Origin of the sequence: Brenneria alni (genome assembly GCF_003666245.1) — a bacterium.
Taxonomy (GTDB): Bacteria; Pseudomonadota; Gammaproteobacteria; order Enterobacterales; family Enterobacteriaceae; genus Brenneria; species Brenneria alni.
The window spans coordinates 1-93,680 of record NZ_MJLZ01000010.1; the positions used below are offsets into that span (position 1 = coordinate 1).

At 51.8% G+C, this 93,680-nt stretch carries 82 protein-coding genes, 2 tRNA genes and 3 pseudogenes; 51 read left to right on the forward strand and 36 right to left on the reverse strand.

The genetic code is table 11. From position 1 onward, the window contains the following. From BIY29_RS06375 to BIY29_RS06390, 4 genes and pseudogenes are all read right to left on the reverse strand, one after another. Positions 1 to 404, reverse strand: a pseudogene (locus BIY29_RS06375) (transposase); the annotation flags it as partial. Between the two features lie 59 nt (positions 405 to 463). Then, on the reverse strand, positions 464 to 976 hold the full coding sequence (locus BIY29_RS06380; protein WP_121574320.1) for a MazG nucleotide pyrophosphohydrolase domain-containing protein: 513 nt from the start codon (positions 974 to 976) through the stop codon (positions 464 to 466). Continuing rightward, positions 973 to 1,668 (reverse strand): class I SAM-dependent DNA methyltransferase, encoded by a 696-nt coding sequence (locus BIY29_RS06385; protein ID WP_121574321.1) that lies wholly within the window; start codon positions 1,666 to 1,668, stop codon positions 973 to 975. Before BIY29_RS06385 ends, BIY29_RS06380 begins: the two co-directional genes overlap by 4 nt. After that, positions 1,658 to 2,299 carry a class I SAM-dependent methyltransferase gene (locus BIY29_RS06390; protein ID WP_170158889.1) on the reverse strand — a complete coding sequence of 214 codons (642 nt, stop codon included), beginning with the start codon at positions 2,297 to 2,299 and terminating at the stop codon, positions 1,658 to 1,660. The genes BIY29_RS06385 and BIY29_RS06390 overlap by 11 nt, the downstream gene beginning before the upstream one ends. A gap of 489 nt (positions 2,300 to 2,788) precedes the next feature. Between BIY29_RS06390 and BIY29_RS20030 the strand changes: the two genes are divergently transcribed. Further along, positions 2,789 to 2,950: a phosphoenolpyruvate hydrolase family protein gene (locus tag BIY29_RS20030; protein ID WP_147437144.1), complete on the forward strand. Its 162-nt coding sequence runs from the start codon at positions 2,789 to 2,791 to the stop codon at positions 2,948 to 2,950. A 7-nt stretch (positions 2,951 to 2,957) separates the two neighbouring features. Here BIY29_RS20030 and mltC read toward each other — a convergent pair whose 3' ends face one another. The 3 genes from mltC to mutY are packed head-to-tail and all read right to left on the reverse strand — an operon-like array spanning position 2,958 to position 5,460. Further along, the gene (gene mltC / locus BIY29_RS06395; protein ID WP_121574323.1) at positions 2,958 to 4,031 is read right to left on the reverse strand and encodes a membrane-bound lytic murein transglycosylase MltC; all 1,074 of its coding nucleotides are present in this window, start codon (positions 4,029 to 4,031) and stop codon (positions 2,958 to 2,960) included. A 53-nt stretch (positions 4,032 to 4,084) separates the two neighbouring features. Then, on the reverse strand, positions 4,085 to 4,357 hold the full coding sequence (locus BIY29_RS06400; protein WP_121574324.1) for an oxidative damage protection protein: 273 nt from the start codon (positions 4,355 to 4,357) through the stop codon (positions 4,085 to 4,087). Continuing rightward, positions 4,354 to 5,460, reverse strand: coding sequence for an A/G-specific adenine glycosylase (mutY, locus tag BIY29_RS06405; protein ID WP_121574325.1), 1,107 nt, complete (start codon positions 5,458 to 5,460; stop codon positions 4,354 to 4,356). Before mutY ends, BIY29_RS06400 begins: the two co-directional genes overlap by 4 nt. Positions 5,461 to 5,623: 163 nt before the next feature. On the opposite strand from mutY, the gene trmB reads away from it, so the two are divergent. The 4 genes from trmB (at position 5,624) to BIY29_RS06425 (ending at position 10,910) form a co-directional block, all read left to right on the forward strand. Then, a complete protein-coding gene (gene trmB / locus BIY29_RS06410; RefSeq protein ID WP_121574326.1) occupies positions 5,624 to 6,343 on the forward strand; it encodes a tRNA (guanosine(46)-N7)-methyltransferase TrmB in 720 nt (239 codons plus the stop codon). Beyond that, positions 6,343 to 6,687 (forward strand): YggL family protein, encoded by a 345-nt coding sequence (locus BIY29_RS06415; protein WP_121574327.1) that lies wholly within the window; start codon positions 6,343 to 6,345, stop codon positions 6,685 to 6,687. The genes trmB and BIY29_RS06415 overlap by 1 nt, the downstream gene beginning before the upstream one ends. 108 nt (positions 6,688 to 6,795) lie before the next feature. Continuing rightward, positions 6,796 to 7,509 (forward strand): YggN family protein, encoded by a 714-nt coding sequence (locus tag BIY29_RS06420; RefSeq protein WP_121574328.1) that lies wholly within the window; start codon positions 6,796 to 6,798, stop codon positions 7,507 to 7,509. A gap of 290 nt (positions 7,510 to 7,799) precedes the next feature. Further along, the gene (locus BIY29_RS06425) at positions 7,800 to 10,910 is read left to right on the forward strand and encodes an autotransporter domain-containing protein (RefSeq protein WP_170158890.1); all 3,111 of its coding nucleotides are present in this window, start codon (positions 7,800 to 7,802) and stop codon (positions 10,908 to 10,910) included. Positions 10,911 to 10,981: 71 nt separating this feature from the next. On the opposite strand, the gene BIY29_RS06430 is transcribed toward BIY29_RS06425, so the two are convergent. The 5 genes from BIY29_RS06430 to BIY29_RS20175 form a co-directional block, all read right to left on the reverse strand. Beyond that, positions 10,982 to 12,022, reverse strand: a complete 1,041-nt coding sequence (locus tag BIY29_RS06430; RefSeq protein WP_121574330.1) for an NADP(H)-dependent aldo-keto reductase — start codon at positions 12,020 to 12,022, stop codon at positions 10,982 to 10,984. A 151-nt stretch (positions 12,023 to 12,173) separates the two neighbouring features. Then, positions 12,174 to 12,392, reverse strand: a complete 219-nt coding sequence (locus BIY29_RS06435; RefSeq protein ID WP_205680315.1) for a YgdI/YgdR family lipoprotein — start codon at positions 12,390 to 12,392, stop codon at positions 12,174 to 12,176. A 139-nt stretch (positions 12,393 to 12,531) separates the two neighbouring features. After that, complete coding sequence (locus BIY29_RS06440; protein WP_121574331.1) at positions 12,532 to 13,248, reverse strand: TerC family protein; 717 nt, start codon at positions 13,246 to 13,248, stop codon at positions 12,532 to 12,534. An 80-nt stretch (positions 13,249 to 13,328) separates the two neighbouring features. Next, entirely contained in the window at positions 13,329 to 14,015 is a 687-nt protein-coding gene (mutH, locus tag BIY29_RS06445) for a DNA mismatch repair endonuclease MutH (protein WP_121574332.1), read from the reverse strand. A gap of 190 nt (positions 14,016 to 14,205) precedes the next feature. Then, positions 14,206 to 14,529 carry a hypothetical protein gene (locus BIY29_RS20175; RefSeq protein ID WP_170158891.1) on the reverse strand — a complete coding sequence of 108 codons (324 nt, stop codon included), beginning with the start codon at positions 14,527 to 14,529 and terminating at the stop codon, positions 14,206 to 14,208. A 185-nt stretch (positions 14,530 to 14,714) separates the two neighbouring features. Between BIY29_RS20175 and rppH the strand changes: the two genes are divergently transcribed. The 12 genes from rppH to recD all read left to right on the forward strand — a co-directional run bounded on the left by rppH (position 14,715) and on the right by recD (position 33,354). Next, a complete protein-coding gene (gene rppH, locus BIY29_RS06450; protein ID WP_121574333.1) occupies positions 14,715 to 15,248 on the forward strand; it encodes an RNA pyrophosphohydrolase in 534 nt (177 codons plus the stop codon). A gap of 11 nt (positions 15,249 to 15,259) precedes the next feature. Then, positions 15,260 to 17,506, forward strand: a complete 2,247-nt coding sequence (ptsP, locus tag BIY29_RS06455; RefSeq protein ID WP_121574334.1) for a phosphoenolpyruvate--protein phosphotransferase — start codon at positions 15,260 to 15,262, stop codon at positions 17,504 to 17,506. 220 nt (positions 17,507 to 17,726) lie between these two features. Beyond that, positions 17,727 to 18,593: a prolipoprotein diacylglyceryl transferase gene (lgt, locus tag BIY29_RS06460; protein ID WP_121574335.1), complete on the forward strand. Its 867-nt coding sequence runs from the start codon at positions 17,727 to 17,729 to the stop codon at positions 18,591 to 18,593. A gap of 36 nt (positions 18,594 to 18,629) precedes the next feature. Continuing rightward, the gene (thyA, locus tag BIY29_RS06465) at positions 18,630 to 19,424 is read left to right on the forward strand and encodes a thymidylate synthase (protein ID WP_121574336.1); all 795 of its coding nucleotides are present in this window, start codon (positions 18,630 to 18,632) and stop codon (positions 19,422 to 19,424) included. 176 nt (positions 19,425 to 19,600) lie between these two features. Next, the gene (locus BIY29_RS06470; protein WP_121574337.1) at positions 19,601 to 20,122 is read left to right on the forward strand and encodes a prepilin peptidase-dependent protein; all 522 of its coding nucleotides are present in this window, start codon (positions 19,601 to 19,603) and stop codon (positions 20,120 to 20,122) included. Continuing rightward, the gene (locus BIY29_RS06475) at positions 20,116 to 20,697 is read left to right on the forward strand and encodes a prepilin peptidase-dependent protein (RefSeq protein WP_121574338.1); all 582 of its coding nucleotides are present in this window, start codon (positions 20,116 to 20,118) and stop codon (positions 20,695 to 20,697) included. Before BIY29_RS06470 ends, BIY29_RS06475 begins: the two co-directional genes overlap by 7 nt. Beyond that, positions 20,694 to 21,149: a YgdB family protein gene (locus BIY29_RS06480; RefSeq protein ID WP_240630003.1), complete on the forward strand. Its 456-nt coding sequence runs from the start codon at positions 20,694 to 20,696 to the stop codon at positions 21,147 to 21,149. The genes BIY29_RS06475 and BIY29_RS06480 overlap by 4 nt, the downstream gene beginning before the upstream one ends. After that, a complete protein-coding gene (locus BIY29_RS06485; protein ID WP_420808409.1) occupies positions 21,133 to 21,531 on the forward strand; it encodes a prepilin-type N-terminal cleavage/methylation domain-containing protein in 399 nt (132 codons plus the stop codon). The genes BIY29_RS06480 and BIY29_RS06485 overlap by 17 nt, the downstream gene beginning before the upstream one ends. A 37-nt stretch (positions 21,532 to 21,568) precedes the next feature. Further along, on the forward strand, positions 21,569 to 24,958 hold the full coding sequence (recC, locus tag BIY29_RS06490) for an exodeoxyribonuclease V subunit gamma (RefSeq protein ID WP_121574339.1): 3,390 nt from the start codon (positions 21,569 to 21,571) through the stop codon (positions 24,956 to 24,958). A gap of 38 nt (positions 24,959 to 24,996) precedes the next feature. Next, complete coding sequence (ptrA, locus tag BIY29_RS06495) at positions 24,997 to 27,957, forward strand: pitrilysin (RefSeq protein WP_121574340.1); 2,961 nt, start codon at positions 24,997 to 24,999, stop codon at positions 27,955 to 27,957. After that, positions 27,954 to 31,502, forward strand: coding sequence for an exodeoxyribonuclease V subunit beta (gene recB, locus BIY29_RS06500; RefSeq protein ID WP_121574341.1), 3,549 nt, complete (start codon positions 27,954 to 27,956; stop codon positions 31,500 to 31,502). Before ptrA ends, recB begins: the two co-directional genes overlap by 4 nt. After that, entirely contained in the window at positions 31,495 to 33,354 is a 1,860-nt protein-coding gene (gene recD / locus BIY29_RS06505) for an exodeoxyribonuclease V subunit alpha (protein WP_121574342.1), read from the forward strand. Before recB ends, recD begins: the two co-directional genes overlap by 8 nt. A 39-nt stretch (positions 33,355 to 33,393) precedes the next feature. Here recD and argA read toward each other — a convergent pair whose 3' ends face one another. Further along, the gene (gene argA, locus BIY29_RS06510) at positions 33,394 to 34,722 is read right to left on the reverse strand and encodes an amino-acid N-acetyltransferase (protein ID WP_121574343.1); all 1,329 of its coding nucleotides are present in this window, start codon (positions 34,720 to 34,722) and stop codon (positions 33,394 to 33,396) included. 258 nt (positions 34,723 to 34,980) lie between these two features. Here argA and amiC point away from each other — a divergent pair, with 258 nt between their 5' ends. Continuing rightward, positions 34,981 to 36,222 carry an N-acetylmuramoyl-L-alanine amidase AmiC gene (amiC, locus tag BIY29_RS06515; RefSeq protein ID WP_121574344.1) on the forward strand — a complete coding sequence of 414 codons (1,242 nt, stop codon included), beginning with the start codon at positions 34,981 to 34,983 and terminating at the stop codon, positions 36,220 to 36,222. An 83-nt stretch (positions 36,223 to 36,305) separates the two neighbouring features. On the opposite strand, the gene BIY29_RS06520 is transcribed toward amiC, so the two are convergent. From BIY29_RS06520 to BIY29_RS06540, 3 genes are all read right to left on the reverse strand, one after another. Then, positions 36,306 to 37,442: an SMP-30/gluconolactonase/LRE family protein gene (locus BIY29_RS06520; RefSeq protein ID WP_121574345.1), complete on the reverse strand. Its 1,137-nt coding sequence runs from the start codon at positions 37,440 to 37,442 to the stop codon at positions 36,306 to 36,308. Positions 37,443 to 37,978: 536 nt separating this feature from the next. Beyond that, positions 37,979 to 38,055 (reverse strand) — tRNA-Met (locus BIY29_RS06535). A gap of 45 nt (positions 38,056 to 38,100) precedes the next feature. Further along, a tRNA-Met gene (locus BIY29_RS06540) sits at positions 38,101 to 38,177 on the reverse strand. A gap of 302 nt (positions 38,178 to 38,479) precedes the next feature. On the opposite strand from BIY29_RS06540, the gene mltA reads away from it, so the two are divergent. Beyond that, complete coding sequence (gene mltA, locus BIY29_RS06545) at positions 38,480 to 39,652, forward strand: murein transglycosylase A (protein ID WP_121574348.1); 1,173 nt, start codon at positions 38,480 to 38,482, stop codon at positions 39,650 to 39,652. Between the two features lie 75 nt (positions 39,653 to 39,727). Here mltA and BIY29_RS06550 read toward each other — a convergent pair whose 3' ends face one another. From BIY29_RS06550 to BIY29_RS06580, 7 genes are read right to left on the reverse strand one after another with little or no spacing between them, the layout of a single operon-like run. Next, on the reverse strand, positions 39,728 to 40,645 hold the full coding sequence (locus BIY29_RS06550) for a 4-hydroxy-tetrahydrodipicolinate synthase family protein (protein ID WP_121574349.1): 918 nt from the start codon (positions 40,643 to 40,645) through the stop codon (positions 39,728 to 39,730). A gap of 32 nt (positions 40,646 to 40,677) precedes the next feature. Continuing rightward, complete coding sequence (locus BIY29_RS06555; RefSeq protein ID WP_121574350.1) at positions 40,678 to 41,391, reverse strand: TetR/AcrR family transcriptional regulator; 714 nt, start codon at positions 41,389 to 41,391, stop codon at positions 40,678 to 40,680. Positions 41,392 to 41,438: 47 nt separating this feature from the next. After that, positions 41,439 to 42,218, reverse strand: a complete 780-nt coding sequence (locus BIY29_RS06560; protein ID WP_121574351.1) for an SDR family oxidoreductase — start codon at positions 42,216 to 42,218, stop codon at positions 41,439 to 41,441. Positions 42,219 to 42,222: 4 nt separating this feature from the next. Beyond that, positions 42,223 to 43,959, reverse strand: coding sequence for an ABC transporter ATP-binding protein (locus BIY29_RS06565; RefSeq protein ID WP_121574352.1), 1,737 nt, complete (start codon positions 43,957 to 43,959; stop codon positions 42,223 to 42,225). Continuing rightward, entirely contained in the window at positions 43,956 to 44,876 is a 921-nt protein-coding gene (locus tag BIY29_RS06570; RefSeq protein WP_121574353.1) for an ABC transporter permease, read from the reverse strand. The genes BIY29_RS06565 and BIY29_RS06570 overlap by 4 nt, the downstream gene beginning before the upstream one ends. A 1-nt stretch (position 44,877) precedes the next feature. Next, positions 44,878 to 45,864, reverse strand: coding sequence for an ABC transporter permease (locus BIY29_RS06575; protein ID WP_121574354.1), 987 nt, complete (start codon positions 45,862 to 45,864; stop codon positions 44,878 to 44,880). A 50-nt stretch (positions 45,865 to 45,914) separates the two neighbouring features. Then, positions 45,915 to 47,495: an ABC transporter substrate-binding protein gene (locus BIY29_RS06580; RefSeq protein ID WP_121574398.1), complete on the reverse strand. Its 1,581-nt coding sequence runs from the start codon at positions 47,493 to 47,495 to the stop codon at positions 45,915 to 45,917. Between the two features lie 396 nt (positions 47,496 to 47,891). On the opposite strand from BIY29_RS06580, the gene BIY29_RS06585 reads away from it, so the two are divergent. Together BIY29_RS06585 and tcdA are read left to right on the forward strand one after the other, a co-directional pair. Continuing rightward, entirely contained in the window at positions 47,892 to 50,150 is a 2,259-nt protein-coding gene (locus BIY29_RS06585; protein ID WP_121574355.1) for a molybdopterin guanine dinucleotide-containing S/N-oxide reductase, read from the forward strand. 48 nt (positions 50,151 to 50,198) lie between these two features. Beyond that, the gene (tcdA, locus tag BIY29_RS06590) at positions 50,199 to 51,002 is read left to right on the forward strand and encodes a tRNA cyclic N6-threonylcarbamoyladenosine(37) synthase TcdA (protein WP_121574356.1); all 804 of its coding nucleotides are present in this window, start codon (positions 50,199 to 50,201) and stop codon (positions 51,000 to 51,002) included. Positions 51,003 to 51,021: 19 nt separating this feature from the next. Here the strand turns inward: tcdA and csdE are convergent, their stop codons facing one another. Beyond that, positions 51,022 to 51,474, reverse strand: a complete 453-nt coding sequence (csdE, locus tag BIY29_RS06595; RefSeq protein ID WP_121574357.1) for a cysteine desulfurase sulfur acceptor subunit CsdE — start codon at positions 51,472 to 51,474, stop codon at positions 51,022 to 51,024. Positions 51,475 to 51,487: 13 nt separating this feature from the next. Continuing rightward, positions 51,488 to 52,693, reverse strand: coding sequence for a cysteine desulfurase CsdA (csdA, locus tag BIY29_RS06600; RefSeq protein ID WP_121574358.1), 1,206 nt, complete (start codon positions 52,691 to 52,693; stop codon positions 51,488 to 51,490). A gap of 182 nt (positions 52,694 to 52,875) precedes the next feature. Here csdA and BIY29_RS06605 point away from each other — a divergent pair, with 182 nt between their 5' ends. From BIY29_RS06605 to rlmM, 4 genes are all read left to right on the forward strand, one after another. Continuing rightward, positions 52,876 to 53,097, forward strand: a complete 222-nt coding sequence (locus BIY29_RS06605; protein ID WP_121574359.1) for a YgdI/YgdR family lipoprotein — start codon at positions 52,876 to 52,878, stop codon at positions 53,095 to 53,097. A gap of 363 nt (positions 53,098 to 53,460) precedes the next feature. After that, positions 53,461 to 54,384 (forward strand): transcriptional regulator GcvA, encoded by a 924-nt coding sequence (locus BIY29_RS06610; protein ID WP_121574360.1) that lies wholly within the window; start codon positions 53,461 to 53,463, stop codon positions 54,382 to 54,384. Between the two features lie 44 nt (positions 54,385 to 54,428). After that, a complete protein-coding gene (locus BIY29_RS06615) occupies positions 54,429 to 54,824 on the forward strand; it encodes a DUF423 domain-containing protein (protein WP_121574361.1) in 396 nt (131 codons plus the stop codon). Continuing rightward, positions 54,817 to 55,917, forward strand: coding sequence for a 23S rRNA (cytidine(2498)-2'-O)-methyltransferase RlmM (rlmM, locus tag BIY29_RS06620; RefSeq protein WP_121574362.1), 1,101 nt, complete (start codon positions 54,817 to 54,819; stop codon positions 55,915 to 55,917). The genes BIY29_RS06615 and rlmM overlap by 8 nt, the downstream gene beginning before the upstream one ends. Positions 55,918 to 55,938: 21 nt before the next feature. Here rlmM and xni read toward each other — a convergent pair whose 3' ends face one another. From xni to queF, 3 genes are all read right to left on the reverse strand, one after another. Then, the gene (xni, locus tag BIY29_RS06625; RefSeq protein ID WP_121574399.1) at positions 55,939 to 56,700 is read right to left on the reverse strand and encodes a flap endonuclease Xni; all 762 of its coding nucleotides are present in this window, start codon (positions 56,698 to 56,700) and stop codon (positions 55,939 to 55,941) included. Between the two features lie 116 nt (positions 56,701 to 56,816). Further along, complete coding sequence (gene ppnN, locus BIY29_RS06630) at positions 56,817 to 58,181, reverse strand: nucleotide 5'-monophosphate nucleosidase PpnN (protein ID WP_121574363.1); 1,365 nt, start codon at positions 58,179 to 58,181, stop codon at positions 56,817 to 56,819. Between the two features lie 136 nt (positions 58,182 to 58,317). Beyond that, a complete protein-coding gene (gene queF, locus BIY29_RS06635) occupies positions 58,318 to 59,166 on the reverse strand; it encodes an NADPH-dependent 7-cyano-7-deazaguanine reductase QueF (protein ID WP_121574364.1) in 849 nt (282 codons plus the stop codon). 71 nt (positions 59,167 to 59,237) lie between these two features. On the opposite strand from queF, the gene syd reads away from it, so the two are divergent. The 4 genes from syd (at position 59,238) to BIY29_RS06655 (ending at position 62,028) form a co-directional block, all read left to right on the forward strand. Continuing rightward, positions 59,238 to 59,786, forward strand: coding sequence for a SecY-interacting protein (syd, locus tag BIY29_RS06640; protein WP_121574365.1), 549 nt, complete (start codon positions 59,238 to 59,240; stop codon positions 59,784 to 59,786). A gap of 629 nt (positions 59,787 to 60,415) precedes the next feature. Continuing rightward, entirely contained in the window at positions 60,416 to 60,769 is a 354-nt protein-coding gene (locus BIY29_RS06645; protein WP_121574366.1) for a YqcC family protein, read from the forward strand. After that, positions 60,762 to 61,532, forward strand: a complete 771-nt coding sequence (gene truC, locus BIY29_RS06650) for a tRNA pseudouridine(65) synthase TruC (RefSeq protein WP_121574367.1) — start codon at positions 60,762 to 60,764, stop codon at positions 61,530 to 61,532. Before BIY29_RS06645 ends, truC begins: the two co-directional genes overlap by 8 nt. Before the next feature lie 40 nt (positions 61,533 to 61,572). Further along, positions 61,573 to 62,028, forward strand: coding sequence for a flavodoxin (locus BIY29_RS06655; protein WP_121574368.1), 456 nt, complete (start codon positions 61,573 to 61,575; stop codon positions 62,026 to 62,028). A gap of 60 nt (positions 62,029 to 62,088) precedes the next feature. On the opposite strand, the gene BIY29_RS06660 is transcribed toward BIY29_RS06655, so the two are convergent. The 4 genes from BIY29_RS06660 to map form a co-directional block, all read right to left on the reverse strand. Continuing rightward, the gene (locus BIY29_RS06660; RefSeq protein WP_121574369.1) at positions 62,089 to 62,478 is read right to left on the reverse strand and encodes a DUF3461 family protein; all 390 of its coding nucleotides are present in this window, start codon (positions 62,476 to 62,478) and stop codon (positions 62,089 to 62,091) included. Between the two features lie 159 nt (positions 62,479 to 62,637). Continuing rightward, a complete protein-coding gene (gene dapD, locus BIY29_RS06665; RefSeq protein ID WP_121574370.1) occupies positions 62,638 to 63,465 on the reverse strand; it encodes a 2,3,4,5-tetrahydropyridine-2,6-dicarboxylate N-succinyltransferase in 828 nt (275 codons plus the stop codon). A 29-nt stretch (positions 63,466 to 63,494) separates the two neighbouring features. Continuing rightward, positions 63,495 to 66,179 (reverse strand): bifunctional uridylyltransferase/uridylyl-removing protein GlnD, encoded by a 2,685-nt coding sequence (gene glnD, locus BIY29_RS06670; RefSeq protein ID WP_121574400.1) that lies wholly within the window; start codon positions 66,177 to 66,179, stop codon positions 63,495 to 63,497. A 114-nt stretch (positions 66,180 to 66,293) separates the two neighbouring features. After that, positions 66,294 to 67,088 carry a type I methionyl aminopeptidase gene (gene map / locus BIY29_RS06675; protein WP_121574371.1) on the reverse strand — a complete coding sequence of 265 codons (795 nt, stop codon included), beginning with the start codon at positions 67,086 to 67,088 and terminating at the stop codon, positions 66,294 to 66,296. Positions 67,089 to 67,433: 345 nt separating this feature from the next. On the opposite strand from map, the gene rpsB reads away from it, so the two are divergent. From rpsB to tilS, 19 genes are all read left to right on the forward strand, one after another. Further along, positions 67,434 to 68,159 carry a 30S ribosomal protein S2 gene (rpsB, locus tag BIY29_RS06680; RefSeq protein ID WP_121574372.1) on the forward strand — a complete coding sequence of 242 codons (726 nt, stop codon included), beginning with the start codon at positions 67,434 to 67,436 and terminating at the stop codon, positions 68,157 to 68,159. Between the two features lie 112 nt (positions 68,160 to 68,271). After that, complete coding sequence (gene tsf / locus BIY29_RS06685) at positions 68,272 to 69,129, forward strand: translation elongation factor Ts (protein ID WP_121574373.1); 858 nt, start codon at positions 68,272 to 68,274, stop codon at positions 69,127 to 69,129. A 150-nt stretch (positions 69,130 to 69,279) separates the two neighbouring features. Then, entirely contained in the window at positions 69,280 to 70,011 is a 732-nt protein-coding gene (gene pyrH, locus BIY29_RS06690; protein ID WP_121574374.1) for a UMP kinase, read from the forward strand. 141 nt (positions 70,012 to 70,152) lie between these two features. Beyond that, a complete protein-coding gene (frr, locus tag BIY29_RS06695) occupies positions 70,153 to 70,710 on the forward strand; it encodes a ribosome recycling factor (RefSeq protein WP_121574375.1) in 558 nt (185 codons plus the stop codon). Between the two features lie 175 nt (positions 70,711 to 70,885). Next, on the forward strand, positions 70,886 to 72,082 hold the full coding sequence (ispC, locus tag BIY29_RS06700; RefSeq protein WP_121574376.1) for a 1-deoxy-D-xylulose-5-phosphate reductoisomerase: 1,197 nt from the start codon (positions 70,886 to 70,888) through the stop codon (positions 72,080 to 72,082). 202 nt (positions 72,083 to 72,284) lie between these two features. Further along, a complete protein-coding gene (ispU, locus tag BIY29_RS06705; RefSeq protein WP_121574377.1) occupies positions 72,285 to 73,046 on the forward strand; it encodes a (2E,6E)-farnesyl-diphosphate-specific ditrans,polycis-undecaprenyl-diphosphate synthase in 762 nt (253 codons plus the stop codon). Between the two features lie 9 nt (positions 73,047 to 73,055). Then, complete coding sequence (cdsA, locus tag BIY29_RS06710; RefSeq protein ID WP_121574378.1) at positions 73,056 to 73,913, forward strand: phosphatidate cytidylyltransferase; 858 nt, start codon at positions 73,056 to 73,058, stop codon at positions 73,911 to 73,913. 22 nt (positions 73,914 to 73,935) lie between these two features. Beyond that, positions 73,936 to 75,291 (forward strand): sigma E protease regulator RseP, encoded by a 1,356-nt coding sequence (rseP, locus tag BIY29_RS06715; protein ID WP_121574379.1) that lies wholly within the window; start codon positions 73,936 to 73,938, stop codon positions 75,289 to 75,291. 35 nt (positions 75,292 to 75,326) lie between these two features. Then, complete coding sequence (bamA, locus tag BIY29_RS06720; RefSeq protein ID WP_121574380.1) at positions 75,327 to 77,756, forward strand: outer membrane protein assembly factor BamA; 2,430 nt, start codon at positions 75,327 to 75,329, stop codon at positions 77,754 to 77,756. Between the two features lie 134 nt (positions 77,757 to 77,890). Beyond that, positions 77,891 to 78,388, forward strand: a complete 498-nt coding sequence (skp, locus tag BIY29_RS06725; RefSeq protein WP_121574381.1) for a molecular chaperone Skp — start codon at positions 77,891 to 77,893, stop codon at positions 78,386 to 78,388. Positions 78,389 to 78,391: 3 nt separating this feature from the next. Beyond that, positions 78,392 to 79,414 (forward strand): UDP-3-O-(3-hydroxymyristoyl)glucosamine N-acyltransferase, encoded by a 1,023-nt coding sequence (lpxD, locus tag BIY29_RS06730; protein WP_121574382.1) that lies wholly within the window; start codon positions 78,392 to 78,394, stop codon positions 79,412 to 79,414. A 170-nt stretch (positions 79,415 to 79,584) separates the two neighbouring features. Beyond that, entirely contained in the window at positions 79,585 to 80,058 is a 474-nt protein-coding gene (gene fabZ / locus BIY29_RS06735; RefSeq protein ID WP_205680314.1) for a 3-hydroxyacyl-ACP dehydratase FabZ, read from the forward strand. Positions 80,059 to 80,062: 4 nt separating this feature from the next. Then, the gene (gene lpxA, locus BIY29_RS06740) at positions 80,063 to 80,851 is read left to right on the forward strand and encodes an acyl-ACP--UDP-N-acetylglucosamine O-acyltransferase (protein ID WP_121574384.1); all 789 of its coding nucleotides are present in this window, start codon (positions 80,063 to 80,065) and stop codon (positions 80,849 to 80,851) included. 3 nt (positions 80,852 to 80,854) lie between these two features. Further along, the gene (gene lpxB, locus BIY29_RS06745; RefSeq protein WP_121574385.1) at positions 80,855 to 82,003 is read left to right on the forward strand and encodes a lipid-A-disaccharide synthase; all 1,149 of its coding nucleotides are present in this window, start codon (positions 80,855 to 80,857) and stop codon (positions 82,001 to 82,003) included. Continuing rightward, complete coding sequence (gene rnhB, locus BIY29_RS06750; RefSeq protein ID WP_121574386.1) at positions 82,000 to 82,599, forward strand: ribonuclease HII; 600 nt, start codon at positions 82,000 to 82,002, stop codon at positions 82,597 to 82,599. The genes lpxB and rnhB overlap by 4 nt, the downstream gene beginning before the upstream one ends. 78 nt (positions 82,600 to 82,677) lie before the next feature. Next, complete coding sequence (gene dnaE, locus BIY29_RS06755; protein WP_121574387.1) at positions 82,678 to 86,160, forward strand: DNA polymerase III subunit alpha; 3,483 nt, start codon at positions 82,678 to 82,680, stop codon at positions 86,158 to 86,160. Positions 86,161 to 86,172: 12 nt separating this feature from the next. Next, entirely contained in the window at positions 86,173 to 87,132 is a 960-nt protein-coding gene (accA, locus tag BIY29_RS06760) for an acetyl-CoA carboxylase carboxyl transferase subunit alpha (protein ID WP_121574388.1), read from the forward strand. A gap of 141 nt (positions 87,133 to 87,273) precedes the next feature. Further along, positions 87,274 to 87,663 (forward strand): VOC family protein, encoded by a 390-nt coding sequence (locus BIY29_RS06765; protein WP_121574389.1) that lies wholly within the window; start codon positions 87,274 to 87,276, stop codon positions 87,661 to 87,663. After that, entirely contained in the window at positions 87,653 to 88,984 is a 1,332-nt protein-coding gene (gene tilS, locus BIY29_RS06770; RefSeq protein WP_121574390.1) for a tRNA lysidine(34) synthetase TilS, read from the forward strand. Before BIY29_RS06765 ends, tilS begins: the two co-directional genes overlap by 11 nt. 50 nt (positions 88,985 to 89,034) lie before the next feature. On the opposite strand, the gene rof is transcribed toward tilS, so the two are convergent. Both rof and BIY29_RS06780 read right to left on the reverse strand, forming a co-directional pair. Continuing rightward, positions 89,035 to 89,295 (reverse strand): Rho-binding antiterminator, encoded by a 261-nt coding sequence (rof, locus tag BIY29_RS06775; protein WP_121574391.1) that lies wholly within the window; start codon positions 89,293 to 89,295, stop codon positions 89,035 to 89,037. Beyond that, positions 89,282 to 89,482, reverse strand: a complete 201-nt coding sequence (locus tag BIY29_RS06780; protein WP_121574392.1) for a YaeP family protein — start codon at positions 89,480 to 89,482, stop codon at positions 89,282 to 89,284. The genes rof and BIY29_RS06780 overlap by 14 nt, the downstream gene beginning before the upstream one ends. Positions 89,483 to 89,723: 241 nt before the next feature. On the opposite strand from BIY29_RS06780, the gene BIY29_RS06785 reads away from it, so the two are divergent. Then, on the forward strand, positions 89,724 to 90,272 hold the full coding sequence (locus BIY29_RS06785) for a YaeQ family protein (protein WP_121574393.1): 549 nt from the start codon (positions 89,724 to 89,726) through the stop codon (positions 90,270 to 90,272). Between the two features lie 50 nt (positions 90,273 to 90,322). Here BIY29_RS06785 and mutS read toward each other — a convergent pair whose 3' ends face one another. Continuing rightward, the gene (mutS, locus tag BIY29_RS06790; RefSeq protein WP_121574394.1) at positions 90,323 to 92,887 is read right to left on the reverse strand and encodes a DNA mismatch repair protein MutS; all 2,565 of its coding nucleotides are present in this window, start codon (positions 92,885 to 92,887) and stop codon (positions 90,323 to 90,325) included. 157 nt (positions 92,888 to 93,044) lie between these two features. On the opposite strand from mutS, the pseudogene BIY29_RS20535 reads away from it, so the two are divergent. Continuing rightward, positions 93,045 to 93,245: pseudogene (locus BIY29_RS20535) on the forward strand (integrase); the annotation flags it as partial. Here the strand turns inward: BIY29_RS20535 and BIY29_RS20540 are convergent. Further along, positions 93,205 to 93,414 (reverse strand): annotated as a pseudogene (locus BIY29_RS20540) (relaxase/mobilization nuclease domain-containing protein); the annotation flags it as partial. The pseudogenes BIY29_RS20535 and BIY29_RS20540 overlap by 41 nt on opposite strands. 108 nt (positions 93,415 to 93,522) lie before the next feature. Between BIY29_RS20540 and BIY29_RS06805 the strand changes: the two are divergent. Then, positions 93,523 to 93,680, forward strand: a 158-nt coding sequence (locus BIY29_RS06805; RefSeq protein WP_147437145.1) for a transposase, incomplete at its 3' end; no start/stop codon positions are given.

Below are 93,680 nucleotides of genomic sequence, written 5' to 3' on the forward strand. Positions count from 1 at the left end.
TACAGGCAGATCCCGTGCCGTGTTCGGGCAATAATGCAACAGACTTCGACTGATACCGATAATCCGGCACCCGCGTCGTTCACTGGCCTGATGTTCCTTCATAACGTAACGCACCAGCTCACGCTTCTCAGGCACCGTTAAAGTTTTTTTGACACAACATCCTTAAGAATTTCATGATCTAAGCTGAGGGATGCGTACATTTGCTTTAATCGGCGATTCTCTTCTTCCAGCTCTTTCATTCGTTTGATATCAGAGGACTCCATGCCGCCGTATTTAGATTTCCAATTGTAATAGCTGGCTTCCGATACACCGTTTTCACGGCACACATCCTTCACATGCCGACCACCTTCAACTTCTTTCAGAACCCGCAGGATCTGAGTTTCAGTGAAACGCGCTTTCTTCATAATGAGCCTCCTCTGGTTGTATTTTAACCAGAGAACTCTATTAAACGGTAAGACTAAATTCAGGGGGGACTACAAACGGACTTCATTATACCATCACCACCGCCGGTGAAAATAAAGCAATCTAACTTTGCCAGCTCCCCTGCTAATTTCTTCGCTATTTTTAGATTTTTCACGTCAGTTTCATCCCAACACCCAATTATAGCCACCTTAATTCTTTTTCGGGACTCAACAAAATCGGCGTCCGTTTTACTTTTGGCATCTTCCCACGACCGACGTAATGCGCTGTAATCATTTTTGTAACCGGTATCTAACACATAGGCGAGCCTTTTTTTAAACTTGTCATATGTCGCATCTAAACAACTATTAATATCTACATTAGCGAATACAGAGAAGCCTAAACAAGAAAAGAGGAGATCACCGAGTTCTTCTTTAACCCCATTGGCACTCTTCTTTTTAGATTCAATCTTAAGTTCATTGAGTTCTTCTTGAATTTTGCTTAATGCCTCCTCATCGCTTTGCCACACAAAACCCTTATCGAATGCTTCTTTTTGAATTCTTATATATTTATTCATTCCTTATTCCTCTCACAAATAATCATGCTATGTTCCATTTTCCCTACGCTATTGACGGCTATAGTCGAATCCTTGTCTAATAATTTATGAGAAATAATAGTAAAGCCATTGCGCTCCAGTTCATCTATCGTCTCCTGCCTACTTTGATAATTAGATAATGCCATCTTTTCATGTGCCAATGAATGAATGTTATCCATTAAATAGGTCATGCAGCGTTTCCTTCCTCCCGTTCTAAAGAGGCCAACCAGAACAAAAGCCCCACCCGGTTTCAATGCGTTATGTATATTCAGTAACGCTACACGCTTATTTTGAATGCTATGATACATAAAGCACGTATATATCATGTCATGTTTAGAAATCATGGTTGACATATTCTCACATGGTAGTCTTATCAGCAGATCATAAACATTCTTCTGACAAGCCTTTTCTAACATCTTCTCTGATATGTCCGTACCAACCAACAAATGATTATAGCCACATTTTCGTATGGCCTGAGCAACAAGGCCGGTTCCAACTCCCAACTCACATACCTTTTTCCCGCATGAAGTCTGAATATGAGAGAAGATATCTTTTCCAACTAACTCATAAGAATATCCTCTCCTTTTGAAGCTAGGGGTGACATCATACTCGTAAGTCTTAGACCAACGATTAAAACTGTATCTATTTATTAGCGTGCTTATTTTATTTATCATTGCGGCTCCTCCTTAAAACTATGGTATAGTATTCGCCATAAATTTCCCTCGAACTAATTCTTTTCAAGACTTCTGGAACCTTCCCATTCTCATAGCCATTAATCTTATCAATCGTTCCAATTGATTCAATGAATTTCACAACATCAAGTTCAGTATTAAAGTAAAAGTTGAATTTATCGCTATATAAGCTCTCAAGTTTTAAGTTCGTTCTTTTTATTTCCCACTCAAGCTCCCGTATTGAAAACCTACCTAAAATGTCCAGATCATGATTATTGGTTTTGTGGCCAAATATATTCTCTAAATAACCTTCACCCACCGTTTGTACCAATAAAGTTCCATCATTCTTCATTAGTTGTGAGCAATTTATTAAGAATTCACTAACTGATGGTACATGGTGTATTACCTGCAATGAGGTTATAACATCATACTTTTTACATGGTTTAAAATCATTAAGGCTGGAGCAATATACGTTTGCTTTTGTGTCACGATAAGACTTAGCCATCGCTATGGCACACATTTTCTTGCTAAAATCAACCATGTCCACGAGGCATTTTTTATGTTTACTCCTGAGTATCTCATAAATTTTACCTGTACCGCTTCCGATATCTAGAATGATATGATCATCACGCACATAATTATCCATTAGAATTATTATTCGATTACTTATTCCATCCTTATTCTTTATAAGATTTTTTTTGTGTCCCACGATGTGGAAAAATTATCAAACGTGTTTCGTACATTATCCGATAACATACAACCTCCAGTTATTTTTATATCCAGACGAAAACATTTTTATATTAAAGTTTAGATTACATATATATGTTAAATATGGCTATTATGCGCGAATTTCTGTGATGCAGATCACGGATTCATGTTTTTTCATTAAGGGGTTCCGCGCTCATTTCCTCCAAAGGTTTCACTATGGAGAGATATCACATTGAATTTAATTTAGAAAGTTGTTCATTTTTAGCATCGTTTTTTATTTTTCTTTTCAACCGAAAAATATATTACCCGTGAGATGCCTGTTTTATCAGCCACAGTATGAAAGAACGTAAAACTATCATTTAATGGTAATGTATACGTACATTACCATTAAATTTTTAAGGACGCTGGACAGTTTATGGGGGGCAATGCCAGCCAGATACCGACCCGACCGACATCCTCACTACCGGAACAGGAAACTGACATCGGTAACAGAAGAAAAGCTACCACGCCTTACGTATTCAGTACCGAAGACGTGGTAGCCATGACTAAAACCGGTGCGGACAATTCCGGTGTTTGAACATCCGCTAGCGGCGGTAATTCTTCTGCGCCGTATTCACTTTGTACAGATAACGGCGCGACTCGCCGGACGGATGTTTGGTGGTCAGCGTATCGTATACCTCGCCCGGCGACATGTTATTGATAACATTCACCGCCCGATTTCTATCGCTGGAGAATACCCGCAATACGCTGCCCGCGCCGCCGTTATAAGCGGTGATCACGGCATAGCGCCGCGAGGTCGGGTTCTCAATACCGACCAGATAGCTGTTCTTTAGAATCGACAGATAGGCGGTGCCCGCATCAATGTTGTTTTCCGGATCGAACAGGTAGCTGCGGCTCGGTTGTCCCCATTTGCCTTTCATTTTGAATACGTCACGGCCTGCGCTGTGCTGGACTACCTGCATCAATCCCAATGCATCGGAGCGGCTTACCGCGTAAGGGTTGAAGCTCGATTCCGTTTGCATGATGGCAAGGATCAGCGATTCCTCAATGCCGTAGCGCTCGGCGGCTTTACGTACCAGCGGCAGGTATTTATGCGCCCGCTTATCCAGATGGTTAGGCACTAACTGGATGGTAACAGACCAGATGATATGCAGCCCGGAGTTGCGTTTTTGCAACCGGTTTTGCAGCAGGTAATCAGCAAAACTGGCGGCGCGGCCTTCCCAGCGGATGGCCTGGCCGGTATTGTCCAGCACCTGACCATACAGCATGGGTTCCCGGCTGATTTGGATGTCGTTGGCGTCGGAATAGAGATCGGTGTTGGTGGCGTCATCACCCATCAGCAGGGTGGTGATAATGGCCTGGCGCAGACTGGCGGTGGAATCCGTCGCTGAAATCGTTTCAATGGTGATAGTACCGGCATCAAAGTTGATGTGGCTACGGGTCTGATATTGATCGGTATATTTTACGTAGTCTTTCGGCCCGGCAATCAGCACTTCATTTATGCCCCAGATATTCTCGATATTGTGGGCGAACTGCCCCATCAGAATATCAAAGGCGTTGGTGTCTTTGATGAAGTCTTCCTTTTCCACGCTACTTTTCTTCCCTGAACAAGAAACCAGTAACGGGGCGATAACCAGCAGAGCTAAAATTTTCTTCATATAAAAAGCCGTGTCGGAATAAGGGCGCAAAAGGGCCGTCAGGCCCTGCAATATCAGTGACTCGGAGGCGTATAACCGTCGATGTGTACGTCCTTACCTTCGAACAGGAATTTGACCATTTCCTGCTCCAGCAGCTTGCGATCTGCAACGTTCATCATACTGAGCTTCTTTTCGTTAATCAGCATGGTTTGCTTGGTCTGCCACTGCGCCCAGGCTTCTTTGGATATCTCGTTATAGATACGTTTGCCTAAATCCCCCGGATAGAGCTGAAAGTCCTGCCCTTCGGCATCCCGTTGTAAAAAGGTACAAAAAATCGTTCTGCTCATGCTTCTTCCTCATCAATGGTGCAGGAGTTCAATAATGCCGGCTGCGGCTGGGCTAACTCGCGCAGCAGGCGTTCAACCGGGGCGGCCAGCCCGACAGAGGGCGGCTGCGCTAAGTTATACCAGAGACCCGCGCCTTCATCCATGCAGGCCCTTTTTGGTGAGACACCCACCGGTGAGACCTCCAGCCATAGCGGCACGATATCCAGATGGAAATGGCTGAAAGTGTGGCGGAAAGCGACCAACTGTTGCAATCCGTCAGCGTTCAGACCACGCTGTTGCAGCCAGAGTTCCAATTCACTGCGTGCGCTGAATTGCGGAAAGCAAAACAGCCCGCCCCACAAGCCAACGGCAGGGCGCTGTTGTAGCCAGACTTTCGATCCTTGTTGCAGCAGCAAAAACCAGCCGGTTTTTTCCGGCAGCGTCTGCTTTGGTTTCTTTCCGGGATACTGCGCCCAACTGTGATTGGCGTAAGCCACGCAGCCGGCGTTCAGCGGACAAAGCTCGCATTTGGGGCGGCTGCGGGTACACACCATAGCGCCCAGATCCATCATCGCCTGATTAAACTGGCTGACCCCCTGCGCCGGGGTGATATCTTCACTGATTGCCCACAGCGTCTTTTCCACCTCTTTCTTGCCCGGCCAGCCATCAATCGCGTAGCAACGGGCGAGTACGCGCTTTACGTTGCCGTCGAGGATGGGGTAATGCTGCCCCAGCGACAGCGACAATATGGCGCCAGCGGTCGAGCGTCCGACACCCGGCAAGTCGGCCACCTCATCGAAAGTAAGCGGGAATTGACCGCCGTGTCGGGCAACAATGGCCTGTGCCGCCTTATGCAGATTGCGGGCGCGGGCGTAATAACCCAGGCCGGTCCACAGGTGCAATACCTCATCCAGCGGCGCCGCAGCCAGCGCTTTCACATCTGGAAACCGGGCAATGAAGCGTTGAAAATAGGGAATAACCGTGGCGACCTGCGTTTGTTGCAACATCACTTCGGACAGCCATACTTTATACGGCGTTTTCTCAAGCTGCCACGGCAGGGTTTTGCGGCCATAGCGTTGATACCAGTTCAGCACCTGGTGCGCGAACTGTTGTGCTTGCATCATCAAAGGGATCACTATCCGGCAGGTAAAAAGTCTGACAGCGATTCCAGCACAGAGTGAATGTGCTGTAAACCGGAACTTTCCGAGGCAGTACTCTTGCTAAACCACAGTATCCTTGCATAATGCGCGTTTCCTTATGAAATCGGACAGACAGTAAACACTCTTTATGATTAACAACGTCATCTCACCGGAATTTGATGAAAACGGACGCCCGCTGCGTCGTATTCGCAGTTTTGTTCGCCGTCAGGGACGTTTGACCAACGGGCAACAGCAGGCGCTGGATAACTACTGGCCGGTGATGGGCGTCGAATATCAGACTGAACCGCTGGCGTTTACGCCGCTTTTCGGGCGTGATGCGCCTGTGGTGCTGGAGATCGGTTTCGGGATGGGCGCGTCATTGGTTACTATGGCGGCACAGCACCCGGAGCAGAACTTTCTGGGGATTGAAGTTCACCTGCCGGGCGTCGGCGCCTGTCTTTCTGCGGCGCATGAGGCTGATGTCGGCAACCTGCGGGTAATGTGTCATGACGCGCTGGAAGTGCTGGAAAACATGATCCCCGAAGGATCATTGTCCCTGGTGCAGCTTTTCTTCCCCGATCCGTGGCATAAAGCACGCCATAATAAACGCCGCATTGTACAGGCGCCGTTCGTTGAGCTGGTGTTGCACAAACTCAAGGTCGGCGGCGTTTTCCATATGGCAACGGATTGGGAACCTTATGCGCAGCATATGCTCGAAGTGATGAGCGCGGTCGCAGGATATCGCAATCTTTCCGATAAGAATGACTACGTTGCGCGGCCAGCATCACGTCCGCTGACAAAATTTGAAGTTCGTGGCCAGCGTTTAGGGCACGGTGTTTGGGATCTGATGTTTGAGAGGATGAAATAATGGCACAAGCTCGTAGCCGCCGTTTACGCAAAAAATTACACATTGATGAGTTTCAGGAGTCCGGCTTTTCCGTGAGCTGGCGTTTCCCGGAAGGAACCAGCGTCGAAGATATCGATCGCACGATGGATAAGTTCGTTGATGATGTGATTGAGCCTAACGGCCTGGCGTTTGAAGGCAGTGGTTATCTGCAATGGCAAGGGCTGATTTGTTTGCAGAAAATCGGTCACTGCACGGATGAACACCGCCAGTTGGTAGGCCGCTGGTTGGAAGAGCAGAAGCTGACGGAGGTTAAAGTCAGTGACCTGTTCGATATCTGGTGGGATTTACCCGAAGATCTGCTTTAAATCCCCGCCCGGCTGAGTAACGCCGCCGTTATTCAGCCATTTTCCGCCGGGCAAACGGGTAGCTTCCCCCATTTCCCGCTGCCGTCGTTGTTTTCTTCAGGAGAATATATGTTGCGTAAAATGACTCTGGGTTTATTGATGTTGCTATCCTGGGAGGCCCAGGCCGCGTACCAGTGTAACGTTAATCCGCAGGACGATATTATCATCAGCCCGCAGCATGTGCAGGTGGTGGGCGCCAGCGGAAATTTGCAGATTTCTCCTGAGGGGGACATTGTGCGTAACGGCACGCCGCTGACGCTTAATGCCGGGCAGCGTCAGCAGTCCAAAGATTATCAGGCGGGTTTACGCCAGCAGCTTCCCTGGATCGATCAGGGTGCGCAGCAGCATCTGGAAAAAGCGCGCGTGGCATTGGATAACGTCATTGTGCAGGAATTGGGCAGCGACAGTAACGTACGCAACCGGCTGACCACGCTGAATGGCCAGCTCAAGCAGCAGATGAACCGTATCATTGAACATCGTAGCGACGGCCTGACCTTCCACCATCAGGCGATAAAGCAGGTCGAGCAGGACGGCAAGCAAATTGTTGAACAAAGCATGGGCGGGGTTTTGCAAGACAGCCTGAACGAAATGGGGGTGAAGCAAATGACGAACGGCGGCAATCCGCTACAGGCAATGATGGGCAATCTCGGCGGCTTACAGAAAGCCATTCAGACCGAATGGAACAATCAGGAAATGGCGTTTCAAAACTTCGGTCGTGAGGTGTGTAGCCGAGTAACCGTGCTGGAAGATCAGCGTAAAAGTTTGCTGCAAACGCTGAAATAACCTCACGGTATGTAAATGATAAGGCGTTCGGACGACGGGCGCCTTGTTTTCGCCAATACGGCTTTCGATTACGCTTCCCTCTCTATTTCTCTTCTTTTCTGCACTCTCTTCCTCATTTACTTTCCGACTCCAGCCTGTAGCTCACGTCATTGCAGCCTGGGCGCGAACGGGAACGGTTAAATTTCGCCTCGCTGGTAACGTTTTTAGCTATGTGACCACACAGTAAAATACTGTCATTTTGCCCGATAACCCTGGGTATGAAGAAGATGGAACAAAAAAGGAAGAGTCTCGTGGGCTTGTATTTACCAATGAGCGGTTATATGGGCGGGGAAAGGAAAGCGCGGTGGTCAGATTCCGACAACACGGTGGCGACAAGATATCGTGTCGAATGGCGGGTTCTGGCGCAGATGATCCCGGTCGCACTGTTGTTGCTATCCTGTCCGTTTCCAGCATGGGCTGTGGAAGATTTTCGCACCGCCGAATATGAACGTAATGCGGCGGCGCTGGATTCCATATACGCCGCCGATGCATATGCACTGGGATTAAGCGGTCAGGGCGCAACCGTGGGGATTATTGACTCCAGTGCTGACTTGTCAGGGGCGGAGTTTCTTGGGCGGGTGGATAGCAGATCGCGCTGGATTAACGCCTCAGCCGATGAATGGCCGCACGGCCGCTCCGTCGCAGGGGTGATAGGTGCGGCAAAGGATGATGTCGGCATACATGGCATTGCTTATAACGCCAACCTGCTGGCGCTCGGCACCGATCTCGGCATCGGCAATATTGCGCAGGCGATAAGCGAGATAGCGGAATATCCGGATGTGAAAATCATTAATAACAGTTGGGTAATTTCACTCTATTACGATGATATTAACAGCTACTCACCTGAACTCTGGGATGAGATAAGCAATATCCTGGTTCCTGGTTTTACCGAGTTGGCGGAACGTATCGCTTCAAGCGGAAAGTTGATGGTCTTTGCCGCTGGGAACGAAGGACATCTGACACCCGCATTACCGGCGGGGTTGCCGACGTGGCTGGAAGTCACCGGTCAGGAAAACCGGATTGGCAACAACTGGATCAATGTGATGTCGTTTGACCCCCGGCAATTGTCAAATAGCGCGGCGTTTATTGCGCCATTCAGCAACCTTGCCCTGGGAGCCAGCGAATACAGCCTGCTGGCGCCGGGAGTGGATATCACCACCACCGGAGAAGGGGAAACTTACCGTGCGTTAGATGGAACGTCGTTTTCCGCGCCTTATGTGGCAGGCGTTGGCGCACTGGTTAGCGAAGCGTTTCCCTACATGGATGGCAAACAGATTGCCGATGTCCTGCTTTCAACCGCAACGCCGTTGCGCGGCAATAAACGCCCCAAAGCGGTTATGCTGACGCGCAATGAATACGATGGTGATATGAATTTGGTCGGCATCAGGCTGCGATTTTATTCATCCCGCAGCGGCCTGACGTTTACTGAGGAAGAGATGAATGCTCTGGTCGACTCGTTACGCAATTTCGATATGACGGAAGCGGAAATTCGAAGCGCTATCGTCACCGCGGCCAGCGAACAGAATATCACCATCCTTTCAGAGGATGAGTATCAATCGCTGTTCGGTCAGGGGATCGTTAATGCCTATAAAGCGGTGCAGGGGCCGGGGGCGCTAAATGCCCGACGGCTGGCCGAAAGCGATATCGGCGGCGGGGCGTCCGGCGGCGCCTACGCGTTGTATGGCATTGATACCCAGGGTATGGATAGCACCTGGGGTAATGATATTACTCAGGTACGTAATCAAAATACCCAAAGTACGTTGTTTGAGCGGGATGTCGGCTTGCGTAAACAGGGCCGGGGAACGCTTTATCTGACGGGTAATAACACTTATGCCGGGCCGACCATCGTGCAGGGCGGCAAGGTCGTGGTTGGCAAAATCGCCGGAGGAACCGGCAGCCTGGCTGGCGACGTCTGGGTACAATCCGATGCGGCGCTGGGGGGGCACGGTACTATTGCCGGCAGCGTGACGCTTGATAATGGCGCAACGCTGTCTCCCGGCACCTCCGTCGGGACATTGACCGTAGGCAATGTGACATTCAATCAAGGCAGCACCTATGCATTTGAAATTGACGCACAAGGCAAGGCGGATAGTCTGATTGTTACACAAGATGCTCATCTGGCAGGGACGGTCACACTGACAAACTTGTATCGTCAGTCATTGGGCGATCGCTATACGCTGCTCGATGTCGGCGGCGATCTCACGGGAACGTTTGATGCCCTGACCTCCACCAATCAGGCGCTTTTTCTGACGGATACGCTGAGTTACACCGGCCAACAGGCTTATCTGGACGTCGTGCGTAATAACCGGCAGTTCAGCGACGTGGCGCAAAGCCGCAACCAAAGCGCCGTCGCACGGGCGATTGAAAGTCAGGAAAATGGCCGGGTTTTTGAGGCGATAGCCAATACAACGAGCGAAGAGGCCGCCCGCTATGCATTTGATAACCTCAGTGGTGAAATTTATGCCGCCTCGCGCTCCGCACTGTTCCAACGCAGTTGGTATGTGCGTGATGCCATTAACAGTTCGATGCAGGAAGGAAAAGCGGATGTGCTGTGGTTAAGCTCCTGGGCGAACGAAGGGCGCGTGGATGAACAGCCAGGATTCGCCCGCGTGACGCACAGCGGTTATGGATTTTTAATCGGCAACGGTAACCAAATCGGCGCGAACAGCACCCTGGGTTTTGCTTTCGGCAGTGAGAAAAGCAAAATCAAAGCTGGCCAGCGTGCTGCCGGCATTGATGTCACCGCCTATCATATCGCCAGCTATTTCGGCACGATGCAGTGGGGCGTGGATGTGCGCGCCGGTCTGGAATACAGCTATATGGATATGGCAAGCGAGCGTTCGATTACCGCGCCGGGGCTGGAGAGCCGGGCGCAGGCGGAATACCATGCGCATCTGGCTCAGGGTTTTGTTGAGGGAAGTCATCGTTTTTCGCTTAACCACAGTTTTAGCCTTGAACCGTATGGCAACGCGGCTTACGTTTGGCTGGGTATGCCCGGTGCGCGGGAGAATGGCAGTACGGCGGCGTTAGGCTGGGAGACGCAGACCGGCAGCACGGTGTTTTCCACGCTGGGGCTACGTAGTGAAATGCGTTTTTCTTCACCTTTGCCGGTTGCGTTTTATACGGATGCGGGTTACCAGCGTCGTATGATGTCTGATGATAATCAAATGCGGCTGCGTTTTGCTCAGGGTGATGAATTTGTCGTCAAAGCAGCATCCGGCGACCGCGATACTTTGCTGCTGCGCGCCGGGGTGTCTCTGGATTTGATGCGGAGCGGGAAACTATCGATTGGCTACCAGGGTATGGTGGGGAAAAACACGCATAATGACAGTGTCAGGGTGCAAATTAGCATGACATTCTGATGTGGTTGGCGAATGACACGCCGCCTCGTTAAGGCGCGGCATGTGGTGAGTAAGGCATTTGCTGGCAAAGATTAAGGTGCCGGAAAGGTAAAACGACGATGAATCGCCTCCAACTCGTCCAGTATTTCTTTATCTAATGCGAGTTCCAGGCTGGCAAGATTGGTTTGAAGCTGTTCTACCGAGGTGGCGCCCAGTAGGGTGGTGGCGACAAACGGCTGCTGGCGGACAAAGGCCAGCGCCATTTGCGCGGGATCCAGACCGTATTTTTGGGCCAGCGCCACATATTCGGCAATCGCTTGTTCAGTATGCGGTGCGCTATAGCGCACGAAGCGGCTAAACAGCGTATTACGTGCGCCGGCAGGTTTGGCGCCGTTAAGGTATTTCCCGGTCAGCGTACCGAATGCCAGTGCTGAATAAGCCAGCAGTTCGACCCCTTCATGCTGGCTGATTTCCGCCAGACCCACTTCAAAACTACGGTTTAACAGGCTGTACGGGTTCTGGATTGAAACGATGCGCGGCAGGTCGTGTTTTTCCGCCAGATGCAGATAACGCATCACCCCCCACGGGGTTTCGTTGGAAACGCCGATATAGCGGATTTTACCCGCACGGACTTGCTCATTCAGCGCTTCCAGCGTTTCTAATAACGTAACGGCGGGCTTTTCATCCGTATATTGGTAGCTCAGTTTACCGAAACAGTTGGTTTGCCGCTGTGGCCAGTGCAGTTGATATAAGTCGAGGTAGTCGGTGTTCAGGCGTGTCAGGCTGGCGTCCAATGCGTCACGGATATTTTTACGATCCAGCGCCTGCTGCGAACGGATACCGCTATCATTACCGCGCACCGGCCCGGCAACCTTGCTTGCCAGAACCAGTTTTTCACGTCCGCCGCGGGATTTCAGCCAGGAACCAATATAGCTTTCGGTTAATCCCTGCGTTTCCGGGCGTGGGGGCACCGGGTACATTTCTGCTGTATCAATCAGGTTAACCCCTGCGGCAATGGCATGATCCAATTGGGCATGAGCTTCAGCTTCACTGTTTTGTTCGCCAAAGGTCATCGTGCCGAGGCCCAGCACACTCACTTCTAAAGAACTATGGGGAATACGGTGATATAGCATTGCCAGCTTCCTTTATGTCTGAGAATAACAGACGAGCAGGTGTCTACCCGCTCCTCTGAATTTGACTATAACGAAGCTGCGCCATGTGGGGAAGCGCCTTTAATACAATAGAACGTCGGGGGAGGTGCCTGCTGAATGCATAAATTCGAAATCAGCGCTCGATGATCTGGGAAATATCATCACGGTTAATCTGTTTTTCGTTGCCCTGTTCATCAAGGTAACTGAGCATTCCGGTGTCGTTATCCAGAACCGGTTTACTTTGCGTCAGCAGCATCTGTCCCTCTTTGGTCGCCATCACATAGTTACTGGAGCAACCACCGAGGGTGAATAATAACGCCAGCGTTATCGCCATTCTCATCCGAACTTTCATCATACTTACCTGTTAATGACAGCCAAAAAATCGAAGACTATTAAAGGAGTCTAGCAAAAAGACCATAAGGGCTAAGTAAGAATAATGGAAAAAATGGACAAGGAGTTGGACGGGCGGCGGAAAAACCGCCCGCGGTGATTCAATCTGTTATCTTTGCTTTTTTGCCGCGCAGCAGATTAAGCGCCTCCACCGACATGGAGAAGAACATGGCGAAGTAGATATAGCCTTTCGGTACATGAATTTCGACGCTTTCCAGAATCAACGTAAAGCCGACTAATATCAGGAACGATAACGCCAGCATTTTGACGGACGGATGGCGTTCAACAAATTCACCGATAGTCCGGGCGGAGAACATCATCACGCCCACCGCAATAATCACCGCCGCCATCATGATAAACAGATGGTCGGACAGGCCGACCGCCGTAATCACCGAATCCAGACTAAAGATGATATCCAGCAGCATGATCTGCACGATTGCCCCAAAAAATGAATGAACCTGTGAGACATGATCTTCCGAACCGCCTTCTACCGTTTCATGAATTTCCTTGCTCGACTTCCAGATCAGAAACAGCCCGCCAAAAAACAGGATCAAGTCACGGGTGGAAATGTCATTGCCCAGGATGGTAAACAACGGATTTGTCAGGCGGATCACCCAGGCAATCGAGGCCAGCAGCCCAAGACGCATAAGCATGGCGCCCATAAGGCCGATGCGACGGGCTTTATTTTGCTGGGCTTTGGGGAGTTTGGCGACAACCAACGACAGAAAAATAATGTTGTCGATACCAAGAACGATTTCCAGAATGGTCAGCGTTCCCAGCGCTAACCAGGCATTCGGATCAACAATCCAATCAAACATGTATCAATGCACCTTAAACGAAACGTGAACAGTATTATACGCCGCCAGATAAGCGAACAGGCAAGCGAAAGTGTGGTTGATTACAGCAGAAAATGGCGCGCCAACAAGGGAGCGGTGAACGTTTTCTTTAAGTAGAACCCACGGGGTAAGGTTTGAATCGGTTGCCCAAATTCACCAATCGCCTCTGTTAAGGCCCGGCTATTTGCCGCTTTGGGACGTAATTGCAGCACCTCTCCATGACGTGCGGTGATACTTTCAACCTGTCCCAGCACAATCAAGTCCATCAACTCTTCCCAGTCACGGCGTAACTGCTCTTCCTCTTCCTGACTGGGGCTCCAGATAAGCGGCGCGCCAATGCGGCGTTCGCCCAAAGGAATATGCCGGGAGCCCTCCACCGGGATCCATAATACCCGCGCCAGTTTGTGGCGGACGTGGCTACTTTCCCATGTGACGCCGCTGTTGCCGGTTAACGGCGCCACGCAGACAAAAGTGGTTTCCAATGGCCTGCCTTGCTCGTCAATGGGAATAGTCTTCAGCTCAATACCGATATCGGGGAAATCCTGCTCGGGCTTACTGCCCGCACTGGCTCCCAGAAAACGTTCCAGCAGTAAGCCAATCCAGCCTTTATCCCGTTTCAGGTTTGCCGGCAGCGGCAGTTGTGCAATGTTTGCCAGTTCAGCCAGATTATAGCCGGCAAGCGATTGGGCGCGCAGCCACAGTTCGTGTTCACTATGCGGCGGCGCAGTGAGAACGGATGGTGAATTCATAAGGTATATAGCCTGATTTTTCCCGCTCAAAAAAAACACAACGGTTGAGCAACATTAACGCACAGTCGGAGAAGCTGTTGAAGAAATCAATAATAGCATGATTCATAGAGATTTTTTTTCATTTTGATAATGAGCGCCTCATCATATTTCATAATCTGTGCACCTGTAGACACTAACAATGAACAGGATCTTACACCAGCTTATCCACAGATTTCTTGGATAACCTGCATAAAGATGAATTACTGGTTTGATTTACAGCCTTGACGAGCGAGGGTTTTGCTGTTTTTGCCTGTTTTTTGTCTGATGTGACCTCATCATCTGTGGATAAAATCAACATAGCACGATCTTTCGCCAGCATTGGGGCGATAATAATTACACCAGGATCTTCAAGGCTGGTTTCGCTATTAAAAATTGATTTAATTTTATGAAAAAAAACAGTTATTTTTTCATTATCTAAAAAGTTCCCTCCCGGAATGAAATAAGTTTTACTCCCTTTTTCATGGGTTCTGCACAAAGATGTCCACAGAAATAGTGAATAAACCGGCAATATCGGACTTTACATGTTTATAACTTTGTCGCTATCTGTGGGTTATCTTCATTTTATTAGAAGGATAACTGTCCCAAGCAGTGGTTTACCGTCTGCCGGGAGTGTGAAACAATCAGGTTATCTTTGCATTTAAAGTCTATCGAGGTAGTCCGGTGATCGATGATGATGGCTACCGCCCGAATGTTGGTATTGTAATTTGTAATCGGCAGGGGCAGGTCTTGTGGGCTCGTCGGTACGGTCAGCACTCCTGGCAGTTTCCCCAGGGGGGAATAAATCCCGGTGAAAGTGCAGAACAGGCGATGTACCGTGAACTGTTTGAAGAAGTGGGGCTAAAGAAAAAAGATGTCCGTATTCTGGCATTTACCCGCAACTGGCTACGCTACAAATTACCAAAACGTTTGGTGCGTTGGGATACAAAACCGGTATGTATCGGCCAAAAGCAAAAATGGTTTCTGCTACAGTTAATGTGTAATGAGTCAGATATCAATATGCAAAGCAGTGGCACACCTGAGTTTGATGGTTGGCGCTGGGTCAGTTACTGGTATCCGGTGCGCCAGGTCGTTTCTTTCAAACGTGATGTTTATCGTCGGGTTATGAAAGAATTTATCAGCCCGGTGATACAACTCCAGGAGAATGCTGCGGTGCGGACGGCGTCGTCGTCTGGCTTCCGACGAAAGAGAGGGTAATTCAGCTCATCATGCTCACGCGCTTGCGAGAAATTGTCGAAAAAGTAGCGGCGGCGTCCCGCCTTAATGATGCGCTGGACATTCTGGTCAATGAAACCTGCCAGGCAATGGACACGGAAGTCTGTTCAATTTATCTGGCCGATCACGATCACCAATGCTACTACCTGATGGCCACGCGTGGGTTAAAAAAACCGCGTGGGCGTATCGTCACGCTGGCATTTGGGCAAGGGGTGGTCGGTCTGGTGGGGCAACGGGCAGAGCCGATTAATCTGGCGGATGCCCGTAAGCATCCCAGTTTCAAATATATTCCGGCGGTAAAAGAGCAACATTTCCGCTCTTTTCTGGGCGTGCCGGTTATCCATCGCCGTCAGTTGCTGGGGGTTTTGGTGGTACAGCAGCGTGAACACCGACAGTTTGATAAAAACGAAGAGTCGTTCATGGTTACGCTGGCTACGCAGATGGCGGCCATTCTTTCCCTGTCGCAGATTAAAACCTTGTTTGGTCAATACCGTCAGGCGCGAATTAAAGCGCTGGTGGCCTCGCCCGGCGTGGCGATCGCTCCCGGCTGGCAGGATTGCAGTCAGCCTTCTCTGGATCAGGTTTTTCCGGCGTCAAGTCTGGATAGTGAGCGAGAACGTTCCCGGCTAATGCAGGCATTAGAGGAAGCAACGGCAGAATTTCGGCGCTTCAGCAAACGCTTCAGCGCCAGTGCGCAAAAAGAGAGCGCCGCCATTTTCGATCTGTATTCTCATCTACTCAATGACGCTCGCCTTAAGCGTGAACTGTTTCAGGAAGTGGATGCCGGTAACGCGGCGCAGTGGGCGGTCAAACTGGTGATTGAGCGTTTTGCCGCGCAGTTCGCCAACTTGCAGGATACCTATTTACGCGAGCGCGCCGGCGATTTACGCGCCTTAGGGCAGCGGTTGCTGTTTCATCTTGACGATAATGCGCAAAGTATCGGGCAGTGGCCTGAACGCTTCATTCTGGTTGCCGATGAACTGACGGCAACACTGCTGGCGGAGCTACCGCCGGAGCGGCTGGCGGGGGTGGTGGTATTCGACGGCGCGGCAAATTCTCATGCGGCTATTCTGGTGCGGGCCATGGGGATCCCCACTCTGGTCGGTGCGGATATTCAGCCTGAACTGCTTCATCAGAGGTTGCTGATTATCGATGGCTATCGCGGTGAGTTGTTGGTGGAGCCTGAACCGGTATTGGTGCAGGAATACCAGCGCCTGTTGATCGAGGAAAATGAGCTGACCCGTTTAGCGGAAGGTGACATGGAACGCCCGGCCGTATTGAAAAGCGGCGAGCGTATTGACGTGATGCTGAATGCCGGGTTAAGCGCGGAGCATGAAAAACTTTTCATTAATCAGGTTGATGGCGTAGGGCTGTATCGAACTGAGATCCCCTTTATGATGCAGAGCGGCTTCCCGTCTGAAGATGAACAAATGGCCCAATATCAGAGCATGTTACAGCTTTATCCCTCGCGTCAGGTGGTGTTGCGTACGTTGGATATTGGCGCAGACAAGCCATTGCCTTACCTGCCAATCAGTGAAGAGAACCCGTGTCTTGGCTGGCGCGGCATCCGTATTACCCTCGATCAGCCGGAAATATTTTTAATTCAGGTTCGCGCCATGCTGCGGGCGAATGCGCATATCGGCAATCTGAATATTCTGTTGCCGATGGTAAGCAGTCTGGATGAGATTGATGAGGCTCGCCGTCTGATTGGCCAGGCGGCAGGTGAAGTTGAGGAGCTGCTGGGATTCCCTCAACCCAAACCCCGTATCGGCATTATGCTCGAAGTGCCATCGATGATTTTTCTGTTATCGCATCTGGCTGCACGCGTCGACTTTGTTTCCGTGGGCACCAACGATCTTACCCAGTATCTACTGGCGGTGGATCGTAATAACGCTCATGTCGCCTCTCTGTATGACAGCCTGCATCCGGCGATGTTGCAGGCGTTGAATATCATCGCCATCGAGTGCCAGCGGCACCATATCGCGGTTTCTGTGTGTGGTGAAATGGCGGGGGAACCGCTGGGCGCATTAATGCTGCTGGGGTTGGGTTATCGCACGCTCAGTATGAATGGCCGCAGCGTGGCGCGGATTAAATACCTGTTGCGCCAGATCGATTTACCCGAGGTACGGACTTTGGTTGAAAAATTGCTGCAAGCCCAGAGCGCCAGTGAAGTCAGGCAGTGGGCATCTATCTTCATCGAAGATCGCGGGCTGGGTGGGCTGATACGCGGCGGGCGTTAATTATTTTCCCAATGGTTGCGCCACGTTGCCGCTCTTTTACCGCTACGCTTGCGCAAAAAAAATATTTTACAGAACTTTTCCCACCCGGATAACCAACGGATTCGGCGCGCTATGCTATGATTCGCCACCGCGGTTTGCAGGAAAGAATCAAACGTATTCCTGCCCTGTTATCCTTCTGGCCTAGTCGCCGGGGACAATACAACAAAATATGTGGTGAACGATGACGACGAGTTACCTGGCGTTTCCTCAGTTTGATCCCGTGATTTTTTCAATTGGTCCGGTGGCTTTGCACTGGTATGGACTGATGTATTTGGTTGGGTTTGTGTTTGCCATGTGGCTGGCGGTGCGCCGTGCCAACAAACCTGGCAGCGGCTGGGCCAAAGACGAAGTTGAAAACCTGCTGTATATGGGCTTTCTCGGCGTATTTGTCGGTGGTCGTCTGGGCTATGTGTTGTTCTATGCGTTCCAGTCGTTTCTGGATAACCCACTCTATTTATTCAAAGTCTGGGATGGCGGAATGTCGTTCCACGGCGGTCTGATCGGTGTGATCGCCGTGATGCTGTGGTTTGCCCGCCGGACCAAACGTCACTTCTTTCAGGTGGCTGATTTTATTGCACCGCTTATCCCCTTTGGTTTGGGGGCTGGCCGTCTGGGCAACTTCATCAATGGTGAACTCTGGGGACGCGTCGCCACGGATACGCCCTGGGCGATGTTATTCCCCGGTTCACGCAGCGAAGATCTGATGTTGTCTGCCAGTAATCCGCAATGGCAGGCGATTTTTAATCAGTACGGTATTCTGCCGCGCCACCCGTCTCAGCTTTATGAAATGCTGCTTGAAGGCGTGGTTTTGTTCATCATTCTGAATCTGTTTATTCGTAAACCGCGCCCAATGGGCAGTGTTTCCGGGTTGTTCCTGATTGGCTATGGCGTTTTTCGCTCTATTGTAGAGTTTTTCCGCCAGCCGGATGCGCAACTGGGGTTATTCAGCAATATCCTCAGTATGGGGCAAATTTTGTCGATGCCGATGGTGATAGCCGGAATTCTGATGATGGTCTGGGCCTATCGTCGTCAGCCAGTGCAGCAATAGTCAGCCGTAATTCTTTAATATCCGTGGTGAGGTAATATGAAACAGTATCTGGATCTGATGAAAAAAGTGCTCGAGGAAGGGACACCGAAAGCCGATCGCACCGGCACCGGTACGCTGTCGATTTTTGGTCATCAGATGCGTTTCAATTTACAGCAAGGTTTTCCTCTGGTAACCACCAAACGCTGCCATTTGCGCTCAATCATTCACGAACTACTTTGGTTCCTGAAAGGGGATACCAATGTCGCTTATCTGCATGACAACAAAGTCAGTATTTGGGACGAATGGGCCGATGACAACGGCGATCTTGGCCCGGTCTATGGCAAACAATGGCGTGCCTGGGGGGCAGCCGACGGGCGTCAGATTGATCAACTGAAAACGGTGCTTACCCAGTTAAAACAGGATCCTGACTCCCGTCGCATTATTGTTTCAGCCTGGAACGTGGGTGAGTTGGACAAGATGGCGCTGGCGCCGTGCCATGCATTTTTTCAGTTCTACGTTGCCGATGGTAAATTATCCTGCCAGCTTTATCAGCGCTCGTGCGATATATTCCTTGGCTTGCCTTTCAATATCGCCAGCTATGCATTACTGGTGCACATGGTTGCGCAGCAGTGCGATCTGGACGTCGGGGATTTTGTCTGGACGGGGGGCGATACCCATCTCTACAACAACCATATGGAACAAACGCGCCTGCAATTAAGCCGTGAACCGCACGCCTTGCCAAAGCTGGTAATCAAACGTCGCCCCGACACGCTGTTTGATTACCGTTTTGAAGATTTTGAAATCGAAGGCTACGATCCGCATCCGGCAATTAAAGCTCCTGTCGCTATTTGATGTTGATAAGTTTATGGGCCGCTTTCGTGGCCTTTTTTCCCGGCTTTTCGCACGTTTTTCCTCTCTTCCCGCATCGTTTCTCCGTTGTTGCATCGTTGCAATAAAACATTGCGTATCTTCACGCATAACGTTGTTAATGCTCTGTATTTGTTCAATAAAATTCCTACACTGCTTGCATGAAAATCGTAAATCGACAACTGCGGGGGGTTACCTTGCTGGAATTATTGGTGGTTCTGACGATAGTCGCGCTATTGGCTGGCGGCAGTCTGCATACCTGGGCGGGTTATCAACAGGCGTTGCGCCTGGAACAGGGGGCAAAGCAACTGCTGGATTTTTTAAACCGGGTTCAGGCCAATGCGTATCGGCTTAATGAAACCCGAATGGTACGGCTGATGCGGCAAGATGAATACTGGTGCATGAACGACGGAGTGGGCGGCGGCAGTGAGAGAGTAAGCTGCGGCAAAGGTAATGTGTGCTGTGAAGACAACGGGCGGCAATTTATGCGTGCAAATAAAGATATCGCCGTGTCAGCGTATACCCGCGATACTTTTGCTTTTTACGGTTTGCGCAATGCGGCGCAGGCCGGACACATTACGCTGATGAATTCGGCCGGGAGGCTGCGGCTGGTGATCTCCGTACGGGGCCGTATGCGCCTGTGCAGCGAAGCGCAGCCGGTTCTGGCGATCCCCCTATGTTAAAAGCGCAGCAGCAGGGATTCACGCTGCCGGAGATCCTGCTGGCATTAAGTCTGGGCAGCCTGATTATGCTGTCTGCGGCGCAGCTCTATCCGATACTGCGCACGCAAAGCCAGAACAGCGCCCAGTATTTCCGGCTGGAACAGCTATTCAACCAGGTTGTCTTCGGTATTGAAAAAGATCTTCGCCGGGCCGGTTTTTGCGCCGGAGAGTGTCAGGGGCGGGCAATCAGCATCGGGGAATATCCAGGAGAAATGGCGCAAAGCTGCCTCAATGTATCGTACGATTTGAACCTTAACGGCGTTTGGGATGGTGGAGAGCAGCAGGATGCCGAATCTTTTGGCTACCGGCTGCGTTCCGGCGCATTGGAAATTCAAAGCGGGGCGCACAATTGCCAGGGCGACCGCTGGGAGAAACTCTTTGATCCACGGGAAGTGATACTCACGCAATTCCGTTTGCGACGTCTGGTCGATCGCTCAGGCGCTATGCTGTATGAGTTGCAACTGGCAGGTTACTGGACTAAAAATCCGGTTATTCGGCGGAACATCACCCGTCTGATCGTGGGCCGCAATCAATGAAAACAACCTCGCAGTCTGGCAGCGGTACGTTAGTGATGGTTATGCTGATAGCCATCGTTGGGCTGTTGCTAATGTCCGGCTTACAGCGTCAGCTTGATGCGGCAGTACGGATGGGAAATGATGAACGTCACTACCTGCGGGCATTTAATCAGGCGTTGTCCTCTCTGAACTGGGCAATGAGTGTTCGCTGGCATGATACGCAAGGAGGCTGGCAATGTCAGAGACGAGCCACGGAAAATTTGAAAGCCTGTCTGAGAAAGGCTTCCGATGGTGTGCAGTGGCTATTGCGCGGCGAGGGGCAGATCCCCACGCAGCCGAGTTCGCTGGTGTTGTATCAGCGAGTCGCCTTCTTAACGTCAGCGTCAGAGCGTACCAGGATCCAGCTCGTGTCTCAGGGTTGGCTGGACTTTTGTCCAGATAAGGATAGCGCACGCTGTGCTGACTCAGAATAAGGCACTCGGGGAGTTGTCGTTTCAGCAGCATGGTTTTAGCCTGCCGGAAACGCTGGCGGCAGTATTACTGTTTGCTGTGTCGCTGCTTGGGCTGTTGCAATATCATCAGGTGTTGCAACAGTCGTTCCAGCATCAATGGCAGCAGCGCCAGGCGTGGCGGCTGGCTGCCCAACAGTTGGAAGCGTATGAAGCAGGAATGAAGTACCATGCAATGGCTCCGGCGCTGGGAAGTGGGTGGCAGCTCAATCTGTTGGAACAGGCGCAGAGTGCGGACTGCCGCAGGGCGACTGCAACGGTAATCACGCCACGACATTATCAGGCACAGCTCACCCGTTGGTTTTGTCAGACGGCAACCACCCCCGCCATGCGACATAATCCGTAACGGACCATAAAGTACAAGCAGCAGGACAGGAGCCAGAATGTTTACGGTGTACCATTCAAATCAGTTGGATATCTTAAAACGGCTGATGGTCGAGCTGATGAAACGTCAGCCGCTGCCAGATCCGTTTCAGCGGGAAATCATTCTGGTGCAAAGCCCCGGTATGGCACAGTGGTTACAGATTGAGCTGGCTGAACATTTCGGTATTGCCGCCAATATTCATTTTCCTCTGCCCGGCGTTTTTCTGTGGGATATGTGCCGTCATGTTCTGGCTGATATACCGAAAGAAAGTGCTTTCAGTAAAGATTCGATGACCTGGAAATTGATGCATCTGTTGCCTGAACTGCTGGAACAAGCTGATTTTGCTCCATTGCGTCATTATCTACAGGATGATGGCGACCAGCGTAAACGTCACCAGCTCGCCGGGCGCATCGCCGATCTTTTCGATCAATATCTGATTTATCGTCCAGAGTGGATCAACCTGTGGCAACAGGGAAAACAGGTTGACTCACTGGGGGGCAACCAGCCGTGGCAGGCCGCATCATGGTGTGCGCTGCTGAATTATACCCGTAAGCTGGGCCAGCCTGAGTGGCATCATGCCAATCTATACCAGCGCTTTATCAAAAAGCTGGAGCAGGCGAAAACCTGTCCCGCCGGGTTACCGCCGCGGGTATTTATCTGCGGTATTTCTGCCTTGCCGCCGATATACTTGCAGGCGCTGCGGGCGCTGGCCCGGCATATTGATGTTCACTTGCTGTTTACCAATCCCTGTCGCGATTACTGGAGTGACATTCAGGATTATAAGTTTCTGGCCAGGCTGAAAACCCGCAATCGACAGTTGTACTGTCGGGATAACACACAGCCTGCTGATTACCGCCCACTGTTCCGCGATCCGCAACAGGCTGATTCACTGTTTAACACTGAAGGTGAGCAGTGGGTGAATAACCCGCTGCTGTCCTCCTGGGGGAAGTTAGGCCGCGATCATCTTTATCTGCTGGCTGAGTTGGATAATGTGCAGGAGGTGGACGCTTTTGTTGATCTGGATGGCGATAACCTGCTGCAAACAATACAGCGCGACATCCTGGAGTTGGAAGATCATGGCGTGGTGGCGCGCAGTCAAGCCGCTCTGGAAACCAGTACGCAAAAACGTCAGTTGGAACCTGATGATCGCTCCATTGATTTGCACGCCTGTCACAGCCCGCAGCGTGAAGTGGAAGTATTGCACGATCAACTGCTTGCCATGATGACCGACAACCCGGATTTTACGCCCCGCGACATTATTGTCATGATGGCGGATATCGACAGCTATACGCCGTTTATTCAGGCGGTGTTTGGCAATGCAGCAGAAGATCGTTATCTGCCTTTTGCCGTTTCCGATCAGCGGGCGCGACATGCCCACCCTGCATTAGCGGCGGTGATTAGTCTGCTTGATTTGCCCAACAGCCGCTTTACCGCCGAACAGGTGCTGGCTTTGCTGGAAGTGCCGGCACTGGCGGCCCGTTTTGGCATTGGGGAAGAAGGGTTGCGGCGTTTGCGCCTGTGGGTGGTGGAGTCCGGTATCCGTTGGGGGCTGGATGATGACAATGTGCGTGAGTTAATGCTGCCGGCAACCGGGCAGCATACCTGGCGTTTTGGGCTGACGAGAATGCTGCTGGGCTATGCCATGGACAGCAATGCCGGTGACTGGCAAGGAGTGCTGCCTTATGACGAATCCAGCGGTTTGGTTGCCGAGCTTGCCGGTCAGTTGGCTGAACTGCTGATGCAGCTTAACCGGTGGCGGCATCGTTTGCAGCAATCGCGTACGCTGGCTGAATGGCTGCCTTTATGTCGTCAGCTGATTGATACTTTTTTTGACGCAGACAGTGACACGGAAGCGGCGTTGACGCTGATCGAAAAACAGTGGCAACACATCATCGGTATGGGAACCGCTGCCCGTTACCCGGAGCTTGTACCGGTTTCGCTGTTGCGTGACGAGCTTTCCCGCCGGCTCGATCGGGAACGGCTCAGTCAACGCTTTCTGGCTGGCGCCATCAACTTCTGTACGCTGATGCCAATGCGCTCCATTCCATTCAAAGTAGTGTGTCTGCTGGGAATGAACGACGGCGTCTATCCACGGACTTTGCCACCGCTTGGGTTTGATCTGATGGGGCGGCAAATTAAACGTGGCGATCGCAGCCGACGTGATGACGACCGCTATCTGTTTCTGGAAGCGCTGCTTTCGGCGCAGCACAAACTGTACATCAGCTATATTGGCCGCTCGATACAGGATAATACCCGTCGTTATCCTTCCGTATTGGTCAGCGAATTGGTTGAGTACATTGCGCAAAGCTATTACCTGCCGCAAGACAAAGATTGCGACATTGATACCAGTGCGGAACGTGTCGCACGCCATTTGTGTCACGAACATAGCCGTATGCCGTTTGACGCGAAAAACTTTACCCCCCCGGCGCCGATAAGCTTTGCGGCAGAATGGCTGGCGGCGGCAAGCAGACAGGGGCAATCGCAGCCTGATTTTGATCAGAAATTGCCATTGGAACGTTATACCGATATCAGTCTGGACGATCTGAAGCGCTTTTACCGCCACCCGATCCGGGCTTTCTTCCAATTGCGGCTGGGCGTGAATTTCATGCTGCAAAATGATGAGCTGCTTGATGAAGAGCCCTTCACCGTGGATAACTTAAGCCGCTATCAGTTGAATACCGAACTGCTGAATACCCTGATAGCAGAGGGCGAACCTGAGCGGTTGTACCGACGTGTCCGTGCGGCAGGCGGGCTGCCGTATGGTGCGTTCGGTGAGCTTTACTGGCAGGCCCAGCAACAGGAAATGTCAGATCTGGCTGAACGTATACGCGAAGAGCTGGCGCCGGGCAAGGCGGGCAATCTGGAAGTGGATATCCGGCTCGATGGCGTGCGCCTCAGCGGTTGGGTGGGCCAGGTGCAGCATGATGGGCTGTTGCGCTGGCGACCGGGAAAACTGTCAATGACGGACGGCATTACCCTGTGGCTGGAGCATCTGGCCTGGTGCCTGACTGGCGGTCAGGGGGAAAGTCGGATGCTCGGGCGTGAAAAAACCGTCTGGCGTTTTGCCTCCATGTCCGCAGAGCAGGCGCGGGAATATCTGCAACTGATGCTGGCAGGCTATCAGCAAGGGATGAATAAACCGTTATTGCTGCTGAATAAGTCGGGCAGCGCGTGGTTAACCCAGTGCTATAACCGTGAAAGTGACAGTATTCAATGGGATGAGGAAACGCAAAGCAAGGCGTGCGCCAAACTGCTACAGGCCTGGCAGGGCAATATGGGCATGATGGGTGAGGGAGAAGATTACTACCTGCAACGGATTGTCCGTGAGTTGGATGAAAGGCGTATGAATGAGGTTATCGACGCGGCGCAAACCTGGTTACTGCCGCCGATCCGTTCTAATCTGGTTTGATTTATATGAAAATCGATTGAAAGGCTATGGAGAAATACATGCGTAAGCAGTTTGTCTGGATTACCGGATTGTTTTTTTTATTCACGCTCTGGCTTCCGTTGAGTTGGGCTGAGACAGGTTGGCTGCCTCTGGCTCAAACTATCCGTAAAAGTGAGAAGGATCCGCGTCAGTATCAGGCGATAAAACTGGATAACGGGATGACCGTGCTGTTGGTTTCCGATCCGCAGGCAACGAAATCTCTGGCCTCGCTGGCATTACCGGTAGGATCACTGGAAGATCCCGATAACCAGTTAGGTCTGGCGCACTATCTTGAGCATATGGTTTTGATGGGTTCCAAACGCTATCCGCAACCGGAGGCCCTGGCGGAATTCCTGAAAAAGCACGGCGGCAGCCACAATGCCAGCACTGCGTCTTATCGTACGGCGTTCTATCTGGAAGTTGAAAATGATGCGCTGCAACCGGCGGTTGATCGTCTGGCGGACGCCATTGCTGAACCCTTACTTGATCCGGTTAACGCCGATCGGGAACGTCATGCGGTGAATGCGGAAATGACTATGGCCCGCTCCCGAGACGGTCATCGTATGGCGCAGGTGGGGGCCGAGACATTAAATCCGGCGCATCCCAGCTCGCGATTCTCCGGCGGTAATCTTGATACCCTGAGCGATAAGCCAGGCGGCAAGCTGCATGACGAATTAGTGAAGTTTTATCAGCGTTATTACTCGGCCAACCTGATGAAAGGGGTGATTTACAGTAATCGGCCTTTAGCGGCGCTGGCAACGCTGGCAGCGGAAACTTTTGGCCGCATCGCCAATCATGATGCCAGCGTCGCACCCATTACCGTACCGGTAACCACCGAAAAACAGCGCGGCATCATGATCCATTATGTTCCGGCCCAACCACGCAAACAGTTGCGGATTGAGTTCCGGGTGGCAGACAACAGCCAGGCATTCCGCAGCAAAACGGATACTTATATCAGCTATCTGATCGGCAACCGCAGCCAGAACACGCTATCCGACTGGTTGCAGAAAGAGGGGTTGGTTGAATCAATTGGCGCAGGCTCGGACCCGGTTATCGATCGTAATGGCGGCGTCTTTACGATTTCGGCATCGTTAACGGATAAAGGGCTGGCACAGCGCGATGAAGTTATCGCGGCAATATTCAATTACCTGCAACTGGTGCGCCGGGAAGGTATCCAGCAGCGCTATTTTGATGAGATAGCCCATGTGTTGGATCTGGACTTTCGCTATCCCTCTATCAGCCGCGATATGGATTATATTGAGTGGCTGGTGGATACCATGTTGCGGGTGCCGGTCGAACATACGCTGGATGCTGTGTATTTGGCCGACCGATACGATCCGCAAGCGATTGCCGAGCGGCTGGATTATATGACCCCGCAGAACGCCCGTATTTGGATCATCAGCCCGAATGAACCACATAACAAAGTCGCTTATTTTGTTGGTGCGCCTTATGAGGTCAAAAAGGTATCCGCCGAAACTTTTTCCAGGTGGCAAAAACTGGAGCAGAAAATTTCACTGACATTACCCGCAATCAACCCCTACATCCCGGATGATTTTTCCCTGATCAAAGCGGATACCGGCATTACGCATCCGAAAATGTTGTTGCAACAGCCGGGGTTACGTGTGTTGTATATGCCCAGCCGCTATTTCGCGGATGAACCAAAAGCGGATATCACGCTGTTGTTGCGCAATAAAGAGGCCCGCAGCACGGCCCGCAATCAGGTTTTGTTCGCGTTGAATGACTATCTGGCCGGGCTGGCGTTGGATGAGTTGAGCTATCAGGCATCAGTTGGCGGCATCAGTTTTTCCACCACCAGCAATGATGGCCTGGTGATCAACGCCAATGGTTTTACCCAGCATTTGCCTCAGCTTTTATTGGCGCTGGTGGACGGCTATTCCTCTTTCACCTCAACCGAAGAGCAGTTTCAGCAGGCAAAATCATGGTATCTGGAACAGTTGGCGTCAGCAGAAAAAGCCAAAGCATTTGAACAAGCCATGCAGCCAATACAGGCGCTGTCGCAGGTGCCTTATACTGAACGTTCCGAGCGCCGCAATCTGTTGAAAGATATCAGTTTGCAGGACGTTGCGCGTTACCGGCAGGATCTACTGCAAAAAGCGACGCCAGAAATGCTGGTGGTAGGTAATTTACGGCCTGAACGGGTGACGGAACTGGCGCAGACGTTAAAGACCCGCTTAAACAGTGGCGGAGAAACCTTGTGGCGTAGCGATGATGTTCAGATCGATAAAACGCAACTGGCCAATCTGCAACGTCCGGGCAGCAGCACCGACTCTGCGCTGGCGGCGGTGTATGTTCCGACAGGATACGGCGAAATTCAAAGTATGGCCTTTAGCTCGGTGCTGGGGCAGATTATTCAGCCCTGGTTCTACAACCAGTTAAGAACGGAAGAGCAGCTTGGTTATGCGGTATTTGCCTTCCCGATATCCGTCGGGCGTCAATGGGGCGTGGGTTTCCTGCTGCAAAGTAACAGTAAACAGCCTGCCTATCTGTATCCGCGCTATCAGGACTTCTATCAAAAAGCGCAAACCCGGCTGCGTGAAATGAAGGCTGAAGATTTCGCTCAGTACAAACAAGGGGTGATTAATGAACTCAGTCAGCGTCCACAAACGCTGGATGAAGAGGTCGGGCGCTTTACCAACGATCTGGATCGGGAAAATTTTGCGTTTGATACCCGTGAGAAGCTCATTGCTGAAATTAAGCGGTTGACGGTAGCGCAACTGGCTGATTTTTTCCATCAGGCGCTGAAACCTGAAGGACTGGCGGTGTTATCGCAAATCTCCGGCAGTCATCATGGTAAGCTGGAGTATGCTGCCCCACGGGGCTGGCATACCTATGCTGATGCCTCTTCGTTGCAGAAAACGTTGCCATTGCAACAAGCGCCGGCGATGAGCGCCACTCCTGAGTCTACGCAGCAGCCTTCCCCGGATACAGGCGCGCCAGTCAGCAAGGATGAGCCAAAATGAAGCACGCTGCGCCACAATCATTAAACGTCCTGACGTTGCCGCTGCTGGGGGAGCGGCTGATTGAGGCGTCGGCAGGGACGGGGAAAACTTACACCCTGTCTGCACTTTATTTACGTCTGCTGCTCGGGTTGGGACATCAGTCTGCTTATCCACGGCCATTACTGGTAGAGGAAATTCTGGTGGTGACGTTTACCGAAGCTGCCACGGAAGAGCTGCGTGAGCGTATCCGTGAGAGGATCCACGCACTGCGTATCGCCTGTATTCGCGGGGAAAGTCAGGATCCGCTGCTTACCTTGCTGCTGGCCGAGATCCCCAAGCATACCGACGCCGCCGATACCTTGCTCGCCGCCGAACGGCAGATGGACGAAGCCGCCATCTATACCATTCATGGCTTTTGTCAGCGGACGTTAAGCACCAATGCCTTTGAGTCCGGCGTTTTGTTTGAGCAGGCGCTGATAGAAGATGAACAGCCATTGCGCCGTCAGGCCTGCGCCGATTTCTGGCGTCGCTATTGTTATCCTCTGCCGGTGGATGTGGCACGCGTCGTGGGGTTGGAGTGGAGTGGGCCAGAGAGTCTGCTGGCTGACCTGATGCCTTACTTGCAGGGCGAAACGCCCGTTTTGCGTTTTCCTCCTCAGGAAGATGAAACCCTGCAAAGCCGCCATCAGAAAATTATTTCAATGATTGATGCGTTTAAGCAGCAATGGCTGACCGCCTCGGCGGATCTGGCAACGCTGATTAGTGCTTCCGGCGTGGATAAACGCAGCTACAGTAGTAAGCATCTGCCTAACTGGTTACAGAAAGTCACCCAATGGGCGGAGCAACCAACACAGGATTATCAGTTACCGAAAGAGCTGGACAGATTCAGCCAACAGGCGCTGGCGGAAAAAACCAAAAAAGGTGAACCGCCGGTACATGCCATATTTGAGGCAACAGACAGGTTGCTCCGCGCCTCGCTATCCCTGCGTGATTTAGTGATGGTGCGGGCGTTGAGTGAAATTCGCCGCTCGGTGCGGGAGGAAAAACGCCAGCGGGCAGAACTGGGGTTTGATGACTTACTGAGCCGGCTGGATGAAGCGTTGCAGCAGCCCGCTGGTGAACAGTTGGCGGGCTCCATTCGGGAACGCTATCCTGTCGCGATGATCGACGAATTTCAGGATACCGATCCCCAGCAATACCGGATTTTCCGCAGGCTGTATGTTGGTCAGCCGCAATGTGGTCTGCTGTTGATCGGCGATCCGAAACAGGCGATTTATGCCTTCCGTGGCGCGGACATTTTCACCTATATGCGCGCCCGTTCCGAGGTGAGCGCTCATTACACGCTGGATACCAACTGGCGTTCGTCACACCAGATGGTGCGCGGCGTTAACCGTTTATTTCAACGTATTGACCATCCTTTTATCTTTAAAGACATTCCGTTTCTTGCCGTCGAGCCTGCGGCAGCGAAGCGCGATCTGGTTTTTAATGTGGCAGGCAAGCCGCAGCCTGCGCTTCAGTTGTGGCTGACAGGAACCACGCCGATGGGCGTCGGTGACTATCAGCAGCTAATGGCTCGGCAATGTGCCGCGCAGATCCGCGACTGGCTGGTCGCCAGCCAGCGGAATGAGGCCTGGCTGGAAACCGGTAACGCACGGCGTCTGGTACAGGCGTCTGATATGAGCGTCCTGGTGCGCAGCCGCCATGAAGCCGCGCTGGTACGGGATGCGCTTGGCAAGCTGGCGATCCCGTCGGTGTATCTTTCCAACCGCGACAGCGTATTTGCCACGCCGGAAGCCCGCGACATCCTGTGGCTGTTGCAGGCGGTGCTGACGCCGGAGCAGGAGAGGACATTACGCAGTGCAATGGCGACATCCCTGATGGGGCTGGATGCAAAGGCGGTGGATGCCTTAGGCCGCAGTGAAGCGGTGTGGGATGCTCTGGTTGATGAATTTGCTGATTACCGTGCGCTCTGGCGTCAACGTGGCGTATTGCCCATGCTGCGCGCCTTAATGAGCCGCCATCAACTGGCGGAAAATCTGCTTGCCAGCGTCGATGGCGAGCGCCGGTTGACCGATATTCTGCATATCGGTGAATTATTGCAGGATGCCTCATCGGCACTGGATAGCGAGCACGCGTTAGTGCGCTGGCTGTCGCAGCAGATCACCCAGCCCAACCCACAGGCGGAGAACCAGCAACTGCGGCTGGAAAGCGATCGCCATCTGGTACAGATAGTGACGATCCATAAATCCAAAGGGCTGGAGTACCCGCTGGTCTGGCTGCCGTTCATCAGTAACTTCCGGGTGCAACCGCAAGGGGTTTATCACGACAGAAACAGCTATCAGGCCTTGCTGGATCTGCATAACAGTGAGGAAAGTCAGGTGCTGGCGGAAGAGGAGCGTCTGGCGGAAGATTTACGCTTATTGTATGTGGCGCTTACCCGATCCATCTATCACTGTAGCGTCGGCGTCGCGCCGCTTCAGCGAACGCGCAGGAAAGACGAAAGCAGCGATATGCATCATAGCGCGCTGGGTTATTTGCTCCAGCGTGGAGTAGAAGCGGATGTGGCGACGCTGGTGGCGGAGCTTGAAGGTATGGTGGGTGACGGTGTGGTATTAACGCCGGTACGGCCTGGCGATGACATTCCCTGGCGGCCCGGAGAGCCTGACCGGCCTGAATTGCTGGCCCGCCGCTGTGAACGTATGTTGCGGGATGGCTGGCGGGTGACCAGTTATTCCGGTTTGCAGCAGCACGGTTCTTCCGCCGTACAGGAACTGATGCCGCGTCTGGATATTGAAGCAATGGGGGAACGCCGGGAAGCGCAGGAAATGCAGTTTACCCCGCACACGTTCCCACGAGGTGCTAGCCCCGGTACGTTTTTACATAGCCTGTTTGAAACGCTGGATTTTACCCAGCCAGTTGATGAAACATGGCTGACGGAACAACTGCAAGCGCAGGGGCTGGAGGATAGCTGGCATCCGGTATTGCAACAGTGGATCACCGCCGTTTTAACCACATCCCTTAATGATGAGGGCATAACCCTGTCTGCGCTGGACGCCCGGCATAAGCAGGCGGAGCTTCAGTTTTATTTACCGATTCAGGCGCCGATGCGGGCGGTGCAGCTCGATCGTCTGGCGAAGCAATATGATCCTTTGTCCGCCCAGTGTCCGCCCCTGTCGTTTCAGCAGGTTCAGGGTATGCTGAAAGGGTTTATCGATCTGGTGTTCTGCTGGGAGGGGCGGTATTACCTGTTGGATTATAAATCCAACTGGCTGGGGGCTGACGCCAGCGCTTACACGCAAAGCGCCATGAAGCAGGCAATGGTCGGGCATCGTTATGACTTGCAGTATCAGCTTTATAGTCTGGCGCTGCACCGCTACCTGCGTCACCGCATTGCCAATTATGACTATGAACGCCATTTTGGCGGCGTATTTTATCTGTTTCTGCGCGGTGTTGATGAGCGTTATCCCGGTAATGGGGTGTTTTATTTTCGCCCGCCGGAAGCCTTGGTCGCCGGGTTGGATCAGTTGTTTGACGGGACGCTGATACAGGATGCCAGCCATGATTGAGTTACTCGAAACGGCATTGCAGCGGCGGCTTCTGCGCCCATTGGATATCCAGTTTGCCAGAATGCTGGCGGATGGCGACCATCCCCATTTACTGTTGGCGGCGGCTTGTCTGAGTGCGCAGTCTGGCGCTGGTCATGTCTGCCTGCCGCTGGATAGCTTACAGCCTGCGTTATTGTTTGATGGACGCGATCGCGAACTGGCCCAATCACTCTGGGAGGCCGCCGGGCAACCGGACGCCGCCGGGTGGCGGCAACATTTACTGGCTTCCCCGGCGGTCAGTGACGGCAATCGTCCGGCGCCGCTGGTGCTACAACAGCAAAAGCTCTATTTGCAGCGTAACTGGCAGAATGAAGGCCGGGTCGCGCAGTTTATTGCCCGTGAACATCACGATCTTCCGGTCAATGAGCCGTCTATCCGTGTGGTGCTTGATACGCTGTTTCCCTCTGTCGAAAACCAAACCGACTGGCAGAAAGTTGCTGCCGCAGTAGCCCTGACCCGGCGTATTGCCATTATTTCCGGCGGGCCGGGAACGGGGAAGACCACCACGGTCGCCAAACTGCTGGCCGCGTTGATTCAGCTTAACGCAGGGGCGGCGTTACGTATTCAACTGGCGGCGCCGACGGGTAAGGCGGCGGCGCGTTTAACCGAATCGCTGGGGGCGGCGTTGAATAACCTTTCGCTGAGTCAGGCTCATCATGACGGTTTTCCACAGGAAGCAACCACGCTTCACCGCTTATTGGGCGCGGTGCCAGACAGCCAACGTTTGCGTCATCATCAGGGTAATCCGTTGCACCTTGATGTACTTGTGGTGGATGAAGCCTCAATGGTTGACCTGCCGATGATGGCTAACCTGATTGCCGCACTGCCGGAGCAGGCACGAGTTATCTTTCTGGGCGATCGCGATCAGCTGGCGTCGGTCGAAGCTGGTGCGGTACTGGGTGATATCTGTCGTTTTGCAGAAGCAGGGTATAGCCATACCAGAGCGCAACAGCTACAGCGGTTGACTGGCTGTCAGCTCGACGATAAGGGGCCTGAAAGCCGGATGACAGTGGCCGACAGCATTTGTTTGCTGCGCAGAAGTTATCGCTTTGATCAACATTCCGGCATTGGGCAATTAGCGTTGGCGGTGAATAACGGTGATGACCGGCGTGTTCTTGCTGTTTTGAACGGCTCGTTTACCGATATCGCCTGTCGCCCGTTGGTGGAGACAGAAGATTACCAGCAGATGTTGGCGCAGTGTGTTGCAGGCTACCGTGATTATCTACAGCGCATTGCGTCCGACGCCAGCCCGGATGAGGTGCTGCTGGCTTTCCAGCGTTATCGTCAATTGTGCGCACTGCGCGAGGGGCCATTTGGCGTCGCAGGGCTTAACCAGCGAATTGAACAGGCGTTACATAAAGCCGGGCTGATCCAACTCAGCCGCCATTCACTCAATCGCTGGTATATCGGTCGCCCGGTGATGATCGAACGTAATGATGCGGTATTGGGATTATTTAATGGCGATATCGGTATTGCCATGATGAGTGAAAAGGGCGAAATGCGGGTTTATTTCCAACTGCCCAATGGAAAAACCAAGTCGGTGGCGCCCAGCCGTTTACCGCCGCATGACACCGCTTATGCCATGACGGTACATAAATCGCAGGGGTCGGAATTCGAGCACACCGCCCTGGTGTTGCCGAATCAGTATCTGCCGGTATTAACGCGTGAGCTGGTTTATACCGCCATCACCCGCGCTCGTCAGCGTTTGTCGCTGTATACCGATATAAAGATTTTGTGCCGGGCGGTCAAAACGCCGACCCAGCGCCACAGTGGTCTGGCTGAACGAATCATGGCGCTAATAGCGAAAGAATAAGCCCGTGGCGGCTTCAACGCCACGGGTGAATTGATTGGCTCAGGTCAGATCCAGCACCAGGATTTTTGAGCGGCGCTGATAGTTATATAGCTCCTGTTTTTTCTTCGGCAGCATTTCCACTTCAGCGAGTAAAAATCCGCGTTCCTGGAACCAGTGAATACTGTGAGTGGTCAGGACGAAAAGTTTTTTCAGCCCTTGCAGGCGGGCCTGGGCCGTAATTCTTTGTAACAGCATGTCGCCACGTGAAGAACTGCGATAGTCCGGGTGAACCGCTACGCAGGCCATTTCACCGATGCTTTCTTCCGGGAAAGGGTAGAGCGCAGCACAGGCTATGGTCAGGTTATCGCGCACGGCGACGGTAAATTTATCGATCTCCATTTCCAGCTGTTCACGGGAGCGTCTGACCAGAATGCCTTGCTGTTCCAGCGGACGGATCAGTTCCAGAATGCCGCCGATATCGTTAATCGTCGCACGGCGCACCTGTTCGGCACTTTCCATGACGATCTGCGTACCTATACCATCACGAGAAAACAGTTCCTGTAGCAGTGCGCCATTATCCTGATAGCTGATCAGATGGCTGCGGCGCACGCCGCTGCGGCAGGCTTTCACCGCGCCGCGCAAAAATCTGACGGTGCCGGACTGGTAATCGCCTCGCTGCTCCAGCGCTTCGATGCGCTGTTGCGCTTCATCCGGGAATAGCTCGGAAATGATCTTGCCGTCTTCATTAATCACACCCTGTGAAGAACAGAAACCAATCATCTTTTCCGCTTTCAGTTTGATCGCCAACTGGGTGGCGACTTCTTCAGAGGTCAAATTAAAACTTTCTCCAGTGACGGAAACCGCCACCGGCCCCAGCAGAACAATCGCCCCGCTGTTCAATTGACGGTGCAGAGCATCTTCATCAATACGGCGAATACGCCCGCTATGGCAGTAGTCGACGCCGTCATCCACGCCGAGAGGCTGGGCAATGATAAAGTTTCCGCTGACGACGTTAATATGCGCGCCCTGTAGCGGCGTATTATTTAAGCTCATGGACAGACGGGCGGTGATATCCAGTTGCAACATCCCGGCGGCCTGTTTAACCAGCTCCAGCGTGGTGCTGTCCGTGATGCGGATATTCTTGTGGTAGCGTGGTTCGTAGTGATGCGTTGTCAGGTTGCTATCAATCTGAGGGCGAGCGCCATAAACCACCACCAGCTTAATCCCCAGGCTGTGCAACAGCCCGATATCATTAACGATGCTGGCGAAGTTTTCATGCTCAATGGCTTCACCGCCCAGCATGATGACAAAGGTTTTGCCACGGTGGGCATTGATATAGGGAACTGAGTGGCGGAAGCCTTCTACCAGTTCTGTACTACGCTCCTTCACGGTGACTCCTGTTTGAATTTTTATTCGCAATTTTTGTATTTTTATTCTTTGACAGGTAAAAGGCAAGGGGTAAGTAACGGGGGAAATTCCGGCTGAGTAAATTAAAACTTATCCCCTTCGTACCTGGAAGATAAAGCCTGTAAAGCATAAAAATGATTTTTGCATGACATGGCAGGGGAGATTGGTTAAAGTTTTTGACAATTTTCCGCTATTTGCTTCGCGTAACGGGCAATAACACAGTAATCAGATCGGAGTTGCATGTCTTACTCGAATCACAATCTGACTCGGCGGCGCCTGTTACAAAGCGCGGCGGCAACCTGGCTATTAAGTGTAAGCGGGGTTGGCATGGCTGCTGACGCACAGGTGATTGCCGTACGCGTCTGGCCTTCTTCTTCTTATACTCGCGTAACGCTGGAATCAAATCATTCGCTTAAATACAAGCAGTTTACCCTCAGCAATCCGGATCGCATCGTGGTGGATATTGAGGATATTCATTTAAATGGCGTGTTGAAGAATATTCCCGCTCAGTTTCAGCAAAATGATCCGCTGATTAAAGAGGCCCGCATTGGTCAGTTTGATAAAAGTACGGTGCGGCTGGTACTGGAACTAAAGCAAGGCGCCAGCGCCAAGCTGTTTACGCTTAGTCCTGTCGCGGAATTCAAACATCGTCTGGTTGTGGATCTTTATCCGGATGTCGGCAAGTATGACAATGAAGAAGACCCATTGCTGGCGCTGCTGGAGGATTATAACAAAGGCGATCTGGAACGCACGCTACCAGCGGAGGCGCCTAAAGCCGGGAAAGTCGGGCGCGATCGTCCGCTGATCATCATGCTTGATCCTGGTCACGGTGGTGAAGATCCCGGTGCTATCGGTAAAAATAAAACCCGCGAAAAAGATATTGTGCTGCAAATTGCTCGCCGCCTTCGCACCTTGATTGAGCGCGAATCCAATATGAAAGCGTATATGACACGTAATGAAGACGTATTTATTCCCTTGCGCGTGCGGGTTGCTAAAGCGCGTAAGCAGCGGGCCGATCTGTTTATTTCCATTCATGCGGATGCGTTTACCAACCGTGCGGCAAGGGGATCGTCGGTGTTTGCGCTGTCCAAAAAGGGGGCAACCAGTTCGGCGGCGAGCTTTCTGGCGCAGACTCAAAACGAATCGGACTTAATCGGCGGGGTGAGCATGAGTGGCGACCGTTATCTGGACCATGCCATGTTTGATCTGGTCCAGACCGTTACCATTAATGACAGCCTGAAGTTTGGTACGGAAATATTGACCCGTCTGGGCCGGGTGAACCGCTTACATAAAAATCGCGTCGATCAGGCCGGGTTCGCCGTACTGAAAGCCCCCGATATTCCTTCCGTTCTGGTCGAGACGGCATTCATCAGTAATCTTGAAGAAGAACGTAAATTACGTACCAGCCAGTTTCAGCAGCAGATAGCCGAATCCATTCTTGCTGGCATCAAAGCCTATTTTGCCAGCCAGTCGGCGCGGTAAGCAGCAACGGGTGAGTATGCGTTTCTCATCGGGGATGACAATTATCTCGTGGGCTGATAGTGCAGCCCCAATGAGACGGCTGTTTACTCCCCCCGCACCACCCCGGCCGGGATGCGGAAAAGCTCAAAAGGCTTTTGCGCCGCCGGGCCGCGATGGATTTGTGTCGCAGTCACATAGAGTGAGCCATCCTGTCCCCAGGCCAAACTGTCCGGCCAGCTCAGACGCGGATGATGGGCTACCATCTCGATGCCGCCGTCGGGCGTCCAGCGGCGGACGGCGTTGTGTTCGATCGAGGTGAGATAGACCCGGCCCTGGGTATCGATCTCCAGACCATCGGAAGGCCCTACCTCAGCCACGCGTTCGATCCGGGCGGCAAGCGCCTTTTGTGAAAGATCAGGGTCGATCAGCGCCGCGATCGGCAGACGGTAGAGCGTGCGAGCGGTGAGCGCCTGCCAGTAGACCCAGCCGCGGATACCGTCCACTGCAATGCCATCGGCATGAATCTGCGGCCGCTGTCCTCGTTGCCTGAAGGCGGCGCCATCGATCATCACATCGATTTCTTCGGCCATCACACTCGGATGCCCGGCCAGCAGACGTCGGGCATGCCCGGTTTGCAGATCCAACACGATCAGAGCGCCTGCACCCGAATCGGTGATGAAGCCCCAACGGCCAGATGCGTCGAAGCGGATGTCGTTGAGATAACTCGCCTCGGTTGCAATCGATTCATCAAAAAGATATGTATGAACCACGGTGTCGGTGACAGAATCGATACGCACCAGTTTGGGCGCTCCGGCCACCACCTGTCCCCCCGGCATCCGGCCTGAATCGAGCGCAAACAGATGTCCGCCAGGGCCTGCGACCACACTTTGCACACATACCCAGTACGTAGCTGGATCCAATCCCTGGCCCGGTTCCCAGGCATTGGTCTGGGCATTGGGGTAGGGCGCGATAGCGCCGCTCACGGCATCCAACAGGCCGACTGAAATAGGCGTTTCCGGCTGCCAGCGCGGAAAATTGACCACGATCTTGTCATTGGCCAGCACCGCTACGCCCGTCCAGCGATGCTCGGCGTGACCGGCTACCTCAATGGCGGCGTTCGTGGACGCACGGGCGGCAGGCACCGAATTTCCTAAACCTAAACCGCCCAACCAGCTAATAACCAGCCCTACTATAACCAGCTCGGCCCACCGCTTGGCGGCTTGATGCGGAAACGATTTCATATGACTGAACTCCTTTCAAGGCTTATTCATGGAAGCGGTTCCTCAGCTAAGGAACCCGGCGGCGATCGGTGGTATCTGACCTCTGACGCGTGTCGGATTAATGCCGGAGATCCGCTCAAAGTGATTCATAACAAGGCTTTCGAGCATGTTCCGCTCGGAATAGAGGTGTTCGCAGAGGCGGATATCACGCGCCACCTCCCTACAATTATTGGGCATTACAACATACCTGCGATAACACATCTATGTTTGCATAGCAAAAACGAGAAGCGCGGATGATCCTGGCGCAGACACAGGAAGAGTCCGAGCCGATCTGGGCGGTGGTATCTTGGGTATTTCGTGGTGTTGACGGAGATGATCATGCGTACCGTAATGGGAACGCTGGTCATGGGGGGGTGTTTCGGCAAGCCAGCCAGAGTGCCCGGATCAGGCCGCTGGAGGTAGGTTGCTCGGAGACGCCGGACTGAATGCAAAAAAGCCGCCAAATGGCGGCCTGACTTATTAGCTACATTGGTATTTGCAGCGATTTATATTGAAATTGGTTGCGGGGGCCGGATTTGAACCGACGACCTTCGGGTTATGAGCCCGACGAGCTACCAGGCTGCTCCACCCCGCGTCCGTTTTGGTATCATACTTCTTTTGATGGACTACTCACATCAATTGGTTGCGGGGGCCGGATTTGAACCGACGACCTTCGGGTTATGAGCCCGACGAGCTACCAGGCTGCTCCACCCCGCGTCCGTGGAAGCGCACTATACTCTGCATGAGTTTCTATGCAACCTATTTCTGCAAAAAATAGGGGGTAGCCTGTGTGGTTGCTGAATTTACCACCCAATGGGATGTTTTTTAAACATAATAGTGGTTTATGGTGAGCATCCTGCTCGTCACCTTACGGGCCGTCGCTGTGCGACGTTAAAAAACGCGTGCGGCGTTTTATGACTCGCTCCGTCCGTTTTTTATCGGGTGTCGTTTCTTTCTATATAGGTGTTTGTTATCGTTCGGCAGTGAATCTGTCGATGTCAAAAGAGAGCGCAAAGAAGATGAGAGGATGTTGGGGAAAATATCTGCTGACCGGCGTGGTGATTGCCATTCTTGCGGGGTGCCAGTCCAAACCCACCGATCGTGGACAGCAATATAAGGATGGGCACCTCAATCAGCCTCTGGAACTGGTGAATGAACCGAATGCAACCGGCAAACCCGTTAACGCCAGAGACTTTGTCACGCAGGTATCTGAAATCAGGGCGGCATCACCGGGCCTGTATAGCCGCAACACCAACACCTTTCAGGCGATAGAAAGCTGGATGATGTCGGGTGCCGATACCCGCGAACTGAGCAAGTTTGGCCTGAGCGCCTGGCAGATGGAGGGGGTGGACAACTTTGGCAATGTTCAATTTACCGGTTATTACACCCCGGTGCTGCAAGCCCGTTATACCCGTCAGGGCGAGTTCCGCTATCCGCTTTATGCCATGCCTCCCCGGGGCAAGAAAAACCGCCGACTGCCGGATCGGGCCTCCATTTATTCTGGCGCTTTAGATGAGCGTCTTGTCCTGGCCTGGTCCAATTCACTGGTGGACAACTTTATGATGGAAGTGCAGGGCAGCGCCTATATTGATTTTGGCGATGGCCGCCCGCTCACCTTCTTCGGTTATGCCGGTAAAAATGGTCATGCCTATCGCAGTATCGGCAAGGTGTTGATCGACCGTGGTGAAGTGGCGCGTGAAGATATGTCGATGCAGGCTATCCGTAAATGGGCCGAGCAGCACACCGAATATGAAGTCCGTGAGCTGCTGGAACAGAATCCGTCCTTTGTGTTCTTTAAACCGATGATGTCTTCCCCGGTAAAAGGGGCGAGCGCCGTGCCGCTGGTGGCTAAAGCGTCTGTCGCTTCCGACCGTTCGCTGATCCCCGCCGGAACGGCGCTGTTGGCCGAGGTGCCTTTATTGGATAATGCAGGAAAGTTCACCGGTAAATACGAAATGCGCCTGATGGTGGCGCTGGATGTGGGCGGTGCGATTAAAGGCCACCACTTCGATATTTATCAAGGCATTGGTCATGAAGCCGGTCATGCGGCGGGGTTCTATAACCACTATGGCCGGGTATGGGTGTTGAAAAATGTGCAAAGTGAGGGAACCTTGTTTAGCGCAGCTCAAAGCAGCCCATCAATGAATACCCGCAGTTCAGGATCGCTGTTGGTCAGTAATCCACAGAATTAATATTCCCCTGCACGCCATATCAACGGCAGCCAGAACAGCGACTGCCGTTAAAAAATCACGTCACGGGTGGTTAACTTACACCTGAAAACCGTATTTGCGGCTTAATCCCAGGTCATTGACGATACGCACGCCGGTTTGTAAAGCGTCACCTTGCAAGTCCCGTAATGGTCGGCGCAGGCTGCCTGCAGGCAAACCGACGGCCTTCATCAGCGATTTCACGGCAACCGGGTTAATTGCCGAATAGGTGTAGTGCAGCAACGGCAGCAGGTGCTGATAGGCAACACGAAAACGTTCAGCATCTTCGCCGTTTTTCCACGGTCGTGAAATCTCCGCCAGTTCCGCCGGGGCAATGTTCCCGGTCATATTAGCCGTACCATGCCCGCCCAGCGACATGGTCGGGACGACCAGGCCGAGGTTTGGTGAATCGCAGCACATAACGGAAACCTCTGGATTACCCGCCAGCACCTGGGCGACCTGTCCGACACGGGTGGTGGATTCTTTATGAATAACGTAATTCGGGTGTTTGAAAATACGCAGCAGCGATGTCCAGTGCAGGTCGGTTTTAACTCTGGGCGGATTATTATAAATCCCTAGTGGCAGATCGGTCGCGTCGGCAATTTCCAGAAAATAGTGTTCGATGTCGTTTTCGCTGGCGCAAATATAGGCCGGTGCGGCAATAATGGCCCCGTCTGCGCCGTTATCGCGGGCGTAGCGAACATAGTCAATGGTGGTATCCGTATTATTACCGGTGCAGCCGTAAAACAGCTTCATCTTGTTACTGCGGTATTGGGCGGTACGCCGGATAATCTCTTTTCTCTCTTCTGCGGAAAGCATGGAAACCTCACCGGTGGAGCCCATGATTAATACGGCGGTCGTGCCATGCTCTTGCTGAAATTTTAATAAGGCTTCAAATGCGCCGAAGTCTACGTTGCCGTCTTCATTGAATGGCGTAATGAGTGCGACAAACGACCCTTCAATTTTTTCTCTGCTCATGTTTCTTCCTGTCGGTCTGGGGTAAATAAAAATCAGGATTGAAGCGGCGCTGCGGTAAAGCCCGCCTCAACAAAATGCAATAAATGTTCCAGAACCCGGTCATCGTCACTGTTGTCGCACAGTCCTTGCGACAATAACGCCAGCCTTCCGGATCGCGGATCGGCATCGGTCAGAACGTGCATGGCGGCGCCGCGGGCGAACTCGTAACGCCAGATGATTTCTGTCCGCGGCAGTTCAGGCAGCGAACGGGAAAAGGCATCAATGAAACGATGGGCCACCTGATCAAATTGAGCGGCAAGCAAGGTGGTGACTTCCAACCCCGGCGTGGCGCGTAAATGTTGCAACAACCGCACCACGATACGTCCGCCATCCGGGGTACGGGCGGTTTTCACCAGGGGCCGCAATAGTGCGTCCAGCAGTGCTGAAAGCGGTGGAACATGGCCTTGACAACGATGTTCAACCTCATCCAGCAAACGGGTTCGCTCTTCATTCAGCGGGCCTAATACGGCGTCAATAACCGCCCGCAATAATCCGTCTTTGGAACCAAAGTAATAATTCACTGAGGCCAGATTGGCGTTTGTCGCTTCGGTAATTTCCCGAATCGTGGTCAGTTCGCTGCCTTTATAGGCAAAAATGGTGATCGCCTCATTCAAGATCCGCTGCTTGATATCCGCTTCTTTGTCTTTTAGCGCTTTATTCTTACTGTCGTTATTTTTAACTATCTGATCTTTAAGTGTTGTCACCATGACTTGTCCTTTTCATTGTGCGAATAACGGCGTGATTACGGATATGCTTAAAACGTGCCCGGATAGCTGCCGCCATCAATAAGCAGATTCTGACCGGTGATATAGCCCGCCTGCCGGGAGCATAAGAAGGCGCAGGCGGCGCCGAATTCTTCCGGTCTGCCATAGCGTTTTGCCGGGTTAGCTTCCGCCCGTTCCTGCTGGATGGCGGTGAAGTCACGCCCTGTTTGCTCAGACAGTGACCGGATGTGTTGCCACTGCCCCTCTGTGTCGAAAATACCCGGCAGAATATTATTAATCGTCACATTTCGATCGATGACGGTGCGGGATAAACCGGCAACAAACCCGGTCAACCCAGCGCGTGCGCTATTGGACAACCCCAGTTCGAGCTGGGGGATCTTTACGCTGCGGGAGGTGATATTGACGATACGGCCAAAGCCGCGCTCGCTCATGCCGTCGACGGTCAGGCGAATCATTTCAATCGGCCCCAGCATCATGCTATCGAGCGCCGCCAGCCAGTGTTCTCGCTGCCACTGACGGAAATCCCCCGGCGTTGGCCCGCTGGCGTTATTAATTAAAATATCGGGCTGGGGGCAGGCTTCCAATGCCGCGTCGCGCCCGGCTTGCGTGGTGATATCGGCGATAACGGCGGCAGGGCGGTTGCCGGTTTGCTGATAAATATCCTGCTGTGCCTCCTGTAAGACGGCCCCTGTGCGGGCAAGCAGCGTGACCTCGACACCTTCCCGCGCCAGTTGCAACGCGGCGGCTTTGCCCAGTCCGCGGTTCGCGCCCCATACCAGCGCTTTTTTCCCCTGAATACCAAGATCCATACGGCTAAACCTCTTGAATTATCTGTTTGTTCACCGTCAGAACGGCGTTATGGGTAGTCTGCCGTCGGCGGAGAACGGTTTCGCGCTGCCCTCCCGGCACCGCATCAATCAGCTTGCGGGTGTAAGGATGCTGTGGCTGGTGCCAGATACTGTAATGATCGCCGCTTTCTACACAACGCCCATTTTGCATCACCATCACCCGGTCGGCGATGTAGCGCACGACGGCGAGATCGTGGGAGATAAACAGCAGCGAAAGCCCCATTTCATTTTTCAGCTCAACCAGAAGATTGAGGATTTGTGCCTGAATAGAGACATCGAGAGCTGAAACCGGTTCGTCGCAAATCACCAGTGAAGGGCGCACAACCAGCGCACGGGCGATGCCAATACGTTGGCGCTGTCCGCCGGAGAACTCATGGGGATAGCGGCTCAGGCTGCCAGTCGGCAACCCGACACGGTCAATAATGTTGCGGATCGACTGCTGCCGTTGAGCACGATCGCCGATGCCATGCACAATCAACGGGGTTTCCAGAATATGTTGAATGCTATGGCGTGGATTCAGCGAGGCGTAGGGGTCCTGAAAGATCATCTGCACCCGCTGACGCAGGGTTTTCAGCCGTGATTCCTTGAGTGCGGTGATGTCCTGACCATCAAAAACGATCTGCCCCTGTGAGGGGGGCAACAGGCGCAGAATGGTTTTTGACAGGGTTGATTTTCCACAGCCGGATTCGCCCACCAGCCCGAGGGTTTCCCCCGGCAGAATATCCAGCGAAACGTCATTGACGGCCGTTACCGCGCCCTGCGCCGTCTGGTATTTCGTGTGGATATTTTTTAAAGACAGCAGCGGCGGCTGGTCTGCTATCCGGGGACGGTGAGTCAACGGCGGCGGCGTCACCAGCGTAAACCGGGCCTCTTCCGCTTGCTGATAATGATGGATTTCCGCCAGACGGCTGGTGCGGTAGTGTACGTCCTGATCCATATGCAGCGAGGTCGCCAGCAGCCCACGGGTATAATTGTGGGTGGGGGCCTGAAATAGCAACGAGGTTTGCGCTTCCTCTACTTTTTGTCCGGCGTGCATTACGGCAACACGATCGGCCCACTGCGCCACCAGACCGAGATCGTGGGTAATCAGCAGCAGGCTCATCGACAATTCATGCCGCAGTCTGTCGAGCAGTTCGAGGATCTGCGCCTGAATGGTGACGTCCAGCGCGGTGGTCGGTTCATCGGCGATCAGCAAACGGGGCTGGCATGCCACCGCCATAGCGATCATCACGCGCTGGCGCTGTCCGCCAGACAGGTTGTGCGAGTAATCGTCCACGCGGCGGGCAGGCTCGGGAATTTTTACCAAATCCAGCAACTCGATGGTTTTGGCTCGTGCAGCGGCGGTGGTCAGATTTTCGTGTAGCTGCAGCGTTTCGCTAATCTGCTGGCCGATGGACAACACCGGGTTGAGCGAGGTCATCGGTTCCTGAAAAATCATTGACAGCGTACTTCCCCGCAACTGGCGCATGTTGCGCTCCGGCAGCGTGAGCAGATCTTGTCCGTCGAGCATAATGCGCCCGCTGACCTTGCCAGGTTCGGCAACCAGGCGCATTAATGACAGCGCGGTCGCTGATTTCCCACAGCCGGATTCCCCCACCAGCGCCAGCGTTTCGCCCGCATTAATGGTCAGATTCAGCCCGCGCACGGCCTGATGACCGGGAAAGTTAACGCATAAGTCTTGAATATCCACCAGTGGCTTCATGCGCCTCTCCCCCGCAAACGCGGATTTAATGCATCGTTCAGGGCATCACCAACCAGATTCAAAGACAAAACGGTCAAAACCAGTGCGGTGCCGGGCAGCGCGGTCAGAAACCATGCGGAACGCAATGACTCGCGGCCAGCGCCGATCATACTGCCCCAACTCACCCGATTCGGATCGCCAAAACCAAGAAATGATAAGGCGGATTCAATCAGAATAGCCGAGGCCACCATCACCGATGTGGTGACAATGATGGACGGCAGGGCATTGGGTAACATTTCCTGTAGGATAATGCGCAGGCTGGAAAATCCCTGACTGCGTGCCGCCAGTACAAAATCGCTTTCACGCAGTGAACGGAATTCGGCACGAACCAGACGGGCAATCGTCGGCCATGCTGCGATGCCGATAGCCAGCGAAATCAGGCCGACAGAAGGGTTTCCTATCGCCACCAGCACCACCACCAGCAGAAAGGTAGGGAATGTCTGGAACAGTTCGGTAATGTGAACCAGTACATCATCCACCCGACCGCCAAAATAACCGGCAAGGGCGCCGACCAGCGTGCCAATCACCAGACTGACGATGACCGCCGAAAAACCAATCTGTAGTGATACCTGTGAGCCATGCACAATACCGGCGGCGACATCCCGCCCCAGCGAATCAGTCCCCAATGGAAACCGGGTGTCTTCCCCCGGCCACAAAAAGGGCTGCGCTACCATGTCCAACGGATCGCCGGGATAGATGAACGGCGCGCTGGCCGCCATCAGAAAAACGGTTATCAATAACAGTAAACCCGCCATACCGGCTGGATTGCGGATAAACGCCCGGATTTCCGGCGACAGGCGAGAAGAGGGTTTCAATGAGCCAGCGGCCACCGGCTTTCCTCCATCAGGGACGATGTTATCAGGGATAATGTTATTCATATCAGCGAGCCTTAATACGCGGGTCGAGCCAGGATTGCAGTAAATCCACCAGCACGTTCGCCAGGATGACCAGAAAAGCCGAAAGCAGCAGCACGCCAAGCAGTACGTTGAAATCACGCGCCATCACCGCCTCCAGCGCCAGACGGCCCAGCCCCGGCCAACTGAATACGGTTTCAACCACGGCGGCGCCCCCCAACAGGTTGCCGAAATGCATCCCGGCCACGGTAGTGATGGGTAACAGGGCGCAGCGTAAAATATGACGAACGGTCACCGCCAACGGCGCCAGCCCTTTCGCATGAGCGGTACGCACAAAATCCTGTTGGGCGATTTCCAGCATGGCTGCGCGGGTCAGGCGTGCATAAATGGCAATAAAAAAACTACTGAGCGCCAGCACCGGCAGTACAGCATGTTGCAGCATATCTTTGAAATGCGCCCAGCCGGTCAGGTTGGCGCCAATAGTCACGTTCCCCCCGCTTGGCAACCAGTCGAGGTGAACGGAAAACAGGATCAGCGCCATCAGGCCAATCCAGAACCCAGGCGTGGAGTAAAGCAGCAGAGCAAATAATGAGAGGAGCCGATCGGGCCATTTCCCGGCCCACGCCGCCATAGCGGCGCCCAGCAGAATACCGGCAATAATCGCCACCACCTGCGACAGCAGCATCAGGAATAGCGTACCGGGCAGACGGGACATAATCAGCTCCATGACCGGTGCGTTGTAACGTGGCGAGAAGCCAAGGCTGAACTGCGCCAGATTAGTCAGATAATGATAAAGCTGTTGCAGAACGGGCTGATCGAGACCGAACTGGGTGCGCATGTGGGCCAGGGTTGCCTCAGTCGCACTGCCTGATTCGCCGGCCAGTACGTCAACCGCATCGCCCGGCACCAGTTGCAGCAGGAAGAACACCAGCACGATGATACCTATCGCCGTTGGCAGCGCGTGAAGCAGGGTTCGTCGCAATACGCGTCCGATTCGTTCCAATGTATTCATCACAGACCTTATGAGTAGAGGTTCCCCTGCTTACGCAGGGGAGAGCCGAATTACTGATCCAGCCACAGGTCAGACAGGCTGCCGTTCACGCCCTGAATATCGGTCAGGTGATTGTGTACCCGCTTGTTGTAGATGGTCAGACGTTTAATCTGGAGCAGGTTAAGGTCCGGTAGTTCAACTTCCACAATGCGTTGGAACTGTTTGTACAACTCGGCGCGTTTGGCAGGATCGGTCTCCAGCGAGGCTTGTTCCAGCAGGCGATCTACTTCCGGGTTGGCGTAGTGCGAGCCGTTGCCGAAAGGTACGCCGGGTTTAAAGGCTTTTGACCAGTACAGACGTTGAACGCCTACCGCGGGATCGAACAGGTTGGAAATAGAGTGGTTGGTAAAATCAAAATCGCGCTCGGTGTAAACGCGCTTGATATAGGTAGCGAAATCCTGCGAACGGATAGTGACATCAATGCCGACTTTGGCCAGTGCGGATTTAACGTATTCAGCCACGCGTTTAAAGCCATCGCCATAAGGCAGGTAGTCATGCGTCAGTTTGAAACGGATACCGTTTGCCTGACGTGCAAAACCCGCCTCATCCAGTAAGGCATTCGCTTTGGCGATATCAAAACCATAAGGGGAGGGCGTGCTGTCATGAAACTGCGCCAGCTCTGGCGTAATCGGGGTGGGAGAGTTCACTGCATAGCCGTACCACACCACGTTTTTCAGTACCTCACGGTTAATGCTGTGGGCAATCGCCTGACGAACTTTCAGGTTTTTCAGGTAAACATTATCCAGATTGAATTCGATACGGGTTTGTGTTGGCCCATAACCATAGCCGCCCGTTTCAATTGCCAATTTGCTGTTTTTCTGAATGCGTTCAATTTCACTTAATGGCACCGGTGATTCACTGCCGAGATCAAGTGCGCCGGTTTCAAAAGCAATGGTACGCGTTGCGGCATCAGGAATAAATTTCACCACCAGTTTATCGATATAAGGTTTGGGTTTATCCCAATACTCAGGGTTGCGCTCATAAATAATATGGCTGCCGCGAACCCATTCCTTAAAGACATAGGGGCCTGTACCGACAGGCGCGGTATTATGCGGGTTGCTGCGAATATCGGTTCCTTCATACAAATGTTTTGGAACAATGGGCGCTTCATTCGCGGAAAAAGCGCTCAATAAATAGGGGGCGGGCTGCGATAGTTCAATAATTGCGGTATAGGGATCAGGGGTTTTCACGTCGGTGACGCTGGCAAACGTACCCTGCCCACGTGAATTATATTGTTTGACGGCCAGTATTGAAAATGCGACATCCGCAGAGGTGAAATCCTGTCCGTCATGCCATTTCACGCCTTTGCGCAGATGAAAGGTATATTGTTTTCCGTCCGGGCTGACTGACCAACGGGTAGCCAATGCCGGAACGGGATTAAGGTTGAAATCATAATTAAGTAACCCTTCAATCACTTTTGAATTGACCTTCAGAATAGGGCCGGCTGTGTTGACAAGGGTAGTCAGTACCGGAGGTTCCGGCTCTACCAGGAAATTGAGGGTGCCCCCCTGTTTCGGGCTGGGTTCCGCCGCCTGACTGTGTAAGCTGAATAGTGAAAAGGCCAATACCAATAAAAGCGCCTGTTTTTTCATGTTTTCCATCCCTATTCGGAGAATTGGCTTCTCCGTTTTTATTTTTTGCATAACAAAATTTTTGCGAACGAACTCATTTCTCTATGTGAAAAGAGAAAATAAAAAATGCACATGAAGGATTAATTCAACATCGGATGGATAACGAATTTACATTATGCTGGCTTTTTTCGGGTGTCGCGCTTTTCATCCGGGTTTCCTGGTTTCAAGTTTGGTTAATAAAAGGTGTTTCCCTTTTTCTTTTCCGACCAAACATTATCCTAACGATTGTTTTAAACAAACGTTTAAATCCGTATAAACAATGTCGAATTACGCATAATCATTGTTGGTTCCGGCGATTGGGCAGGGCGTTGATTCACGCTATTATATAGTCCGCTAACTACTTACCATGAGGTCGTCATGTCGATTAAGCGTTATCCACACCTTGCTCACTGGGGCGCGTTTACCGCCGTTGTTGAGGATGGAAAATTGATTCGTTGTGAGCCATTCGAAGACGATCCTTCACCTTCCGCCATGCTCGATTCTATTGTCCCGCTGGTGTATTCAAAACGGCGCATCCGTCGTCCCTCTGTGCGTCGTTCCTGGCTGCAAAAGCGTGAAAAAAGCGACGGTTCTCTGCGTGGCAAAGAAGATTTTGTTGAGGTCGACTGGGATGTCGCGCTCGATTTGGTCGCTGAAGAAAACCGCCGTATCCGCGATCGTTATGGCGCTGACGGGCTATTTGCCGGCTCCTATGGCTGGTCTTCCGCCGGACGTTTTCATCATGCCCGATCGCAGGTACGCCGTTTTTATTTTTCCGGTGGTGGCGCGGTGGATCAGTTGGGTAACTATAGCTGGGGAGCGGCGCAGTTTTTTCTGCCGTATGTGATCGGCACGTTTCATCCGCTGACCGGTAAGGTGACGGAGTGGCGAAGTGTTGCCGAGCATTGTGATATTTTTCTCGCCTTTGGCGGGCTGGCGCTGAAAAATGCCCAGGTGGCATCTGGCGGCGCGGGGCACCATACGCTGAAACCCGCGCTGGAAAAGTTAGTGGCGAAGGGTATTCCGGTTATTAATATCAGCCCGATGCGTGACGATTGCCCGGCGTTTGTTAATGCGGAATGGATCCCTATCCGCCCGAATACCGATGTGGCGCTGATGCTGGCGCTGGGGTATGAAATTCAACGTCTGGGCGCGGACGACAAGGCTTTCCTGCAACGTTACTGTGTCGGTTATGAGCAGTTGACGGATTACCTTACCGGCCGCAGTGACGGCATAGCAAAAACCCCCGCGTGGGCCAGCGGCATCACCGGTATTCCGGCTGGACGTATCCAGCGTTTGGCACAACAGCTAATCGGCGTGCGCAGCTTTATTACCTGCGCCTATTCCGTTCAGCGGGCGCACCGGGGCGAACAGCCTTACTGGATGATGATTGCCCTGTCGTCGATGCTGGGGCAGGTCGGGTTGCCGGGCGGCGGTTTCTCGTTTGGTCATGGCTCCATGAACAGTGTCGGCAATGAACGTATTGCCACGCCAGCGCCGGCTTCCCCCTCCAGCCCCAATGCCGGGCGGTCGATCCCGGTCGCCCGTATTGCCGATATGTTGCTGAATCCCGGCCAACCGTACACCTTTCAAGGGGAAACGCATACCTTTCCTGATATTCATCTGATCCACTGGGCCGGGGGCAATCCTTTTCATCATCACCAGCAATTGAACCGGCTGGTGGAAGGGTGGAGCCGACCAGATACGGTGATTGTGCAGGACATTGTCTGGACACCTGCGGCGCAGATGGCGGATATCGTGCTGCCGGTCACCACCACGCTGGAGCGAAATGATATCGGTGGTTCTTCACGCGATCGTTTTATTTTTGCCATGCATCAGGCGATTGCGCCACAGCATCAGGCACGCCATGATTTCGATATTTTCAGCGAACTGGCGGAGCGGTTGGGCTATCAGGATGTCTTCACCCAAAACCGCAGTGAGCGGGAATGGCTGGCAACGCTTTATGATGAGTGCCGTACCAGACAGCAGGATGCGGGGCAATTGTGGCCGTCATTTGACGCGTTCTGGCATAAAGGCCATGTTGAGATCCCGATGGATGATAAGCCGTTTGTGTTCTTTGAAGATTTCCGTCGTGACCCGCAGCAGAATGCGCTGCAAACGCCAAGCGGTAAAATCGAGCTGTTCAGCGCCACCATTGCGGGTTATGACTATCCCGATTTTGCGCCGCATCCAGAGTGGCGACCGCCGGTTGAATGGTTGGGCGCGCCAGCGACAGAAACCTGGCCGTTGCACTTTATTTCCATTCAGCCAGCGGATCGCTTGCATAGTCAACTGGCTACCACGCCGCAAGTCGAGGCCAATAAAACCGCAGGCCGGGAAACGCTGTATATGCATCCGCAGGATGCGGCGGCGCGGGATATCAGCGATCGTTCACAGGTAGAAGTCAGAAATGCCCGGGGCCGCATCCTGGCTGGCGTTCAGATTACCGACGGCGTTACGCCGGGGGTGGTGATTATGTCTACCGGCGCCTGGTTTGAACCCGGTTTTGGGCGCAAAGAGTGGCACCCTGTCGAACAATCAGGCAACGCCAACGTGCTGACGCTGGATATTGGAACGTCCCCGCTGACGCAAGGCCCGAACGCCATGAGCTGTCTGGTGGAGGTGGTGCGGGTTTAGGGTTATCCTGAGGCGTTTTTATTTTCCTCATGTAAAAGGTTGGTGGTAATGAGTACGCAATTGTCCGAAGCCTATCTTCAGCGTTTCGGTGGCACCGCGCGTTTATATGGCCGACAGGCGCTGACGCTGTTTTCTCAGGCCCATGTCTGTGTGATTGGGATTGGCGGCGTGGGTTCATGGGCCGCAGAAGCGCTGGCCCGGAGCGGCATTGGCGCCATTACCCTGATTGATATGGATGATGTGTGCGTCAGCAATACCAACCGGCAGATCCATGCCCTGCGCCAGCATACCGGGCAGGCGAAAACGGAGGTGATGGCGGAACGTATTCTGGCGATTAATCCTGAATGCAACGTGACCTGTGTGGATGATTTTATCAGTGCTGAGAATGTCGCGGCGTTACTCGATAATAATTTCAGCTATGTCATTGACGCCATTGATAGTGTGCGCCCAAAAGCCGCGCTGCTGTCTTACTGTCGGCGCTATAAAATTCCGGTAGTGACCACCGGGGGCGCCGGGGGGCAAATTGATCCGACGCGTATTGCGGTGGCCGACTTGGCAAAAACCATTCAGGATCCGCTGGCGGCCAAACTGCGCGAACGGCTGAAGCATGATTTTCACGTAGTGAAAAACAGTAAAGGCAAATTAGGGATTGATTGCGTGTTTTCCAGCGAACCACTGGTCTATCCGCAGCCTGATGGCTCGGTGTGCGCGTCACGCAGCACCGCCGAGGGCGTAAAGCGTATGGATTGCGCATCCGGTTTTGGCGCCGCAACTATGGTAACGGCAACCTTCGGTTTTGTTGCCGTTTCTCACGTGTTGAAAAAAATGATGGCGAAAGCAGCGCGGCAGTAGGTCGTTGCGCTGGCGGATTCTATTGCCGGGAGGCTTGCGCCGCAATGGCCTGTATTCTGGCGGCCAGTGCGGCCAGGCCGCTGGCGCGAGAGGCGCTGAGTTGTGCGCGCAATCCCAGCGTATCGAACAGCGCCAGCGGGTCGTCCCGCAGCAACTCGTCGGCGGTTTTGCCTTCTGTTGCGGTTAATAACACCACCAGCAACCCACGCACGATACGTCCATCGCTGTCGCCATAAAAGTGCAGAGTGCCATCATCCTGACGTTGATAACCCAGCCATACCTGATTTTCGCAACCGGGTAGCGCAACCTCTGCGCTTTTTAATGTTTCCGGCAGGGAAGGGAGTTGTTTGGCTAATAAAATAAGTTGCCGGTAGCGCTCTTCCCATGAACGGCAGGCGTCGAAACGTGTTTTCAGGTCAGCGGCGCTAATCTGCTGGCCGAACGGATGAGTAGTGAGTGCAATATTCGTCATGATATTCAGTTGGTTAATCTGTCAGTAATTCAAGCGCCGCGCCAACGGCTGCAATCAGTAAATCAATATCCTGCTCATTATTAAAAGGCGCAAATGACGCCCGTAACGTGCCGTTAATGCCGAGTGCAGCCATCAATGGCTGTGCACAATGGTGCCCGGCCCGCAGCGCAATACCGCTTTCGGCCAGCAGCGTGACCAGGTCGTTGTGGTGAACACCGGCAAATTCGAAAGACAGCACGCTTGAACCGGAACAACGAAAACTGCGAAATCCGGCAAATTGCGCCAACTGCATTTCCGCCTGGCGGGCCAGGTTTTGGCTGTATTGCTCCGCTGTCTGCCAGTCCTGTCGTGATAACCAGTCCACTGCGGCAGATAAACCCAGTACGCCCGCGATATGGGGCGTACCCGCCTCAAACCGATGGGGGATAGCCTGAGGGGTGAACCCGTCAAAGGAGACGTGAGTCATCATTTTGCCGCCCCCCTGCCAGGGCGCCATACTTTCCAGCAACGCTGTTTTTCCATACAGCACACCGAGACCGGTAGGGGCATACAGTTTGTGTGCGGAGAACGCATAGAAATCGATATCCAGCGCCTGAACATTGGGTGGGCAATGTACCACGCCCTGAGCGCCATCGACCATCACCACGGCGCCATATTGATGAGCGAGCCGAATGGCTTTTGCCAGATCGGGCATGCCGCCGGTGACGTTAGACATGTGCCCCAGTGCCAGCAGACGGGTTTTGGCATTCAGCAACTCGGCAAGCCGCCCAATATCAGGTAAGAAATCGGCGCCGATGGGAAGTTTCACCACGCGTGCGCCGGTCTGTTCCGCCACGATCAGCCAGGGGATCAGGTTAGCGTGGTGTTCCGCCTCACTGACCACAATCTCATCACCCGGACGCAGGCGCGGTCGGGCGTAGCTTTGGGCGACCAGATTGATGGCTTCCGTCGCGCCTTTTGTCCAGATAATGGTGCGGGGATCTTGCGCATGAAGAAGGGCTGCCACCTGTTCCCGAGTATGTTCAAAACACTGCGTCAACCGTTGTGCGCTGCGGTGTTGGCTGCGGTGAACCGTGCCGCTTCCCTCGCGGTAAAACTGTTGAACAGCATCAATGACTGCCTGGGGTGTTAATGCCGTGGCGGCACTGTCAAGGTACACGCCCGACTGCATGAGAGCAGGAAAATGCTGGCGGAAACTTGTGGCGTTAAACGGTGTCATGCGCATCCTCTTTTGGGCGTCAGATCCTGTCTCATTTTTATGAGTGAAACAAGTTTAGGATGATGCTTAATGCAACTTTCTGGAAAAATGAATAAATTTTGCTACGCTTTAATCTGTTAAGGATCAGAGTTTCCTGATGTCTATGGTTAATTAAAAAGCATTTTATTCACTGGGAGTGAACGATGAAGAATAAAGTCTCTATTTTTGCCGCTATTGTTATGGTGTTTTCTCTGGCAGCCTGCTCCAGTAATTATGTCATACATACAAATGATGGACGAACCATCGTTGCTGATGGTAAGCCTGAAGTCGATGATGATACAGGAATGATCAGCTATACCGATGCTTACGGTCAGAACCAGCAGATCAATCGTGCTAATGTGAAAGAAATGGTTGAAGCGAAGTAATCACGGTGGTCTGGAACGTCTATTTCCAAACGAGTGAGATAAAAAAGCACCGCTTTCGCGGTGCTAGATAAAATCACTATAGACAGACAGGGTAAACGCACAGGAACTGAAAAAGGCAGCCCGGCTACCACGTCTGAAAAGGCAGGCAAATAAATAGCAAACACAACATCATCACAACCACAAGCCAAAAGCACCTCAGGTCACCCCTCCGCACTTTTCGTTCCGGCCCAGGAAGTCGCGCTAATATAGGTATTTGCTGGCATATCCTCAACGGACAAAATATAATGTTTCGGATTATAAAAACTAATAGATAGATGAACATGATGTACATGTTATCTATCGTTCATAGAAAGAATTTCATTCATGTCAAAACGCCTACCTCCGCTCAACTCCTTGCGTGTATTTGATGCGGCAGCCCGCCACCTGAGCTTTACCAAAGCAGCAGACGAATTATTCGTCACGCAGGCGGCGGTCAGTCATCAGATTAAGTCACTGGAGGATTTCCTCGGGCTGAAATTGTTTCGTCGACGTAACCGCTCTCTGCTGCTGACAGAAGAGGGGCAAAGTTACTTTCTCGATATTAAGGAAATCTTTTCTTCACTCAATGAAGCTACCCGTAAATTACAATCCCGCAGTGCCAAAGGTGCGCTAACCGTCAGTTTGCTTCCCAGCTTTGCCATTCACTGGCTGGTTCCGCGGCTTTCGAGCTTTAATTCGGAATATCCGGGGATTGATGTGCGCATTCAGGCGGTGGATCGCGACGAAGATCGTCTATCGGACGATGTGGACGTCGCCATTTTTTATGGTCGCGGTAACTGGCCGGGGCTGCGGGTGGAAAAACTGTATGCTGAGTATCTATTGCCTGTCTGCTCGCCCGTGTTGTTAACCGGGAACCACCCTTTGAAAACTCCGGATGACCTGATTGCGCATACGTTGTTGCATGATGCCTCGCGCCGTGACTGGCTGGCTTATACCCGTCAGCTTGGCGTAGCGATTAACGTACAGCAAGGGCCTATCTTCAGCCACAGTGCAATGGTATTACAGGCGGCAATCCACGGGCAGGGCGTTGCACTGGCAAACAATGTCATGGCGCAGACCGAACTGGAAGCCGGAAGACTGGTTTGTCCGTTTAATGATGTTTTGATCAGTAAAAATGCTTTTTATCTGGTATGCCATGACAGTCAGGCAGAACTAGGTAAAATAGCTGCCTTTCGGCATTGGATTCTGGCGCGGGCGGCCAGTGAGCAAGAAAAATTTCGTGTGCGCTACGATAATATTACGCGCTGAGGTGAGCCTCAGTTTCATACAGAATAATTAAATTGGATATCACGATGAGTAGTCGTTTTATGCTGGTGTTTTCTGCCATCAGCGGTTTTGTTTTTGTTGCTCTGGGGGCATTGGGTTCCCATATGTTAAGCAAAACGCTGGGGCCGACCGAGCTTTCCTGGTTACGTACCGGACTGGAATATCAGGCCTTTCACACGCTGGCTGTCCTGGCGTTGTCTGTCTCCATGCATCAGCGTATTAACCGGTGGTTTTACTGGAGCTGCGTTTTGCTGGCATTGGGTACGGTGTTGTTCAGCGGTAGTTTGTACTGCCTGGCGCTTTCTCATCTGAAGCTCTGGGTTTATATCACGCCGATTGGCGGGTTCTGTTTTCTGGTTGGGTGGTTGTTGATGTTAGTGGGCGCATTGCGTCTGAAAAGAAAGGTAGAGCGCCATGAATAAAGTTATTTTGTACTGTCGTCCTGGGTTTGAAAAAGAGTGTGCGGCGGAAATAACGGAAAAAGCGGCGCAACATGACGCCTATGGCTTTGTACGAGTAAAGGATAACAGCGGTTACGTGATTTATGAGTGCTACCAGCATGAAGATGCCGATAGACTGATAAAAGAGTTGCCGTTTCATACGCTGATTTTTGCCCGTCAGATGTTTATCAGCGGTGAACTGTTGCGCGACCTTCCACCGGAAGATCGCATCACCCCCATTGTTGGTATGCTGACGGGCGCGATTGAGCGGGCCGGTGAACTGCGGGTAGAAGTCCCTGATACCAATGAAAGCAAAGAACTGATGAAGTTCTGCCGCAAGTTTACCGTCCCTTTACGTGCTGCTTTGCGTGAAAACAACATCCTGCTGGGCCATGAGAAAGCCGATCGACCCGTACTGCATGTGTTGTTTATTGCCCCTGGCTGCTGTTACGTAGGCTATTCCTACAGTAACAACAATTCGCCGTTCTATATGGGGATCCCGCGTTTGAAGTTTCCCGCAGATGCGCCCAGCCGTTCAACGTTAAAGCTCGAAGAGGCTTTTCACGTGTTCATTCCTGCTGATGAATGGGATGAGCGTCTTGGCAGCGGTATGTATGCCGTTGATCTGGGGGCTTGCCCCGGCGGTTGGACTTACCAACTGGTTCGGCGCAGCATGATGGTTCACGCTGTGGATAACGGCCCGATGGCGCCCAGCCTGATTGATACCGGGCAGGTTATTCATCATCAGGCGGACGGTTTTCGTTTTGAGCCACCGCGTAATAACGTTTATTGGCTGGTGTGCGACATGGTGGAAAAACCAGCGAAAGTAACCAGCCTGATCGCGGACTGGCTGGTAAAAGGCTGGTGCCGCGAAGCGATATTTAACCTGAAACTGCCGATGAAAAAGCGTTATGAGGAAGTTTCGCAAAATCTGGCGCTACTCAATGAGCGGTTGGCGGAAAAAGGTATCAATGCAGAAGTACATGCCAGGCAGTTGTACCACGATCGTGAAGAAGTGACGGTTCATGCTCGTCGTTTCTGGAGCGCCGTCCCAGGCCGGCGTGATGAGCGGTAAACCTATTATGATTTGGGGCTTTCAACACGGAGGCGGCAATCTTAACTGTTGCAGATTGCCATTCAGCGTCAGATCCTTACTGAGCGTTGCCACCCGGCGGCTGACGAATGCCATTTCCTGTTGTTGCGCCAGCTTGGTACGCCATTTTTCCGGCACATTTTCCAACTGTTGATAAAGTTCGTCCAGACTGCCGGTTTGTTGCAGCAATTGCACCGCGCTTTTGGGGCCAATACCACTGACGCCCGGAATCTTACTGCTACTGATACCCGCCAGTCCCCAGTAGTCGGGAAGCTGCTGCGGTAATACGCCAAATTCCTGCTGTACAAAAGGCAGATCCAGCCAGCGTTTCTGGAAGTAATCTCTGATTTGGATCATGGGCGCCAGTAGCTGACAGTAGCCTTTGTCGGTTGAGACAATCGTCGCCTGATGCCCGGATACCGCAACTTTGGAGGCAAGGGTAGCGGCCAGATCGTCAGCTTCGTTACCGGGGGAATGCCAGCTTGCTACCCCCATTGCGGCAAATGCGGCTTTGATTTGCGGCAGTTCCTGTCTGAGGTTTTCCGGCATCGGAGCGCGCCCGGCTTTGTAGTCAGGTAAAATCTGATGACGCCAACCGGCGTTTCGATCTTCATCATCAAATACCGCGACGGCGTGGCTTGGTTGGCTGTGTTGCAGCAACTGGCTGAGTGCATTCTGACAGGCTGTGATACAGGGAGAGCCTTGTACCGCATGAATCCGACGTATTAAGTTAAGCGCATCGACAATCAGCAAATGTACAGGCATAGGCGGGTTCCTGGTGATGTCATCCATGTCGTGCGGGGAACATGTGCTTCCCCGCGTGGTTTTAATCAGATCCGGCGCCATCCGGCGGTTTTACACCGGATAGCCGCCTGCCGATGTTAAACGCTGATCTCGTAGCAAGGAATGTAGGCGCTACCGGGTAGTTTCATGCGTTGCTGCGCAACGAAACCCTGTAGCAGCTTATCCATACTTTTCATCAGCCTCGGGTCGCCGTGGAGCTGATAAGGCCCTTCCTGTTCTATGGCTTGAATACCGACCTCCTTAACGTTTCCGGCAACAATACCGGAGAATGCGCGGCGCAACGCGGCGGCAAGCTCTTCCGCCGGTTGGTCGAGGTGCAGGTCAAGGTTTGCCATATTCTCGTGGCTGGGGTTGAACGGCATTTGCAAGTCCGGCGCAATTCGTAACGACCAGTTAAAACTATATGCATCACCAGTATGCCGGCGGCTTTCTTTAACTAATGGCATCGCTTTTTTCATCTGACGGGCAACTTCCGCTGCGTCATTAATGATGATGGAATAGTAACGGCGCGCCTGACGCCCCAAAGTTCCGATAATAAACTCATCCAGCACGCGGAAATAATCGGCGCTTTCTTCCGGACCTGTGAGGATGATCGGCAGCACCTGCTCACTGTTTTCCGGGTTCATCATAATCCCCAGCAGATACAGGAATTCTTCTGCTGTCCCGACGCCGCCAGGGAAAATAATAATGCCATGCCCGATACGCACAAAGCCTTCCAGACGTTTTTCGATATCCGGCATGATGATCAGTTCATTAACCAGCGGATTAGGCGGCTCTGCTGCAATGATGGACGGCTCCGTCATACCGATAAAACGCCCGTTTTTATAGCGCTGTTGAGCATGTCCGACAGCGGCGCCCTTCATCGGCGCTTCCATTGCGCCGGGACCGCAGCCAGTACAGATGTTCAGTTCACGCAAGCCAAGTTGACTGCCCACTTTACGTGCATAGAGATATTCAATTTCATTGATTGAATGACCGCCCCAGCACACCACCATATTCGGTTCTTCGTCAACATGCAGCGCTCTGGCATTACGTAAGATAGAGAAGACCAGATCGGTAATGTGCGCCGAGTTTTCCAGATTCAGTTTGTGGTAATGACCCGCGTCGGCAAATTGGCCGTTAACAAACAGGATATCGCGCAGCACGGCAAACAGGTTGGCCTGAAGCGAACGGATAATATAACCGTCGACAAATGCGTCTTCAGGTGGGTTCACCAGTTCCAGTTTGACGCCACGCTCACGGCGCAGCACGTTGATATCGAAGTTCTCATAACGGGATAGCAGCTCTTTGCTGCTATCCGTCTGGCTGCCGGAATTTAATACGGCGAGGGAACAGTTACGAAACAGACGGTAGAGATCACTGCTGGCGGTGCTTTTCAGCATGTCCACTTCCAACTGCGACAACAAATCCATAGACCCTAACGGGCTGATATGTGTAATCAATTTTGCTCCTTTAAATGCAGTAAAATCTGACGATCCTTTTGATCTTATCTTTTTCAGAATCCCACCTTAACGCGCTGCCATCATTTTTTCCAATCATGACGGCAGCCAGCAACAGAAGTTGCGTAATACTACGCATTTATTGACGCGGCAATCGTCCAACCGGCGCGATAAACGGGATATTGCTGCGCCACGGATTGATATCCAGTCCGCCACGGCGAGTATAGCGAGCGTAAACGCTAAGTTGTTCCGGCTGGCAGTAATGCATCAGATCGTTAAAAATCCGTTCAACGCACTGTTCGTGAAACTCGTTATGGTGGCGGAATGACACGATATAACGCAGCAGAGATTCCCGGTTAATACGTTTCCCACGGTAACGGATCTGGACAGATCCCCAGTCTGGTTGATGAGTAATCAGACAATTGGATTTTAGCAGGTGGCTGACCAGCGTTTCCTCCACCTGGGTTGCATCACCCCCGGTTGACGCCAGATAGTCCGCATTGAACTGGTAGTTATCGATGTGAATATCCTCATCGTCGATACATTCGCCACTCAATCCGGCAATCGGCTGCCCCTCCAGTTCACTGAGTTTAAACAGCGTCATACTGACCCGACCTTGCGCGCAGTGGGCGAGATCGTTGATCAACGTGGCACGTACACTGTCCCAACCATCAAATACGGTTTGGTTGAAACTGTTTAAGTAAAGTTTAAAACTTTTGGATTCAATCAGGTTCAGACTGGCGGCATCCAAATGCATTTCACCCACAGCGACCTGGGGTACGCCGTTTTTATTCAGCCAGGAAAGCTCATATAACGTCCAGATATCTGCGCCATGAAATGGCAGAGCCTGTGGGAAGATACCAAGTGGTTCACGGTTCAAACTGCGGGGAACCGGTTGTAATAAAGCTGCATCATAGCGATCATGATAAGGTGTCGGTTTTCCCAGCGTCAGCCCGCTCAGGGCCTGATGCTTGTCGTAAGCGGACATGCTGTTGCCTTGATGTTAGAAAATATTATGGTGTGTAGTGTAACCCGACAAACAGAATGATGAGAAAAATTATGGATTATGAGGTCACTCAGGTATTGGCGGCTTTTACCCGGCGTTATGTCGAACTATGGCAGCGTGAAACGGGGCATCCACCCGCCAGTGAGGCTTTATACGGCGTACCCTCTCCTTGTGTTACTGAAAGTCAGGGAGGTGAAGTGTACTGGTTGCCACAGCCATTTTTCCCCGCTGCCGCGCTGGATGGTGTCGAGCGGGCGCTGGATATCAGCCTGCACCCGGATGTACAGGCGTTTTATACTGCTCAGTTCGCGGGCGATATGGCGGCACAATTCGGATCGGTTTCGTGTGTGTTGCTGCAAGTCTGGAGCGAGGCGGATTTTTCCCGTATGCAGGAGAACCTGATCGGCCACCTGCTGACACAAAAGCGCCTAAAATTGCCACCGACCTTATTTCTGGCGACAACCGACTCCGAAATGACGATGATTTCGCTCGCCAACATTTCCGGTGAAGTGATTTTGGAGGAATTTGGCACGAAAAAACATCAGGTGCTGGCTCCGACGCTGGTTGATTTTCTTTCTCAGCTCAGTCCGCTAGCGGCCTAATGATTAACAGTGTTTCACTTTCCACCTTGTGCGAGATATCTTACATTTGCTGTAAGACATCTCTCATCTTTCATGTGAAAATTAGGTTTCTTTTTTATTTTTGTATTATTAATTAGATAATTAAGTATGATCATTTTCTCTTTCCATAAAGATGGCTGATAAACGTAGTCATTTACCTCTTGCCGTATCCGAACAATTAATACATCTTATTACTTAAGCTAGTAACCGGTTGCACTGGATTTAATTATCAGGATCAGTGATTTTTCAGGAAGAAACGAGGACACCTCCAGGAAGGAGATTGAGAGCCGAACGTGGAATGTCGGTGGGGCTGGAGCCTGAAGGAATTGAGTCATGGATGATACAGGATGGATAAGTCAGGAAGAAAGTGGGACGCCAGCATGGATTGTCGGTTAGGAAGACCACCAAGGAAAAGTTTTCAAGGATGAGCAGGGACGCAAAGGTGTAGCGGGATGGCTATAAAACGAATCGGGGGTACTGAGCAATCAGTACCCCCATTTTTTTATTCTTTTTTTACTCCATTGTTCACCAAAATGTGGATTTTGGGCGAAACTGATATCAATGCTATGCTTTGCCGCCTACTGCCGCGGGCTACAGTCATGAGAAATTGTATGAGTTTAGAGAATCGGGTTCGTCAGTCTTTGTTTGACATCGAGCGGGTATTAAAAGACAGCCCTTTCTGGCAGGTCTCTCCACCGGAGTCCTCTGCTTTTGCCAGCGTCGAACCTTTCTGTATTGATACTATGCGAGCCGAACAATGGTTGCAGTGGGTTCTGCTGCCACGTATGTATGCACTGCTTGATAGTGGCGCGCCGTTACCCACTGAACTTGCTTTATTGCCCTATTTTGCAGAAGCGCTGGAAGGTGCGCAGTCTGATATCGAACCGATTCTGATGCGCATTGGGCAGCTTGACGCTTTGTTTGGTAATGACCCATATTCTTCTGATGAAAACAACGATGCTTGAAATCATTTATCAGGATGATCATCTGGTAGCCGTCAATAAGCCAGCTGGCTGGTTGGTACACCGCAGTTGGCTGGATCGTAAAGAGAAAGTTGTGGTTATGCAGACGGTGCGCGATCAAATTGGCCGGCATGTCTATACGGTTCACCGTTTGGATCGGCCTACGTCCGGCGTACTTTTATTCGCGTTGTCCAGTGATGTGGCTCGTTTATTATCTCAGCAATTAGAACGCCATCAGATGCAAAAAACCTACCATGCCGTGGTTCGTGGCTATGTTATGGATGAGGGCGTGATTGATTACGCCCTGACGGAAGAACTGGACAAAATAGCGGATAAATTCGCCGACCCGGATAAGGCGCCACAGCCTGCGGTGAGTCATTACCAATCGCTGGCACGAGCGGAAATGCCTGTGGCCATTGGTCGCTACCTGACATCACGTTATAGCCTGCTTGAACTGACGCCGCAAACGGGGCGTAAACACCAGTTGCGCCGCCATATGTCGCACATTAGCCATCCGATTATTGGCGACAGCGCACATGGCGATCTGCGGCAGAACCGAGGTATGGACGCACATTTTTCCTGCGACAGGCTGATGTTACATGCCAGCAGGTTGCGTTTGGCGCATCCGGTGAGTGGTGATGCATTAACACTGCAAGCGCGTTGGGATGCACCGTGGCAGGGGGTAATGGCGCAGTTTGGCTGGCAGGGTATTCTCCCTGATTTTGAAAGGGTTGAGTTGCCCGCAGCGTCCGGTCAGGATAGCTAGCATTTCATCAGGTTTTAAATAAAAAAGGGAGTCGGGAATCATGGCGCAGATTGGTATTTTTGTTGGTTCGGTTTACGGAAATGCAGTACTGGTAGCCGAAGAAGCGGAAAATATCCTCAGTGAACGCGGACATGAGGTAAAAGTTTTTGAGGATGCATCGCTGGAATCATGGCTGAGTTACCGTGATCATTATGTGCTGGTGGTGACATCAACGACGGGCCAGGGGCAACTTCCTGACTCAATTGCTCCTTTGTATGCGGCTTTACGTGAGCAGGGCGGCTATCAGCCGGAACTGCGCTATGGCTTAATTGCACTGGGCGACAGCAGCTACGAGCATTTCTGTGGCGGCGGTCATCAGTTTGATGGCTTGTTGCAGGAAATTGGCGCAAAACGCCTTGGCGACGTATTGCAAATTGATGCCATTGAAAACCCGGAACCGGAAGTGATTTCCTGCCCGTGGGTAGAACAGTGGGCGGAGTCGGTAGAAGCGCAGTAATCTGAATACGAAACGGGAGCGAAAAGCTCCCGGTTCGTGCTGCATGTGATTCAGATGCTATCAGCGATTTTTAGTCAGCTTTTCTAAATCAGCTTCGATTTCAGCGATTTTGTTCGATACTACACTGTCCAGATGGCGCAGATCATCGAGGATCTTACGTTTCAGATCGACTTCCACCTGCTCGTGCTGACAAATTTGATCAAGTTCATCAATGACATAACGTAGATTAGGGCTGATTTCATTGATCTCTTTATAACCCTGGCCTGAATTGTCCGCCATGATGGTTTTACGCTGGCGTGGATATTTGAATTTCACACTTTTGGCGAAAAACTCTCCCTTGTCTTTGCGAAAGTAAATTTTCAGGATGTCATTGCTGGCCTCCTGACGCAGGCTGTAGCGATCAATATCATCTGGATGGGTAATACCCAGGCTTTTCAGATTGTCATACATAGCGCCACCTTTTTGATATTTAAAATATTCAATAATTATAGAGGGAAGCGGCCGGGTTTATCTGTGATAGCCCACGATTTTTGGGTCGGCCCGCAGAGTGGTGGGCAGGATGGCCCACCATAAGAAAATGGCGGAGTGGATAAACCCGCCGGGTTCAGCTTAGTCGATGGTGCGCAATAACTCATTGATACCCACTTTACCGCGGGTTTTTGCATCCACTTTCTTAACAATAACAGCGCAATACAGACTGTAGCTGCCATCTTTGGACGGCAGGTTGCCAGAGACAACCACGGAGCCGGCCGGTACGCGGCCATAGTGGACTTCACCGGTTTCCCGATCGTAAATTTTGGTGCTCTGGCCGATGAATACACCCATCGAGATGACCGAGCCTTCTTCAACGACTACCCCTTCAACCACTTCGGAGCGTGCGCCGATAAAGCAGTTGTCTTCGATGATGGTCGGGTTGGCCTGTAATGGCTCCAAAACGCCGCCAATGCCAACGCCGCCGGACAGGTGGACGTTTTTACCAATCTGCGCACAGGAACCTACCGTTACCCAGGTATCCACCATGGTGCCTTCGTCGACATAGGCGCCGATGTTGACATAAGAGGGCATGAGAACGGTATTGCGGGCGATAAATGCACCCTGACGTACGCTGGCCGGCGGCGCGACGCGAAAACCTTCGCGTTGGAAACGTTCCGCATCGTAGTCGGCGAATTTCATTGGCACTTTGTCGTAATAGCGCGTTTCCGCGCCTTCTATCAGTTGGTTATCGTTAATACGGAAAGAGAGCAGTACGGCTTTTTTCAGCCACTGGTGGGTAACCCACTGGCCGTCGATTTTTTCAGCAACGCGCAGTGCGCCGCTATCCAGCAGACTGATAACCTGATTGACAGCTTCACGCGTGACGCTGTCTGCGCTTGCCGGAGTAATCTCGGCGCGGCGTTCGAAAGCATTTTCGATAATGTTCTGTAATTGTTGATGCATCCTGTTTTTCTCTTTCCTGATTGTGAAAATTAACTCAATGGTACTTTATCGTTTGGGTTAAGGGCTTCTGTCAACCGTTCTTGCAATTTAAGGCGTAATTCCGGTTTTAATGCCCGCCTGTCGCTGTCGGCCAGAATAAATAAATCTTCTACCCGCTCTCCGATAGTCGAAATGCGGGCGCCATGCAGCGACAGGTTAAGGTCGGCGAAAATTTCGCCAATACGGGCCAGCAGCCCAGGTTGGTCGAGGGCGCTAAGTTCCATATAGCTGCGTCTGTCCGTATGGGTCGGCAGAAAATTGACTTCGGTCGGCACGCTGAAATGACGTAATTTCGGTGAAGACCGACGGGCGCACGGATGCTGATAATCACGCTGCGTCAGCGCCTGCTCAAGAGCATAGCGCGTCATTTCGTGACGATCCTGCGCCAGTGGGCTACCGTCAGGCTCCAACACAATGAAGGTATCCATTGCCATACCGTCACGGCTGGTGAAGATTTGCGCATCATGAACACTGAGGTTACGGCGATCCAACTCACCTGCCACGGCAGCAAACAGGTAAGGCCTGTCCGGGCACCAGATAAAAATTTCCGTTCCCCCCCGGCTGGCCTGATGGCTGATTAATACCAGAGGTTTGTTGGTGCCGTGCTTTAATAGGTTACGTGCGTGCCAGGCTAGTTGGTTAGGTGAATGCCGCAGGAAATAGTCAGCACGACAGCGGTTCCAGATATTATGCAACGCTTCTTCATCAATATTATCCATGCGCAGCAGAGCCAGCGCCTGTAAACGATGATGGCGTACGCGTTCTCGCAGATCCGGGGTGTTCTGCATCCCCCGGCGTAGCTGTTTTTCTGTCGCAAAATACAGTTCACGCAACAGGCTCTGCTTCCAACTGTTCCATAATGTTTCGTTAGTGGCGCAGATATCCGCGACGGTCAGGCTGACCAGATAGCGTAAACGGGTTTCGCTCTGCATTTCCGTCGCAAATTGCTGAATGACGGTCGGGTCTTGAATATCACGGCGTTGTGCGGTAACGGACATCAGCAGATGGCGGCGCACCAGCCAGGAAACAAGATGTACTTCACGTGAATTCAATCCATGCAGTGTGGCGAACTCCAGCGCATCTTTTGCGCCGAGTTCAGAGTGATCGCCTCCGCGGCCTTTGGCAATATCGTGAAACAGGGCGGCGAGCAGCAACAATTCAGGCTGCGGAAGGCGTGGATACAGTTCCACGCACAACGGATGATGCGAATGGGTTTCCTCATCAGCAAAACTTTCCAGCTTAAGTAGTACTCGGATAGTGTGCTCATCAACGGTGTAAGCATGAAACAAATCAAACTGCATTTGCCCGACGATGTTGCCCCACAAAGGTATATAGGCTGATAACACGCTATGCCGGTGCATAGGAAGCAAGGCGCGGCTTACCGCATGTGGATGGCGCAGTATGTTCATAAACAGCTGTCGCGCTTCAGGAATGGTACATAACGGGCTGGCCAAGTGTCGCATTGCATGGCGCAGTTGGCGTAGCGTGGTGGAATAAATTCCCGCGATGTTACGGTTACGCGCCATTAGATAAAACATGCGCATGATCGCTTCCGGCTTACGGATGAACAAGGTTTCATCGCGCAGATCGATCAGATCACCGCGTAATTGGAATTCGTCATCCAATGGTCGCGGTTTATCACTCGTATCCAGTGCCAGAATCGCTTCATCAAACAGCTGCAACAGCATTTGGTTCAGTTCGCTGACGCGATGTGTCACACGGTAGAAGTCTTTCATCATGCGTTCTACCGGTGCATTACCTTCGCCCTGATATTGCAGAAGCTGTGCAACGTTAAGTTGGCGGTCGAATAATAGGCGATTGTCGTAACGGGACAGCATCAGATGCAATGCAAACCGGATACGCCACAGAAAACTCTGACATTCATTCAGTTCTTTTCGTTCGACTTCCGTCAGGAAGCCAAAACCGACCATCTCATCGAGCGAGGTGGCGCCAAAGTGGCGCCGGGCAACCCACAGTAGGGTGTGAATGTCACGTAAACCGCCGGGGCTGCTTTTGATATCAGGTTCAAGGTTATAGCTGGTGCTGTGGTAACGCCGATGGCGTTCCTGCTGTTCGACGATTTTTGCCGGGAAAAACACCGAAGAAGGCCAGAATTCTTCGCTGAAAACCTGCTTTTGCAGATTGAGGAACAGGGCGACATCACCGCATATCATGCGGGATTCAATCAGGTTAGTGGCGACTGAAATGTCAGCACACCCTTCCTGCAAACACTCTTCCAGCGTTCTGACGCTGTGGCCGACTTCAAGTTTAAGATCCCACAGCAGGGTAATAAATGCGCCCACGCGCTGTGAGTGTTGTTCGCTGAGTTTTTCCTGACTAAGCACCAGAACATCAATGTCTGACAGTGGGTGGAGCTCTCCGCGCCCATAACCGCCAACGGCAACCAGCGCTGTTTGCGCAATGTTATCAAAACCATAAAAAATCCACAGCCGTTGCAGCAAGTGATCGATGAACTGTGTTCTGGCGTCAATAAGCGCTTCTGCGCTGACGCCTGATTTAAACTCGGTTCCCAGCCAGAGCTGAAAGTGTTCCAACTGTTGTTTTAGCGCCTGACGATTCAGCATGTCGTCACAATAGATGAGTGGCGAATCAGGGGGCGGTACAACCGCTGGGGATTGCGCAGGAATACCATGCGAAAGGTTTTTGTTGGTCATATGCGCAGCCCATAAAAAATTGTCGGGAACGATTTTAAACGCCGCGAGCGGCGGCCCATAAGGGGGGTGGGCAGGACAGCCCACCATAAAAAATCGTCAACTGCCGGTTTAGCATTACGATTGATGCGTGATGATATTGGGAAGGGTGTCATCCTTTCGCAACGTCATTATTTCGCAACCGTTATCGGTTACCACAATAGTATGCTCGTACTGTGCCGACAAGCTGCGATCTTTGGTTTTTACCGTCCAGCCGTCTTTCATGGTTCGGATGCGGAAATCACCGGCGTTGACCATTGGTTCAATGGTGAAAGCCATGCCCGCCTGCAAAACGACGCCGCCATCGTCCGCATCATAGTGCAGTACCTGGGGTTCTTCATGGAAACCTTCACCGATACCGTGACCACAGTATTCACGAACTACCGAGAAGTTCTGTGCCTCCACGAATTTCTGGATTTCCTTGCCCAGCGAGCGCAGTCGGATGCCGGGTTTCACCATTTTCAGCGCCAGATAGAGGCTTTCCTGGGTGATTCGGCACAGGCGTTCGCCAAGGATAGTGGGTTTGCCGGCGATAAACATTTTAGAGGTGTCGCCGTGGAACCCATCTTTAATAACCGTAACGTCAATGTTGACGATATCGCCGTCTTTCAGAATTTTGTCTTCGCTGGGAATACCGTGACAAACGACTTCGTTGACGGAAATACAAACTGATTTCGGAAAGCCGTGATAGCCGAGGCAGGCTGAAACAGCCTGTTGTTTATTCGTGATATGATCGTGGCAGATGCTGTCCAGCTCGGCGGTACTGACGCCCGGCACAACATGAGGTTCGATGATTTCCAATACTTCAGCAGCCAGACGCCCGGCTACGCGCATTTTTTCGATGTCTTCAGGGGTTTTTATTGATATTGCCATTGAATATTGTCCGCAGGTGTCGAATTGAGCGACGAAATTTAAGGTCGGTAAGTAATAACTAATGTTATCAGCCCTGCTATTGGCTTGCCAAATTATCATTATGAAACGATGGCGGCGTGGATAACAAAAATTGGTGTCCGGTCGGGAATTATGATATAAAGCGCGCCGATGATCCGGCTGGATATTGTTGAGTACTGTCTGGCTGGATCAACTAAACTCACTTTGTGTATATAACACACACGTGTCGGCACATTCGCCGGGGTGCTCTAAAGGTTTCTGACCTGCGGGGTCGGCGTAATGGGACACGTGGAGGCTTAACCCCATACTTAATTAATAGAGGTAATCATGGCAACTGTTTCCATGCGCGATATGCTCAAGGCTGGCGCACACTTTGGTCACCAGACTCGTTACTGGAACCCGAAAATGAAGCCATTCATCTTCGGTGCGCGTAACAAAGTTCACATCATCAACCTTGAGAAAACCGTACCAATGTTCAACGATGCGCTGGCTGAGTTGAGCAAAATTGCTTCTCGCAAGGGCAAAATTCTGTTCGTTGGTACTAAACGCGCAGCAAGCGAAGCGGTAAAAGACGCTGCCAACAGTTGCGATCAGTTCTTCGTGAACCATCGCTGGCTGGGCGGTATGCTGACTAACTGGAAAACCGTTCGTCAGTCCATTAAACGTCTGAAAGATTTGGAAACCCAGTCTCAGGACGGCACTTTCGACAAACTGACCAAGAAAGAAGCGCTGATGCGTACCCGCGAACTGGACAAGCTGGAAAACAGCCTGGGCGGTATCAAGGACATGGGTGGTTTGCCGGATGCGTTGTTCGTTGTTGATGCCGATCACGAACATATCGCCATCAAAGAAGCCAACAACCTGGGTATCCCGGTATTTTCTATCGTTGATACCAACTCCGATCCAGATGGTGTTGACTTCATCATCCCTGGTAACGATGACGCCATCCGTGCAGTTACCCTGTACCTGAGCGCTGTTGCGACCGCCGTTCGTGAAGGCCGTTCTCAGGATCTGGCTGAACAAGCGGAAGAAGGCTTAGTGGAAGCTGAATAATAAGACTGGCTCTGTTGAGCCCTTATTAACCAGGTATTGACATATGTTGGTTAGGGGGCCTGTTAGGCCCCCTTTTTACTTATCTCGCCGCGAGATAACCGAGGAATAGATAATGGCTGAAATTACCGCTGCCCTGGTAAAAGAACTGCGTGAGCGTACTGGCGCAGGCATGATGGAGTGTAAGAAAGCGCTGGTTGAAGCGAATGGCGATATCGAGCTGGCTATCGACAACATGCGTAAATCCGGCCAGGCGAAAGCTGCCAAAAAAGCAGGCCGCGTTGCTGCTGAAGGTATCATCCTGACCAAAATTTCCGCAGACGGAAAATACGGCGTCATTGTTGAGCTGAACTGTGAAACTGACTTCGTTGCTAAAGATGCCGGTTTTAAGGCTTTCGGTGAAGAAGTTATTGCCGCAGCACTGAACGAGCGCATCGCCGATGTTGAGGCGCTGAAAGCGAAATTTGAAGAACAGCGCGCCACACTGGTGGCGAAAATTGGTGAGAACATCAATATCCGTCGCATTGCGGTGCAGGAAGGTGACGTATTGGGCTCATACCTGCATGGCGCACGTATCGGCGTTATGGTTGCCGCAACCGGAGCCGATGAAGAGCTGATTAAGCATATTGCTATGCATATCGCCGCCAGCAAACCGGAATACGTTAAGTCTGAAGATGTCCCGGCTGATGTCGTGGCTCGTGAGCACCAGATTCAACTGGATATCGCCATACAATCTGGCAAGCCGCGTGATATCGCAGAAAAAATGGTTGAAGGCCGTATGCGTAAATTCACTGGTGAAATCTCCCTGACCGGTCAGCATTTCGTTATGGATCCGAGCAAAACCGTTGGCGATCTGCTGAAAGAGCATAAAGCTGACGTGACCAGCTTCATCCGCTTTGAAGTGGGTGAAGGTATTGAGAAAGCTGAAGTTGACTTTGCTGCTGAAGTTGCGGCAATGAGTAAGCAATCTTAATAATAAAAAAGGGGCCGCCAGTTGGCGGTTCCTTTTTATCCAGCCAAAATAATTACAGCGCATTTATTCGGGGTTCACATTCTGGTGAACGTCGGTAAGTGTGATGCTAACAACTCCCAATACGATGACAGCCTGTAGGACAAGAACACCATGGCAACCAATGCAAAACCCGTATATCAACGAATCCTGCTTAAGCTGAGTGGCGAGGCTTTGCAGGGAACTGAAGGTTTTGGTATCGATGCGAGCATTCTGGATCGCATGGCTCAGGAAGTGAAAGAACTGGTTGAGTTGGGTATCCAGGTCGGTGTGGTTATCGGCGGTGGCAACCTGTTTCGTGGCGCAGGTCTGGCTAAAGCCGGCATGAACCGTGTTGTGGGCGACCACATGGGGATGCTGGCGACCGTAATGAATGGTTTGGCGATGCGTGATGCGTTGCATCGTGCCTATGTAAACGCACGCCTGATGTCGGCTATTCCGCTGAACGGCGTGTGTGATAATTACAGTTGGGCGGAAGCTATCAGCTTATTACGCAATAACCGCGTGGTGATTTTCTCTGCGGGTACGGGTAATCCTTTCTTTACGACCGACTCGGCGGCTTGCTTGCGTGGTATAGAAATCGAAGCCGATGTTGTTCTTAAAGCGACAAAAGTGGATGGTGTTTATTCTGCTGACCCGGTACAGGATCCCGCTGCGGTATTGTATGAAACACTGAACTATCAGGAAGTGTTGGAGCGCGAGTTAAAAGTGATGGATTTAGCCGCTTTTACCCTGGCGCGTGACCACAACTTACCTATCCGTGTTTTCAACATGAACAAACCTGGCGCCCTGCGTCGCGTGGTCATGGGCGAGAAAGAAGGGACGTTGATCAGTAATAACGGATAGCCCAAAAAATAGGGTAATATCCTGTTTTGGCGACAATCGATATTGCCATGTACCGCCAGCTAATGCTGGTATTAATTATTCACCGGGTCATGCCATTGATGACATGACCCGTCAGGCAACCAGTTTTCAAGGGTTCACAACGTGATTAATGAAATCAGAAAAGATGCTGAAACACGCATGGAAAAGTGCGTAGAGGTTTTCAAAAACCAGATCAGCAAAATTCGTACTGGCCGCGCATCGCCCAGCATTCTTGACGGTATCCAGGTCGACTACTATGGCAGCGCAACGCCGTTACGCCAGTTAGCTAACGTTGTAGTGGAAGATTCCCGCACGCTGGCGATTACGGTATTTGATCGTTCACTCGGCCCGGCGGTTGAAAAAGCCATCATGTCTTCCGATCTCGGTTTGAATCCTTCGTCTGCGGGTACGGTTATTCGTGTTCCTTTGCCTGCGCTAACGGAAGAACGCCGTAAAGATCTGATTAAGGTGGTGCGTGGCGAAGCAGAGCAGGGACGTGTATCCGTACGCAACGTGCGCCGTGACGCGAACGATAAGCTGAAAGCGCAATTGAAAGATAAAGCCATCAGCGAAGATGAAGAGCGCCGTGCTCAGGATGATGTACAGAAACTGACAGATATCTACATCAAAAAAGTGGATGCCGCACTGGCAGAGAAAGAAGCGGAACTGATGGATTTTTAATCAACCCTGTTAAGATGGCGTCGCGGGAAAGTGAGGGTGCAGAAGGTATCCGCTTTGCTGATGGCGCCTTATTTTTTGATGAATAGTTTTTGATGAATAGTATAGAGACTTCATGGCAATCGTCTCAGGCTAGTGTACCTTCCTATAATCAAATCCAGTTATTCAGAGCAATTTAATGAAGCAACTGACAATTCTTGGCTCTACTGGTTCTATCGGCGTCAGTTCGTTGGCGGTGATTAAGGCAAATCCAGATAAATTTGCAGTAAAGGCATTATCGGCAGGACGGAATGTCGAGCGAATGCTGGAGCAGTGCTTAACTTTTCGACCGGCCTACGCATCAATGGCGGATGACGCTTCAGCCAAATTATTACGTCAGCTGCTATCGCAATACGGATGCCAGACGGAAGTGTTATCCGGTGAGCAGGCGGCATGTGAGCTGGCCGCACTGGATGATGTTGATCAGGTTATGGCGGCAATCGTGGGTGCGGCGGGTTTGCTGCCGACACTGGCGGCTATCCGTGCAGGTAAGCAGGTTTTGCTGGCGAATAAAGAGTCGCTGGTAACCTGCGGAGGCTTGTTTATGGAGGCAGTCGCACAGAGCAACGCCCAGTTGTTACCTATCGATAGTGAGCATAATGCAATTTTTCAGAGTTTACCTGAGCAAATTCAGCGACAGTTAGGCTACTCTTCTTTAGAGCAGTATGGTGTTGAGCGTATTATTCTCACCGGATCAGGCGGGCCGTTTCGCGAAACGCCCATTGGCGCGTTGACCGGTATGACGCCCGATCAGGCGTGTGCGCACCCTAACTGGTCGATGGGCCGTAAGATTTCAGTGGATTCCGCCACCATGATGAATAAAGGGCTGGAATATATTGAGGCACGCTGGCTATTTAATGCATCAGTTGAGCAGATGGAAGTGATTATCCATCCTCAGTCTGTGATTCATTCTATGGTGCGCTATGTTGATGGCAGCGTGTTGGCTCAGTTGGGATCACCGGATATGCGTACGCCAATTGCTCACGCAATGGCTTACCCTAACCGGGTGGTATCGGGAGTAAAAGCATTGGATTTCTGCCAGTTGGGCGCTTTGACGTTTTCAGCGCCAGACTATGCACGATATCCCTGCTTGCAACTGGCCATTGATGCCTGTAATCACGGTCAGGCGGCGACCACGGCTTTAAATGCTGCTAATGAAATTGCGGTCGCTGCATTTTTACAATCACGAGTTCGTTTCACAGACATCGCTGCTATTAATCAGCGCGTGGTTGAGCAACTTACATTGCCTGAGCCAGTAAGCGTAGATGAAGTTCTCTTTATCGATCTTTGGGCCAGGCAGGCTGCGACACAGACACTGATGCATTATAAGCTATAGATAAATAATGTATTTACATGGCACAATTTGTTCGTGTGTGGTTGAGATGGTATAGTCTGCGCCGCTCAACAGCTGATTAAGCGACGTTTCTTGCGCCGGTGGTGAAGTCAAGCCGTGATCGTTCACGGCTTTTTTGCGCTGACAGAGTCTGATGTTATGGAAGGACTGTTGTATTTCTTGCTTGAGGAAATAAGTACGCGTTATGCCGTCCGATAATCAAAAAAGTGCTAATAATCTGTCATTCGCTGGGCCGCTGCATGTCGCCATCATTATGGATGGAAATGGTCGCTGGGCTAAAAACCGGGGAAAGCTGCGGGTTTTTGGCCATCAGGCTGGGGTTAAATCTGTACGCCGGGCGGTAAGCTTTGCTGTCAGCCATAAACTCAATGCATTAACGCTTTATGCGTTCAGCAGTGAAAACTGGAACCGTCCCGCGCAGGAAGTCATGGCTTTGATGGAACTGTTTGTCCGGGCGCTGGACAGTGAAGTTAAAAGCCTGCACAAACACAATGTTCGCCTGCGCATCATCGGTGATATCAGCCGTTTTAGCCTGCGCTTACAAGAGCGTATCCGTCGTTCGGAAGAACTGACAAAAAATAATCAGGGGCTGACGCTGAATATTGCTGCGAATTATGGTGGCCGTTGGGATATCATTCAGGGAGTACGGCGGCTTGCAGAGCAGGTACAGGAAGGAACATTACGTCCTGATAGTATCGATGAGGATTCATTGTGCCAATATGTTTGCCTGAATGAACAGGCTCCGGTTGATTTGGTGATCCGCACCGGTGGCGAGCATCGGATAAGTAACTTCCTACTGTGGCAAATCGCTTATGCCGAGCTTTACTTTACCGATGTCCTTTGGCCTGATTTTGATGAACAAGTCTTTGAAGGTGCGCTGAATGCATTTGCACAACGCGAACGTCGCTTCGGGGGAACAACACCTACCGATGCGGATGCATCCTAGGGGGAACCTTTGCTGAAGTATCGCCTGATTACTGCTTTAATTTTAATTCCGATTGTTATTGCAGCACTGTTTTTATTGCCCCCCGTGGGCTTTACGCTGGTGACTCTGGCTGTTTGTATGCTTGCCGCATGGGAATGGGGGCAACTGGCCGGGTTTGCTTCCTATGGTCAACGGCTCTGGTTGGCGATTCTGTGTGGTTTTTTGCTGGCGCTCATGTTGTTGACGCTTCCGGCATACCACTATTCGATACATGTCCCGCAAATTAGCGCAGCGCTTTGGGTCTCTCTTGTTTGGTGGATTATCGCCCTGTTTCTGGTTCTTTTCTATCCGGCTTCCGCAGCTTTATGGCGTCATTCACGTGTTCTGCGGCTGCTCTTCGGGGTAGTGACCATCGTGCCTTTTTTCTGGGGAATGGTCGCTCTTCGTCAGTATGACTATGATGTGAATCCCTTTATCGGTGCCTGGTGGCTGTTATATGTCATGATACTGGTATGGGGCGCGGACAGTGGCGCCTATATGTTTGGCAAATTGTTTGGTAAGCGTAAACTGGCGCCAAAAGTTTCTCCGGGAAAAACCTGGGAAGGCCTTCTCGGCGGGTTGATAACCTCAGCGGTGATTTCCTTGCTGTTCAGCCGTTATGCGCCCCTGGTCATTGCGCCGTCAACCTTGCTGGTCTGTTCCATTGCTGCTGCTTTGGCCTCTGTGCTGGGGGATTTAACCGAAAGTATGTTCAAGCGCGAGGCGGGCATTAAAGACAGTAGCCATTTGATTCCGGGACATGGTGGCGTGCTGGACCGTATTGATAGCCTGACAGCTGCCGTACCGGTGTTTTCCTGCCTGATGCTGTTAATGTTTAAAGCCGTTTAGGATGAGACGTTAGAGACTATTTATGATGAATTTCCTCTGGAGCCTGGCTGCATTTATCATCGCACTGGGTGTACTGATCACTGTGCATGAGTTTGGCCACTTCTGGGTAGCTCGTCGTTGCGGTGTTAAAGTAGAGCGTTTTTCCGTTGGTTTCGGTCGTGCATTATGGCGTCGCCGTGACCGGCTAGGTACTGAATATGTTATCGCTCTGATTCCGCTTGGCGGTTATGTCAAAATGCTTGATGAGCGTGTCGATACGGTGGCGCCGGAATTTCGTCATCAATCTTTCAACCATAAAACGGTTTTGCAACGTGCGGCGATAGTCAGCGCGGGGCCTATCGCCAATTTCATTTTTGCCATTGTGGCGTATTGGCTGGTGTTTATTATCGGGGTGCCTGGTGTTCGTCCCGTTGTTGGTGAGATATTGCCCAATTCTATTGCTTCTCAGGCTGAAATATCTGCCGGGATTGAACTAAAGTCGGTTGATGGTATCGAAACGCCTGACTGGGATACGGCGCGATTGGCATTAATTGGCAAAATTGGTGACAGTGAAGTCGTGATTGGTATGGTGGCTTCAGGCTCCAGTCAGGTTGTGCAGAAAACGCTGGATTTGCGCAACTGGCAGTTTGAGCCAGATAAACAGGATCCTGCGACCTCACTGGGGATGGTTCCCAGAGGGCCGCAGGTTGAGGCTGTGCTCACTCAGGTACAACCAGGGTCAGCAGCAGAAAAAGCCGGTTTACAAGTCGGGGACAGGGTCGTTAAAGTCGGTGGGCAGGTTTTGACGCACTGGCGCTCTTTTGTTACCGCTGTTCGCGACAATCCCGGGCAAAATATTGCGTTGGATGTCGAGCGCGGCGGTATGACATTGCCTTTAACATTGACGCCTGATAGTAAGTCAGTGGGTAATAACAGGACGGAGGGGTTTGCTGGCGTATCGCCAAGTGTGACTCCGCTTCCTGAAGAATTCAGAACGGTACGTCAGTATGGGCCGTTTAGCGCCATTTATCAGGCAACAGATAAAACCTGGCAACTGACGAAGTTGACTGTCAGTATGTTAGGAAAACTGGTTACGGGTGATGTGAAGCTGAATAACTTGAGCGGTCCGATTTCGATTGCTCAGGGGGCAGGAATGTCAGCAGATTATGGATTGATTTATTATCTGATGTTTTTGGCCTTAATCAGCGTCAATCTGGGAGTCATTAATCTGTTCCCGCTACCGGTGTTGGATGGTGGACACCTGCTCTTCCTTGCAGTTGAAAAACTGAAGGGCAGGCCGGTCTCCGAGCGTGTGCAGGACTTTAGTTATCGCATTGGTACTGTGTTGCTGATGTTGTTAATGGGACTCGCACTTTTCAATGATTTCTCCCGCCTTTAGGTGTGAGATTAGGTTAGGAAAAACGCATAACAACGATGGCGATGAAAAAGTTGCTCATAGCGTCGCTGCTGTTTAGCAGCGCCACCGTATACGGTGCAGACGGGTTCGTAGTGAAGGATATTCATTTCGAGGGCCTGCAGCGGGTTGCCGTCGGAGCGGCATTACTCAGTATGCCAGTCCGTGTTGGTGATACCGTCAGTGATGATGATATCGGTAATACCATCCGTGCTTTATTCGCTACCGGAAATTTTGAAGATGTCCGTGTCCTGCGCGACGGCGAAACGCTGATTGTGCAGGTTAAGGAGCGTCCGACAATCGCCAGCGTTACTTTCTCAGGCAACAAGTCGGTAAAAGACGACATGCTGAAAGAGAACCTGGAAGCTTCCGGCGTGCGGGTTGGCGAAGCGCTTGACCGTACTGCGCTTTCCACTATCGAGAAAGGACTGGAAGATTTCTACTATAGTGTGGGCAAATACAGCGCGTCGGTGAAAGCCGTTGTCACGCCGTTGCCCCGCAATCGTGTTGACCTGAAGCTGGTGTTCACGGAAGGGGTGTCGGCCAAGATTCAGCAAATCAACATTGTCGGTAATAAAGCCTTCAGCTCCGACGAACTGATTTCCCGTTTCCAACTGCGTGATGAAGTGCCGTGGTGGAACGTGGTCGGCGACCGCAAGTATCAGAAGCAGAAACTTTCTGGTGACCTCGAAACGTTGCGTAGTTTTTATCTGGATCGCGGCTACGCACGATTCAATATTGATTCCACACAGGTTAGTTTAACGCCTGATAAAAAAGGCATCTACATTACGATTAACCTGACGGAAGGTGATCAATATACGCTTTCTGGCGTTTCCGTTATGGGTAATCTGGCGGGGCATTCTGCTGAAATTGAAGGGCTGACGAAAATTGAGCCGGGTGAACTGTATAACGGCGCCAAAGTTACCCGCATGGAAGAAGATATCAAAAAGTTATTAGGCCGTTATGGTTATGCCTATCCACGCGTGGCGACTCAGCCTGAAATTAATGATGCCGATAAGAGTGTGAAACTGAATATCAGCGTTGATGCCGGTAACCGATTTTATGTCCGTCGCGTCCGTTTCGAAGGCAATGACACATCCAAAGACTCAGTGCTGCGTCGTGAAATGCGTCAGATGGAAGGTGGCTGGTTAGGCAACGATTTAGTTGAACAGGGCAAAGAGCGTCTGAACCGGCTGGGATATTTTGAAAGTGTTGATGTCGAAACTCAACGCGTTCCCGGTACTGTCGACCAGGTTGATGTCACCTATAAAGTTAAAGAGCGTAACACCGGGACATTTAACTTCGGTGTGGGCTTTGGGACAGAAAGCGGCGTGAGCTTCCAGGCCGGTGTCCAGCAGGATAACTGGTTAGGAACGGGTAACTCCGTTGGTATCAGCGGGACGAGAAATGATTATCAAACCTATGTCGAGCTGTCTCTGACCGACCCGTACTTCACGGTGGATGGCGTCAGTCTTGGCGGACGTATTTTCTACAACAAGTTTGAAGCGTATGACGCGGATCTGTCTGACTATACCAATACCAGTTACGGTATTGGCAGTACGTTAGGGTTCCCGATCAACGAGAATAACTCGCTGCGTCTGGGGTTGGACTATGTCCATAATAATCTGTCGGATATGAAACCGCAGGTAGCGATGTGGCGTTATCTGGATTCAGTTAATGTGAACCCGGAAGTGGTCGGCGAAAACGATAAATCCAGCGCTGATTTCAGTGCAAATGACTTCTTCCTAACGACCGGATGGACATACAATAATCTGGACCGGGGCTACTTCCCGACCTCGGGTACCCGTGCTTCCGCCAACGTAAAAGTCACTATTCCTGGTTCCGACAACGAATACTACAAACTGACGTTTGATTCAGCTACGTACTTCCCGTTGACTGAAAACCGTAACTGGGTGTTGATGGGGCGCGCCCGTGCGGGTTATGCAGACGGCCTGGGCGACAAGGAAGTGCCGTTCTACGATAACTTCTATGCGGGTGGTTCAAGCACGGTGCGTGGTTTCCAGTCGAATACCATCGGTCCTAAAGCGGCGTATTATATGTGTAATGGGGGGGAGTCCTCTTACAAAAATTGTCCGATAGATTCAAGTAATCTGGACGATGCCGTTGGTGGTAATGCGATGGCCGTGCTGAGTGCGGAACTGATTGTGCCGACGCCGTTTATCAGTGAAAAGTATGCCAATTCCGTGCGCACCTCTTTCTTTGTGGATGGCGGTACGGTTTGGGATACCAATTGGGAAAATACGGACGCCACATTGGCCGCAGGCGTTCCTGATTACAGCAAGGCGGACAATTTCCGCATTTCAGGCGGGATCGCGTTGCAATGGATGTCTCCGCTTGGGCCATTGGTGTTCTCCTATGCCCAGCCGATTAAAAAATACGATGGAGATAAGTCGGAACAGTTCCAGTTTAATATTGGTAAAACCTGGTAATGTGACGTCAGCAGGTCGTATGCAAGGCAAGTCGCATGGCGGATATAACTTGGCGTGCTGAAACGCAGCTAATGTTATGACGCTATGCACATCAATGTGTTAAGACACAAACAGGTTAGGTTGAGGAGTTTATAGTGAAAAAGTGGTTGTGTGCCGCAGGGTTCGGTTTAGCATTGGCTGCTTCAGCCAGCGTTCAGGCTGCTGACAAGATTGCTGTTGTCAACGTATCCAGTATTTTCCAACAGCTACCGCAGCGCGAAACGGTAGCCCGTCAACTGGAAAATGAATTCAAAGGCCGTGCTTCTGAATTGCAATCGATGGAAAAGGATTTGCAAACCAAAATGCAAAAGCTGCAGCGTGATGGCTCTACCATGAAAGCGAGCGATCGCAGCAAAATGGAAAAAGACGTCATGGCTCAACGTGAGCAGTTTTCAACTAAAGCGCAGGCATTTGATCAAGATAATCGCCGTCGTCAGATGGAAGAGCGTAATAAAATCCTGAGCCGTATTCAGGATGCAGTAAAATCTGTTGCCAGCAAAGAAGGCTATGATGTGGTGATCGACGCTAATGCAGTGGCCTATTCTGCTAATGCCAAAGACATTACTGCTGATGTGCTGAAACAGGTTAAATAATTCATGTATTCGATTCGACTGGATGTTTTAGCACAACAGTTGGATGCGCAATTACACGGTGATGGCAGTGTTGTCATCACCGGCGTTGCTTCTATGCATTCAGCAAAGTCCGGACAGATTACTTTTCTATCTGACAGCCGCTATCGTGAGCAATTGGCACAGACTCAGGCCTCTGCGATAGTGCTGACGCAAGCGGATTTGCCTTACTGTCAGGTTGCGGCGTTGGTGGTTAAAAATCCTTATCTTACCTATGCGCGTTTGGCGCAACTGATGGATACCACGCCAGCTCCCGCTACGGATATTGCACCCGGTGCGGTGATTGCGGCCGATGCTACGATTGGGGCGCAGGTTTCTGTCGGGGCGAATGCCGTTATTGAGTCCGGTGCGCAACTGGGTGATGGTGTGAGCATTGGCCCTGGCTGTTTTATTGGTAAAAATGCACGTATTGGCGCTGGCAGTCGGTTGTGGGCGAATGTCACGGTCTACCACAACGTTGAAATCGGTGAACAATGCCTGATTCAATCGGGGGCGGTCATCGGCTCTGATGGCTTTGGTTATGCTAACGATCGGGGCAACTGGGTGAAGATCCCCCAGTTAGGTACGGTTAAAATTGGCGATCGGGTCGAAATTGGCGCCAGTACGACGATCGACCGTGGAGCATTAGATGATACGATCATTGGCAATGGCGTCATCATTGATAACCAATGCCAGATTGCTCACAACGTTGTGATTGGCGACAATACAGCGGTCGCAGGCGGTGTCATTATGGCCGGAAGCCTGAAAATAGGCCGTTATTGCATGATCGGTGGGGCAAGTGTGATTAATGGTCACATGGAGATCTGCGATAAAGTCACGGTGACGGGAATGGGCATGGTAATGAGACCGATCACCGAACCTGGAGTATACTCTTCGGGCATTCCTTTGCAGCCCAATAAAGTTTGGCGTAAGACCGCCGCGTTGGTGATGAATATCGATGATATAAGCAAGCGGTTAAGAGCCGTTGAACGAAAAGTCGATAACAGGTAGTCACGGGCATTTTGTCTGATTGGCTGCAAACGCATAGTCTGGATGTAAATGAAAAGTCCGGGTGTAAGTGAATCGTGTTCATGCACCCGTGTACTAATCCTTATTTGCGGCCTGCCTGAAGATCCCCTTTTAGGATCTGAGCAGGCCGTGTTGTTGATGGCATCAGTTTTATGGACAGGAAGAGTATTTTGACTACTGACACTCATACTCTGCATATTGAAGAGATTTTAGAATTATTGCCGCACCGCTTCCCGTTTTTACTGGTTGATCGTGTACTGGATTTTGAAGAAGGTAAATTTTTACGAGCAGTGAAAAACGTCTCTTTCAATGAGCCTTTCTTTCAAGGGCATTTCCCAGGTAAACCCATCTTCCCTGGCGTGCTGATTCTGGAAGCTATGGCCCAGGCAACCGGTATTCTGGCGTTTAAAAGCGCTGGCAGGCTTGAGCCAGGTGAACTTTATTATTTTGCGGCAATTGATGAGGCGCGCTTTAAGCGCCCTGTACAGCCAGGGGATCAAATGATCCTGGAGGTTGAATTCATTAAAGAGCGTCGCGGTGTTGCGCGCTTTAAAGGTGTCGCTAAAGTTGATGGCGAGGTCGCCTGTGAAGCGTCAATGATGTGTGCTCGTCGTCGGGAGGCCTGATAACGTGATTGATCAAACCGCCTTTATTCATCCCAGCTCCATCGTTGAAGATGGCGCTATCATTGGTGCCGGTGTGCATATCGGCCCATTCTGCTATATCGGTTCTCAGGTTGAGATCGGTGCAGGTACTGTTTTGAAATCGCATGTTGTGGTCAATGGTATAACCAAGATTGGCCGCGATAACGAAATCTATCAGTTCGCCTCGATTGGTGAAGTGAATCAGGATCTGAAATACGCAGGAGAGCCGACTCGTGTTGAAATCGGCGATCGTAACCGTCTACGTGAGAGTGTCACTATTCACCGTGGCACAGAACAAGGCGGTGGGTTGACTAAAGTAGGTAGCGATAATCTGCTGATGATCAATACGCATATCGCGCATGACTGTGTTATTGGCAACCGTTGTATCTTTGCCAATAATGCAACGCTTGGCGGGCATGTATCCGTTGATGATTTTGCCATCATCGGCGGTATGACGGCGGTGCATCAATTCTGCATCATCGGTGCTCATGTTATGGTCGGCGGATGCTCTGGTGTCGCGCAGGATGTTCCTCCTTACGTCATTGCGCAGGGAAATCATGCCACGCCGTTTGGCTTGAACATTGAAGGGTTGAAGCGCCGTGGTTTTGAGAAAGAAACCCAACATGCTATCCGCAATGCTTACAAGCTGATTTACCGTAGCGGTAGAACGCTTGATGAGGTAAAACCGGAAATTGAGGCGCTGGCGGTCAAACACCCGGCAGTACAGGCGTTTATCGATTTCTTTGCCCGTTCTACCCGCGGTATCATTCGTTAACCTATGCCACAGCGTCCTTTGGTTATCGGATTGGTTGCCGGAGAAACTTCCGGCGACATTCTTGGCGCAGGATTGATTCGAGCGTTGAAAGCGAAAGTTCCTGATGCCCGTTTCGTGGGCGTCGCCGGGCCACGTATGCAGGCTGAAGGTTGTGAAGCCTGGTACGAGATGGAAGAACTGGCCGTCATGGGCATCGTTGAAGTGCTTGAGCGCTTGCCGCGTTTGCTTAAAATTCGCCGGGATTTAACACAGCGTTTTAGCGCGCTTAAGCCCGATGTTTTTGTCGGCATTGATGCGCCGGACTTTAATATTGTGCTCGAAGGCCGTCTGAAGCATCGTGGCATCAGCACCATTCATTATGTCAGCCCTTCCGTGTGGGCCTGGCGTCAAAAGCGCGTTTTCAAAATTGGTAAGGCAACCAATCTGGTGCTGGCATTTCTTCCTTTTGAAAAAGCGTTTTACGATCGTTTCAATGTTCCCTGTCGTTTTATCGGCCATACGATGGCGGATGCCATGCCTTTGCACCCGGATAAAGCGGCTGCCAGAGCAACGCTCGGCATCCCCGATGACAGCCTCTGTCTGGCGCTGTTGCCCGGTAGCCGCAGTGCTGAGGTGGAAATGCTCAGTGCCGACTTTCTCAATACCGCTCGGCTGTTGCGTCAGCGATTTCCTGCGCTGGAAATTGTCGTTCCTCTGGTCAACAGTAAGCGTCGCGAACAGTTTGAGCGGATAAAAAATACCGCTGCGCCTGATTTACCGCTTCATATACTCGATGGGCAAGCGCGTGAAGCGATGGTTGCCAGTGACGCAACCTTGTTGGCTTCGGGAACCGCTGCGCTGGAGTGTATGCTGGCGAAATGCCCGATGGTGGTGGGGTATCGTATGAAGCCTTTCACCTTCTGGCTGGCGCAGAAACTGGTGAAAACATCCTGGGTTTCCCTGCCTAACCTGCTGGCTGGGCGCGAACTGGTTACTGAACTGCTACAGAGCGAGTGCACGCCGGATAAACTGGCGGCGGCACTGACGCCCTGGCTGGATGATGAAAATAAAACCGCCGCTTTGCAGGCAACGTTTTTGAATTTGCATCAGCAGATTCGCTGTAATGCCGACGAGCAGGCAGCACAAGCCGTACTGGAATTAGCGAAATCATGAGTGATATGTTTATCTACCCGCAGGCTTACTATTGTATTGCGGGGGTTGATGAAGTGGGGCGTGGGCCATTAGTGGGGGCTGTCGTCACTGCGGCGGTTATTCTCGATCCTTCCAGGCCTATTGTCGGGCTGGCAGACTCAAAGCAACTGAGTGAAAAACGTCGGCTGGCGCTTTATGATGAGATAAAAGAGAAAGCGCTGTCCTGGAGTGTTGGACGGGCAGAGCCTGAAGAGATAGATCAGTTAAACATACTGCACGCCACCATGTTGGCGATGCAGCGGGCAGTCGCCGGGCTGGCGTTGACGCCGGATTTTGTGTTGATCGACGGTAATCGCTGCCCTGCTTTGCCCATGCCTGCGCAAGCGGTGGTTAAAGGGGATAGCCGCGTGGCGGAGATTAGCGCGGCTTCCATCATGGCGAAGGTCACACGCGATCGCGAGATGGTGGAGCTGGACAAACTATTTCCCGCATACGGTTTTGCGCAGCATAAAGGTTATCCAACCGCTTTTCATTTAGAGAAACTGGCGGCATTTGGCGCCACCGCGTTTCACCGCCGGAGTTTTGCTCCGGTTAAACGGGCGTTAGGGCTGGCGTAATCATCATTAACCCTTAATGCTGTGATGTCATTATTAAAATTACAGCGTTGACTAATCGATAAATTCTGGGATCTGGAGATGGCCGAACCACGTTTTGTTCACCTGCGTGTTCACAGTGACTATTCCATGATCGATGGGCTGGCAAAGATCGGGCCGCTGGTAAAAAAAGTGGCGGCGCTGGGTATGCCAGCTCTGGCGATTACCGATTTCACCAACCTGTGCGGGCTGGTCAAGTTTTATGGCGGCGCTCATGGCGCCGGTATCAAGCCGATTATTGGGGCAGATGTTTATGTCGCCAGCGAAGAATTAGGCGATGAACTTGCTCACCTCACGATACTGGCGATGAATAATGACGGCTACCAGAATTTAACGCTGCTGATTTCCCATGCTTATCAGCGTGGCTACGGGGCCGAAGGCCCAACGATAGATCGCGACTGGCTGATTGAGCACAACAACGGATTACTGCTGTTATCTGGCGGTCGCCACGGCGACGTTGGCAAGTTTGTGCTGCGTGGAAATCAGATGCAGGCTGAACATTGCCTGGCATTTTATCAGCGACATTTCCCCGATCGTTATTATCTGGAGCTGATCCGCACCGGGCGCCCGGATGAAGAAAGCTATCTGCATGCTGCCATTGAACTGGCAACAAAACACGGGCTGCCGGTGGTGGCGACCAACGATGTCCGTTTCATCAGCGAAGAGGATTTCGAGGCGCATGAAATTCGCGTGGCCATCCATGATGGCTATACGCTCGACGATCCCAAGCGGCCACGGAATTACAGCCCACAGCAATATATGCGCACTGAAGATGAAATGTGCGAGTTGTTTGCCGATATTCCTGAAGCATTGGCTAACAGCGTAGAAATTGCCAAACGCTGTAACGTGACCATCCGTTTGGGCGAATATTTTCTGCCGCAGTTCCCGACCGGGGATATGTCCACGGAAGATTATCTGGTCAAACGGGCGAAAGAAGGGCTGGAAGAGCGTCTGGAATTCCTGTTCCCTGACCCGGATGAGCGGGCAGAGAAACGCCCTGAATATGATGAGCGTCTGGATCTTGAACTGGGCGTTATCAACCAGATGGGATTTCCGGGTTACTTCCTGATCGTGATGGAGTTTATCCAGTGGTCTAAAGACAATGATGTGCCCGTAGGGCCGGGGCGTGGATCGGGGGCTGGTTCCCTGGTGGCGTATGCGCTGAAAATTACCGACCTGGATCCGCTGGAATTTGACCTGCTGTTCGAACGCTTCCTGAATCCGGAACGTGTTTCCATGCCAGACTTTGACGTCGATTTCTGCATGGAAAAGCGCGATCTGGTGATCGATCACGTCGCTGACATGTACGGGCGTGATGCGGTTTCACAGATTATTACCTTTGGTACGATGGCCGCCAAAGCGGTAATCCGTGATGTGGGCCGGGTGCTGGGTCATCCTTATGGCTTTGTGGACCGCATTTCTAAACTGGTTCCCCCCGATCCGGGGATGACGCTGGAAAAAGCCTTTGCTGCTGAACCGCAGTTGCCCGAAATCTACGAAGCTGACGAGGAAGTCAAAGCCCTTATCGATATGGCGCGTAAGCTGGAAGGCGTAACGCGTAACGCGGGGAAACATGCGGGTGGGGTGGTTATCTCACCAACCAAAATCACTGACTTTGCCCCGTTGTATTGTGATGCGGAAGGCAACCATCCTGTTACCCAGTTTGATAAAAACGATGTGGAATACGCCGGGCTGGTGAAATTCGACTTCCTTGGCTTGCGTACGCTGACCATCATCGACTGGGCGCTGGAGATGATCAACGCACGGCGTGCCAGGCAAGGGCTTGAACCGATAAATATTGCGGCCATCCCGCTCAATGACAAAAAGAGTTTTGACATGCTGCAACGCTCGGAAACCACGGCGGTATTCCAGCTTGAATCGCGCGGCATGAAGGATTTGATTAAGCGCCTGAAGCCTGACTGCTTTGAAGATATGATCGCGCTGGTGGCCTTGTTCCGCCCTGGCCCGTTGCAGTCCGGTATGGTGGATAACTTTATCGACCGTAAACATGGGCGTGAAGCAATCTCGTATCCTGATATCCAGTGGCAGCACGAATCGCTCAAACCGGTACTGGAACCGACCTATGGTATTATTCTGTATCAGGAACAGGTGATGCAGATTGCCCAGGTGCTGGCGGGTTATACGCTGGGCGGCGCGGATATGCTGCGTCGCGCAATGGGTAAAAAGAACCCGGTCGAAATGGCCAAGCAGCGCGGTGGTTTTGAAGACGGTGCAAAAGCACGCGGCATCGATGGCGAGCTGGCGATTAAAATCTTCGACCTGGTAGAAAAATTTGCCGGTTATGGGTTTAACAAATCGCACTCTGCCGCTTATGCGCTGGTGTCCTATCAGACGTTGTGGCTGAAAGCCCATTATCCGGCGGAGTTCATGGCGGCGGTGATGACGGCGGATATGGATAACACCGATAAGGTGGTTGGGCTGGTGGATGAATGCTGGCGCATGGGGCTGAAAATCCTGCCGCCGGATATCAACAGCGGGCTTTATCATTTCCACGTTAACGACGATGGTGAAATTGTTTACGGCATTGGGGCGATTAAAGGCGTTGGTGAAGGGCCAATTGAAGCAATTATCGAAGCGCGTAATCAAGATGGCTACTTCAAAGAGCTTTTTGACCTTTGCGCCCGAACCGATATTAAGAAGCTGAACCGTCGGGTGCTGGAAAAGCTGATTATGTCCGGGGCGTTTGACCGCCTGGGGCCGCACCGCGCCGCGCTGATGAATTCTCTGGGTGATGCGCTGAAGGCCGCCGATCAGCACGCAAAAGCGGAGGCTATCGGGCAGGTGGATATGTTTGGCGTGCTGGCCGATGCCCCCGAGCAGGTTGAGCAATCTTACAGCACGGTTCCGCCGTGGCCGGAGCAGGTGGTGTTGGATGGCGAGCGCGAGACGCTGGGATTGTATCTGACGGGGCACCCGATCACCCAATATCTTAAAGAAATTGAACGTTATGCCGACGGCTTGCGTTTGAAAGATATGCACCCGACGGAACGGGGCAAAATGACCACGGCCGTGGGGCTGGTGTTAGCCGCCAGGGTAATGGTGACCAAGCGGGGAAACCGTATTGGCGTTTGTACACTGGACGACCGTTCCGGTCGTCTTGAAATCATGTTGTTCACCGATGCGCTGGAAAAATATCAGCATTTGTTGGAAAAAGACCGTATCCTGATCGCCAGTGGACAGGTCAGCTTTGATGACTTTAGTGGCGGGCTTAAAATGACCGTCCGCGAGTTAATGGATATCAGCGAAGCGCGGGAAAAATATGCGCGTGGGCTTGCTATCTCGCTGACTGACAGGCAAATTGATGACCAGCTATTAAACCGTCTCCGCCTATCGTTGGAACCTCATCGATCGGGGACGATCCCAGTGCATCTCTATTACCAACGTGAAGATGCGTGCGCCCGGTTACGTTTCGGTGCGGCATGGCGGATAACGCCAACTGATTCGTTACTGAATGAGCTGCGCACATTAGTGGGTAATGAGCAGGTGGAACTGGAATTTGACTAATATAGGAATACTATGAGTCTGAATTTTCTTGATTTTGAGCAGCCGATTGCAGAGTTGGAAGCGAAAATTGACTCGCTGACCGCAGTCAGCCGTCAAGACGAAAAATTAGATATTAATCTGGACGAAGAAGTCCAGCGGCTGCGGGAGAAAAGCGTTGAACTGACGCGTAAAATTTTCTCCGATCTGGGAGCATGGCAAGTCGCCCAGTTGGCGCGTCATCCTCAGCGCCCTTATACGCTGGATTACATCAAGCATATCTTTACCGACTTTGATGAATTGGCGGGCGATCGCGCCTATGCCGATGACAAAGCGATTGTCGGTGGTATTGCGCGTCTGGACGGTCGTCCGGTGATGATTATCGGTCATCAGAAAGGGCGTGAAACCAAAGAAAAAATTCGGCGTAATTTTGGTATGCCAGCGCCGGAAGGCTATCGCAAAGCGCTACGTCTGATGGAAATGGCCGAACGTTTCAAATTGCCGATCATCACTTTTATTGACACGCCGGGGGCTTACCCAGGTGTGGGGGCTGAAGAGCGCGGGCAGTCAGAAGCCATTGCACGTAACCTGCGTGAAATGTCCGGCTTGCGCGTTCCTATCATCTGTACCGTGATCGGTGAGGGCGGCTCCGGCGGCGCTCTGGCCATTGGTGTCGGCGACAAAGTAAACATGTTGCAATACAGCACCTATTCAGTGATTTCACCGGAAGGGTGCGCCTCTATTCTGTGGAAAAGCGCGGATAAAGCGCCGCTGGCCGCAGAAGCGATGGGTATCACGGCTCCACGTTTGAAAGAGCTGAAAATGATTGATAGTGTGATCCCTGAACCACTGGGTTCGGCGCATCGTAATGTGACAGCGATGTCTGCGTCCCTGAAAGCACAGTTGCTGGCCGATCTGGAAGATTTGGACGGGCTGAGTGAAGAAGAGTTGCTTAATCGCCGTTATCAGCGTCTGATGAATTACGGTTACTGCTGATTTTATTCATTACTCTGTCATCTAAAAGTCCGCTGTCAGCAATGAGAGCGGGCTTTTTGCTATCATCAGCATGACGCCACGGGTAAGTCGATCTTTCAGCCAATATCCTGAGTGCTTAATCAGTAATGAAAGTGGAGAACCATGCTAAAACTCATTGATATTCATCACATTGCTATTATTGCTTCCGACTATGAGCGCAGTAAGGCGTTCTATTGTGATGTGCTGGGTTTTTCCCTGATCAATGAAGTATATCGAGCCGCACGGCAATCGTGGAAAGGGGATTTAGCATTGAATGGGCGTTATACCATTGAGTTGTTCTCTTTTGCGAAACCCCCGGCCCGCATCAACCAGCCTGAAGCTTGTGGTTTACGGCATCTGGCCTTTGCGGTTGAAAATGTAGAGCAGGCTATTACCGCACTCTCACTGGCGGGAGTGAATTGTGAGCCGGTACGGATCGATCCTGAGACGCAGCGCCGGTTTACTTTCTTGCGCGATCCCGATGGGTTGCCCTTAGAACTGTATGAGATTTGAAACGGTGAACAGCGACGCTCTACTTGCCTCCCTGGCATCGCAAACCGCAGGGTATCGGCAGATGCTGGTAGCTTACAGCGGTGGGTTGGATTCCTGCGTTTTACTGCATCTGCTGGTGACGTTGCGTCAACGCAGTAATATAGATGTTCGCGCTGCTTATGTTCATCACGGTTTAAACCCGCTGGCAGATAGCTGGGCTGAACATTGCCGCCACCAATGCCGGCAATGGCTGGTGCCTTTTGCCACGCTTGCCGTCACGGTCGATGCGCAAAACGGCGGGGTTGAAGCGGCGGCAAGGGCGGCGCGTTACCAGGTGTTGAAAGCGCATTTGCAGGACGATGAAATTCTGCTGACTGCGCAGCACCTTGATGATCAAAGTGAAACGTTTTTACTGGCGCTTAAACGCGGTAGTGGCCCGGCTGGGCTTTCTGCAATGGCCGCCAAAACGATATCTGACAACCATACGCTGCTGCGCCCATTACTGGGTTTTTCCCGCCGACAGTTGGAGCAGTATGCAAGGCAGCATCAACTGTGCTGGATTGAGGATGACAGCAATCATGATGAACGTTTTGATCGCAACTTTCTGCGCAGAAGGGTGCTTCCTCTTTTAACGCAGCGCTGGCCGCATTTCCCTGTGGCAGTGTCTCGCAGCGCACAGCTATGTGCCGAGCAGGAACAGTTGCTTGATGAGCTTTTGGCTGAATCATTACGGGCACTGTGTCAGTCGGATGGTTCTCTGAGCATTGAAGGCATGTTGCCGCTAAGTCAGGTGCGTCGGTTTGCTTTGCTGCGTCGTTGGCTGGCTGAACAAGGTGTACCAATGCCTGCCCGCGATCAACTGCAACGATTATGGCACGAAGTCGCCGTCAGCCGTCAGGATGCTGACCCGGTGTTACAGCTAAATCAACGACAAATCCGGCGTTTTCGTCGGCGCCTCTATGTGCTGCCTCTAATGCGATCGCTGAAAGGCAGGGTTTTGCCGTGGCAGCCTGTATCCGGCCCATTAGCGCTGCCTGATGGCTTGGGCTATGTATTGCTGTCAGATGAAGGTATCGCCATTAGGGCGCCGCATGTGGGTGAACAGGTTAGTATACGTTTTAGCGCTGGCGGGGTTGTGCACATGGTTGGCAGAACGCACGGGCGACAAATAAAGAAGCTCTGGCAGGAGCTGTCCGTGCCGCCGTGGTTGCGCGATCGCACACCGTTGGTCTTTTATAATGAGCGGTTGATTGCGGCACTCGGTCAGTTTGTCACTCTGGAAGGGCAGGCAAAAGAAGACGAACCGCATTGGCATATTGTCTGGCGTCAAGCCGGTATCTAAAATGAAAACGGACAACCACAGTTGTCCGTTTTAGAGAAAAAATGTGCTGGTTATGCTTCGCTGACGACAACTTTTCCTATTTCTGGATGGCTAAAACTGACGATGTGATCGAGACGAAGTTCCCGTGTCGAGCCAGACTCTTCGATCACTAAATATTCAACATGTTTACGTGAAATTATGTCACTGGCTTTACCGATAACGATTTCACCCCCACGCAGTTCCAGTGTTAGCATCAAACGCTGCTGACAGGTGGCTTCCAGATTGTCGTAGTCATCACAGTTGATGGGTTGATATTCGTTACTCATTGACATAATCACTCACCAATAAGTTAGCGGCGGCATAAGCCGCCTGTTCCCTGACAGAGGATGGCAACTCGCTGTTAGCGGCGATGTCATCCAGGGTTTTCAATACACAACCCAGCGCGTCGGGTATATAGCCCAGATCGCCGCTGGCGATCTCTGCGTATAAGCGGCGTACTAATTCACAGTATTCTTGCACTATATATCCTCCCTTGAAAGCTTAACCCGGTAGGCATTCATGCATCATCATTTTCATTGTGACGGATGTTGTAAGCCTACGAAGATAAACTCTATTTAGCAAACCGACTATAACATAGGCTCCGATAGGATATCAGTATTCCTCCGATGCCCAATCTCTCAGTTACGTGGCAGATATCACCTTTACTGTGAGGATAGCGCTTACTCAAGTACACTGTTGGTGGATAAATACGAGGTAACAGATGGCATTAAAAGCAACGGTTTACAAGGCAGCGATTAATATTGCGGATATGGATCGTCATTTTTTCTATGACGCTAACCTGACTATCGCCCAACATCCTTCAGAAACAGAGCAGCGGATGATGCTGCGTTTGTTGGCTTGGATTTGCCATGCGGATGAAAATTTACGTTTTACGAAAGGGTTGAGCGCTGATGATGAGCCGGAAATCTGGCTGCGTAATGACACTCTGGAACTGGAGCTGTGGATCGAGCTTGGTTTACCAGATGAAAAGAGACTGAAAAAAGCCTGTAACCAATCTCGTTCGGTAGTGCTGTACGCTTATAGTGAACGTGCCGCACAGGTATGGTGGCAGAATATCGCCAGCAAAATATCAGGGTATAAGAATCTGACAATACATTTTCTGGATGACCGTCAGTTAGCGCAACTCGCTGCTTTGGCAAAGCGAAATATGACGCTACAGGCCACGTTACAGGAAGGGACTATCTGGTTGTCCGATAATGAGAATAGTCTGGAAATGACTTTTGCCGACTGGCAAATAGCCCAGAGATAAGGCGCTGAGGGGATCAGCGCTTTTTTGATGTGACGATGCAATCGTCCCGCTTACAGCATTTTCTTCAACTGGTACAGCCAGTCCAATGCCTGACGTGGCGTTAACGCGTCTGGATCAATCGATTCTAACGCTTCCAGCGCCGGGGAAGGTTCTTCATTACCCAGCAATGCCAGCTGTGCGCCATCAATATGACTGGATGATGCGTTGTTAGACAGTGTCTCCAGTTCTTTCAGCTTCTGCCGCGCCCGCTTGATGACTTCTTTAGGTACGCCGGCCAGCGCGGCTACCGCTAACCCATAGCTTTTGCTGGCGGCGCCGTCCTGAACGCTGTGCATAAATGCGATAGTGTCGCCATGCTCTCTTGCATCGAGATGAACATTCACCACGCCTTCCATTTTTTCGGGCAGGTTGGTCAGCTCGAAATAATGTGTGGCGAACAGCGTCATGGCCTTGATGCGGTGAGCCAGATTTTCGGCACAGGCCCAGGCCAGCGATAATCCGTCGTAAGTTGAGGTTCCGCGGCCAATTTCATCCATCAGCACCAGACTGTTTTCTGTCGCGTTGTGCAGAATATTGGCGGTTTCCGTCATTTCCACCATAAAGGTTGAACGACCGGAAGCCAGATCGTCCGCCGCACCCACGCGGGTGAAGATGCGATCCACCGGGCCGATAACCGCCTGATCCGCCGGAACGAAGCAGCCAATATGCGCCATCAGTACGATCAACGCGGCCTGGCGCATATAGGTACTTTTACCTCCCATGTTTGGGCCGGTAACGATTAGCATACGGCGCTGCGGTGAAAGTGACAGCGGGTTCGAGATAAAGGGTTCGCTGAGAACCTGCTCTACCACCGGGTGGCGTCCGCCAGCGATTCTGATGCCGGGTTTATCACTGAGCGTGGGGCACACATAATTCAGCGTGTCGGCGCGTTCCGCCAGATTAGACAATACATCCAGTTCGGCTAATGCCGCCGCGCTTTGTTGCAGCTTTGCCAGGTGCGGCAGTAACAGATCGAACAGTTCATCATAGAGGGCTTTTTCCAGCGCCAGCGCTTTGCTTTTGGAGGTCAGCACCTTATCTTCGTATTCTTTTAACTCAGGGATGATATAGCGTTCGGCGTTTTTTAGCGTCTGACGGCGAACGTAATGTATTGGCACCAGATGGCTTTGACCGCGGCTGACCTGAATGTAATAGCCATGTACGCCATTAAAACCGACCTTGAGGGTATCAAGCCCCATTCTTTCACGCTCACGGATCTCAAGCCTGTCCAGATAATCGCTGGCGCCATCTGCCAGCGCCCGCCATTCATCCAACTCTGCGTTGTAACCCGTGGCGATAACCCCACCGTCACGCACCAATACCGGCGGCGCTTCCACCACTGCACGTTCAAGCAGGTCACGCAGTTCGTCAAACTGACCAATCTGGCTAACTAACTTACGGACATAGTCGGTTTCCAGCGGTGCCAGCAACGCCCGAATGTCAGGGAATTGCTGGAATGCATGGCGCATCCGCGCTAAATCACGTGGGCGGGCAGAACGCAGAGCCAGTCGCGCCAGAATACGCTCCAAATCACCGACCTGCCGCAGATAAGGCTGTAATTCCGACGTGATGTCCTGCAATGCGCTGATGGCCTGCTGGCGTTGAGTCAGCGTGGGGATATCCCGGCTGGGCATATGCAGCCAGCGCTTTAACATCCTGCTGCCCATCGGCGTAACGGTGCAATCCAGCACCGTGGCCAGCGTATTTTCCGTACCGCCCGACAGGTTTTGCGTCAGTTCCAGATTACGCCGCGTGGCGGCATCCATAATGATGCCATCCTGCTGACGTTCCATGGTAATACCACGGATATGGGGCAATGAGGTGCGCTGGGTATCTTTGGCATATTGCAACAGGCAACCCGCGGCCCGCAGCGCGAGCTTCGCCTGCTCAACACCGAACCCTGTGAGGTCGCGCGTACTGAATTGCAGATTCAACTGCTGGCGGGCGGTATCCAGTTCAAATTCCCACAGCGGGCGACGGCGTAAGCCATGACGATGTTCAATTAACGGCATGGATTCAAACGACTCGGGATAGAGTAATTCTGCCGGATTGGTTCGTTGCAATTCTGCGGCCATCGTTTCCTGATCGGCAGGTTCGCTCACCCGAAAACGACCAGAGCTGATATCCAATGTCGCATAGCCAAATCCACGGCTATCCTGCCAGATGGCGGCTAACAGATTGTCCTGTTTTTCCTGCAACAGTGCTTCATCACTGATGGTGCCTGGCGTCACGATACGCACAACTTTTCGCTCTACCGGCCCTTTGCTGGCGGCGGGATCCCCTATCTGTTCGCAGATAGCGACCGATTCACCTAACTGCACCAGTTTAGCCAGATAGTTCTCGATGGAATGATGGGGAACACCAGCCATAGGGATGGGTTCACCCGCAGAGGCGCCTCGCTTGGTCAGTGAGATATCCAAAAGCTGCGATGCCCGCTTGGCATCATCGTAGAACAGCTCATAAAAGTCGCCCATACGGTAAAACAGCAGGATTTCCGGGTGCTGCGCCTTCAGCTTAAAGTACTGCTGCATCATGGGTGTGTGGGCGGTGAAGTCCTTGTCTGTAGACTCTTTCATTATGATTTTACTCATTTTTATGGTTTTAGAAGTACTCAATTGGCCCCGTGTGAAACCCTGATAAAACTATCTAAATCCGAAAATTTGTATGCCTGAGGTATTCTAGCTACTATCGAGAATACAACATGGCTCTTCTGGTATACATGAGGCAACAACTGTGAAGATGACTCTGAATCAATCTATAATAATCAATAAGTTGTCGATAGAAACGAAACCTGATTTTGATTCAGACGGACGAGTTGTGTATGTGCCTAACATTTCTGGTAAGCCCTATCTTATCACTGACAACCATCGCGATTCACCTGTAGGCTTTGGCGTTCATTTCTGCCCAGGTAAAGCTTCCCTCCTACCAAGTCGACTCTACTGGCAATGATATGAATGTGTTGACCTGCCTCGTCGTCATGTATGACATAGCAGCGCAGGTGTGTATCGCTAAATCCCATACACAACATGTAGTCGTCAGCAAATGACACCCATTGCTTTGTGGTGAGTGATTCACCGATAGGTAGGCGAAGCGAGTTGTGCCACTGTAACGGTCAAATAAAACCGGACACTGATTTATGTAGTCCCCCCTGAATTTAGTCTTACCGTTTAATAGAGTTCTCTGGTTAAAATACAACCAGAGGAGGCTCATTATGAAGAAAGCGCGTTTCACTGAAACTCAGATCCTGCGGGTTTTGAAAGAAGTTGAAGGTGGTCGGCATGTGAAGGATGTGTGCCGCGAAAACGGTGTGTCGGAAGCCAGCTATTACAACTGGAAATCTAAATACGGAGGCATGGAGTCCTCTGATAT

What these genes read in the sequence shown, in the direction of transcription:
- dnaE (WP_121574387.1), top strand. Translation starts at nt 82,678, where the DNA reads ATGGCCGAACCACGTTTTGTTCACCTGCGTGTTCACAGTGACTATTCC.
- lgt (WP_121574335.1), top strand. Translation starts at nt 17,727, where the DNA reads ATGACGACGAGTTACCTGGCGTTTCCTCAGTTTGATCCCGTGATTTTT.
- BIY29_RS06430 (WP_121574330.1), bottom strand. Translation starts at nt 12,022, where the DNA reads ATGCTATATCACCGTATTCCCCATAGTTCTTTAGAAGTGAGTGTGCTG.
- lpxD (WP_121574382.1), top strand. Translation starts at nt 78,392, where the DNA reads ATGTATTCGATTCGACTGGATGTTTTAGCACAACAGTTGGATGCGCAA.
- BIY29_RS06550 (WP_121574349.1), bottom strand. Translation starts at nt 40,645, where the DNA reads ATGAGCAGAGAAAAAATTGAAGGGTCGTTTGTCGCACTCATTACGCCA.
- recC (WP_121574339.1), top strand. Translation starts at nt 21,569, where the DNA reads ATGTTTACGGTGTACCATTCAAATCAGTTGGATATCTTAAAACGGCTG.
- csdE (WP_121574357.1), bottom strand. Translation starts at nt 51,474, where the DNA reads ATGACGAATATTGCACTCACTACTCATCCGTTCGGCCAGCAGATTAGC.
- BIY29_RS06560 (WP_121574351.1), bottom strand. Translation starts at nt 42,218, where the DNA reads ATGGATCTTGGTATTCAGGGGAAAAAAGCGCTGGTATGGGGCGCGAAC.
- lpxB (WP_121574385.1), top strand. Translation starts at nt 80,855, where the DNA reads ATGCCACAGCGTCCTTTGGTTATCGGATTGGTTGCCGGAGAAACTTCC.
- BIY29_RS06765 (WP_121574389.1), top strand. Translation starts at nt 87,274, where the DNA reads ATGCTAAAACTCATTGATATTCATCACATTGCTATTATTGCTTCCGAC.
- tcdA (WP_121574356.1), top strand. Translation starts at nt 50,199, where the DNA reads ATGAGTACGCAATTGTCCGAAGCCTATCTTCAGCGTTTCGGTGGCACC.
- queF (WP_121574364.1), bottom strand. Translation starts at nt 59,166, where the DNA reads ATGTCCGCTTACGACAAGCATCAGGCCCTGAGCGGGCTGACGCTGGGA.
- mltA (WP_121574348.1), top strand. Translation starts at nt 38,480, where the DNA reads ATGAGAGGATGTTGGGGAAAATATCTGCTGACCGGCGTGGTGATTGCC.
- BIY29_RS06520 (WP_121574345.1), bottom strand. Translation starts at nt 37,442, where the DNA reads ATGAAATCGTTTCCGCATCAAGCCGCCAAGCGGTGGGCCGAGCTGGTT.
- thyA (WP_121574336.1), top strand. Translation starts at nt 18,630, where the DNA reads ATGAAACAGTATCTGGATCTGATGAAAAAAGTGCTCGAGGAAGGGACA.
- BIY29_RS20030 (WP_147437144.1), top strand. Translation starts at nt 2,789, where the DNA reads ATGGGGGGCAATGCCAGCCAGATACCGACCCGACCGACATCCTCACTA.
- ispU (WP_121574377.1), top strand. Translation starts at nt 72,285, where the DNA reads ATGCCGTCCGATAATCAAAAAAGTGCTAATAATCTGTCATTCGCTGGG.
- ptsP (WP_121574334.1), top strand. Translation starts at nt 15,260, where the DNA reads ATGCTCACGCGCTTGCGAGAAATTGTCGAAAAAGTAGCGGCGGCGTCC.
- dapD (WP_121574370.1), bottom strand. Translation starts at nt 63,465, where the DNA reads ATGCATCAACAATTACAGAACATTATCGAAAATGCTTTCGAACGCCGC.
- BIY29_RS06660 (WP_121574369.1), bottom strand. Translation starts at nt 62,478, where the DNA reads ATGTATGACAATCTGAAAAGCCTGGGTATTACCCATCCAGATGATATT.
- trmB (WP_121574326.1), top strand. Translation starts at nt 5,624, where the DNA reads ATGATTAACAACGTCATCTCACCGGAATTTGATGAAAACGGACGCCCG.
- BIY29_RS06580 (WP_121574398.1), bottom strand. Translation starts at nt 47,495, where the DNA reads ATGAAAAAACAGGCGCTTTTATTGGTATTGGCCTTTTCACTATTCAGC.
- ptrA (WP_121574340.1), top strand. Translation starts at nt 24,997, where the DNA reads ATGCGTAAGCAGTTTGTCTGGATTACCGGATTGTTTTTTTTATTCACG.
- BIY29_RS06610 (WP_121574360.1), top strand. Translation starts at nt 53,461, where the DNA reads ATGTCAAAACGCCTACCTCCGCTCAACTCCTTGCGTGTATTTGATGCG.
- syd (WP_121574365.1), top strand. Translation starts at nt 59,238, where the DNA reads ATGGATTATGAGGTCACTCAGGTATTGGCGGCTTTTACCCGGCGTTAT.
- rnhB (WP_121574386.1), top strand. Translation starts at nt 82,000, where the DNA reads ATGAGTGATATGTTTATCTACCCGCAGGCTTACTATTGTATTGCGGGG.
- map (WP_121574371.1), bottom strand. Translation starts at nt 67,088, where the DNA reads ATGGCAATATCAATAAAAACCCCTGAAGACATCGAAAAAATGCGCGTA.
- BIY29_RS06655 (WP_121574368.1), top strand. Translation starts at nt 61,573, where the DNA reads ATGGCGCAGATTGGTATTTTTGTTGGTTCGGTTTACGGAAATGCAGTA.
- accA (WP_121574388.1), top strand. Translation starts at nt 86,173, where the DNA reads ATGAGTCTGAATTTTCTTGATTTTGAGCAGCCGATTGCAGAGTTGGAA.
- BIY29_RS06570 (WP_121574353.1), bottom strand. Translation starts at nt 44,876, where the DNA reads ATGAATAACATTATCCCTGATAACATCGTCCCTGATGGAGGAAAGCCG.
- amiC (WP_121574344.1), top strand. Translation starts at nt 34,981, where the DNA reads ATGTCTTACTCGAATCACAATCTGACTCGGCGGCGCCTGTTACAAAGC.
- truC (WP_121574367.1), top strand. Translation starts at nt 60,762, where the DNA reads ATGCTTGAAATCATTTATCAGGATGATCATCTGGTAGCCGTCAATAAG.
- BIY29_RS06440 (WP_121574331.1), bottom strand. Translation starts at nt 13,248, where the DNA reads ATGTTTGATTGGATTGTTGATCCGAATGCCTGGTTAGCGCTGGGAACG.
- tilS (WP_121574390.1), top strand. Translation starts at nt 87,653, where the DNA reads ATGAGATTTGAAACGGTGAACAGCGACGCTCTACTTGCCTCCCTGGCA.
- ispC (WP_121574376.1), top strand. Translation starts at nt 70,886, where the DNA reads ATGAAGCAACTGACAATTCTTGGCTCTACTGGTTCTATCGGCGTCAGT.
- mutS (WP_121574394.1), bottom strand. Translation starts at nt 92,887, where the DNA reads ATGAAAGAGTCTACAGACAAGGACTTCACCGCCCACACACCCATGATG.
- BIY29_RS06565 (WP_121574352.1), bottom strand. Translation starts at nt 43,959, where the DNA reads ATGAAGCCACTGGTGGATATTCAAGACTTATGCGTTAACTTTCCCGGT.
- rpsB (WP_121574372.1), top strand. Translation starts at nt 67,434, where the DNA reads ATGGCAACTGTTTCCATGCGCGATATGCTCAAGGCTGGCGCACACTTT.
- BIY29_RS06385 (WP_121574321.1), bottom strand. Translation starts at nt 1,668, where the DNA reads ATGATAAATAAAATAAGCACGCTAATAAATAGATACAGTTTTAATCGT.
- BIY29_RS06785 (WP_121574393.1), top strand. Translation starts at nt 89,724, where the DNA reads ATGGCATTAAAAGCAACGGTTTACAAGGCAGCGATTAATATTGCGGAT.
- recD (WP_121574342.1), top strand. Translation starts at nt 31,495, where the DNA reads ATGATTGAGTTACTCGAAACGGCATTGCAGCGGCGGCTTCTGCGCCCA.
- BIY29_RS06555 (WP_121574350.1), bottom strand. Translation starts at nt 41,391, where the DNA reads ATGGTGACAACACTTAAAGATCAGATAGTTAAAAATAACGACAGTAAG.
- rof (WP_121574391.1), bottom strand. Translation starts at nt 89,295, where the DNA reads ATGTCAATGAGTAACGAATATCAACCCATCAACTGTGATGACTACGAC.
- fabZ (WP_205680314.1), top strand. Translation starts at nt 79,585, where the DNA reads ATGGACAGGAAGAGTATTTTGACTACTGACACTCATACTCTGCATATT.
- mltC (WP_121574323.1), bottom strand. Translation starts at nt 4,031, where the DNA reads ATGAAGAAAATTTTAGCTCTGCTGGTTATCGCCCCGTTACTGGTTTCT.
- csdA (WP_121574358.1), bottom strand. Translation starts at nt 52,693, where the DNA reads ATGACACCGTTTAACGCCACAAGTTTCCGCCAGCATTTTCCTGCTCTC.
- tsf (WP_121574373.1), top strand. Translation starts at nt 68,272, where the DNA reads ATGGCTGAAATTACCGCTGCCCTGGTAAAAGAACTGCGTGAGCGTACT.
- mutY (WP_121574325.1), bottom strand. Translation starts at nt 5,460, where the DNA reads ATGATGCAAGCACAACAGTTCGCGCACCAGGTGCTGAACTGGTATCAA.
- xni (WP_121574399.1), bottom strand. Translation starts at nt 56,700, where the DNA reads ATGCCTGTACATTTGCTGATTGTCGATGCGCTTAACTTAATACGTCGG.
- BIY29_RS06585 (WP_121574355.1), top strand. Translation starts at nt 47,892, where the DNA reads ATGTCGATTAAGCGTTATCCACACCTTGCTCACTGGGGCGCGTTTACC.
- BIY29_RS06605 (WP_121574359.1), top strand. Translation starts at nt 52,876, where the DNA reads ATGAAGAATAAAGTCTCTATTTTTGCCGCTATTGTTATGGTGTTTTCT.
- BIY29_RS06435 (WP_205680315.1), bottom strand. Translation starts at nt 12,392, where the DNA reads ATGAAAGTTCGGATGAGAATGGCGATAACGCTGGCGTTATTATTCACC.
- BIY29_RS06380 (WP_121574320.1), bottom strand. Translation starts at nt 976, where the DNA reads ATGAATAAATATATAAGAATTCAAAAAGAAGCATTCGATAAGGGTTTT.
- BIY29_RS06575 (WP_121574354.1), bottom strand. Translation starts at nt 45,864, where the DNA reads ATGAATACATTGGAACGAATCGGACGCGTATTGCGACGAACCCTGCTT.
- glnD (WP_121574400.1), bottom strand. Translation starts at nt 66,179, where the DNA reads ATGACCAACAAAAACCTTTCGCATGGTATTCCTGCGCAATCCCCAGCG.
- BIY29_RS06415 (WP_121574327.1), top strand. Translation starts at nt 6,343, where the DNA reads ATGGCACAAGCTCGTAGCCGCCGTTTACGCAAAAAATTACACATTGAT.
- BIY29_RS06470 (WP_121574337.1), top strand. Translation starts at nt 19,601, where the DNA reads ATGAAAATCGTAAATCGACAACTGCGGGGGGTTACCTTGCTGGAATTA.
- mutH (WP_121574332.1), bottom strand. Translation starts at nt 14,015, where the DNA reads ATGAATTCACCATCCGTTCTCACTGCGCCGCCGCATAGTGAACACGAA.
- BIY29_RS06475 (WP_121574338.1), top strand. Translation starts at nt 20,116, where the DNA reads ATGTTAAAAGCGCAGCAGCAGGGATTCACGCTGCCGGAGATCCTGCTG.
- pyrH (WP_121574374.1), top strand. Translation starts at nt 69,280, where the DNA reads ATGGCAACCAATGCAAAACCCGTATATCAACGAATCCTGCTTAAGCTG.
- BIY29_RS06480 (WP_240630003.1), top strand. Translation starts at nt 20,694, where the DNA reads ATGAAAACAACCTCGCAGTCTGGCAGCGGTACGTTAGTGATGGTTATG.
- BIY29_RS06615 (WP_121574361.1), top strand. Translation starts at nt 54,429, where the DNA reads ATGAGTAGTCGTTTTATGCTGGTGTTTTCTGCCATCAGCGGTTTTGTT.
- BIY29_RS06420 (WP_121574328.1), top strand. Translation starts at nt 6,796, where the DNA reads ATGTTGCGTAAAATGACTCTGGGTTTATTGATGTTGCTATCCTGGGAG.
- recB (WP_121574341.1), top strand. Translation starts at nt 27,954, where the DNA reads ATGAAGCACGCTGCGCCACAATCATTAAACGTCCTGACGTTGCCGCTG.
- rseP (WP_121574379.1), top strand. Translation starts at nt 73,936, where the DNA reads ATGATGAATTTCCTCTGGAGCCTGGCTGCATTTATCATCGCACTGGGT.
- bamA (WP_121574380.1), top strand. Translation starts at nt 75,327, where the DNA reads ATGGCGATGAAAAAGTTGCTCATAGCGTCGCTGCTGTTTAGCAGCGCC.
- BIY29_RS06400 (WP_121574324.1), bottom strand. Translation starts at nt 4,357, where the DNA reads ATGAGCAGAACGATTTTTTGTACCTTTTTACAACGGGATGCCGAAGGG.
- BIY29_RS06645 (WP_121574366.1), top strand. Translation starts at nt 60,416, where the DNA reads ATGAGTTTAGAGAATCGGGTTCGTCAGTCTTTGTTTGACATCGAGCGG.
- rlmM (WP_121574362.1), top strand. Translation starts at nt 54,817, where the DNA reads ATGAATAAAGTTATTTTGTACTGTCGTCCTGGGTTTGAAAAAGAGTGT.